The sequence below is a fragment of the Pseudomonas sp. PDM30 genome, from assembly GCF_019218985.1.
Lineage (GTDB): Bacteria > Pseudomonadota > Gammaproteobacteria > Pseudomonadales > Pseudomonadaceae > Aquipseudomonas > Aquipseudomonas jessenii.
Genome location: NZ_JAHUWM010000006.1, coordinates 229836 through 345178, shown reverse-complemented (window position 1 = coordinate 345178; position 115343 = coordinate 229836). Strand labels below are relative to the sequence as shown.

The window sequence follows — 115343 nt, the reverse complement described above, 5'->3', positions numbered from 1 at the left end:
GAAGTCTGCCTTGAAGCTGACGGATGCAAAATCGCGGTCGTCGAGGGTGCTGTAGTCGTTGGAACCGAAGAACGTGTTGTAGGCCAGTTCCACGCTGTAGTCGTTCATGTAGACGCCGGTCAGGCTCACGCCCAGCGCTTGCTGGCCTTCCTGGAACGGCCCTTGCGGATCGTAGGAATAGCCCGAGACGTCATGCCGCCAGTTGACGGCCGGAATCAGGTTGATGCCTGGCAACACATCGCTGTATTCGAGGCTGGCGCGCAGGCGATACCCCCACGACCAATCGGTGGCAAAGCCCTTGTCGGTGCAGTATTGGTTGGTCACACCTGAAGCCACCGTGTTGCACGGCGTGCCGTTGCGCGGGGCGCTGCGGCCGAACGCGGCGTTACGGCCCAGGCGCTCGTCCCCCAGATCGTCGATGTGCACGACACCGGCCTCACCGAACAGGCTCAGGCGCGTGGCGCCCAGCACGTTGTCGATGGCCTGGGTGGCCGAACCGGTCAACTGCCAGACGCCCTTGCGCTCCCACGCATCGAACTGGCTGCCATTGGTGGTGCTGAAGCCGGGCGGCAACTGCAACCAAGAACTGCCCCCCGGTCCGGAAATCACCGCAACGTTGACGTCGGGCGCGTTGATCGCGATCGGCATGTTCGGCCGGTAGCTCAACTCACCGGCCAGGGAAATCCCGGTGACAGGCTCGACGCCGTTGAGGCTGATGCCGTACAGGCGAATATTTTCCGGGAAGGCCGCCGCATAGCTCGGCCCCTGGATACCACCGGGGAAGGTACCGGGCACGGCGGTGTTCCTGGCGTTAATGGTGAAGTACGGCAACCGCGAGTGATAGTTGATGTAGTAGATCGCCGCTTCCGCATCGTTGAGCGCCGGGATCATCTGGCGCAAGGCGAAGCCGAACTGGCCGTTGTCGGACGGCGATTCGTTGCCCCGGGACGTGGCGAACAAACCAGCGGCCTGCATCTGTTGATCGGTCTGCACCTGGCTCAGGTACAGCGGCCCGCAACCCGGCTGGATCACATCACTGCTGGCGAAGAAGGTGCCGCAACCGTCGAGTACGCTGGGGCGCCAGTTGTACAGGTAGAAACCTTCGAGGTTGGTGGTGTCGGTCAGGCCGAAGCTGAAGGAGACCATCTCCACCGGCAACTGGCCTTCCTTGATCTCCACGCCGGGACGGTTGAACGCCGAGATGTCCAACGGGTTGATCACGTTGATGCCGTTCTGGATCAGCAGCGCTTCGCCCCAGGACAACACCTGGTTACCGACCTTTACGTTCAGCGGATGTTCGGCCACCTGGAAGTCTTTCCAGACGTAGGCATCGAGCACCTCGAAGCCCTTGAATTTTGACAGGTCGTCCCAGCCCGAATCGTCGAAATCCTTGAAGCGGCCATTGCCGGTTTCATAGGCATGGTCGTACCAGTACTTGAAGCGAATGAACGCACCCTGGCCCTGGCCATCGAGACTGATATCGGTGAGCCCCTTGAAGAGTTGCGAGATGGGGTCGCCCTTCTTGAAGTTCAGCCGGTTGTCGTCGGCGCTGACGCTGGTGCCATTGGCATTTACGCCTTGGGCCTGCAAGGCGTTGGCGCGGGTCATCAGGCTCTTGTCAGGGTTTTGCGTCGACCAGCTGCTGCCCAGGCTCAGGCTGGTCTTGGTCGACAGGCTCCAGTCTTCGTTGAGGTCAAATGTGGTGGCGTAGGTTGGCCCCGTCAGTACGGCAAGAATCGCCAGCGCAAGGGGTTGCGGGCGAGTGTGGCCAAGCCGGTGAAGCCGTTGGCGGACTCCGGCTGTGGCCGAGCGTTTTTTTATCATTATTAGGCTCCGGTCAGGTTTGCTCAGCCCGGACACGGTGCCCAACTATCGGCCCCGACACGCAAGCGATGGCCGACAAAAAATAATCATCGGGGGGATCTGCGGGGGGCTTCGGTTAATTTCTGAAGGCGTACATATCCGTTTCTGCGGATGCGGTCACCTGTAGGAGCGAGCCTGCTCGCGAAGGACGTCAACGATAACGCGTGTTGTCTGAATGAACGCGGTGTCTGGACGTTTTTCGCGAGCAAGCTCGCTCCCACAGGTATCGAGTACATCTGCAAGATTTCGGTCCGCTGGCAGGCCGCCATCGCGAGCAAGCTCGCTCCCACAGAAGAGCAGAGCAAAAGCAGAGCATCCCGCACCACCGCGTCGCTTCTCACCACTCATCAGGCCGAGCGTTAGCTCGCCTGCAGCTCTTGATCTTGATCCACCCGCCCCCTCGGCAGGCTGAGTGGAGGTGTTCATCCGGGGATTGGCGCGCAGCGCCGTTCGACGCAGTCGAACACATCGCATGTAGGTGCCAGCGAAGCCAACCGGAGGGCGATGCCCCCGGATGAATGCCGCAGCGAAGGAACGCCGAGCCTTAGCGAGGGGCCGTACGTAAGGGGCCAGACCTTTGGTTCCTTTGGGGCGTTTGCCAAAGGGACTCGCCGTAAGGGCGAAACCGCCAGCCGCCGTTACCGAAGAAACGGATATGTACACCGACCCCATCAACCTACAAACCAAGGCGAAACTGCTTAGGCGTAATCCCGAACTGCTTGCGAAACGCCCGAATGAAATTGCTCGGCTGCCGATACCCCAACCGCTCGGCAATCCGCTCAATCGGCTGATCCCCCGCCGTCAACCAGTGCCGCGCCAACTCCAGGCTATCGCTACGGGTGTGTTGCGCCGCAGCGGTCTGCCAGTGCCGCAACATACTCTGATGCAAAAACCCATTGGCCCCCAGCAAAGGCTCATCGAGACTGGCCGCTGGCAGGCTCAGACACGGATGTGAACCCTCCAGCACCTCGACACCCATGCTACGCAACCACTGCCCGGCAGCCTGTTGCGGCGTCAAGTGGACCGCGACGAACACCTCGGCCGGCGCGCGCCCCAAACGTCGGGCGATGTTGCGCACCAACGTCAGGGTCGCCGCATCGAGACCAAAAAAATGCGGCGGCTGGTCAACACTGCGCAAATGCAAGCGAGCCTGCCCGTCACCCTCCTCCAGTTCCGCCACTACGTAGTTGGTCACCCGCGGCAGGAAATCAGTGAAACACGCCAGGCTCGCGCGAAGGGTCGCGGCGGAGTCCAGCAGAATGTTCAAACCCCGTAACGTGGTAGTCGCCATGCCGTTGACCAGTTCGCAGCCAAACGACACCCCGGCGCCCGCACGTTCGCATTCATTCCACAGGCGTTCGACCAGGTGCGCAGGCACGTGCAGGTCCTGCCCTTCGAGCAACGACTGGCAGATGCCGGCCCGTTGCAGCAGTTGGTCCTGGCACAGTCCGGACTGCCGGGCATGGCTGAGAATGGTGCGGGTGAAGGCGCTGGAAATGAACGGTTGGCTGGTCATGGCAGGTTACGACGAGAAGACAGGCGTGTACTTATGCCAGCCCCTGTGATATCGATCCAATGCATTAAAAGTATCCGAGAAATGCAGGAGACGCATGATGGACCTACGACAACTCCGCCACCTTGTCGCCCTGGCCGATTACCGCAACTTCGGCCGTGCCGCCGAGGCGATCAACCTCAGCCAACCCGCCTTCAGTCGCAGCATCCAGACCCTGGAGCGCGACCTCGACTGCGCGCTGGTAGAACGCAGCAGCCGCGAATTCCGTCTGACTGGCCAGGGTGAACTGGTACTGCAACATGCCCGGCGCCTGCTCGCCGGCAGCCAGGCCCTGCAAAACGAACTGACGCAATACAACGGCCTGACCGGTGGCGAGTTGCACTTCGGCTGCGGCCCGTACCCGGCCCAGGTGCTGGTGCCCGAGGCGTTGGCGGAATTCATCCAGGCTCACCCGGCGATCCGCATCAGCTTCCACCAGGGCGACTGGGAGCAACTGGCGGTCTGGCTTCGCGAACAGCAGATCGAATTCCTCGTGGCCGACGCGCGGTACTTCACCGGCGACCCGCAATACCAGGTTCAGCTGTTGCGCCCTAGACGTGGTCGGTTCTTTTGCCGTGTCGGTCATCCCTTGGTGCAGCAGCAGAACCTGTCCCTGCGCGCCCTGCTCGACTACGCGGTGGTCGGCACGCGAATACCGCCGATGATCCGCAAGATCCTCGCCGACGTGCAGGGCGAGGCGGACTTCAACCCGAGCGTGGAGTGCGCGCAATTCGATGCGATCCGCCGCGTGGTGATGCGTTCCGATGCGGTGGGTATAGCCACCATGGAGGCCTTGGCCGAACTGGTGGACCAGGGCCTGATCCGGCTGCTGGAGTTTACCGACGTGCCCAAGGAGGATCCCGGCCTGCAATTGCATTACGGCATCGTCAGCCGTGCCGGGCATTCCCTGACACCGGCCGCGCTGGCGATGGTCGATGCTGTGCTGACGGTCGACCAACGTTTGCTGGCGTCGAACTAGGCGCATCTGAAACACACACAAATCCCTGTAGGAGCGAGCTTGCTCGCGATGGTGTATCAGTCGACACAGCGGTGAATGACACTCCATCGCGAGCAAGCTCGCTCCTACAGGGGTAGATCACGCGCGCCGCGCCAGCGACTGCAAGGCTCGGGGCTCACCGAGGGCGCGCAGCAGGCAGTGCATCGCCTCCTCGCGGCTGCGCTCGAAGCGATAGCGCGACTCGATGTACAGCGCCAGTTTCAATTCCACGGGTTCGTCCAGGGGCAGCGGCACGTGTTGCAGGCCCAGCACGTTGGCGACCCGGCTTGGCAGGCTGATGCCGAACGGCTGGCGATCGGCGATCAGCTTCGCGGCCAGGGTGCTTTGGGTGCTCATCGCCACATTCCGGCGCAGGCCTTTCAAGCCAAGCTGCAAGTCCACCGGGCTGAGCCCGTCGCGGCGGCTCGACACCTGGATCTGCGGCTGCTCCAGATACTCCTGCAGGGTGCGCGGCGGCTCCTTGAGCGCGGCGCCATAGGCGAACACATAATGGTCGGCGGGCAATGCCTGTTTGTGCAGGCCGGCAAGCCCGGCCAGCGGTTGGTCGAGGTCGATCAGGATATCCAGCTTGCCGCTGGCCAGGTCCTGCAAGGCGTCGCGGCGCCGGGGCTGGAAATAACGCACCTGCCAATCGGCGTGGGGCGACTCGAGCAAGGCATCGAGCAACACCGGTTGCAGGCAATCCAGACAACTGACGCGCAGCAGTGGATTGTTCTGCCGCGCGGCGGGAATCATGCGCAAGCCATCGCGCAATGACTCCAGCGCTGCACGCACGTAGTCGGCCAGACGATGGGCGACCAGTGTCGGCGTCACCCCCAGGCGACTCTTGATGAACAGCGGGTCGCCGCACAACTCGCGCAGGCGACGCAACGCATTGCTCATGGCCGGTTGCGACAGGCACATCACCTCGGCCGCACGGGTGACGCTGCGCTGCTGATAAATCGCATCGAAGGCAAGCAACAGGTTCAAATCGAGCTGGCGTAAATCAAGCATGGTCTTGCTCCGGCAAATCGCTTAACGTCGGGCAGCCTAACCAGTGTTGCGGAACAAGCTGTGAGCCCTACATGACAAAAAGCGATCAGCCACTGCGCGATCAATCGATACCCAATGCGTTCTATGCGCCGACTCTGCTGCCGGCCATCGAAGAGTTGCTGGCCCGTGGCGTGGACCGGGACAGTATCGAAGGCCTGTTTCGTCGCAGCCTGTTCGAGTTGCGCACGCCATTCATGCGCATTCCGCTATTCATGTCGCGGCGCTTCTGGGCGTTTGCCCTGGAGCAGACCGGCGACCCGCTGATCGGCCTGGCGGCTGGCCGGCGTTTCGTTTCCACCGCTACCAATGGCCTGACGTACCTGTTCGACGTGGCCGACTCACTGGACAGCGCCTGCCAGTATTTCGTGCGTTTCTTTCCGTTTTTCAACGGGCACTTCCAGGCGCGGATCGTGCGCGGCGACGACAGCGTCCAATTGCACCTGCTCGATTGCGGCAGTGTGAAAACCAGCGCGGCAACCGCCGATTACATACTCATCAGCCTGTGCAGCATGTTGCGGCGCAAATTCCTCGCCAGCGGCCTGGAGCGTGATCCGGTTCTGGGCGTCGGGCTGGTCGGCGCTTGCACGACCAATGCGCAGGAACATCAACAAGCCTTTCGCGCACCGGTGCAATGGGGGCAGGCGCAGCACTCGATCCGCCTCGATCCACAGCTGTTCGTCATCCCGTTGACGCCGGGCAATCATGAACTGGAACACACGCTGATCGAGCTGTTGGAGCAGACCCGACGCAACAGCGAACCGACCTTGCTGGAGCAAGTCTGCGACCATTTGATCGGCAACCTCGCCGAAGCCAACTGGCAGCAATTCTGTACCACCCAGCACGTGCTCGAGCGCACCGCCGCCCGACGCTTGAAGGCGTTGGGCTGGAGTTTTTCAGAGTTGCTCGACGAATACCGTCGCTACCGGGCCGAAGACTTTTTGCAGGGAACGGACCTGGAGCTGGTGGAGATTTCCGACCGCCTGGGCTACAGCGATGTGCAAAGCTTCAATCGTGCCTGCCTGCGGTGGCTGGGGTGCGCGCCGGGTGCCTGGCGAACCCGGCAAGGTCGATAAAAAACCACACGCGTGCGAACCCTAGGCGGCCCATTGAATGAACGCCCGTAGCCGCTCACAGGCGGCTGGCTGACAAAGACAGCATCATTGAATTTGCTATGACTCGACAGGCACTTGATCAATAGATTGTTGGACATTTTTTAACATTCGCATTGCGCCATCTGTGCGTAAGAACTGTCAGACGCGGTGAACACTCGTCATTAAACCGGCGGCTCAAACCTGACACCCACAAGCAGCTACAACCCTTGTATTTCAAGGCTTGCGGCAGGTTGTTGCTTTCTTGGGATTTTCGCCAAACAGTCAAAATCGGGAGTGGTGAAACCCAATAGTGATGGCAATAGCCCCACATTTGGGGGCGTCTTGCCCCTTTAACCTACCGGTTTGCCGACACGGTTTGCCGAGGCTGGTCTATACCCCCTTTTGACAGTTTTGTTTTGCAACTCTCCACCGTTTTACGAGGCACGCTGATATGGACGTGAGCGTATTTGGTACGGGCTATGTTGGCCTGATACAAGCAGCTGCATTGGCCGATGTCGGACATCGCGTCCTGTGTGTCGACATCGATCCGAACAAGATCCGACAACTGCAACAGGCCGTGCCACCGATCAGTGAGCCGGGGCTTTGCGGCACCCTTGAAGAAAACATCAAGGCTGGTCGCCTGCTCTTCACCACCCAGGCCAGCGATGCGGTAGAGCACGCCGAACTGATCTTCATCGCCGTTGGTACGCCCGCCGACGAAGACGGTTCGGCCGACCTCAGCCATGTGCTGAACGTGGCCCGGCAGATTGCCAGTTTCATGAAGGCCGACCGCACCCTGATCATCAAATCCACGGTGCCGGTAGGCACGGCGGACCAGGTCAGTGCCACTGCCATTGAAGAGTTGCAGCGCAGCGGCAAAGGTTCGCTGAAGATACGGGTGGTGTCCAACCCGGAGTTTCTCAAGGAAGGCAGTGCCCTGGCCGATTGCATGCGCCCGGACCGGATCATCGTCGGTACCGCTGACGATGAAGCCCGCAGCCAGATGAGCGAGCTCTACGCACCGTTCTGCCGCAACCACGACAAATTGATGTTCATGGACAACCGCAGCGCCGAGTTGACCAAGTACGCAGCGAACGCGATGCTGGCCACGCGCATCAGTTTCATGAACGAACTGGCCAACCTCACCGAGTTACTGGGAGCAGATATCGAAGCCGTGCGCAAAGGCATCGGTTCGGACCCGCGCATCGGTTACCACTTCATCTACCCCGGTTGCGGCTTCGGCGGTTCCTGCTTCCCCAAGGACCTGCGCGCTCTGCTGCACACCGCCGAACGCGCCGGAATGTCCCTGAAGTTGCTGCGTAGCGTGACCGACGTCAACGACCACCAGCGGCATATCCTGTTCAGCAAACTCAAGGCGCAATTTCCCGGTGGACTGGCCGGCAAGTCCATCGCCGTGTGGGGCCTGGCGTTCAAACCCAACACCGATGACATGCGCGAAGCACCGAGCCGCAACCTGATGGAGGCGCTCTGGGCCGAAGGTGCGAGCGTGCAAGCCTACGACCCGGAAGCCATGTCCGAATGCCGGCGCATTTACGGCTACCGCGACGACCTGCATCTGTGCGCCACCCGCGATGACACACTCGAAGACGCCGATGCCCTGGTGATCTGCACCGAGTGGAAGAACTTTCGCGTGGTCGACTTCGACAGGCTGGCGAGCAAACTGCGAAAACGGGTGATCGTGGACGGACGCAACCTGTACAGCCCGGAACAGGTGGCGGCCGCCGGCCTGCATTACAGTGGCATCGGCTTGCGCCGCATCACGCCCGAGGCCGTCCGTCCATGAAGATTCTCGTCACCGGAGCAGCCGGCTTCATTGGTGCCCATTGCGTGCTGCGACTGTTGCGCGATGGACACCAGGTATTCGGCCTCGACAACTTCAACAGCTACTACGATCCGCAACTCAAGCACGATCGCGTGCGTTGGGTGCAGGAGCAGGCACGCCCTTTCCCGCTCTCAATGGTTGACCTGGCCGATACACCGGCCATCGAGGCACTGTTTGCCAGGGAAAAACCGGAGATCGTGATCCACCTCGCGGCCCAGGCCGGGGTGCGTTATTCCCTGGAAAATCCCCGGGCCTACCTGGACAGCAACTTGAGCGGGTTCCTGAACATCCTCGAAAGCTGCCGCAACCACCCGGTCAAACACTTGATCTACGCTTCGTCCAGTTCGGTGTATGGCGCCAACCAGCACACACCGTACTCGGTGCACGATGGTGTGGATCATCCGCTGTCGCTGTACGCCGCGACCAAGAAGTCCAACGAATTGATGGCCCACAGTTACAGCCACCTGTTCGGTATTCCCTGCACCGGGCTGCGCTTTTTCACGGTGTACGGCCCCTGGGGACGGCCTGACATGTCGCCGATCCAGTTCGCCCGGGCCATCGCCGAAGAACGGCCACTGAAGCTGTTCAACTACGGCAAGCACCAGCGGGACTTCACCTACATCGACGACATTATCGAGAGCATCACACGCCTGATCGACCGCCCACCGCAAGCCAACGCTCAATGGGACCGCGAACAGCCAGACCCGGCCACGAGCATGGCACCCTGGCGGATTTTCAACATCGGCGGCCAGCACCCGGTAGAGCTCAAGGACTATCTGGCATTGCTGGAAAAACACATGGGGCAAAAAGTCCGGATCGAACTGCTGCCCCTGCAACCCGGCGATGTCCTCAACACCTGCGCCGATGCCAGTGAGCTGGCCCGCGCTACCGATTTCCAACCGCGTATCGAACTGGACGAGGGACTGGGGCGCTTCGTTGCCTGGTTCCGCTCTTACTACTGACTGCGTCCCCCATACCGCACACGGCTGAACTCTGCGGAGAATTTATGTCTGAACACGAAAAAAGTGTGCCACTTGGCAATTTGCGCAGAGAAAAGCGCCTGGACCCCGAACAGCGCATGCGCATGGATGCCGCGATCCACATGCAGGGTTGTGGCTGGATAACCGGTCGCGAAGGTGGCCGGCCATGGACCCTGTCGCGCACCAACCGCGTCCTGGCCTGCTTCGGCGCGCTGCTGATCCTGGTGCTGATTTCCCCGGTGCTGCTGGGGCTGGCGCTGGCCATCAAACTCACCAGCCCGGGGCCGGTGATGTTCGTGCAAAAGCGCACCGGTTACCGCGGCCGCATGTTCGGCATGTACAAATTCCGCACCATGGTCACCAACGCCGAGGAACTCAAGGAGTCCCTGCGGCACCTGAACAAGCACGGTACCGACGCCATCGATTTCAAGATCGACAAGGACCCGCGCATCACCGGTATCGGCGGCTTCCTGCGGCGCACCAGTCTCGATGAGCTGCCGAACCTGTTCAACGTGGTGACCGGCGACATGCGCCTGGTAGGCCCCAGGCCGACTTCGTTCAATGCCTACCGCTACAAGAACAAACACCTTGTGCGCCTGAGCATCTACCCCGGCATGACCGGCCTGTGGCAAATCTCCGGGCGCAGCAATATCGATTTCGACCAGCGCGTTGAGTTGGATCTCACCTACATCTCCCAGCAGAGCCCGCTGCTTGATTTGAGGATTCTGTTGAAAACCCCTTTAAAAGTTTTCAGCGGACACGGAGCGAGTTAAATGGACGGCTCAACGGCTAAAAGCCTCAGCATTGCCAGCCCGAGCGAGTCCAATCTGACATCGACCGTGCTCGACCAGAACCTGCGGATCCTTTTCCTGACCGCCGCCAACCCCGGCGCCGGCACCACCACCAGTGCCCTGGCGCTGGCCAGTCAACTGGCGAAGATGAGCAGCGGCCTGGTGCTGCTGGTGGATGCCAGCCAGTCGGCGACCAACCTCACGCAACAGTTGGGGCTGAGCAAGGAACGGGGGTTTCGCGACTTGTTGTTCAACACCCAGAGCCCGCCCTTGTTGCAGGACTGCGTGGTGGACGTCTCCAGCCTGCCCTTTCACGTTCTGCCATTCGGCCGCTACTCCCGTGGCAACGAACACCTGACACCCGAGCGCCTGAGCCCGCTGCTCGATCAACTCGGCATCCGGTACCGCTTCGTGGTGATCGACGGCGACGCGGTGTATTCGGCCTCCGACACCCTGGTCATCAGCACCCAGGTGGACGGCGTGGTCCTGGTCGTGCGCTCGGAAGACACCCGCTGGGAGGTGGCCCAGGCCGCGGCCCAGCGCTTGAGCCAGGCGGGAGCGAAGCTGGTCGGCAGCGTGTTCAACCGACGCAAGTACTACATGCCCGAATGGCTGTACAGAAACCTGTGAGCAGTCAGACAAGGATGACGCCATGAACGCCAAGATGCTTGTCCTGCTTTTGCTACCCCTTGCAGGTTGCTCCAGCACTTCCTCCGACGAATCCCAAAGCATGCCGGTGCAAATCCTCACGGCCCCACCGGCGAACGCCCAGGCCACTGACGTGCCCAAGGTCGAGCAGACCCTGCGCCCACAGGATGTGCTGGACGTGATCTTCCACATCAGCACCAGTGGCTCGGCTGCCTATCGCGTGCAGTCCGGGGACACGATCGCGCTGAACTTCACCGCCGCCAGCCAGTTCAACGGCAACCAGTTGGTGCTGCCCGATGGCACCATCGAACTGCCGGGGGCCCACACCACGGTGAAAATCGAGGGCCTGACCCGCGATGAAGCACGGGACGCGATTCAGCGCGCCTACGATCGCAAACAGCTGTTCCAGCCCAACCGCAATCAGCTGTCAGTGATGGTAGTGAGCCCGCTGGCCAATGAGTGGAACCTCAAGTCCGTGCTCAACCACCCCGGCACCGGCATGAGTCGGGAAATCACCGTGGGCACCGACGGCTACGCCAGCTTCCCGGAAATCGGTGCCGTACCGCTGCAAGGCATGACCATCAACCAGCTGGAGGCCTACCTCAATAAACGCTACGCCACCCTGCCGGGGCGCATGACCGTGGACGTGCTGCTCAAGGCCACCGCCGGCAACGAAATCTATGTACTGGGTGAAGTCGGCCAGCCGGGCTCCTACCCGATCCGCCGCCCGGTGTCGGTGCTCGAAGCCCTGACCTTGGCCCGCGGTTCCAACGTCAAGGCACGCCTGGACTCGGTGATGATCATGCGGCGCAACGGCAACCAGGTGGTCGCGCATCGTTACGACGTGGAAAAAGCCTTGTCCGGCGACGCCACCCAGATCGCCTACCTGCAAGCGGACGACATGCTGTACGTGCCCAAGACCAAACTGGCCAGCGCCGGTGAACTCGCGCGGCAACTGGCGGACGTCGTGTTGTTCCAGGGCATGGGCCTCAGCTTCAGCTACCGCGTCGACAACAAAGACGACAACAGCAACTAACTCTCAGGTGGCCAATGAATCCAAAGGAAAACTACCTGCATGAGTTCTTCAGGATCTTCTTCGCCAACAAGCAGCTGGTGAAGCGAGTTTTCCTGGTCTTTGCCGTGATCGCCGTGGTCTTGCCGCTGTTGCTCAAGCAGAGTTTCGATATCACCGCCCAGGTGATCGTGCAGTCCAAGAAAATCTCCCAGGGGGATGCCACCAGCACCCTCAATCAGGAAAACGCTTCCTTCATTCCACCGTCGCTGGCGGACATGGAGACCGAGAGCAACATCCTGCGTTCGCCGGCCTTGATCCGCCAGACCATCAGCGAGTTGCGCGATAAGGGTGAGTACACGCTACCCGTGAGCGCCTTCAACAAACTGCTGGTGCAGCCGTTCAAACGGTTTGTCACCAATCCCGTTCGCGAACACGTGACCAACCCGGTTCGCAACCTGCTCGGACTGCAGACCGATCCGGTACGCGACACCGTGCTCGATGCCCTCACGCAGCAAGCGTCCTCTGCCCTGAAGGTGGAAACCTTGCCGGGCTCCAACGTGATCTCGATCGTCTACCGCTTCCCTGACCCGGCCCAGGGCACCCGGTTCGTCACCGCCCTGCTGCAGAACTACCTGGTCAGCCGCCAGGAAATGCAATCGATCGACCTGCCGCAGAGCTTCTACGAAACCAAGAAGTTGCAGTACCAGGTGCGTCTCGATGGCCTGGAAGCCAATCGCCTGGCCTTGCTCGAAAGCATCGGTTCGTCCGACCCCAAGGAAGAAATCACGTTCCGCCTCAACGCGATCAACACCGAGGAGCAGGCGCTCAACCTGTATCAGGACCGACTGCTGCAAAGCCAGCGCTGGCTCGATTACCTGAAAACCAGCCTGGCGACCGCCAACAACGCCAGATTCACCGACTACACCTTCCCCTACACCTTCACCACCACGGTCGACAGCGTCGCTTTCGAAGACCGCGAGATCAAGCAACTGGGTGAGCAACTGACGACCCTGGTCAGCCGCTATATGGACGACCTGGCGGTCTTTCAGCCCGGCAGTGAGCCGATGCAAATGACCCGCGAGCAAATCATCCGGGCCCGTGGGCAATTCCTGAAGATTGTCAGCAACCGGATTCAGGAGCGCACCAGCGACCTGGCGACGATCAGCTCGGTCATCGAGCAGAAAACCGCGCGCATTGCCGAGTTCAAGAATCGTATCCACCAGTTGCAGGAAACCCGGAGCAAGCTGCGGCAGATGGACACCGAAATCAACGCGCTGCACAAGGCGTTCGCCACCTATGCCCAGCGCTTCGCCGAAAGCAGCACCGCGCGCGCACTGGACAACGACCTGTCCAACGCACGGGTACTCAGCCCGCCGTTCGAACCGACCGAAGCGGCGTTCCCAAAGCCGATGCTGATCATTCCGTTCGGAGTGTTCACCGGTTTGCTGCTGGCGATTGCCCTGGTCTATGTGCGTGAGTTCTTCGACCACCGCTTCAAGCACCCTGCGCAAATCACCCATGAACTGGGCTTGCCGGTGCTGCTGGTGATCAATGATCAAAGCACCCTGCCAAACAATCCGCACAAGAGCTGGAGCGTACCGGCCCTCGTACATTGGGTGCGCAATTGAACGCGCCGCTCGGCACCACCCACGACCTGCCGATCATTCATTTGCTCAGCAGCGGCGGCTTCTATGGGGCCGAGCGGATGCTGCTGGATCATTGCCTGGCGACGCCGGGGCAGCACCAGGTGCTGTTTCTCGATGCGCCGCCAGAACTGATCGCGCGATTTCGCGAGGCCGGTGTCGATTGCCTCGGCTGTGCAGGCCTGGTCGCGTTGCTGGGGCATTTGCGCCAGCGACGGAACCAGCGGCCACTGATCAATACGCACAACTTCAAGGGCCTGTTGTTCGGCTGGGTCGGCGCGACGCTGTTGCGCCTGCCACTGGTGATCACCCAGCACGGCTTCACCCCGCGCAGTCGCAAGCAGAAGTTCTACACCTGGCTGAGCCTGCAACTGTGCCGCACGGCCTCGGTGAACCGGGTGGTGTGTGTCGCCGAAAGCATTGCCGCGCTGCACCGTCAGGCCAATGTGCGCACGGACAAACTGCAGGTGATCCCCAATGGCCTGCCGGCGGCCCACGACTTGCTGCCGCACAGTGGCGAACGTCAACGCTGGCTGGCTGGTTACGTCGGGCGCCTGAGTAGCGAAAAAGGCCCTGACCTGTTTCTCGATGCGCTGATCCCGTTGTGTCAGCAGTACCCGCAACTGGACGCTGTGATGCTCGGTGACGGGCCGGAGCGCGAAAGCCTGCAGACGCGGATCGACGAGGCAGGCTTGCAGGCGCGCATCACACTGGCGGGCTACCAGACCGACATGGGCGCCTGGTGGCGGCAACTCGATGCGTTGGTGATCAGCTCGCGCACCGAAGGCACGCCCATGATTCTGCTCGAAGCGATGCAGGCCGGAGTGCCGGTGGTGGCCTTCGGCGTCGGCGGGATTCCCGATGTCTTGCAGGACCGCCACAACGGCCTGCTGGCCACGCCCACCGACAGTACCGCCCTCGCCCGCCAGATCGGCACGCTGCTGGGTGACCCGGCCCTGGCTGGGGAGTTGATCGACAACGCAAAACGTACGCAACGGGATCGCTACGACCTCAAGGTCCTGGCCGAACGCTGGTCGCAGCTTTACATCCGGACTGCACGAGAGGCACACCCGTGATTGTTCCGCTCTCGATCGTCAGTTTGCTCGGCCTGGTCTGCCTCGGTTTGCTGGCCAGCCCTTATCCGTATCTGGCGCCGGGAGCGGTACTGGGCCTGGTGGGTGTCGCGGTGCTGTACCGCAAGCCGGCCTGGGGCCTGTTGGGCATTGTCGCCATCCTGCCTTTCGAAGGTCTGTTCAAGGACAGCTCACTGTCGGGCTCCAAATTCCTCGGGGCTTCGCTGGCGCTGATCCTGATGCTGCAACTGGCGACTCACCAACTGCCGAGCGAGCGCCTGCGCAGCAATATCTGGCGTTTCCTGGTCGGGTTCATGGTGCTGTACCTGCTGAGCCTGTTGAACACCGACGACATGGGCTTCTCCCTGGGCCACCTGCGCGAATTGAGCGTCGGCCTGATTCTGTTTGTCATCACCCTGCTGGTCGGGCGTGAGTTGAACCTCGACATGTTCGCCAAACTGGTTGCCATCAGTGTCTCGGCGACCTGCGCCATGGCGATGTTCTCTGCCAAATACCAGGACGACGGCCGTGCGTCCGGGATGCTCAATGACCCGAACGACTTTGCCCTGATGATCGCCTTCGCCGTACCCATGGCGCTGTTGCTGGTGGTCCGCAGCCCGAACCGGTTGCACCGGTTGTTCTGGGGGGGCTGTACCCTCTTGCTGCTGGGCGGCATGACCAAGACCGAATCCCGTTCGGGGCTGGTGGTGTTGCTCCTCAGCCTGTTGATCGGCGCGTGGCACTACCGCGCGCAGCTGCCACATATTCGTCCACGCCACCTGGGCTTTGCCATGCTCGGCCTGGCGATTGTGATTTCGCTGGGGCTCTATGCGATGCCGGCCAGTTACGTGGAACGCATCCAGTCGCTGAGCATCCTCAGCTCCGGGGCCAAGAGTCAGGACCCGTCACTGGGCCGTCGTGCCTCCTACATTGTGGTCGGCAGCGCCATGATCGCCGAGAACCCCTTGCTTGGCACCGGCCCCGGCACGTTCCCGCTGCACTACGCTACCACCGGTTATGCCAAGACCTTTGCCATGACCGGCAAGACCGATGACCTGTACCGTCGCGCCCACAACACCTACCTGGAGATCTTCAGTGAACTGGGGATTCCCGCCGGCCTGATGTTCGTCGGCATGCTCGCCCTGGGTTTGTACAACCTGATCCGCGCCCGCCGCGCCTGGCTATTGCGAGGAACTGGGCATCAGGCTGATCTGATGACCCACCTGAGTATGAGCCTTCTGTCGTTGACGTTGTTCCTGATGTTCCTCAGCGCACCGAATCACAAGTACCTGTGGATCATGCTCGCGTTGACCAGCGTGCTGCGCACTAAAGCCGAAGAAGCCCCGCCGACGGAGGTCAGGGCATGAACCGCATCAGCATCATCATCCCGATGTACAACGAGGCCCGGCACATCGCCCGGACCCTGCAAGCGGCACGACATGCCGCCGAGGCGGCCAACGTCGAATGCGAGTTGATCGTGGTGGACAACGGCTCCGATGACCAGGGCCCGGACATTGCCCGGCAGTTCGGTGCCCAGGTGCTGGTCCTGCCCGGCCTGCTCATCGGTGCATTGCGCAATCGCGGAGCGGCGATCACCAGCGGCGAATGGCTGGCCTTTATCGATGCCGACGTCGAGATGCCCGAGAACTGGCTCAAGCTGTTGTTCGACCTCGAGTCCGGCGGCCAGGCCGATGTCATCGGCCTTGACCTGCACACCCCGGCCGAAGCGCCGTGGTACGCCGACGCCTGGCAGCGCCGCACCTTGCGTCCCGATACGCAGCCACTGCATGTCGCGCAATGGCTGCCCACTTGCAACCTGCTGATGCGCCGTCGCTGGTTCGACAAGGTCGGTGGTTTCAATGAACAACTGCGCACCGGCGAGGACAAGGAACTGACCATGCGCCTGGTCGACGCGGGCGCGAAACTAGTCGCGGTCAACCAAAGCGTGGCGCTGCATTGGGGTTACGAAAGCAGTTGGCGGGAATGGATGGGCAAGGAATTGTGGCGTCAGGGCAGTCATCTGCAACTTCTGCGCACCCATGGCCCGAGCCTGCGCTTGCTGCGCTTTCCGTTGCTGTCGATTGCCGCCTGGTTGATCGATTTCATGGCCATTTCCGCCCTGTTCGACGGGTTCCCCCATCATTCGCTGCTGATGCTGCTGCTGACCGTCCTGCCCGCCCTGGCACTGAGCCTGCGTCAGAGCGCCAGGCACCGCGACACGCTCCTGACCCTGCAACTCTGGGGCCTGCACTGGGTACGCCTGCACCTGGCGGGCGCCGGGCTCATCCTCAGCCTTTGTCATTGGAATGCCAGGAGGCCCGCCCGTGGCTGAATTCATTTTCTGGTTGTGCCTGTTGCTACCGGTTTACGCCTACCTCGGTTATCCCCTGTTATTGACGTTGCTGGCACCGTTTTACCCGGCACCGCGCCAAGGACCGGCACAACCGATGGACGTGAGCATCGTGATTGCCGCGCACAACGAAGCGCGGCATATCGAAGAAAAACTGCGCACCGTGCTGGCCCAGGATTATCAGGCCCGCTCACTGCAAATCATCCTCGCCAGTGACGGCTCGACCGATGACACCGTGGCCTGCGCTCACCGGGTCGAGGACCCGCGCATCACCGTGCTCGATCTGCCCCGCCAGGGCAAGGCGGCGACGCTCAATGCCGGGGTCGCGATCAGCAGCGGCGCGATCCTGGTGTTCACCGACGCCGACAACCAGTGGTCCACCGACACCCTCGGCCATTTGCTCGCGCCGCTCAACGACCCGCAGGTCGGTGGCTGCGCCGGGCACATGGTGATCCCGGTGACAGGAAAGGGGTTGAGCGTTGGCGACAGCCTGTATCGGCACTATGAAGGCTGGCTGCGCTACGTGGAAAATCGCACCGGCTGCATGGTCTCCGCCGACGGCGCATTGCTCGCCTTGCGCCGCGAGTTGTTCCAGAACGTGCCGGCGGAGGTCAACGACGATTTTTTTATCAGCACCTGCGCGCCGGTCGCGTTCAAGCGGATTGTCTACGTGCCCCAGGCCCGGGTAATCGACCAGGGTGTGGACGAAGCCGACAAGCAATTCCGTCGCCGTCAGCGGGTCACGGTGGGTGGCCTGCAAAGCCTGGCCCAACGCCGGGAGTTGCTGAATCCGCTGACCCACGGCCTGTATGCGATTGCCTTGATCAGCCACAAGCTGATCCGGCGGCTGGCGCCGATCCTGTTGCTGCCGTTGCTGCTGAGCAATTTCTGGCTGTGGGAGGATCACGGCTTTTATCGCCTGAGCCTGATCGCACAACTGCTCGGTTACACGATGGCCATTGCCGGCCTGCTGGATTCGCAACACCGCTTGCCCAAACCCTTTCGCCTGGCCGCGTTCCTCCTGGTGACCCTTGCCGGGATGAGCATCGGCCTGTGGCAGTTCCTGCGCGGTCAGCGTTACGCCCAATGGAACCCCGAGCAAAATCGATGAGAGGCGCGTGCCGTGGCGATCAAACAACTGTTGAAACGCACCAGTGGCTGGCTGTACCTCAACTCCCCGGTGGGGCGCAAGCAACTGCACGGCGCCGGTGTGATCCTGATGTTGCACCGGGTGCTGGCCAGCGACCAGGCCGCCGAACTGCCCCACCGCAATGAACTGTGCGTCGGGCCAAAAGCGTTTGAACATTTGCTGGTGTGGTTGAAAAAACACTTCGACTGCGTGCCGCTGATGGACATTCTGCAACCGGGTGCGCGCTCGGAGCGACCGAAAGTGGCGCTGACCTTCGACGACGGCTGGCGCGACAACGCGCTGAATGCCTTCCCGCTGCTGCAAAAACACCAGGTGCCGGCGAGCATCTTTCTGTCCACCGACTTCATCGGTAGCCGCCAGCGGTTCTGGTGGGAAAGCATCGGCGAAACCCTGTGGAACAGTCATGGCGAACAGGCACGGCAGAAACTGATCGAACGCTTGCAGCACCTGGGGCGCCCGTTGCCGACACGGTGCGATGACCCGGATCGGCAACGCCGCAGCCTGGCGTTGCTGAACTTTTTGCAGAGCCTGAAAACCCTGTCGCCGCTGGACCTCAATCGCCTGACCGACGACTGCCCGCACGAGTCGTTGCCCCAGGCGCTGGACTGGCAGCAAGTGCGCCACCTGGAAGCATCCGGCCTGGTACGCTTCGGCCCCCACGGTGCCAGCCATGCCATCCTCACCGGTCTCGACGATCAACGCCTGGATGAAGAGCTGAGCCGCAGTCGCCAGGCGCTGCTCCACGGCTGCAACCAGCCATTGCCGGTTTACTGCTACCCCAATGGCGACAACGATGCGCGGGTGCGCCAACAGGTGGCCAGGCATGACTTCCCGTTTGCCCTGGGTACCGGCACCGGCATTTATCGAGGGGCCGAAGATCCACTGGCCCTGCCACGCTTCGGCGTCAGCCAGCGTACCGCACGCAATCCCGGGTTGCTGTCCTGGCGCATCTACCGTGGTGCACGCCCATGAGCGGCAACAACTACCTCAAGCACCTGGCCCTGAGCATGGGCACCAAACTGGCGATGATCGCCCTGCGCTTGCTGCGCAACGTGTTGCTGGCGCGAATTCTCGGCCCCAGCGAACGGGGGTTGTTTGCCTTGCTCAGCGCCCTGCCCGACCTGATCAGCGCGGCCACCAGCGGCGGCTTGAATTCAGCGGTAGGCTATCAGGCGGCCAAGCAACGACCGATGGGCTTGCTGCTCAGCCAGGTGCTGCTGTTCGGTTGTCTGCTGGCGGCGTTGCTGACCTTGGCGGTGGTGGCGCTGACCCGCGAGTTCGGCAGTGAACTGGAGATCACCACGCAATTGGGCCTGCTCGCCTGGCTGTTGCTGCTGGCGGTGCCGCTGACCGTGCTCAAAAGCGGTTTGCTGACCCTGCACAACGCCTCGGGCGGCGTGGTCGCCTTCAATGCCTTGCGCCTGATCGAGTCGCTGGCGCCGCTGCTGATGTTCCTTGCCCTGTTCTGGATGTGGAAAAGCGCGGCCCTGGAAGCGGCGTTGATCAGTTGGCTGACGGGGATCAGCCTGGTGGTGCTGGCCGGTTGGGTCTGGCTCAAGCGTGAGCATCCGTTGAGCCTGCAATGGGACCGCGCCAGTCAAAACGAATTGCTGCGCTACAGCGCCCGCAGCCATCCGGACCTGCTGTTCCAGCAAATGATCCTGCGCTCCGACTTCCTGATCATCGGCGCCCTGCTCGGCACCACGGCACTGGGTCACTACGCCATGGCCAGCGCCGCCGCCGAGTTGCTGCTGATCGTTCCGGAAGCAGTGACCACGCCGCTGATGAAGCGCCTGCTGCAACAGGAAGAAGGCATCGAAAAAGTCACGCCACTGGCCTTGCGCTTGACCGCTACGGTGATGATCGGCGCTTGCCTGAGCATGGCTGTGGTGGGTGAATGGTTGATCGTGACGCTGTTTGGCGAGGCCTACCAGCCTGCATACCCGGCGTTGCTGGCGCTGCTGCCAGGCCTGTTGGGCCTGTGCTATGCGAGCATTCTGCGCCTGGACCTGCTGGGCAAAAACCGGCCCGGCACGATTTCGTTGTTGATGGGCCTCAGCGCCCTGCTCAACCTGGCGCTCAATGTGCTGCTGATCCCGACCTACGGCATCGTCGGCGCAGCAGCGGCGTCCTCTATCGCGTACCTGGCCGTGACCCTGGCGCTGTTGGTGGTGTATTGCCGGTTGAGCCACGTGCCGGTCTGGCAAACGCTCATCGTCCTGCCCGGCGACATCGCGCCGATGCTGCTGATGCTGCAACGGAAATCGGCATGAAACATCTGTTATTGCTGGTGAGTCTTGGACTCGGGCTGAGCGCCGAAGCTGCGCCCATGCGTTGGGCCGATATCCGCGACGGCAGCCTGTACCTGCAAACGGACCGCCCCGACACCCTGACCGTGCTCTGGACCCCGGTGTGGCAGGCTGAAGCCAACGAAGAACACCTCTACTTGCTCGACGGCCAGGGCAAACTCCAGAGCGAACGACTGATTGCCGCCAATGAGCCCCGCGGTAGTCAACGCTGGAACCTGGCGCCGGACGCCGCCAGTTATCGACTGGAAATTCCTGGCTACAGCTTCCGCCGTTATACGGTTGAGCACGACGACCACACCGTCGCACTGTTCGCCCCGGCCAAGGTGCATTTCAGCGCCGAGCCCCGGGACGGTGACGAGTTGTATTTCAAGGTCGCGGCCGGTGAGCACGCGGTGCTGGCCGGTAAATTCCACGGCGGCGTCGGCGCGTTGCAAGCGCAACGCGTGAGTGACGGCCAACAACTTTCACTTTCTCTAAAGCCGTACCCCGTCTATTGGCAGTTCGACAAAGTCGAGTTGCCCGTTGCAACTACCGATCAAGTCTGGCGCCTGCACCTGCGCGGTAGTGGCAAGGTCGCATTCTGGCTCGATGGCACGGCCAACCTGTTCGCCCAGAACCCGCAACAGCTCAAGCCCTTGCGCGAAGACGAAGGCCAGACCCGGCTGACGCTGCACAACGACGTGCTCGGCAAGACCCCGAACCTGGGTATCGCCCTGCCCTATGCGCAACTGCCGGATTCCGGTTTCGCCGTGCTCGATGCCCTGCAACCACAGGCCGGAACCTATTACAGCCTGGTCGACATCATGGCGACGCGGCCGCATTACGAAGACGTGTTCCGCCGGCTGTATCAGGATCGCTTGGGCATCACTCAGGACATCACCCTGCTGGCCGGCAGACAGCGCCTTGCCTACCTGCGCGCCGACACCACCAGCAACGCCGGCCTCGACGCCTGGCTCGCCGCCACACGCGCACTCGGCGGCAAGGGCACACACTACATCGGTTTTGCCGACGAACCGAACCTCAACTACCCGGACTACGCCAGCTACAAGCGCATCTTCAACAGCATGGCCTGGCAAGTGCGCAGCAACCCGGACAACGCCAAAGCCGGCGTACGCATCGCCATGCCGGCCAGCTCCCGGTTCGTCAATGGCCCGTTCGTCGACAATGCCGCCGACAAGCGCGGCATCGACTGGGCCCGACGCCTGCTGGCCGAGTCCGGCGACAAGATCGATGCGCTGGCCTGGCACGAATGGATGGTCCGCGACCTGCTGGCGACCCGTGTCTACCGCGATAGCGTACGCAAAGCGGCAGAGCTGGTGGGGTTCGACGCCCAGGGACGACCGCGCAAAGCCTTGTTGCTGGACCAGACCAACATGTCCAGCGGGGCCAGCCTCAGCCCTTACGATCAGGAAACCCACTACGCCTCGTTATGGTGGACCTCGGTCATCATCAATGCTTCCCAGGACGGCTTGCTCGATATGCTCGGCTGGTTCCAGGCTGCCGACGAACCTGAGTATCCCAAAGGTATGTTGCGCGTGCTCGGCAAGGATGAGTTCGAGCTCAAGCCCGTGGGCCTGGCGCAGCAATTTATCCGCCAGCATTGGCTACGCGATGTCATGCGCCTGGAGAACGACGCCTTCGAGGTTGACGTGCTGGCCATGTCTGCCGGGCACCAACGCAACCTGCTGGGCGTCAATAAAGGCTCACGCTTGCAGCGCGTGAGCCTGGCTGGCGCGCAATGTCCATTGCCCCATGGATCATTGCGCTATTTCGGCGCCGACAACCGCAGTCGCGACGCATCCTTCAAATGTCTGGACGGTCGCATCAGCTTCGATTTACCAGGAGAAACCCTGTTTTCCCTCAGCTGGAGCACCACATGAACGCCATTGTTTTTTTACCGCGTGGACGATTCGTCGCGCATTGAGTCACGCCACTCACGGCCAACACCGTCGGGAGTCAAAAACATGAATGCTCTGAAAAAGCTCAGCGATCACATCAAGCAAAAAGGCCTGCGCGCCACCGTCGGCAAGTTGTGGAAACACTACGTGTTTTTCCACGAAGAACTGTTGTGGATGGAACGCGACCTGGTGAGCCCGGTACCGCCACACAAGCTTCGGCCCTATTCACCGCTGCGACTGGAAACCATCACCCCACAAAACGCCGTAGCGTTCGCCAGGCACTTCGGTGATCGCGTGGGCACCATGGCCGAGTTGGCGTCCGAAGGGTACACCGGGCACATGTACCTGGATGAAAACGGCGATACCGTGGCCTTTATCTGGGGCAGCACACGCGATTATCTCGACCGTCATTACTACGGCTGCATGTTTCCGGTGAAGCCAGGCGAGTTCTTCGAGTTCGCTCTCGAGCAGATTCCTGCCTACCGGGGCACCACGCTGTCGGTCGATTTCCAGCTGAACCTGTGGAAAGCCATGGCTGATCAAGGCTGCAACAAAGTGGTGGATATCTGCGAGTCCCACAACATTCCCGCGCTCAAGCTGCACATCCGCATGGGGTATCGCGAGCAGGGACGGATCATGAACATCTACCACCTGTTCGGCTGGCGCTTCTTCCGCGAAACCCGCTACAGCGGTTCACGCCTGAATGCCTTGCGCAAACCGGCACCCTCTCCTGTTCCAGCCGAGGCGAGCTGATCTTATGTCTGCACGATTCGAATGGCGCACTTCGCTGTGCACACACGACTTTCCGGTAGAGGCTTACGAAGCGTTGCGCCAGCGCGTAACGGACCACACGCCGTTCAACACCCTGGCCTGGCTATACGCCTCGGAACTGGCACTCAAGCCCGGCGAGCAGTTGCACGTGCTGCTCGGCTGGCAGGGTGACGAACTGGCGCTGTGCCTGCCGCTGGTGGCGTCCATGGAGCGCTTTGCGCGTTTGCCGTTTCGGGTCCTGCATCATTTGGGCTATCCCCTCGCCGACCGCCTCGCACTGCTGACGAGGCTGGACGACGACAATTTACACAAGGCGCTGACGCTGATCCGTCAACGCCTGCCCCATGCCGTGCTGCAACTCAACGAACTGGCCGGTTCCACGGCCCAGGTACAGGCCCTGGCACCGTGGCAGGCGCTGAGTTCGACCGCCGAACATCGCCTGAGCTGTCGAGTACCGGTGCACCTGATCAGCGAGGCCGACCATCAGGAGGTCTCAGGTGACCCGCGCTACAAACTGCGCCGCGCACGCAAACGCATCGCCGCGTGCGGTGCCCAGGTGCGGCGGATTACTCCCGACGCCCTGACCATGGGGCCGCTGTTGCAGGAAATCAGTGAGGTCGAAGCGGTGAGCTGGAAAGGCGATGAAGGCGTCGGGATCTTTTCCGATGCGCGCCATCGCCAGTGGATGGACCGCGCCTTCACCGCCCTGGCGGCCCGCGGCCTGGTGCGCATGGTGGTGCTGGAGCTGGAGGGGCGCTGCATCAGCTATCGCCTTGGCTTGCTGGAACAGGGTCGACTGTACGACTACAATCTGGCGTTCCTGCCGCAATATGCCGACCTGGGCAGCGGCCGGGTGCTGCTCGAAGAGTGGATTCGCTGGGGCCTGGAAGACAACTGGTGCTGGATCGATGCGTCGCGGGTCAGCCTGGAAAACTCCAGCCATCAACTGCACGAACGCATGACCGGGCAACTGGAACACTGGCGCTGGAGTTTTTACTCCTGGCGTCCAGGCGGTCTGGTGCTGGGTCTGGCCTTGCGGGTCTGGCAACGCTTCAAACCCCGATTGCAGCAATGGCGCACCCGACGCGCGGCGGCCGCAGTCGCAACACCCGCGGTCCACACGCCTGCGCCTACGGAAAAACTCAAGGAGGGTGCACATGCCTCGGCAAGTGATAGTCAACGCTGACGATTTCGGCCTCAGTGCCTGCGAAAACGCGGTGATCCTTGGCGCGTTCCAGGCCGGGCTCATCAGCTCCGCCACCGCCATGGCCAACATGCCGGCGTTCGAAGCGGCCTGCGTCCTGGCCCGGCATCCATTGCTCGAAGGCCGAATCGGCCTGCACTTCAACCTGACCTACGGCCGTCCGTTGAGCCAGAGCATTGCGCAGCGCCCGACGTTTTGCGACGGGGCCGGCGTGTTCGACCTCAACCTGCCCCGCACCCACCTCTGGCTCGGGCGCCGGGATCGCAACGCCGTGCTCGAAGAACTCGAAGCCCAGTGGCAGCGCTGCCTGGACAACGGCCTGCGCCCCACCCACCTGGACTCCCATCAACACGTGCACAATATCTGGCCGATCGGCGAGATCGTCGCGCGCTTCGCCGCCCGCCAGGGGGTGCCGGTGCGTCTGGCGCGCAATCTGGGGCAAAACCTCAGCCTGCCCAAGCGCGTGTTCAAGGACCTGCTCAACCGTCGCCTGAGCAATCTGGCCGGTGCCACCGCCGACTACGTGTGCACCCCGGTGGATCTGCGCAACGCCGAGCCGCCACCCGATGGATTGCTGGAAATCGTCGCCCACCCGAACCAGCTCGGCGCCGACTTCGGCGATGCCTACCTGGAACCGGGAGAGTCATTGAGCGCGTTGCTGGAACAGCGTTTGCCGGGTGTGCCGCGGGTGGCCTATACCGCTGCGGGAGACGCCGCACCTCGCCGTGCGCAGGCCGTTCTGGAATAGCTCACCCCGCACTTGTTGGAGAGAGCCTGCTCGCGATGGGGTTGCCTACATCTTCCTCGGAAAAAACCCTCTGATCGCGGAAATGTCTGACTGCTCATCCGTATCCATTTGGATACATTCGAGCAATGAATTATCTTGTCCAGCAAACCGCTACTTTCGCAGCATGGCACGCCTCGGTTCGCGACTTGCGAGCCAGGCTAGCTATCGCTCGTCGCATTGACCGCGCATCTGCGGGTAATCTTGGCGACAACAAGCCTGTCGGTGATGGCGTTTCTGAAATGCGCGTGGACGTAGGTGCCGGATACCGGGTTTACTTTACGATGCGAGGCGGTGCCGTCATTGTCCTGCTGGCCGGAGGTGACAAGTCATCTCAAACCGCCGATATCAAACGCGCAAAAAAAATGGCAAAGGAGGTTTAACCATGAGCCAGACTTTGACGACTTTCGACATGGCGGCGCTGCTCGACAGTGATGAAGCCATTAGCGAGTATCTCTCTCAGGTACTGGCAGACGGTGACAATGAGGAGTTTCTGCGCGCTATCGGCTATGTGGTGAAAGCCCGTGGCATGACACAGATAGCCAAAGACTCTGGAATGGGTCGCGAAAGCCTCTACAAGGCCTTCGCGCCGGGAGCAAAACCTCGTTTCGATACGGTCCTGAAGGTCATTCATGCCCTGGGCATAGATCTCTGCGCGCAACCAGGACACACCGTCAATCACTCAAATCTATAACTGATTTTCCGCGTCATGTGGCTGGTTTCACCACCACCCACGTAAAACACAACGGCAACTGCGCTGCCTGCTGCTGATAGCGGTCATAGAGCTCTTCGCGGTTGGAGTGTGGGTATTCCCTGAAGTGACGGATCTGCAGCCCTGCCGCAATGGCGGCGCTGAAGAGGTCGCCCAGGGTGTGGACGAACCAGTAGGACGGCGCGGCCGGCTGTTCGATCCTGCCTTCGTAGACGATCGGTTCGTGCTGCACGAACGGTTCGCGGCGGAAGTATGAGCTGGCCGGGCGAAAAGGATCGGCTGCCTCGGGGTCGAACATTTCCAGGAACGGATGGGTTTCGTACACCACCAGCGCCCCACCCGGCTTCAGCGTGCGCGCCACATGGCGGAAGAATTCGCCGATGTCCGGCATCCAGTTCAAGACCCCGATGGTGATCAGCGCCAGGTCAAAGCGCTCCTGCAGTCCGGCCGGCAAGTGGTGAATGTCCGCTTCGATGAATTGCGGCGCGTGGGGCGATCGGGACGCCAGTTCCCGTGCCTGCCCGAGAAAGGCTTCAGACTGGTCGACGCCCACCACGCTGCGCGCGCCCATGGCGAACAGCGACAGGCTTTCACGACCGTTGTTGCAGCCTAGTTGCACCACGTCCTTGCCGTCGATACCTGTCTGGGTCAGCAAAGCGGTCAGGGTGTCGTCCAGACAGGAAAAATCCGCGTGTTCCACGCCCTTCAACAAGGCCTGCCATTCGCTGGAGTCCTTGTGGTGACGGGCGGAGTCATTCCAGGCCTCGCGGTTACTGGCGATGGCTTGTTCTTTTGTCGGCAGTTCCATTGCACGCTCCAGGGTCCGGGTCGTCGATTTGACCGGCGAAGTCTAGATCAACCCCATCCTGGCAGGTGTTGCGAACTTGTAATCCGCGCGGCACCGACGGCTGTCCACGGCGCCAGCTATAGTTAAAGACCTTGGGGGAAGTGTGGTTAAACCGATTTAGCAGGTGTTGCCATGAAAAAGACCGACCTGACGCTTTTGCTCGCCGTCTGCCTGGGCGCAACCGCTGTCGTCCACGCGGACGACATGCCCACCACCAACTACAGCAGCGAATTCAACTATTACGGCGCCGACCAACCCTTCGCGCACCCCGTACCACCGTCGATGAACATTGTGCCGCCGGGTTCGTACATCCCGACCGCGCCCAGGGAATTCATTCCGGTTTCAAGTGAGCACGTGTTTTCCGATTCGCGCCTGCCGACAGTGGCCGACGCCACGGTTCGGGTGTTTATCCGCTCCTACGATCCGGAGCGTGGTGTGTACGTGAACCAGGAAGTCGAGAACCCCAGCTGCATGCTGTCCTGTCTGAGGCAGGGCCCGGTGTTGCAGTGAGCCTTACCACTGGCGCTTGTCCGGACGGGCGAGGCCGAGTTTTTCGATCCGGTAGCGCAACATGTCACGGCTCAGACCCAGCAGGCGTGCCGATTTGGTGACGTTCCAGTCGGTCTTGTCGAGCATCTTGCGCACCATGTCGCGCTCCACTTCCGGCAGGTTCATGGAGTCGCTGCCGCTGAAGGACGGACGCGGTTCGCTGAAGTGTGACGGCTCGTGATGAAACATCGGTGGCTCATCCATCAGGCTCAGGCAGACGTTCAACTGATGGGCGGCGATAGTGTCGCTTTGCGCCAGCAACACGGTTTGCTCCAGCATGTTGCGCAATTCGCGCACGTTGCCCGGCCAGCTGTAGCTGAGCAGCAATTCTTCGGCCTGGTTGCTGAAATGCAGGTTCGGCTTGCCGTAGCGTTTGCCATGTAGCCCCAGGAAGTGCCGGGCCAGCAGCAGGATATCGGCGCCACGGGTATACAGTCGCGGCACCTTGATGGAAATGATGCGCAGGCGGAAGAACAGGTCACGACGGAATTTGCCTTGCTGGACCATCTGTTCGAGATTGCAGTTGGTGGCGCTGATCACCCGCAGGTCGACTTTGCGCTCCTTCACTGAACCGACCCGGCGAATGGTCCGGTCTTCCAGTAGTTTCAGCAGCTTGGCTTGCAGCAGCAGGTCCATTTCACCGATTTCATCGAGGAACAGCGTGCCGCCATCGGCCGCTTCCACCAGCCCCATGCGACGATCCTTGGCGTCGGTGAAGGCGCCCTTCTCGTGGCCGAACAGTTCCGACTCCACCAGATTGGACGGGATCGAAGCACAGTTGAATTCAATGAATGGGCCTTTGGCGCGCGGGCCATCGAAGTGCAAGGCCCGGGCCACCAGTTCCTTGCCGGTGCCCGTCTCGCCTTCCACCAGCACCGGCGGCAGATCGCTGTTGGCCATGCGCCGTTCGGCGTCGAGCAACTGGGTGATGGTGCCCTTGAGGTACGCCATCGGTGCCGACTCGCCAATCAGAGCCTGCACTCCCGACTTCTGGGCCTCGCGCTCCTGGTAAAACGACAGCGTACGCTCCATGCGGTCGGTGGCCAGGGCCTTGTCCAGCAGCAACTTGAGCTCTGGCAGGGCCACCGGTTTGGTGACGTAGTGAAAAGCGCCCTCTTTCATCGCCACCACGGCGTCTTCGACATTGCCGTAGCCGGTCATCATGATCACTTTCAGATCCGGCGCGCTGATGCGCAGCTTCTGGATCAGGTCGTGACCACTCATGCCCGGCAACGAGTTGTCGGTCAGTACCACGTCAGGCGCGAATGAACCCAATTGCTCCAGTGCATCTTCAGCCGAGTGGCAGACGGTCACCTCGAAGTCCTTGCGCTCCAGGTAAGTCTGAATATTCTCGGCGAGGATTTCGTCATCCTCGACCAGCAGAATGCTGTGCTCCATATACCCCTCCCGTTGCCACTTTGAAATTGAGACAAACACGGGTTCCTTCCTGCTCCCGGCTGGTCAGTTCGACCGAGCCGTCAAAACGCTCCATTATTCTTTTGACCAGGGCCAGGCCCACACCCAACCCACCTTGCTTGGTGGTAAAAAACGGCTTGAAGACCATTTGCTGCTGTTGTTTGGACATGCCCTTGCCGGTGTCGGTCAATGTCATTCTCACGTCGCCGGACACCGAGGAGTCGATCTCGATCGTCAGCACGCCACCCTTGGGCATGGCTTCCAGTGCATTAGCAAACAGGCTATTGAGTATTTGCGTGAGCAGCACCTGCTGGCTGACGACCGGTGGCACGCTGACAGGGGAGAAACGCACTTCAACGTCCGAACGCTTGATCAGGGACTCAAAGGCACTCAGGGTGTCTTCGAGGGCCAGCACCAGGTCGACCGTTTCACAGTCGTCATTCATCGGCCGCAACGACACCAGCAATTCACGGACCCAGCGCGACATGCGGTCGACCTGACTGATGATGTCGCCGATGTTTTTCTGTGCGGTCTGGCTGGCGATGTCCTGGGCCAGTTCGGCGCTGGAACGGATATTGGCCAGCGGGTTGCGCAAGCTGTGGGCGACCGCCGAGGACATCTCGCCAAGGGCGACAAAGGTCTCGTTGGCGATCAGTTGTTTCTGCTGGCTCTGCAACAGCGTCGCCGCGCGTCGCACGATCCAGAACAACCCCAGGTAAATGGCTGCCCCGCCGATCAGCGTGGCCAGCCAGATTGCCTTGAAGCCACGCTGGATACGCGCCACCAGATCCACCGGCTCCTTGTAGATTTCCACCATGGCAATCACTTTGCTTCTGTCGGCGTTGAACATCGGAATGTAGTTCTCGACGAACAGGTACTCCGGTTCGCGCAGCAAGCGCTGCTCGGGACGCTCCTCATCGATTTCGTGGTAACTGGTGGACACCGGCGATTTCATTTCGAAGGATTCGTCCAGCTCAAAGTCGCCTTCGATACGCACGCCGATCAACTCGGGGTTGGTCGACCAGACCACGGTGCGGTCCAGGGAGTACACCGTCGCCAGCAGGATGTCCGGCAGATGCTTCACATGGTCAAGAAACTCAACGCGCGCGGCGGCCCGGGATACGGGGTTGACGTCGGGGTAGGCATCGTCCATGCGCGGGTCGAGCATTTCACCCATGGTTCGCCCCGGGGCAATGCCGGCATGCCGGATTTCGGCCTCGCCAATGGACTGGATGAACTGCGCGGTCAGCATCGAATCACGCTCGATACTTTCATCGACAACAAAGCGGGTGGAGATGTAACCCAGCCCCAGCGCCACCACAGCGATGATCAGAAAGCTCGCCAGGGAGAACCAGCGCAGCAAATTGAACTGCGGTCGCCACCCCTTGCGTTGTGCTGCCGGATTCTGCGGCGCAGCTACTTTTTGTTGTTCGAGTATCTGCATGGCTGTGTCCTGGGTGCTTGAAATCGAGCCTGTTCAGCCGCTTTCAGGATCAGTGTAGGTGGCATTGATAGCCACCGACTGGCCCGCGTAATTTTTTTGACACTATTGCACCCGGGGTGTCTCGGGGTGCGCGACCGAATGATGTTGTTCAGGCTCTTCGTTACCACTGGCCAATGGCGCCGCTGGCGGATGTTGACGGTCGGTTTCTTCTTTCAGGAAATCGATGAGGGACTGGGCGGAACGCGCATCCAGCCGCAAGTTGGGCATCGAGATCCTGTTGTAGCGCTCGAACAGCTCCATCGCAATCGGGTCCTTTTCCGCGAGCATGCGGTCAGGTTCGCGGATCCAGCGGTTGAGCCAGGCCGGATCGCGCTGATAGGTCACGCCGATCAGGTCCGGGCCGATGCTGCGCAGGCCGATGCCCTGCCCGTCCAGCGGACCGAGGCTGTGGCAAGACGCGCAGCGGGTGCGAAACAGCTCTTCGCCATTGCTCGGCGGACGGATTTCGGGGGCCTCGACGTAGCTTTCCTCCACACTTGGCTGTTTCCAGTTATGCAGGGTATTGGCCAGTTGGTCGGCCAGAATCCACGGGTTTTCGAACGGCGAGGCTTTCATCCAGCGGCCCGTTGCCTGGTTGCCGACGATCAGGCTCAGGTTGTGGTCCTTGTTGCGCCCGTTATCGACGCCTTCGATGAACAGCCCCAGTTTTTTGCGCAGGTCGGTGACGTCGGCGAATTCCCCGGTGAGGAATTTCCACCCGGGCCCGACCTGGAAGCGTTGCGCATAGGCCTTGAGCACCTCGGGGGTATCACTCAAGGGGTCGATGCTGATGGAGTAGAAGAAGATGTCTTTGCCGACCCGATCCCCCAGCAGTTTCTGCACCTGGCGCATGCGCGCGGTTTCCAGGGGGCAGGAGTCACTGCACGAGGTGAAGATGAAGTTGATCACCACCACCTTGTCTTTGATCAAGTCATCGAAAAAACGCAGCTGCTGTCCGTCCTGGTCGGTCAGCAGGGTGTTGGGGAAATAGTCGGCACCCCACGGGGTGACGGCTTCAACGACAGCGGGTTCGGCAGTGGATGCCGGAGCAGGTGCAGGCGTCGACGTCGGCTGGCTGGCGACCAGCAACTGGCTGGCCAGCAAACCGGTCACCAGCATCAGCACCAGGTGCATGCCCAGGGCTCGCGAGCGTGGTGAATGCATCTCTTTTTTTTCCATCACCAGCCGCCTCGATGTGGTGAAGGGGGGTTATGGTGGTTTTGCAAGGACCTCGCCAATCATGTGTTTTTTTATAAAAACGTACTAACACTCGACAAAACAGTGATTTATCAAAATCAATGTGCAACGACCGGGCAAATGACCGGGGATTAATACCCGTTATTGGGGGTAGATCATCCCCGTTTTCAGGGGGCCAGAACAAAGGACAGGCGCACAGTGGTGCCCTCGCCTTCACTGCTGTCGAGGGTCACCGCACCGCCAAATCGCTCCATGATCCGCTCGACCAGCACCAGCCCGACTCCCAGCCCGCCCTGTTTGGTGGTGAAGAACGGCCGGAAGGCCATATTGCGCTCTTCTTCGCTCATGCCTTTGCCGGTATCGCTCACCCTCACACTGACGTGCTGGGCATCGCGCGGTTCGATCTGGATGGTCAGGGTGCCGCCGCCGTCCATGGCTTCCACCGCATTGGACAGCAGGCTGCTGAGGAGCTGGGTCAGTTGTACGTGCTGGCTCAGCACCATGGGCGTCTGGTCCGGCTCGAACACCACGTTGACCTTGGCCTTGTTGATCTGATGCTCGTAAGCCATCAGGCTGTCATGCAGGGCCGCCACCAGGTTCACAGGTTCGGCCTCGTCATTGAGCGGTCGCAGGGACTGGAGCAACTCCCGTACCCATTTCGACATGCGATCGACCTGACCAATGATGTCGTTGATGTTCCCGTGTGCCGGACCGCTGTCGAACTCTATCGCCAGCTCGGCGCTTGAACGGATGTTCGCCAACGGATTGCGCAGACTGTGGGCAACCGCCGAGGACACCTCCCCCAGAGCCACAAAGGTTTCGTTGGTGATCAATTGTTTCTGCTGCGTCGCCAGCAGGATCGCCGCCCGCCGCACGATCCAGTACAGCCCCAGGTAAATGAGACCGCCGCCCAGGGCGGTTGCCAGCCAGATCAGCACCAGGCCGCGCTCCATGCGGTTGATCAGGTCCTGGGGTTCCTTGTAGATTTCGACCATCGCCGTGACGGTGCTGCCATCGGCGTCGAACAAGGGAATGTAGTTTTCGATGAAGGCGTATTTGGGTGGTTCCAGGAACTTCTGCTCCATGCGGGATCTATCCACACCGTGGTAAGCGGTCGACACGGAAATTTTCGAGTTGAATGCCCGATCGAGGTCTTCATTGCCATGGATCGTAATGCCCATCAAGGCCGGGTTGGTCGACCAGATCACCATGCGGTCGGGGGCGTAGATGTTGACCAGAATCACGTCCGGCAAGTTTGCGATATGGTCGAGGAATTCACCACGGGCACTGACACGGGACAGTGGGTCGACGTCAGGAAAGTCCATGTCTTTTCGTGGGTCGAGCAACTCGCCCATGGTCCTGACGTTGGGAATCGACACATGGTGCACCTCGGCCGAGGCAATCGCCTGAATGAATTGTGAGGTCAATAGCGCATCGCGTTGCACGCTTTCGGTAATCACGAAGCGCGTGGATACCGCCCCCAGCGCCACCGCCACCGTGCCGATCACCAGCATGCTGACCAGTGAAAACCAGCGCAGCAGATTGAAGGGCTCCTTGCGCGTGTTCAAGCGAACTTCGCTGTCGGTCGCAAGTACTTTGGCAATTGTGGTCATGGACACGGTTCCCGGAAACCCCCTATAGGTTTATAGCCCAGCCATGGCCGTTTGGCCGAGCCTGGGGACTGCGATACCCCACCCGCCCCGCGGCCCCGTCACCCCCAAAGTCGGGGATAGCTGCCCGTGCCATAACTTCCCGGCCTGCCGCCTGCGACCGCGCCAACACCTTTACTGCGGGCGTCTCACGGGCGTTTTCGCCGATTGGTATGGAAGTTGCCGAACTCCCTGCCAACTGCCCCATCCCCAAGGGGCAGGTACTTCGACAGAGGGAACACTCATGCACCCGTTACTGTGCAAAACCGCGTCCGCCCTGGTTGTGACTGCTCTAGCCCAAGGTATTGCCCAGGCCGCGCTGTTTGCCGTAGACCCCGGCCCCTACCTGCCAGCCAATGGCAATTTCGCCGCCTGGTATCAAGACAGCCACGGCCGAACCCTTGACCTGTGTTTATCAAAGGCTGTCAGTTCCAGGGTTGCCAGCGCGCCGGGCGCCCCGACTTACATGTGCTCGCTGATCCCTAATCCCGGCATTTTCGATGACACGCAACCGTTGGTCTTCCCGACCAATTTCCCCGACGAAGCGTTCTGGGCAACAGGCGAAACAACTATCGTCGATGCCGCCCGAGGCATCGACCTGACCTATGTCTCGGCGCTCGAAGCAGCCTTCAGTGGTGGGGATCCACTGGAGGGCGACCAGATCAGCTTCGCCCGGATCCGTGTTCGCATCGACGTGGCCACCGCTGGCACTTATGTCATCACCCACCCTTACGGCGTCGAAGTGTTCAACGTCGAGACCCCCGGCCGTCGGGCGATCAACATGACCCGGGACATTGGCATCGGCGCGCCAAAAACCTACAACGGCGCGCTCAAGGGCGACGTCGGGCCGTTCCTGCGCAGCGTCAATGGCCCCTACACCGAGACCAACCCGAGCACGGGCCAGGCCGAACAATTCGTCGGCGATCCGAACCTCACCGAAGCCGTCACCGGCAGCCCGTTCAACACCAACTACGTGCGCATCGAGGGCCCCAATGGCCTGGACTTGCGCACCAACCTCTTCGCCGTATCCGGCAAGTTGTCGTCGGTGGTCCGTCCGACCCCGGTGATCGCCGAGCGCAGCACCTACTCGCGACAGGCCGGCACCAGCGCCCCGGTGGCCCAGCAGGACGTGTTCGTGATGGCCCCGCCGCCACCCGCCACCGTGACCCTGGACAGCAACAATCCGCTGCTGAACTTCACCGAAGCCAATACCACCGGCCACTGGTATGCACAGTCGCCGAACAATCCGACGTTGCCGAGCACCTTGCAGGTGACCGCCGACAACCACCTGGCCATCGCCAGCAGCGCGCCGACCATATTGCCCATGCCGTTGACCGACCTGGTGACGATCTCACGCGCCGAGTACAGCCTGAGCACCGGGCAAATCACCATCGTGGCTTCGACCAGCGATGAAACGTCGCCACCGGTGCTCACCGCCACCTCCGGCACCGGTATCGCCATCGGCGCCCTGAGTGGTGACGGCGCCGTGAAAAGCCTGGCCACCGGCATCTCGCCGATTCCGCCAGCCCAGGTTCGTGTGTCGTCCTCCAATGGCGGCAGCGATACCGAAGAAGTGGTCATCGTGCAATGAACGCCCACATGCCCGGATCCTCATCAGGAGGCATCATGAACAAATGGCCACGCCTGGCGCTCAACGCCCTGGGACTGACTCTATCGCTGACCGGCAGTGCTTTCGCGCAACTCGCCGCCGTCGATCCCGGTCCTTACACCTTTGCCACCGGGAAATTCCCGATCTGGTATCAGGACAACAATCAACTGTCGATGGAGCTGTGCCAGTCCCGCGCCGCCAGCTCGCGGGTGGCAGCCAGCGTGCCACCGGCCTACATGTGCACCCTGCTGCCGACACCGGGCATTTTCGACGACACCCTGCCAATGGTGTTCCCGGATAACTGGCCAGACGAAGCCTTCTGGTTCCTTGCCGAGACCAGCATCCCCAACAACACCGCCGGCTATGGCATGGACGTCTATGTCGCCGGGATCGAGGCTGCATTTGCCGGTGGCAACCCGCTCGATGGCGACCAGATCAGCTTCGCGCGGATTCGTCTACGGGTGAACATTCCCGTTGCCGGGACCTACACCATCACCCACCCCTATGGCGTGGAAACGGTCAACGTCACCACCACCGGGCGCCGGGCGATCAACATCACCAGGGACGTCGGCATCGGTGCGCCGGGGGTTTTCAGCGGTGCGGTCAACGGTGCGATCGGGCCGTTCCTGCGCAGCGTCAACGGTCCCTACACCGAGGTGAACCCGGACACCGGCGCCGTCGAAACCTTCGTTGGCGACCCCAACCTCACCGAAGCCGTGACCGGCAGCCCCAACAACACCAACTTCGTGCGCATCCAGGGTCCGGCCGGGACCATCCAGACCAACCTCTTCACCCTGTCCGGCAAGGTGCTCGACAACCGCGCGCAGACCGCGGTGGACATGACCCGTGCCACTTACCGCCGCATAGCCGGCACGGGCGGCAACACCACCCGGGTCGAAGTGTTTGCCAAAGCCGCCAACGGTTCGACCCTGTGCTTTCGCGAAAGCATCGCCCTGGTCCCTGGCCCGCCTGTGTCACCTTGCCAGACCAACATGGTGAGCGATAACAACGGCGTGTTCTTCGCCCAGAATCTGCTGGCCAACGCAACGGTGCCGCCGATCGTGGTGGTCACCGCCACCAACCCCGCCGGGACCACCCGCCCGACTGCGGTGTCGAGCAAGCTCTCGGACGTGGTGAAAATCCAGACCGCCCGTTACAGCTGGAGCAATCACAGCCTGCTGATCGAGGCCACTTCCACAGACGAAGTGGTGGTACCGGACATGGTCGCCCAGGGTTACGGGCGGCTGTCGAAAACCGGAATCCTGCAACGCCTGACGGTGGCTGACTTGACCCAACCCCCTGCAACCGTAACGGTCAAATCCGCTGCCGGCGGCAGTGACATCGAGCCGGTCGTAGTCGTCGGCACTGCACCGGACACCGGCGCGAACCAGGCACCGATCTCCGTCGCCGATACTGGCAGCACCAGCTTCGGCGTGCCGATCACCCTCAACCTGCTGGCCAACGACAGGGACCCGGACGGCAATACGCCGCTGAGCATTACCGCGCTGACCCAACCGGCCGCCAGCCAGGGCACGGTGGCATTGAGCGGCACTACGGCGGTGGTCTACACCCCTCCTGCTGTCGTCAACGCGCCGTTGACCACGACCTTCACTTACAAGGCCCAGGACGTCAAAGGCCTGGCCTCGACGACAGCGGCAACCGTGAGCATGACCGTGGCGCCTAACCGGCCTCCGGTGGCCGTCGCCGATGCCGTCACGACACTGGGTGTGGCGATTCCAATCAACGTGCTGGCCAACGACACCGATCCAGAAGGCAATGTGCCGCTAGCCGTCGCCGACTTCACTCAACCGCTGGCAGGTCGCGGCACCGTCAGCAGAAACGGCACGGTGCTCACCTACACCCCACCGGCCACCGTCACCACGGCCTTCACCACGACCTTCACCTACTTTGTCCGGGACAGCTTCGGCGCCCAATCGACGTCGCCAGCCACAGTCACGGTACAGGTCTCGCCACGGCCTGCTGCGGAAACCTTCGCCGTGACCACCGCAACGGTGAGAGCCCGCTCCAACAACCGCTTCACCTGGGACTTTGCCGGCACCTCATCGGTGACCACCGGCAACACCATCACCATCAAGGTCACCACTCCGACCGGGCTGGTCACCCTGGGCACCACCGCCGTACCGGCGAATGGACGCTGGCGGTTGACCGTGAACAACACCACCACGGTCGTTCCGTCGGCGAACCCGACCGCCACGATCACCTCGTCCCAAGGCTCCGTGCGCACGGTGCCGGTGATCGCCAACTGAGCCCGCGCTCCATTAGCCACGCAGGTTGATGGGGCCGGCTTCAACCCTATGGAAAACCGCGGCCTCGGGTGGGGGGCCGCGGTTTTTTGCCGGGTGCATTGATGGAAGCAATCCAGCGGTGGTCTGGCTGCCATCACTGGAGCGGTGCCCGGAACAGGCTCACTCCCACAGGTATTCAGTACATCTGAAAGATTTCGGTCGGCTGTCGGACCACCATCGCGAGCAAGCTCGCTCCCACAGGTACTCAGTACATCTGAAAGATTTCGGTCGGCTGGCAGGCCGCCATCGCGAGCAAGCTCGCTCCCACAGGTACTCAGTACATCTGAAAGATTTCGGTCGGCTGGCAGGCCGCCATCGCGAGCAAGCTCGCTCCCACGGAAGAGCAAAAAGCAGAGCATCCCGCACCACCGCGTCGCTTCTCACCACTCATCAGGCCGAGCGTTAGCTCGCCTGCAGCTCTTGATCTTGATCCACCCGCCCCCTCGGCAGGCTGAGTGGAGGTGTTTATCCGGGGATTGGCGCGCAGCGCCGTTCGACGCAGTCGAACTCATTGCATGTAGGTCGAAGCGAAGCCGACCGGAGGGCAATGCCCCCGGATGAATACCGGAGCGAAGGAACGCCGAGCCTTAGCGAGGGGCCGTACGTAAGGGGCGAGACCTTTTGGTTCCTTTTGGGGCGTTTGCCAAAAGGGACTCGCCGTAAGGGCGAAACCGCCAGCCGCCATTACCGCAGCAACGGATATGTACTCAGACCCCCAACCTGATCGACAGCCGCTCGGCCAACGCCTTGGCCTGGCTCGCCACATCGGTGACGGCGGTACTTTCCCACCACATACCGCGCAACGGCGGACCCATGGCAAACAACCGGCTGGCGGGCTGACCCTCGGCGTTCAGAACCGCACCATCGACCTCTGCCGCGATGCCCAAGGCCAACGGCCCGGGCCGGACCAGGCCTCGGGCGAGCAGTTGCCGGGGCAGCGGTCGCGCGACCCGGCGCCAGTCGTATTCGATACCGCTGGAGTTGATCAGGGCGACACCGCTGACCACACAGGTCTGCGCCTCGCCCCGCCGTCGAAGGCGAATACTCACCTCGCCATTCAGCGACGGCTCGAGGCCCTGGTAAGAGGCTGCGTGAATACGTAACCGCCCTTCTTTATACAAGCGCTCAACCAGCTCGGCACTCAAGGGTGGCGAGCGGTGATGATGGCTTTCCCACCACGGCCGCACATGCCGCACGAACTGCCGACGCTGCACGTCGGTCGCCTGATGCCACAAGCGGCCGATGTGTGCCCGCACCGTGTCCAGCGGCGCCTGCCAGTCGATGCCTTGGGCGATGGCGTCCCGGCAGTGCCGACGCAGTTCGCGCATCAACTGGCGAGGTGTGCGGATGCTCTGATCCTGCGCGAGAAAATCCACCCAGGCCGGTGGCTGGCGACGCACATGGGGCAGCAGCCCATGGCGGGAAAACACTTCGATCGGCCCACGATGCCCGGCCTGTTCCAGGGACACCACGGCATCGACCATGGTCAGGCCCGAGCCGATGATCATGACCGTCGATTGCGGATCGAGTTGCCGCATGGCCGCCACGTCCCACGGATCGAGAGCGGCCGCATTCAAGCCGCTGGACCGGGTTTGCGGGGTGCGCGCGGCGGGAAACATCCCGGTGGCCAGCACCGCAAAAGCGCCCTGCAAGCATCGGCCGTCGCTCAGGGTCAACCGCACGGCGTCTGCATCGGTTTGCAAATCGACTACTTCGGCCTGCACATGCTCGACCGTCGAACCGACCAAGGCGCCCACCGCCTGCGCTTCTGCCAGGCGCTGCCGGGCGTACAGGCCGAAAACGCCCCGAGGCGGAAACAACTCGCTGATCGGCACATGCTGCTGATCCGATTCCGGCCAGCCGCCCGCCTTGATGTACTCGGTCAGCCATTGGGTCAGGTCGTCGGCGTTGTCCGGGTCAACACTCATCCGCGCCGCATTGCCGTTGAGCGTATGACCCAGTTCCACCGCGCTATAGGCTTCACCCCGCCCCAACCCGGCCCGGGGCTCGATCACCAGCACCCGGCGCCGGCCCGGCAAACGCATCAACTGCGCCGCCAACATCGCGCCACTGAGGCCGCCACCGACAATCAGGATGTCGGCGTCATTGTTCAAGGTCTGGCCCATCCATGCACTCCCTGTTCAGATCACCACATTACGTACAAACTTCGCCGCTACCACCCCGTCGTTGCGATAACAGTGTGGCTGGTTGCTGGCAAACATAAAGAATTCACCCGCCGCGATATGCTGTGGCTGGTCGCCGAGCATAACGGTCAGGCACCCTTCGAAGACATAAATCTGCTCGCTCCAGCCATCGGCGTCCGGCTCCGACGGATACACCTCGCCCGGTTGCAGGCACCATTCCCACTGCTCGACTTCACGACTGGCCTGGGCCTTGGAAAGCAACACCGCCCTGCTGCCAGGGATCGTGCCGGTCCAGGCCAGCTCATTGATACGGCTGGGATCGCGGGCGTCGGGGGCCTGGATCAAATCACTGAAGGCAACGTCCAGGGCTTCGGCCACCCGGTCGAGGGTGGTCAGGCTGACGTTCTTTTCCCCTGCCTCGATCGCCACCAGCATTCGACGGCTGACTCCGGACTTTTCGGCCAGCGCGGTCTGGCTCAGGTCGGCGGCATGACGTAAACGACGGACGTTTTGACTGACGTGCTGGAGGACCGAAGCCCGCTGGGTAGAATCTTTGTGCACTATATTGCTCACTGAGTGGGGTTGGGCAGTATACTGCGCAACATTCGACGCATTGTGCGTCCCCCTCCAGTAGCGTGCAAGGTCATGACGTCGGTGAATTCCCCAAAGGCTTCCTCCCGTTTTACAAGGTTCAGCAAGGCCGAATGCGTGCTGGTACTGATCACGATGGTCTGGGGCGGTACCTTCCTGCTGGTACAGCATGCGATGACCGTCAGCGGCCCGATGTTTTTCGTCGGCCTGCGCTTTGCCGCCGCCGCGAGCATCGTCGCCCTGTTTTCCTGGCGTCACCTGCGCGACCTGACCCTGTTCGAACTCAAGGCCGGGTCGTTTATCGGCGTGGCGATCATGCTCGGCTACGGCTTGCAGACGGTCGGGCTGCAGAGCATTCCCAGCAGCCAATCGGCATTCATTACCGCGCTGTACGTCCCGTTTGTGCCGTTGCTGCAATGGCTGGTGCTGGGGCGGCGTCCGGGGTTGATGCCGAGCATCGGCATCATGCTGGCCTTTACCGGGTTGATGCTGCTGTCCGGGCCGTCAGGTGCGTCGTTCAATTTCAGCCCCGGTGAAATCGCCACCTTGATCAGCGCCGTGGCCATTGCGGCCGAGATCATCCTGATCAGCACCTATGCCGGCCAGGTCGATGTGCGCCGGGTGACGGTGGTGCAACTGGCGGTCACTTCGGTGCTGTCGTTCCTGATGGTGGTGCCGACCAACGAGGCGATTCCGGACTTCTCCTGGTTGCTGTTGTGCAGCGCGCTGGGGCTCGGGGCGGCGAGCGCGGCGATTCAGGTGGCGATGAACTGGGCACAGAAAAGCGTGTCACCGACCCGCGCCACCCTGATCTATGCCGGCGAGCCGGTATGGGCCGGGATTGTCGGGCGCATTGCCGGGGAGCGCTTGCCGGCGATTGCCCTGGTCGGGGCCGGGTTGATTGTGGCGGCGGTGATTGTCAGTGAGTTGAAGACCAAGGGTAAGGCTGAGGTGGCTGAGGAAGAGCTGGAGCGGGAAACACAGTGATAAGTCGCAAACTTTGCATTGCCGGATAGGCCGCCATCGCGAGCAAGCTCGCTCCCACAGTGTCTTGGGTTGAACACAAGATTGTGTGCACACCTTCATACCCTGTGGGAGCGGGCTTGCTCGCGAAGGGGCCGGAACGGGCTCCCCGACCTCTCTCTGAAACAATGTGAATCAGGGCGTTTCCGTCTACCGTGTAGGATTCTGCGACAGCTTGGCGTTTGGTGATCCGGGAGCTGGCACGTATGATGCTTCACAAACTTCCGCAGATTAGAAGCCTATGTCCCTGATAGTTCTACTGCTTCTGCCTTTCATAGGCAGCTGTTTGGCGGCCGTGTTGCCGCACAATGCCCGTAACGCCGAATCCCTGCTGGCTGGCCTGATCGCCCTGATCGGCACCGTTCAGGTCGCCTTCCTGTACCCGCAGATCGCCGATGGCGGCGTCATTCGCCAAGAGTTTTCATGGCTGCCCAGCCTGGGCCTGAACTTCGTCCTGCGCATGGACGGTTTCGCCTGGCTGTTCTCCATGCTGGTGCTGGGCATCGGCACCCTGGTTTCGCTGTACGCGCGCTACTACATGTCGCCGAACGATCCGGTGCCGCGATTCTTCGCGTTTTTCCTGGCCTTCATGGGCGCCATGCTCGGGCTGGTGATCTCCGGCAACCTGATCCAGATCGTGTTTTTCTGGGAGCTGACCAGCCTCTTCTCGTTCCTGTTGATTGGCTACTGGCACCATCGCGCCGATGCCCGGCGCGGCGCCTACATGGCGCTGATGGTGACCGGTGCGGGCGGTTTGTGCCTGCTGGCGGGGGTCATGCTGCTCGGCCATGTGGTCGGCAGCTATGACCTGGACAAGGTCCTGGCCGCCGGCGACCTGATTCGCGCCCATGCCCTCTACCCGATTCTATTACCCCTGATCCTGATCGGCGCCTTGAGCAAAAGCGCCCAGTTCCCCTTCCATTTCTGGCTGCCCCACGCCATGGCAGCGCCGACGCCCGTGTCGGCGTACCTGCACTCGGCGACCATGGTCAAGGCCGGGGTTTTTCTGCTCGCGCGGCTATGGCCCTCGCTATCGGGCAGTGAAGAATGGTTCTACATCGTCAGTGGCGCCGGCGCCTGCACCCTGTTGCTCGGGGCGTATTGCGCGATGTTCCAGAACGACCTCAAGGGATTGCTGGCCTACTCGACCATCAGCCACCTGGGCCTGATCACCCTGTTGCTTGGCTTGAACAGCCCGCTGGCCGCCGTCGCCGCGGTGTTCCACATCCTCAACCATGCGACGTTCAAGGCCTCGTTGTTCATGGCCGCCGGCATCATCGACCACGAAAGCGGTACCCGCGATATCCGCAAACTCAGCGGCCTGTACAAGCTGATGCCGTTTACCGCCACCCTGGCCATGGTCGCCAGCGCCTCGATGGCCGGCGTGCCGTTGCTCAATGGCTTCCTGTCCAAGGAAATGTTCTTCGCCGAAACCGTCTTCATCAATGCCACGCGCTGGATCGAACTGAGCTTGCCGATCGTGGCAACCATTGCCGGTACCTTCAGCGTGGCTTACTCCCTGCGTTTCACCGTGGACGTGTTTTTCGGCCCGCCCGCGACCGACCTGCCACACACACCCCACGAGCCACCACGCTGGATGCGCGCGCCGGTCGAGTTGCTGGTGTTCGCCTGCCTGCTGGTGGGAATTTTCCCGGCCCAGATAGTCGGCCCGCTGCTCGCGGCGGCGGCGCAACCGGTGGTCGGCGGCACGCTGCCCGAGTACAGCCTGGCCATCTGGCACGGCCTGAACGCACCGATGATCATGAGCCTGATCGCCTTGTCCTGCGGCACCGTGCTCTATCTGCTGCTGCGCAATCAATTCAAGCGCGGAAACTTCAACCGTCCGCCCGTCATCGGTCGCCTGGACGGCAAGCGCCTGTTCGAATACGGACTGGTCGCCATCATGCGCTTGGCCCGTCGCCTGGAGCCCCGGATTGGTACCCGGCGCCTGCAGATGCAGTTGTTCCTGGTAGTGCTTGCTGCCGTGCTGGCCGGGTTGATTCCCATGCTGCACAGCAGCCTTCACTGGGGTGACCGGCCGAAAATCCCGGGGTCGATCGTCTTCGTCACCTTGTGGTTGCTGGCCATCGCCTGCGCCCTTGGCGCGGCCTATCAGGCCAAGTACCACCGTCTCGCGGCCCTGACCATGGTCAGCGTCTGCGGCCTGATGACCTGCGTTACCTTCGTCTGGTTTTCCGCGCCGGACCTGGCCCTGACCCAACTGGCGGTCGAAGTGGTGACCACGGTGCTGATCCTGCTGGGCCTGCGCTGGCTGCCACGACGGATCGAGGAGGTCTCGCCGTTGCCGGGCAGCCTGCGCCGGGCGCGGGTGCGGCGTATCCGCGACTTGCTGCTGTCGACCTCGGTCGGTGTCGGCATGGCGTTGCTGGCCTACGCCATGCTGACGCGCCAGACCCCCAACGATATTTCCTCGTTCTATCTCAGTCGCGCCTTGCCCGAAGGCGGCGGCAGCAACGTGGTCAACGTGATGCTGGTGGACTTCCGTGGTTTCGACACCCTCGGTGAAATCACCGTGCTGGTGGCCGTGGCGCTGACCGTGTACGCCCTGCTGCGCCGCTTCCGCCCGCCCAAAGAAAGCCTGCAACTGCCGGCCCAGCAACGCTTGCTCGCGCCGGATGTGGTGACCGACCTGGTCAACCCGCGTCACGCCAGCGACACCGCGCTCGGTTTCATGATGGTGCCGGCGGTGCTGGTGCGCCTGCTGTTGCCGGTGGCGCTGGTGGTCTCGTTCTACCTGTTCATGCGCGGGCACAATCAACCGGGCGGCGGTTTTGTCGCCGGGCTGGTGATGTCGGTGGCGTTCATCCTGCAATACATGGTCGCCGGCACGCAGTGGGTCGAGGCGCAAATGAGCCTGCGACCACTGCGCTGGATGGGCACGGGACTGATGATTGCCACGACCACGGGCCTGGGCGCGATGGTCGTCGGCTATCCGTTCCTGACCACCCACACCTGGCATTTCTCGTTACCGCTGCTGGGTGACATTCACCTGGCCAGCGCGCTGTTCTTCGACATCGGTGTGTACGGAGTGGTGGTCGGCTCGACCCTGTTGATCCTCACCGCCCTCGCCCACCAATCGGTGCGCGGCCACAAAACCGCCGCCCAGCCCAGATCCGTTGCCGCCAAAGGAGCCGTCTGATGGAAGAAGTCATCGCAATCGCCATCGGCGTACTGGCCGCGTCCGGCGTCTGGCTGATCCTGCGCCCACGGACGTTCCAGGTGGTCATGGGCCTGTGCCTGCTGTCCTACGGGGTCAATCTGTTCATCTTCAGCATGGGCAGCCTGTTCATCGGCAAGGAACCGATCATCAAGGACGGCGTGCCGCAGGACCTGTTGCACTACACCGACCCGCTGCCGCAGGCACTGGTGTTGACGGCGATCGTCATCAGCTTTGCCATGACCGCGCTGTTCCTGGTGGTGCTGCTGGCTTCCCGGGGCCTGACCGGCACCGACCATGTGGATGGCCGGGAGCCCAAAGAATGATGGCGATGACTCACCTGATCGTCGCACCCATTCTGCTGCCGCTGCTGACCGCCGCGATCATGCTGATGCTCGGCGAGAAGCACCGGCCGCTCAAGGCCAGGATCAATCTGTTCTCCAGCCTGCTCGGGCTGGGCATTGCCGTGGCGTTGTTGCAATGGACACAGACCACCGGCGTGCCCGGCTCCATCGGTGTGTACCTGCCGAGCAACTGGCAAGTGCCGTTCGGCCTGGTGTTGGTGGTCGATCGCCTGTCGGCGCTGATGCTGGTGCTGACCGGCATCATCGGCGTCAGTGCCCTGCTGTTCGCCATGGCCCGCTGGGACAGTGCCGGTTCGAGTTTTCACGCGCTGTTCCAGATCCAGTTGATGGGCCTTTACGGCGCATTCCTCACCGCGGACCTGTTCAACCTGTTCGTGTTCTTCGAGGTGCTGCTGGCCGCGTCCTACGGCTTGATGCTCCACGGTTCGGGCCGGGCGCGGGTGTCGTCGGGGCTGCATTACGTTTCGATCAACCTGCTGGCCTCGTCGCTGTTCCTGATTGGCGCGGCGCTGATCTATGGGGTCACCGGCACGCTGAACATGGCCGACCTGGCGGTGAAAATCCCGCTGGTGTCCGAAGCTGATCGCGGTTTGCTGCACGCTGGCGCGGGGATCCTGGCCATCGCGTTCCTGGCCAAGGCCGGCATGTGGCCGCTGAACTTCTGGCTGGTGCCGGCCTACTCCTCGGCCAGCGCGCCGGTGGCGGCGATGTTCGCGATCATGACCAAGGTCGGCGTGTACACCTTGTTGCGTCTGTGGACGCTGCTGTTCTCCGCCCAGGCCGGGGCATCGGCGTTCTTTGGCGGCGACTGGCTGATCTACGGCGGGATGGCGACCATCGTCTGCGCTGCCATTGCGATCCTCGCCGCGCAACGCCTGGAGCGCATGGCCAGCCTGAGCATCCTGGTGTCGGCGGGCATTCTGTTGTCGACCATCGGCTTCGCCCAGCCGAACCTGGTCGGCGCTGCGCTGTTCTATCTGTTCAGCTCGACCCTGGCGTTGAGCGCCCTGTTCCTGCTGGCCGAGCTGATCGAGCGCTCGCGCTCGGCCAACGAAGTCCTGCTCGAAGATGAAGCCGAACTGCTACCGCGGCCACTGGAATCGCTGTATCCGCCCAAAGGCACCAACCTCGACGACGACCAGAAAGCCGTGGTCGGCCAGGTGATTCCCTGGACCATGGCGTTTCTCGGCCTGAGCTTCATCGCCTGCGCCTTGCTGATCATCGGCATGCCGCCGCTCTCTGGTTTTATCGGCAAACTCGGGTTGATCGGCGCCCTGCTCAATCCGCTAGGCCTGGGCAACAGCGGCGACACACCGGTTTCCAACGCCGCGTGGGGCCTGTTGGTGTTGTTGATCGTGTCTGGGCTGGCATCGCTGATCGCGTTCTCGCGCCTGGGCATCCAGCGTTTCTGGACGCCTGCGGAACGACCATCGCCCCTGTTGCGACGCCTTGAATGCATACCGATCTTCGCCCTGCTGGGCCTGAGCATTGCGCTGACCTTCAAGGCCGATCCGCTGCTGCGCTACACCCAGGCCGCCGCCAATGCCCTGTACAACCCGCAGCAATACGTGATGGCGGTGCTCGACACACGCGTCGTACCGAACCCGTCGGCCGTAGCGGCCCCGCAGGAGGTGCAACCATGAAGCGCCTGTTTCCGGCACCGCTGCTATCGCTGGCCCTGTGGCTGCTGTGGCTGTTGCTGAACCTGTCGATCAGCCCCGGCAACCTGCTGCTGGGTGCCGCGCTGGGATTCTGTGCGCCATTGATGATGCGCAGGCTGCGTCCGCTGCCGGTGCGCATCCGTCGTCCCTGGGTAATCCTGCGCCTGATCCTGCTGGTCGGGCGCGATGTGCTGGTGTCCAACCTCGCCGTGGCCTGGAGCGTGCTCAATGCCGGTCGCCGCCCGCCTCGCTCGCAATTCATCAAGGTGCCGCTGGATTTGCGTGACGCCAACGGCCTGGCTGCGCTGTCGATGATCACCACGGTGGTGCCCGGTACAGTCTGGTCGGAGCTGGCGCTGGACCGCAGCATTCTGCTGTTGCACGTCTTCGACCTGGACGATGAGGCGCTGTTCATCCAGCACTTCAAGGCGACCTACGAACGTCCGCTGATGGAGATCTTCGAATGAGCCCCTTGCTGTCGAACGCGATCCTGCTGAGCCTGTTCTTCTTTTCCCTGGCGATGATCCTGACCCTGATCCGCCTGTTCAAGGGGCCGTCGGCCCAGGATCGGGTTCTGGCGCTGGACTACCTGTACATCGTCGCGATGCTGATGATGCTGGCGCTGGGTATACGTTATGCCAGTGACACCTACTTCGAGGCGGCGCTGCTGATCGCCCTGTTCGGTTTCGTCGGCTCGTTCGCCCTGGCGAAATTCCTGCTGCGTGGCGAGGTGATCGAATGAATACGCCATTGTCGTTGTGGGTGGAGATCCCGGTGGCGATCCTGCTGGTGCTCGGCAGTCTGTTTGCCTTGATCGGCGCCACGGGCCTGCTGCGCATGAAGGACTACTTCCAGCGCATGCACCCACCGGCCCTGGCCTCGACGCTCGGGACCTGGTGCGTGGCGCTGGCTTCGATCATCTATTTTTCGGCGCTCAAGTCCGCGCCGGTATTGCACGCCTGGCTGATTCCGATCCTGCTGGCGATTACCGTGCCGGTGACCACCTTGCTGTTGGCCCGGGCGGCGCTGTTTCGCAAACGCATGGCCGGGGATGATGTGCCGGCTGAGGTGAGCAGCCGGCGGACGGAGAGCGGTAGTTAGAGCAAAGATTTGTGTTGCCTCATCGCGAGCAAGCTCGCTCCCACAGGGTTCACCGCAATCCCTGTGGGAGCGAGCTTGCTCGCGATGAGGCCATTATTTTCGCTACAGAAACGTCGCTTGATCAGACCCAGGCCACCGCCAACAACCCCGCCCCCAGCACCACACACAACGGCGAGTAAACCCAGGTGTCGAGCCGGGCAAATTTCGAGCCTTTGACCTCTTTGAAAAAGCCCACCAGATCCGAATCGCCAATGGCCCGGGCAAACAGCAAGATCGCAATCGCACTGAGCACCCACTGCAACGACCAGTGATGCAAGGGTGGCAGGCACCAACCCACCCGCAAGCACACCAACACGGCAATCAACAGCAACAGCCCGGCCACCACCAGCGTGATCCAGCCTCGCGGTTTAAACGCCGGTCGCAGTTGCGCGCTGCCCGCCTGCGGTACTTGCGGGACCGCCGCCACCGCCGCCCACTCGCCACCCAACGCCCAATACACATGCACCAGACTGATCGCGGCGAAGATCGTCACCAGCGATTGAGCCAACACCAGGGTCATGGTTCAGAGATCCTTGAAAGGGAAATGAACTGAACATTGTAGGAGCTACCGCAGGCTGCGATGTTTTGATTTTGCATTTCCATGACAAAGATCAAAAGATCCCGACCTGCGGCAGCGCCTACAGGGCGGCGGAGACTTTATCCGCCACGTCCTTGGGCAGCCAGGCCCGCCAGACGTCCGGATGGGCCTTCATGAACGCCTCTGCCGCCTGGCGCGGCGGTGTATGTTTCTCGCTCATCTCGGCCAGGGCCTTGTTCAGCGGGTCGATCGGAAAGTCGACCTTGGCAAAGAACTCGGCAATCTGCGGATATTGCTTCTGGAAGGGGGTGGACACACCGATCGACAGCTTGGAGGCCAGGGAACGGGTCGGCTTAGGATTGGGGTTGTCGGCGTCGGTCAGGGTCTTCCAGGCTTCGGCGTCGAACGGTGGCTCTTCGAGTTGAATCAGCTTGAAGCGGCCGAGCAACGGCGTGGGCGACCAGTAGTAAAACAGCACCGGCTTGCCACGATGAATGGACGAACTGATCTCCGCATCCAGTGCCGCCCCCGAACCGCTGCGGAAATTCACGTAGCTGTCTTCCAGCCCATACGCCTTGAGCTTCTGCTTGTTGACCACTTCCGAGGTCCAGCCGATAGGGCTGTTGAGGAAACGTCCCTTGGTCGGGGCTTCCGGATCCTTGAACACGTCTTTGTAACGCGGCAGGTCGCTGACACTGCGCAGGTCCGGCGCCAGCGGCTTGATGCCCTTGGCCGGGTCGCCCTTGATCACATATTCCGGCACCCACCAGCCTTCGGTAGCCCCCTTGACCGTATCGCCGAGGCTGACGACCTTGCCTTCGGCTTCCGCCTTGACCCACACCGGGCTGCGACCGGCCCACTCTTCGCCAATGACCTGGATGTCATTGTTGGCCAGCGCGGTTTCCAGAGTGATGGTGGTGCCCGGCAACGTATCGGTCGGCAGCCCGTAGCCCTTCTCGACAATAATGCGCAGGACATCGGTAATCAGGCTGCCGCTTTCCCAGTTCAGGTCGGCAAAGTGGATCGGCGCCTGGGCGGCAGACACCGGAGCGGGCGTCGCCAGCAAACCGAAAGTGGCCAGGACCGCAGCCAGCAACCGTCGAAATCCGTTCATGCTTTTGCACCTCGTGCTGTTCACAGCAATAGCAGGGTGGCCTGGCAGCAGACCGCGAAGCCTCTGAATACTCAGTTCATTGACTGTAGTAGAGGTTCCCGTTTTCGAGGTGCGTGGATCAGTTTTCGGAAATTTCCTGCAAACGCATCAGCTCTCGCCTGACCATGCTGGCGTATTCCGCCGGTTGCAGTTGATAAAGCTGTGACGCCACCCAATTCAGCCAGGCTCCCTGCAGAATGGTCTTCTGCCCGAACAGCCGCCGCGCTTCGTCTTGAGCACTGGCCAGGTTCTGTTCGTGGAAATCGGCGCGGGTCAGGATCATCACTCGCTGGCCTTGAAGGTCACCAGCTCGCCCTTGCGCCACTTGGCCGCTTTGGCGGTCACGGCCTTGAGGGTCTTGGTCAGGCCTTCCTGCAACTGTTGATGGGCAGCGAACACCATCACCACGCTGTGACCTTCCTTGAACACGATCCCCTGACCGTCGGCTGTGGTCACGAAGGCGTAATCGCCTATTCCGTAGACCGTCAGCTTGATGTCGCGGAACTTGATGTCCAGCTTGCCACCTTCACGGCTGGGCAGCACGGACGCGCTGAAATGATCGCCGACCTTGAGCTTGAGTCCGGGCTTGTCGTCCACAACCAGGGCTGACTCGGTATCGATTTCGGCAATGTAAATGCCTTCTGCGTTCTGTTCGGTGATGTAAACGAAACGTGACTGAAACTGCTTGACCAGCTTTGCACGCAAATCACCCAGCACGAACAAAGCATGCATATCGAGATTACTTACTGCCAAGGAAACATCCCCACATCTGAATAATGGTGCCGTGCGCGAAAAATGAACGCACAGCCAAAAAAGCGGCAATGCCGAAGGTGTAGCCAAAGAACCCGGGTTGAGGTCCTGAATGAGCAGTGCACTCATTCATCACGAAGCTTGAGAAGACTACTGGAACGTCACTCACGTCGTCCTGACTGGCGTTCGTCACAGGTTGAAGGAAAACACCCTTCCTGCTGCCAGAAAATTATGGACTATCAACTTCGGGGAAAAATCTCATCAAGAAAAAAACTTTTCCTACATATCGTCCGCAAAAAATTGCTTTAGATAAACGTCATTCACCCACCAGTGAGGGTGATTCTAGAGCAGCGATGCTCTTGGAGACTAGCCAAAACGACGTACATACGTCGGTAAACAATGAAAAGGACTTCATATGTGCACGCTGACCCACTTTGCCTATCCCTTGGTGCCTGACTCGAAAACAGCACCAACCCCGCACCCGACACGGTTCTGCCTCCATGAACCAGCTCCCGATGCCTCGACCCGCCCGCGATTTCAAGTGGTAATGGCGGGCATTGCCTTCTTTCACATCAAGGATATTTCTACAGGCTGCGTAAGAGGTTTCCGAGCCAATCATAACGAAGCCTGTGCCCTCGCCCGGTTTCTTGAATCACACGGTTGACTAGCCCACCGCACTCACTTCCATCGACGTTTCGTCTGCCCGTCGACTTATCTCAGCCGTCGACGGGCAACTACTGCCATACTGCCCGCCCAATAAAACGGATCCGCAGAAAATCGGGTGCGTTGACAACAACAATGTATTTCCAAGGGAAGTCGGCAACGTGACGGAATTTGATATCGGCGAGTTTTTTATCCGGGGTGAAGCCAGAGAAGTCGAAGGTGAATTCCAGGCCGTGATTGTCATGCGGGCCAAACCACCGCTCAAGACCGTGACGTATCACCAGGTCGAAAAGGATCGCTGGTTCAAAACCCCGGATGTCGCCGCCATCGCGGCCCAGGAATCGGCCAGGGAACTCAAGGCCGCGGTCGATGCGGGCGCATTGAAAGCCTGATGGTCGGGTTGGCGGTCTATGCTCATTGTTGCACTTGAACATTGCGATCGAACTCCACCGGTGCGGCGCCCTCGAATCCAGGGTGCGCCTCGTCCCTCGACCCGACCGATGACCTGCAAGGAGATGAAGATGGAATCACCGACCCATGACTTGAAAGGCCTGTTCGACCAACTCGGCCTGGACTCCAGCCAGAAAGCGATCGACGACTTCATTGCCGGCCATTCCCTGCCTGACGACAAGAAACTCATCGACGCCGAGTTCTGGTCACCGCAACAGGCCGGCTTCCTCAAGGAACAACTGCGCGAAGACGCTGACTGGGCGCGGGTGGTCGACGACCTGAACCTGCGCATGCACCAGACCCACTGACAACTTCAATGCAGGCTGCCAGGACTTTCGGCGCTCAATTGCGCCAGCCAGGCAGCCTTGCACTCCTCCGCTTCGTCGCGACTGGAGAACGCCGTGCCCCGGCGCTCGCCATTGAGCAACACTACCCAGCAAACCTTGCGTCCCATGGAACGAAGACTGGCAGGTACTCCGCTGCCGATCATGACCGCGACATCAACTTTGCCTTGCATGCTGCCCCCGAACTTCATTAGCAACCTAATTAGTAGATATGTTAATTAGTTTTTCAGCGAGGAAACAGCAAAACCCTGCACAGGTTAATTGCAGAACTTGCAACAATCACCCGGCAGCACGGCGTTTCTAGCGCGGTTTTTCCGGTTTGTAACCCAGGCGCAGACCACCCCAATGCCGGCCCTTGAGCATGATCGGCACCGAAAGATCGTGCATCAACTCTCCGGTATCACGGGTATAGGTTTGCAGCAGTACGGCCTTCTGATGGCTGCCGCAGCGGATCCCGGTGCGGTCAGCGAATTTGCGTTTGGTCCGGTTCTGCAAGGCATCGACCTGCGCGTCCCCCGTCAGCGGCTGGCTGAACACCTTGTTATGGGTCGGCACATAACCCTGTTGGGTGCAGGCGATGGCGAATACCAATCCTTCGTGACGCGGTAACAACGGTTCTTGAATCGCTGGCAAAACTTGATCGGTGTAACGGTCGAAACGCGTCTGGTACTTGGCTGGGCTGGTGTTGGGGATGACCTGGTAATTACGGTCGAACAGATCGTCGAGACTGATTCGACCGGCATCGATATCCGCTTCGAAACGCGCTGCAATCTGGCTCGCGGCGTCTCGGGCCAGGTCATAGATCCGCTGGTGATAGTCATCCAGCCCCACTTCGGCAAGACGCTCACTGATGGTTTCGGCTTGCCCTTCCATTTGCACCGCCGCATGGGCCAGGCGCTGAGTCTGCTGGTCGCTGACCACCAGATCGCTGCGCATCTGTTCGATGGCGTGAAACAGGCTGTCGAGTTGTTCGCGGTTGGTGTCTGCCCCTTGGGCGATCTCCCCGACCTGGGACTCGACACTGGCCGCGAGACGGGCAATGTTCTCCAAATGTTGCCCCGTCCGCTCTACCTGCTCCACACCGGAGTCAAGGTCGCTGGACAGCTGGCGGATCTGCTCCACCACCTGCGCCGTGCGATGCTGGATGTCGGCCACCATCTCGCCCACCTCCCCCGTGGCGGTTGCCGTGCGTGCGGCGAGCCCGCGAACCTCGTCGGCCACCACTGCAAACCCGCGACCGTGCTCCCCTGCCCGCGCCGCTTCTATCGCAGCGTTCAATGCCAGCAGATTGGTCTGGCTGGCGATGGATTGAATCACCAGGGTCACTCGCTGGATATCGTCGCTGCGCAGGCTCAAGGCTTCGATCAGTTCACGGCTGTTGCTGGCGCGTTGGCTGAGCTGATGCATGCGCGAAATGGACTCGATCAATTCCGTACGCCCGACCACTCCGCTTTGATGAGCCTCGCTGGCGGCACTGAGCGCCTGGCGACTAAGCGTCGAGGTGGCCTGTTCGGTGGTGATCATGACCTCGGCATTGCTGACGATCTGTGCCGCCGACGTGAGCTGCGATTGCAGTTTGTCCGCCAGTTGCCGAACCGAAAACGCCACACCGGCGGCCGACAGTGCGTTATGGCTGGTGGTGCAGGAAAGATCGCGAGTCAACGCGCCGATGGCATCGGGGTTGTCGGGGCAAGCCGCCTGTGGGGTCGCGCGCGAACGCAAACGAGGCAGCCAGATAATCAATATGGCCAGGGGCAGGCCAAGGTAGAGCGACCCGTCGCCCAGTGTCATGCCACTTAACAACAGCATCAGGGCGATGCTTTGCAGCGTTGGCGTCAGCCAGCGGTTTTTCGGCAACAGCACCGGTGCGGGCACTGCCGCAACCAGAGACCCGTCTTGCGTCATCATCGTCACCCCGTAAAGCTTCTAATTGTTGTCTTCGCATTAAACGCCACCATAAAGCCATTATCCATGAGCCTTTAGTCGCGAACGTTGCAGCAGATCAATAGAAGAACCGGGAAATCGAAGACGGCAGAAAACAAAGATCGCAGCCTGCAACAGCGCCCTACTTCAATTGCGTAGGAGCTGCCGCAGGCTGCGATCTTTTCAAGGCAGCCCGGATTAACGGGGCTGCCCCACAGAATCAGGCCTGACGCTGGTGCTTGTCGATTTGCTCGTGACGTTCCTGAGCTTCGATGCAGTACTTGGTGGTCGGGCTGATCAGCAGGCGCTTGAGGCCAATCGGCTCGCCGCTGTCGTCGCACCAGCCGAAGCTGTCTTCCTTGATGCGTTCCAGCGCTTGTTCCAACTGAGGCAGCATGCGCTGGTCGCGATCGATCGCATTCACCAGCCAGGTGCGCTCTTCTTCGACCGAAGCCGCGTCTGCCGGATCGGCCGGGGTGTCCAGGCTTTCGATGGCGATGCGGTTCTGTTCGATGCGCTCATGGGTTTCGACTTTCATGTTCTGCAACAGCTCGGAGAAAAAAGCATGTTGCTCGGCATTCATGTAGTCATCCGCCGGCATGGCCAGCAACTTGTCCTTTGTCATTGATATCTCTATAAAAAAACGTGCATTAAGGCGAATTAGGGAGCGTTCCGGCAGGCCTGGGCAGGCCATCGGAAAGGCGCCGTTTGTTCCAAGCGCCACCCGGCACTCAATTTACGAGGGGCGGCAGTCTAAGGCCGACTTGAGGCCTCAGCAACTGAAAAGACAGCGAATTTGTCCGACAAAGCCCTGAAAATGCTCTACGGCAGGCTTTGAGGCGGTAATCGGAGTGCGTTTATAGCAAGAAATTCAATCGAGCGGCTGTATATAGATGACAAACGGCCTGGACCGGGCATTTTTCACTGTCATTTGCAGGGCTGCGAACCTCAGCTAAGGTTGTCCCTCCCGAAATGGCCATATAAAGGAAAGGACCATGAAGCTGATCGGTATGCTTGATTCGCCCTATGTAAGGCGCGCCGCCATTTCTGCCAAATGCCTGGGAATCACGCTGGAACATCAATCGGTCTCGGTGTTCCGCCACTTCGAACAATTCCAGCAGATCAACCCGGTGGTCAAGGCGCCCACCCTGGTACTGGATGACGGTGAGGTGTTGATGGACTCGACACTCATTATCGACTACCTGGAAACCCTGGCCCAAAAAAGCCTGATGCCCGCCGAACCGGGTCAACGCCTGCGCGCGCTGCGCCTGATTGGTCTGGCGTTGGCCGCCAGCGAAAAGTCCGTGCAGCTTTACTACGAGCGCAACCTGCGGCCGGCAGAGATTCAATTCGAACCCTGGGTGCAGCGGGTCGAAGGACAGCTGAAGGCGGCCTATTCAGCGCTGGAGCGGGAGCTGGAAAAGCAGCCGCTGAAGACTGACGGTCCGATTGAGCAGGACGGCATCACGCTGGCGGTGGCCTGGAGCTTCACCAATCTGGTGGTGCCGGACCAGGTGAGTGCGGCGCAGTTTCCGCGGATCGCAGCGTTCACGAAGTATGCCGAGGGACTAGAGGTATTTGTCAGTACGCCGATTGACTGACAGATTCGTTTTGCCTGATCTGCCGTCATTGCGAGCAAGCTCGCGCCCACAGTAATTTTCGTCGTACGCGGGCTTTGTGTTCGACATCAATCCGTTGTGGGAGCGAGCTTGCTCGCGATGGCGTCGTGTCAATCGACACATGAATTGCCTGTCAGCCCGCTATCGCAAGCTAGATGAAAGTTAATTTATTAAGTCGCGGGCAATTCTTGGCAAAATGCTCGCAACTTCGTATTGAACTGCTTATCAGGCCAGCCCTATGACCCGCATCTTGACCATCGAAGACGACGCCGTGACCGCCCGGGAGATTGTCGCCGAACTGAGTAGCCACGGCCTGGACGTCGACTGGGTCGACAATGGCCGCGAAGGGCTGGAGCGTGCGGTCAGCGGCAACTACGACCTGATCACCCTCGACCGCATGTTGCCCGAGCTCGATGGCCTGGCGATCGTCACCACGCTGCGGACCATGGGCGTGGCCACGCCGATCCTGATGATCAGCGCGCTGTCCGACGTCGATGAACGCGTGCGCGGCCTGCGCGCCGGCGGCGACGACTACCTGACCAAACCCTTCGCCACCGATGAAATGGCCGCCCGGGTTGAAGTCCTGCTGCGCCGGCAGAACACCGTGACCGCCCAGGCCACCACTTTGCGGGTGGCGGATCTGGAACTGAACCTGATCAGCCACGAAGCCAGTCGCGACGGTCAGCTGCTGACGCTGTTGCCCACCGAGTACAAACTGCTGGAATTCCTGATGCGCAACACCGGGCAAATCCTCTCGCGGATGATGATTTTCGAAGAGGTCTGGGGTTACCACTTCGATCCCGGCACCAACCTGATCGACGTACACATCGGCCGTCTGCGCAAGAAGATCGACCCGCCTGGCAATGCCCCACTGATTCGGACCGTGCGAGGCTCGGGTTATGTCATTGCCGAACCCGTCTAAAGGCTGGCGCTCTTCCAGCAGCCGTCTGCTGGCGCTCTACAGCTCGCTGTTCGTGATCTGGAGCGGGATTCTCATGGGGGTCATGTACTACGAGGTTTCCGCTTACCTGGACAACCTGGCCAAGCATTCGCTGATGCAACGCCAGCACCTGTTTTCACGCTTCTCCGGCGAGCAACTGGTGGACGCCCTCGCCGTCAGCATGACCTTCGACATCCGCGGCATCGACGCCTACGGCCTGTTCGATGCCCAGCACCATTACCTCAGCGGCGCCCTGCGCTACATTCCGAACGGCTTGCCACTCGATGGCAAGATCCACATGCTGCGCGATTGCGATGCCTCCGACGACAGCGACGAGCAGACGCTGCCCGCCGACAGTTGTGACGCCGTGGCGACCCGCACCCTCGACGGCCGCTGGCTGGTGCTGGTGCGCGACAACGGTTCGTTGTTTGCCGTGACCCGGATCATCCTTCACGCCTTGTTCTGGGGTGTGACCCTGACCATCGTGCCGGGCATCGTCGGCTGGTATTTGCTGCGCCGCCGCCCGTTGCGGCGCATTCGCGGGATTCAGGCCAGTGCCGAGGCCATCGTCGCCGGCGACCTGAGCCGACGCTTGCCACTGTCCAATCGGCGTGACGAACTGGACATGCTCGCCGCCATCGTCAACGCCATGCTCGAACGCATCGAGCGCTTGATGAACGAGGTCAAGGGCGTGTGCGACAACATCGCCCATGACCTGCGCACGCCCCTGACCCGTCTGCGCGCGCAGCTTTACCGCATGCAGCAACAAGCCGGCGAAGGCTCGCCGCAGGCCATGCAACTGGACCTGGTGCTGGCCGAGGCCGATACGCTGATGGCACGTTTCCGAGGCTTGCTGCGGATCTCCGAGCTGGAAGATCGCCAGCGTCGCTCCGGTTTCGTCCAAGTGGACCCGGTGGCGTTGCTGCAAGAACTGCATGAGTTCTACCTGCCCCTGGCGGAAGACGACGACCTGGTGTTCCAACTTCATCTGCCCGCGTCATTGCCACCCCTTAATGGCGACCGCGCGCTGATGTTCGAAGCGGTGGCGAACCTGCTCAGCAACTCGATCAAATTCACCCCGCCCGGCGGCGCAGTGATCCTGCGGGGGATCAATGATGGCGGGCACACGCGAATCGAAGTACTCGACTCTGGCCCGGGCATTCCCGAAGCGGAACGTGAAGCGGTGTTCCAGCGCTTCTATCGCGCCGAGGCGGGCAATCATAAAAGCGGCTTCGGGCTGGGGCTATCCATCGTCGCGGCGATTGTCAGTCTGCATGGGTTTACCCTGGAAGTGGGCAGCAGCGAACTGGGTGGCGCGCGGCTGGTGCTTGATTGTCGGGAGAGTCTGATTCCCCCGGCCTGATAAAAATCTGCCTGAACTGACACAAAACCTGTGGGAGCGAGCTTGCTCGCGATGGCGATCCGTCAGGCAATGATGATTCGCCTGACACTACGCTATCGCGAGCAAGCTCGCTCCCACAGTTGATTGATGTCGTACGCAGCATTTTTGCTCACTGGAATCCAGTGTGGGAGCGAGCCTGCTCGCGATGGCGGCGCCCGTTTAAAGCACATGTTTAACGGCTGTCAGCGTAACTTGATGAAAGCTACAACGCCTTGCGTCATTGCCTACGGGTACGCCAGAATCCGCCGGCTTACGCGTCTTGAGTCCGGGCATTATCGTTAGCCGGTCGCTGAAAAACAGCGATCGGGTTTGGTAGCCCGGAGTACTGCGCGTAGCGCCACTTCAAGCAGTTGCTGCTTTATGGTTGTCATGCGCAGGGCCTCTTTGGGGGCGCCGGTTCCAGTACTCCGGTCTACCAACCTGTGCATGGCCACCACCCTCGTTTGGTAGCGAAAGTGATGGCTCCAATTTTTACAGTACTGGAGTTCTATCGATGATCAAACCAACACCCAACCCCCCGGAAACAGATCCCGCCTCCCCCTACGAAAGCCCCGATTCAAAGCAATTCCACGAAGCCGCAGAATGCGCCCTCAATCACTACCTCAACCCCACCGCCAACATCATGGCCACGCCCCACAAACCGTCCACGATGTTCACCATCAACCCCGACATCGACACCGAAACCCTGCTGGCCCACGCCTGTGAGTCGCTGGCCTCAGCCAATGTGATGACCAACGATCTGGCGGGTTTTCTTGAGGGCTCGCACCGCAACACGCTGCTGGGTATTGCCCAAGTCATTATGCTGGGTGAACTGGCGGTAAACCGGGCGCTGGATCGGCTGGACCCCACCGATTAGCGGGTAACCCAATCAAACTCCTGCTCGCGATGGCGGCGGCACATTCAACATTTATGTAGCTGACACACCGCTATCGCGAGCAGGCTCGCTCCTACAGGGTTTGGTGCTTTACTGAAAAGACCCAGCCCCCAGCGAGCCATCACCATGAACCGCAACGACCTGCGCCGTGTGGACATGAACCTGCTGGTGATTTTCGAAACCCTGATGTTCGAGAAGAACCTGACCCGGGCCGGGGAAAAGCTGTTCCTCGGCCAGCCTGCCGTCAGCGCATCGCTGGCAAAATTGCGCGATCTGTTCGACGATCCGTTGCTGGTGCGCAATGGACGCACCCTGGAGCCGACCCTGCGGGCATTGCAGATTCTCAAGGAATTGCAGCCGGCGATGGACACCATTTCCGGGGCGGTCAGCCGGGCCAAGGATTTCGAGCCCTCCACCAGCCGCGATGTGTTTCGTATCGGACTGTCCGACGACGCCGAATTCGGACTGTTTCCGCCACTGCTCAAGCAGATTCGTGAAGAAGCGCAGAACGTGGTCGTGGTGGTGCGCCGGGTGAATTTCCTGCTGATGCCGTCGATGCTGGCCAGCGGCGAGATTTCCGTCGGCATCAGCTACACCACGGAATTGCCGGCCAACGCCAAGCGCAAGAAATTGCGCGACTTGAGCGTGAAGATCCTGCGCGGCGATGATCGTCCTGGCCCGTTGACCCTGGACGAGTTCTGCGAACGCCCTCACGCGCTGGTGTCGTTTTCCGGGGATCTGAGCGGCGCCATCGACAATGACCTGGCGCGGATCGGCCGTTCGCGCCGGGTGGTGCTGGCGGTGCCACAGTTCGCGGGGTTGCGGGCCTTGCTGGCGGGCACCGACATGCTCGCCACCGTGCCGGATTACGCGGCCAATGCGTTGATCGAAGGCAGCAGTCAGTTACGGGCGGACGATGCACCGTTTGATATCAACCTGTCCGAACTGTCGATGGTCTGGAACGGGGTCAACGATAACGATCCGGCAGAACGCTGGTTGCGCTCGAAAATTGCACAGCACATGGCGGCGCCACTATCGGGGCATTGATCGACTGCAGGAGCACCGGCTCGGACTCGCGCAGGTACACCGGCATGTCGGTCACCGGTGGCATGGCCGGAATCTCGAAGTACATCTGCACCACCCAGCCACGGTGATAGCTGGCGTGGTTGACCACGTGCATCAGCATCGCGCCGGCGCTCATGGTGCCGCTTTCGCCTGAGACAAAGGTGAATTCCAGGGGCTTGTCCAGGGAGGCATCGGTTTGCCGGGCACTCCAGTCGCAGTACCAGCGATCGATGTTTTTTTGCGCCATGCGCAGTTCGGACAGATCGGCATGCAGCAGGTCGTGTGAAGTCTTGAAGCCATGCCCCCGGCCTTCGAGGTGCGCCTGCCAGATGCAATCGACCACGTACACGTGATTGAGGGTGCCAATCATGTTTTTGAACACCGACACCCGTTCTTTTTTGACTTCGCCCGGAGGGAGCGCCGCGAGGCTGTCAAAGAGGCGCTGATTGGCCCAGCGCTTGTAATCGGCCAGCAGGCAGGCAGTGCGTACGGTGATCATCAGAGTTCTCCGATGGCAGTAAGCGCATCCCCTAGCATAGACCCGATGGCCACAAAGCAGCGCCAGCCCTGATCATCGGTCGTTCAGGTGTTTCACCACCAACTCGGCGAGCGCCAGGCAACTGGTCAGCCCCGGTGACTCGATGCCGAACAGATTCACCAGCCCCGGCACGCCATGTTCGGCGCGAGCGCTGATGAGAAAGTCGGCGCTCGGCTCTGTCGGCCCGCTGATTTTCGGGCGAATGCCGCTGTAGGCCGGTTGCAGGCTGTTGTCCGGCAACCCCGGCCAATAACGGCGGATCGCCTGATAAAACCCCTCGGCCCGATTGGGCTCGACGCGGTAATCAATGTGCTCGACCCATTCAACATCCGGCCCGAAGCGCGCCTGCCCGCCCAGGTCCAGGGTCATGTGCACACCCAGTCCGGCGCTCTGCGGGGCCGGATACACCAGGTGGCGAAACGGCGCCCGGCCGCTGAAACTGAAATAACTGCCCTTGCACAAATGCGCCCGGGGAATGAATGCCCCAGGCAGTCCGACGATGCTGCTCGCCACCTCGGGAGCGGACAGCCCCGCGCAGTTGATCAGTTCGCGGCAGCACAGCGTCATGGGTTGACTGCCGCCCATGTGCAGCTCGAAACCCTGTTCGATGCAACGGGCAGACAGCAGCGGCGTGTGCAAGGCCAGCGTGGCGCCGAACCTCTGGGCATCGCCCTGGAGCGCCAGCATCAGCCCGTGGGAGTCGACAATGCCGGTAGACGGCGACCACAGCGACGCGACGCAGGACAACGCCGGTTCAAGCTCCCGGGCCTGCGGGCCATCCAGCCATTGCAGGTCATCGACACCATTGGCACGCCCCTGCTGCAACAGGCGCTGCAAAGCCGCGTGCTGCTGCTCGTCGGTGGCCACTATCAGCTTGCCCACGCGCCGGTAATCGACACCGTGCTCATCGCAATAGGCGTAGAGACGCTGCTTACCCTCCACGCACAGCCGCGCCTTGAGGCTGCCGTCCGGATAATAGATGCCGGCGTGAATCACTTCTGAATTACGCGAACTGATGCCCGTGCCGATCCCCTCACTCGCCTCGACCACCAGCACTTCCCGCCCGTTCCTGGCCAGGGCTCTGGCCACCGCCAGGCCGACCACGCCGGCCCCGATCACCACGCTTTGAATATCGACGTTCAACGACCTTGCCTCCCTCTCACCCCGTTCCTCGCTAATGCCAGGGAACTCTCGGCGACCGTCACGCATCCTAAACTATGTGGTACTTACCTTATGCTTCATGCTGTCGGAGGACACCGTCATGCGCCGCATATTTATCATTTCTTCCCTGGTACTTTGTTTACCCTTCGGCTCGGCTCTGGCCGATGTGGATGCGGGTGACGTCGCCACTTCCGCCGGGGTTTCCGCCTCGCTGTACTCGACGTTCAAAGACGACAAACTCATGATTCCCGCCCGGGATGACGCTTCCAGCTTCGTCGCCAGCGGCGGTGCGATTCGTGGTGCTTACCTGGAGGCACTGTTGAAAAAGGTCCGCCAGGACAATCCCGCCCTCAACAATGCAAGCGACGAAGACCTGGCCCGCGCCATTCTCGTCCAGGACGGCGTTGCCACCGATCACTGAAGATCGTCATCGCCAGCGGTGGGGCTTGTGACACCGGGATAGCGTTTCCAGCCCTACCTGGCGTGCGTGCCAGTGGACAAACGTGCCCACCCGGCCACGATTTGGGCGTTGATACTCACCCCGCCGCACACCACGATCACCACGTCATTGGCGTCGGCAATCGCCGGGTGATCCAGGTAGGCAATCGCCAATGAAACCCCGCACGCAGGTTCGACCAGCTGACGCAAATCATTGGCGTAACGCACTACGCCCATGATCGCCTCATCATCACTGAGCACCACGCACTCATGGGGGAATTCGCCGATGTGCTTGACCGGCCAGGTGGCCACTTGTGCGGCGCCCAGGGACGTGGCGACAGTGTCGATTTTCGGCAGTCTGACCGGATGCCCGGCCGCCACCGCCGCGGCGAATGATGCCGCGCCTTCGGTTTCGCAGGCAACGATGCGGCAATCGGTGCGCCGATGACGAATCAGGCCGGTGAGCAGCCCCGCCAGCAAGCCACCGCCGCCCACCGATGTCACCAGCACATCCACTGGCGGGCAGTCTTCAAGGATTTCATCGACCATGGTGCTGTGCCCTTCCCACAACACCGGGTGGTCGAAGGCCGGCACAAATTCAGTGCGCGGGTCCTGGGCGAGTTCCCGCGCCCGTTGATTGGCTTCGTCCCAGACCTTGCCGTGCACGATCACCTCGGCGCCGGTATTGCTGATCCGCGCCCGGGTGCTTTGCGGGGTAGTGTGCGGCACCACGATGCATGCCTTGAGCCCCAGGCATGCAGCGGCCATGGCCGTGGCCAGTCCCGCGTTACCGCCGGAGGGACAGACCACCTTGCGCTTGCCCTGCTGCGCCGCCCGGCTGCACAGCAACCCGATGCCGCGTATTTTGAACGAGCCGCCAGGTTGCAGGTTTTCCAGTTTCAGCCAGATGCGGCGGGTCGGGGTCGACAGGCCAGGGTGCAGGATCAAAGGCGTTCGGATGTGAAGCATATGGGCTCCTGTTACACGCCACCGGCTCGTCGAGCTTGCACGAGCCGGCGGTGAACGGTCCTCTCTCCCAAGCTTAGTTCACCCGGCCTCGGGGCGACCGCCTCAGCGATAGCGCGGCGCCGCCACGGAGTTGCCAAACAACCCGGACAGCGTCTGCCGCTGGGCTTCGTAACGGTCCCACTGGCTGGCATCGTGCAGGCCGGGAATGGTCACCACTTCGCCGGCCGCCAGGCCAACGAGCGCGGCATCGACCATGTCTTCGGCCGACATCACGATTTCCTGCGGCAGGTTTTCCACCGGGTTGCCGGCCTCGCTCCAGAAATCAGTGGCGGTTGCCCCCGGCAACACAGCCTGGATGCGCACGCCTTTGTCCGCCAGTTCATGCTGCATCGACTGGCTCAGGCTCAAGACGAACGCCTTGGTACCGCCGTACACGCCGTTGAGGATTTCCGGGGCGATGGCGACGATGGAGGCGATATTGATCACGGTGCCAGTGCCCCGGGCGACGAAGCCCGGCACCACGGCATACGCCAGGCGCATCAATGCTGTCACGTTGAGGTTGATCATCGCTTCCATGTCGTCCACGGGACTTCCTAGCAGCGACATGACGCCACCGACTCCGGCGTTGTTGACCAACAGGGTGATGCTGGCATCGCTGCGCAGGATCTGTTCGACCCGCAGCGAATCCGCCTTGTTCTTCAGGTCCGCGACAACCACTTCCACGGTGCGTCCGGTCTGGTCGCTCAAATGATTGGCCAGGGCATTGAGCCTGGCCCGGCTGCGGGCCACCAGGATCAGGTCGTAACCCTGCCGGGCGAGACGATCGGCATACACCGCGCCAATGCCCGAAGAAGCGCCGGTGATCAGTGCAGTACCTTTGGATGAGAGCGCCATGGTGCAATTCCTCTACGGTGAGGCGAGAGATTCGCCGGGTGCAGACCGTTATAAAGGGACTTACGACTGTCTCAAATGACGTTTAAAGTACGTTTTTCAGACATGAGCATTTGAGGGCAGCCCCATGATCAACGTGGCGTTCGTGGTTTTCGAGGGTTTCCAGTCCATGGCGCTGGCCGCCATGCCGGTGTTCGAGTACGCCAATTTCAGTGCCGCAGAGACGCTGTATGACGTGCGCGTGCTGTCCGAAAACGGTCACACCCTGCGTGCCTCCGGCGGTTTGAGCGTCGGCACCGAGGCATTCGACAGGCGCGTGTTCGACACGGTGATCGTGGTCGGCGGCGACTCGATCATCGAACAGGCGCCCGAAGCCGTGCTGGATTACCTGCGGGCCAGTATCAATTCGGCACGCCGCACGGCGTCGATCTGCTCCGGGGCGTTCGTCATGGCCCAGGCCGGCTTGCTCGACGGACGGCGGGCCACCACCCACTGGGCCTACGCCCGGGAACTGCAGGCACGGTTTCCGGCGATCAAGGTCGAGCCTGATCGCATCTATGTGATCGACGGTTCGATCTGGACCTCCGCCGGCATGACGGCGGGCATCGACCTCGCCCTGGCCATGGTGGAAAAGGACCACGGCGCCGAGCTGGCCCGGGCCGTGGCGCAGAAACTGGTGATGTACCACCGCCGCGCCGGCGGCCAGTCGCAGCACTCGGCGCTGCTGGAGCTGGCACCGAAATCCGACCGTATTCAAACCGTGCTCGGCTACGCCCGGGAACACCTCGCCCAGCCTCTTTCGGTGGAGCAACTGGCGCAAGTGGCCAACCTCAGCCCCCGGCAGTTCAGCCGGGCATTTCGCGCCGAAACCGGGCAATCCCCGGCCAAGGCCATCGAGAACCTGCGTCTGGAAGCGGCGCGACAGATGCTTGAACGCGGACGCCTGACCCTCGACCAGATCGCCCAGGAAACCGGGTTCACAGACCGCCGTCGCATGCGCGAAACGTTCCTGCGGGTGTTCGGTCAACCGCCACAGGTGATTCGGCGCAATGCGAGAGCGGAGGAGTTTGTGTAGGCGCCGGCTCGCCGGTCATATCCTCTGAAGCCGGTGTCGAGTCTTCAAACGCCTTCGCTGGCAAGCCAGCTCCTACAATGAAGGGAGGCACTTTCGCGTGTGAGGCACTTATGAAAATCTCGGCCAGACTGGCGTTTTTCGCCGTGGTCAGCACCCTCGCCTACCTTGGCCTGGCGATCTGGGGAATCGGTGGATTCGCGGCTTATTTCAGCCACGGTTCACTGCTCGTCATTGCCCTGGCCACCCTGATCATGGCTGTCGCGTCTCTGTTCACCGAGGTCAACCTGAGTTCGGGGGAACGCGAAGACCGGGCCAACCGCTGGGTCATTCCGGCCTTCGGGGTGATCGGGTTGCTGAGCGGCTTTCTGCCGGCCTATACCGACCGCATCGATTTCTGGACCTTTGGCGGTGAAGGCGTGCGCTGGCTTGGGGCGCTGTTGTTCATCGTCGGCGGCGCGCTGCGGTTGTGGCCGGTGTTTGTGCTGGGCAAGCGCTTCAGTGGGCTGGTGGCCATTCAGCCGGGCCATCGACTGGTCACCGAGGGAATCTACCGCAACCTGCGCAACCCCAGTTATCTGGGGATGATGGTCATCGGCATCGGTTGGGCACTGGCCTTTCGTTCTGGTGTCGGGCTGATATTGGTGGCGCTGACGCTGATCCCGCTGATTGCGCGCATTCACTCGGAAGAGGCCTTGCTGAGGGCGCAGTTCGGCAGCGAATACGAGGCCTATTGCGCTCGTTCCTGGCGGTTGATCCCCGGGCTTTACTGAAGAAACGCAGGCCCCTGTGGGAGCGAGCTTGCTCGCGATAGCGTCTACCTGTTTGCTATTGATTTGACTGGAAAACTGCTATCGCGAGCAAGCTCGCTCCCACATTAGACGGCGTGCAGGCGCAGACCTGCGGCATCCACCAGAACCCGCACCGATTCATAACTTGCCAACGTCGCATGCAACGTCTCGATCGGCTGCTCATGGGTCGCCGTGACAATCATCAAGTCCGCCCCCGCCGCCTCAGCCGCCAGAATCCCCACCGTGGCGTCCTCAAAAACCAGGCACTGCTCAGGCTCGACGCCCAAGCGCCGGGCCGCGAGTTTGTACCCCGCCGGATCGGGTTTGCCGACCGTGACGTCCTCGGCCGTAATCATGACGTCAGGCTCCGGTATCCCCGCCGCCGCCATCCGCCGCAACGCCAGTTCCCGCGGGGCGGAAGTGACGATGGCCCATTGGCCGGCTGGCAAGGACCGCAAGAATTTCGCCGCGCCAGCCACTTCCAGTACCCCGTCGACGTCGACGACTTCCGCTTCGGTAATCCACGCGGCTTCGGCCTCGGCATCCACCCCAGGCAAGTCCAGGCGCCTGATGGTGTCGATGGCGCGGGCACCGTGAATGGTCGGCAGGAAGCTGTCGACATCGACACCATGGCGCACCGCCCAGGTGGTCCAGACCCGCTCGGCGGCGGCAATGGACGTCAGGACGGTGCCGTCCATATCGAACAGAAAGGCTCGGTAAGTCGAGTTGAATACAGAGTGATCGGACAAGGAAAAGAACCTCGCAGGTGCCGGACGGATTTGCCCGGCAATGTAGCATCTGCGCGCAGGTCAGTTGAGTCGTTTGGACTTGAAGGTCTGGCCCACGCAATCGAGCAGCCCGCCAATCATCCAGGGTTTCTTGATGAAAGAGACCGCGTGCCGCACGCCTGCGCTTTCAGGGGTTTCGAAACCGGACATGATCATGATCGGCTTGTCCGGCCAGCGATCGCCGAACTGGTTGGCCAGGTCCGCGCCGTTGAGCGTGCCGGGCATGGTGATGTCTGTCAGCAGCATGCCCACCTGTGGCGCATGCTGCTCCAGATAAATCGCTGCCGCGTCCGCGCTGATTTGCGGCTCGACGACAAAACCTTCCTCCTGAAGAATTTCACAGAGAAACTCCAGGATCAGCGGGTCGTCCTCAACCACCAGAATCAACCCGCCAGGAAGATCCCCACCCGCCGTCGGTACTCGACTCATGACCGTGCCGCTCCCTGATTGCCTCGATGATTTCGCGGGTTCTGATCCGCCACCTAAAAGGTATGAGCAGCGGAATCGGTGGAAATTCATTTTTGATACAGCAGATCGACAATAGGAAAACCTGTGGGAGCGAGCTTGCTCGCGATGGCGGCGTGCCAGTCAACAGGGATTCGACTGTCAGGCCCTCATCGCGAGCAAGCTCGCTCCCACAGGTTTTGTGTTGCCTTTGATTATTGCGACATGGCGTCTTTGCTCATGCTGTCCTTGGACATGGCATCTTTCTTCATCGCGTCCTTGGACATTGCATCCTTGGACATGCCGTCTTTGGACATGGCGTCCCTGGACATCGAATCGGTCTTCTTCATCGCATCCTTGGACATGGCGTCTTTGGACATCGAGTCCTTGCTCATGCTGTCCTTGCTCATGCTGCCGTTATCAACAGCAGTAGCGGCAAACACAGAGGCAGCACCAACGGCCAGGCACATGGACAGAACAACAGTGGTCAACTTTTTCATGATGGATCTCCTTGGAGCACGGGTTTGCGGACGGTGAATGTTTCGCACGTTCATCAGCTGCCACCGAACCAGTTGTAGCCCTGGTCTTCCCAGTAGCCGCCGCTGTAGGTGTTGCTGACGAAAATCGCCTGAATGTGTTTGGGGTTCTTGTAGCCAAGCTTGGTGGGCATGCGCAGCTTCATCGGGAAGCCGTATTCGCGCGGCAGCACCGCGCCGTCCCAGGTCAGCGCCAACAGGGTTTGCGCATGCAGCGCGGTGGCCATGTCGATGCTGGTGTAGTAGTCGTCGGCGCATTTGAAACCGACGTATTTGGCATCGGTGTCGGCGCCGATGCGCTTGAGGAAATCGCTGAAGCGCACGCCGCCCCAACGCCCGATCGCGCTCCAGCCTTCGACGCAAATGTGCCGGGTGATCTGCTCGGTCTGGGCCATGGCCCTTAGCTCTTCGAGGCGCCAGCTGCGCTTGTCGGCGACCAGGCCGGTGACTTCCAGACGATAGCCCTCCTCCTCCACCGTCGGCGCTTCGTCGATGCCGTAGAAGGCATTGAAGGGAAACGGCCGGGTGATCATCGATTCGGGATAGGTCGGCGCCATCGCGTTGGGGTTGAACAGCCAGCCTTGCACCCGGTCGTTGAAGCGCGACATGGACGACAGCGCAGTCTCAACACTGTCGTTGTCAGTGATGTTGCAGCCGGACAGCATCGCCACGCCGCCAAGGGTCAGGCCGCGCAACAGGAACGAGCGGCGCGAGCGGTCCTCGATCTGTGGCGCGAGGATCTTGCGGGCATCGGTGAGGATCGAATCCTCGTCCAGCCCGGCTACCTGAATGCGCTTTTTCATACCTGCTCCTTGTGGCCGACGATCATGGCCCACAGCGTTTTTGGAACCAGTGCGACCATCACCAGATGCACCGCCACGAAGGCCACCAGCAATGCCATGGCGAAGAAGTGCACGCGGCGTGCGCCCTCGTAGCCGAACAGCAACTCACGCAGCAGCGGAAACTGCACCGACTTCCACAACACCAGCCCGGAGAGCACCAGCAGGAGGATGTCGACCATCACGAACAGGTATGCAAAACGCTGCACCTGGTTGTAATGATTGAGGTCGGCGTGCCCGAGTTTTCCCCGCAAGGCGGCCCACAGGTCGTGCAACACGCCTTTGGGCGAGACCGGGAAGAAACGCCGCTTCAGGCGCCCGCTGAACAGGTTGAAGGCCAGGTAAATCAGACCGTTGATCGCCAGGAACCACATCGCCGCGAAGTGCCATTGCAGCGCGCCTGCCAGCCAGCCGCCGAGGGTGATCGAATTGGGAAAGCTGAAATCGTAGAGCGGCGAGGCGTTATAGATGCGCCAACCGCTGGTGACCATCACCAGCACCGCCAGGGCGTTGAGCCAATGGGTCAGCCGCAGCCAGCGTGGATGGCTGGCATTGGGTGAAGCAGTTGTCTGCGACATGTCCGGCTCCCGTTTGTTGTTGTTCGTTGGAGCCGAGTATGGAAGCCGGAAGATCGCCAAATCCTCACGCAAAGTTAAATTAAACGTGATAACTCTCGGGACACGCGCCCCGCTTTCTGCCTCCCGACAATCAACCTCGTCATCAACGGACTTGAACGGCGCGTTGCGACATGACAGCATTCGCAACTGCAACAACTTCCCATTTGCGAATTATCTTCGTTCGAGGTTTCGTCGTGTCGGGCCAGTCCGCTTCGTCCCTTTCCGAGCTTTACCGTGGGCATCACGGCTGGCTTTTCGGCTGGCTGCGTAAAAAGCTCGGTTGTCCCGAAAACGCGGCTGACGTGGCCCATGACACCTTCGTCAAATTGCTGGGCCTGGACGTGCTGCCGACGTTGCAGGAGCCGCGGGCCTATCTGCTGGTGGCGGCCAATCGCCTGTTGATCAATCAGTACCATCGCCGCCAGGTCGAAGCGGAAACCCTGCGCAGCATGGCTGTCCTGCTTGATCAACAGACCCAGCAAGGCCCGGAACGGATCAACGCGATAAACCAGTTGCTCGGTAAAGTCCTGCTGCTCTTGTTGGAAGAACTGGAGGAGAAACCGCGCCAGGCGTTCCTGATGGCGCGTGTCGATGGCTGTTCTTATGCCCAGATCGCCAGGCACCTCAAGGTCTCAGAAAGCAGCGTCAAGCAGTACCTGGCCAAGTCGCTTGCGCACTGCCACGCCCGTCTGTTCGACGCCCTGCCCGATGGATTGAACGATGACTGACGGCCTTGTTCAGGAGCAGATCCGCGAGCAGGCGGCACTGTGGCTGGTGCGTCTGGACGAGAACCCGACGACTGCCGAACTGGCCGAATTCAACGCCTGGCGGGACGCGGATGCACGCCATGCGCAACTGTTCGAACAACTCCAGCAACTGTGGCAATCGCTGTCACCGCCCACGAAAACCCGGCCTCGTCGCGCGCGCCTGATTGGCGCAGCGCTGGTGTTACCGGCGGCAATCGCCCTCGCCCAGTTCCTGCCGGTGCAAACCTGGATCGCGCCCGGCACGCAGGCACCGATGTCGCCCCGCGCCCAACTGATCTTCCATGACAGGCCCTTGCCCGAGGTACTGGCCGAAATTGAACGGCATCGTCGGGGCATTATCTGGGTGTCGGATGCGCAATTGCAGGCCCTGCGCTTTACGGGCGTGCTGCCGGCACAAGACAGCGATGCCGCGCTGGCGTTGTTGCAGGCGGCCTTGCCGATACGCATCGAGAGTTACAGCCAATTGCTAATCCAGGTGCGCAAACGCTGAGTCTCTGGAAAGAGCCTCGAAAAAAATCTTCAAGACAACTGCCCGATTTCATTTCAGCCCGGTCATTGGAGTTAATACAGTCGATTCCATGGGCAACAACAATGACCAACCAGACCTTTTCCCTCTTTCGCCTGAGCGCTCTGGCACTGGCCTTGAGCTGCGCCGCACCGGCCTTCGCCGACACCGCGACAGACACCTGGCACTTCGAGCTGGCGAGCCAGCCGCTGGAAACCGCGCTGACGGCGCTAGCCACTCAAACCGGGCTCTCCATCGGTGTCGACGCGGCACTGCTGCGTGGCAAATCGGCGCCGTCGCTGCAAGGTGACTACAACGCTGAACAGGCGCTCAATGCCGTGCTGCGCGACAGCGGCCTGCAATGGCGCTTCAGCGGGGACAACAGCGTCATCCTGCAACCGGCGCCGGCACCGATGGAACTGGGCAACGGTCCACTGGCGTTGTCCGACACGGTGGTTTCCGCCACCCGCAGCGAAGCCAGCATCGCCTCGATTCCCGGCACCGTGCAGCTGATATCGCAAAAGGACATTGCGCAACAGTCCGCTGCCGGGCGCAACGTGGCCGACATTCTCGGCACGCTGGTCCCGGGTTTGGCGCCCTCCTCCGGGACCATGAGCAACTATGGCCAGACCATACGCGGACGTAACGTGCTGGTGCTGATCGATGGTGTATCCCAGAACGCCAGTCGCGATGTGTCACGCCAACTCAACAGCATCGCGCCATCGAGCATCGAGCGCATCGAAGTGGTCTCAGGCGCCAGCAGCCTTTACGGTGCCGGCGCTTCCGGGGGGATCATCAACGTCATCACCAAACGCAACGAAGGACAACCCTTGGCATTGAGCAGTCGCGTGGGCATCAGCAGCGCCGACAATTTCAATAGTAAAGGCTTTGCCTACGATGTCTTCCAGAGCGTGACCGGGCGTGAGAAAGCCTTCGACTGGTACCTGTCGGCCGACCTGTTGCAACGCAACGATCAATTCGACGGCAATGGTAATCGCATCGCCCAGGAAGCTTTTCAGGGCAGCAACATGGACACCGAGAGCCATGACCTGCACGCCAGGTTCGGCTTTGATCTGGATGACGATCGACGCCTGAGCCTTTCCTTGCAGGAATACGAGGACAAGCAAGACACCGGTTACGTGGCCGGCGTTCGCAATGGTGAGTCAGTGGCGGTCAAGGGCTTGCAGCTGAGTGATCAGCCGTTTACCCATAATCAGGCGGTGAACTTCAATTACAGCGATCAGGATCTGTTCGGCCAGCAATTGCAGGTGGAAAGCTACTGGCGCAAACAAGAGGCACGTTTCTTCCCTTACAACTGGGGCGCCAATGCCGGGGTCGTCGCCTCCGAAAGCCAGGCCGATGTCTATGGCGTGCGCACCGCCGTGGACAGTGCGTTGCCCTCGATTGGCAGCGCCACCGGCAGCCTGGTCTGGGGTGCCGACTTCGAGAATGAACGCATCAGCCAGCACGGCGACCGCTACAGCGTCGATGGGTTGGTCTATACGCCGACGGGTCAGCGCTATGCATTTGGCCCCGACATCGAAACCAACACCACCGCGCTCTTTGCCCAGTCGAGCTGGGACATCGGCGACTGGACACTGCGCGGCGGTGCACGGCATGAATGGATTCACAGCGACGTCTCCGACAGCATTGCCTTTGGCGGCATCTGGCAAGCGGGGGTGACCGAGGTGCTGCCGGGCGGCACGCTGAAGTACGAAGACACCCTCTACAACCTTGGCGCGGTCTATCACATCAGCAGTGCGCAGGACGTTTTCGTCAATTTCAGCCAGGGTTTCTCGTTGCCCGATGTCCAGCGTTTCCTGCGTGATGTTCGCGGCAGCTATGACATCCAGGACCTCAACGCCCAGGCCATCAAGGTTGACAGTTACGAACTGGGCTGGCGTGGGGATTGGGATTCGCTGCAAGGCAACATCACCGTGTTCGAAAACCGTTCCGACGTGACTCAGTACTACGATTCCGTCACACGTGCGCAGCGTCTTATCGACCAGAAAGAACGCGTGCGTGGCATCGAGACCAGTCTTGCCTATCACCTGGACGATGCCTGGTCGCTGGGCGGAACCTATGCCTGGACCAAAGGTGAAACCCATCAGAACGGCGAATGGCGCGACCTGCCGGCCACCCGCATCTCACCCGCCAAAACCACGGCCTTCATCAGCTATGAGCAGAGCGACTACAACCTGCGATTGCAAGCCCTTCGCCTGGAAAGCTACGACGCCGGATTCCAGGACGGGAACGGTCGTAAAATCGAAGGCTACACCACGGTCGATCTGTTGGCTGGCGTGGCGCTACCGGTCGGCAAACTGGACCTGGGCATCTACAACCTGAGCGACCGCAACTATCAAACGCTCTACATGCAAGCCAATGCCGCCGCGCCATACCCGAATGCCGAAGGACGTCGATTGGCCGTCAGCTATTCGGTGGACTGGTAAACGCTTGCGCTAACGGTTCGTTGAGGGGGCAATTGGGTTTAGAATGCTGCCCCTTTCACGCCACCGAACCGACCCGATGAACCCTGAAGCCCTCGCCACTCTCAACCAGCACCTGCTGACCGCCCTCGCGGCCGCCCCCGCCGAAACCCGCCGCCTGTTCCACGGCCGTGGCCGCTGCTGGCCCGGGCTGGAGCAAGTGACCGTGGACTGGTTGCAGGGCGTCGTGCTGGTGGCGCTGTTCAAGGAACCGGAAGCTGAGCAACTGGAAGGCTTGAAGCAGTTGCTGATGGCGATCACCGAGTCAGCGCAATGGGCCCAGTCCGGCGCCCACACCCTGTTGCTGCAACATCGCTACCTGCTGCAAAGCACCACCGAGTGGCTGCTGGGGGACGTCATCGAGGAAATGACCATCACCGAGGGTGGCCTGAAGTACCGGGTGGACCTGGGCCGCAAACAGAACACCGGGCTGTTCCTCGACATGCGCTACGGTCGCGACTGGGTGCGGGCCAATGCCGAGGGCAAGCGGGTGTTGAACCTGTTCGCCTACACCTGCGGTTTTTCGGTGGCGGCCATCGAAGGCGGCGCGAGCCACGTGGTCAACCTCGACATGTCGAGCCCGGCCTTGAACCGTGGCCGTGACAACCACCGGCTCAACGGCCACGACATGAGCAAGGTCAGTTTCCTCGGCCACGACCTGTTCAAGTCCTGGGGCAAGGTGATCGGCAAAGGCCCGTACGACCTGGTGATCATCGACCCGCCGTCGTTCCAGAAAGGCAGCTTTTTGCTGACCAAGGACTACCAGCGAGTGTTGCGCCGATTGCCGGAATTGCTCAGCCCCCAGGGTACCGTGCTGGCGTGCATGAACGACCCGGCGTTCGGTGCTGATTTCCTGATTGACGGCGTGACCCGCGAAGCGCCAAGCCTGCGGTTCGAACAGCGGCTGGAGAACCCGCCGGAGTTTCCGGATGCGGATGTCGAGTGTGGGTTGAAGGCGTTGGTGTTCAAGCAGCGCCTGACCGACTGACCGTCGTTGCGGCGGGCAGCACGCCCTCATCCCTCGACACTTCATCAATCTGCGCCATGCTCAAGTGCGCCGTTTCCCTCAAGAAGAACGAGCAAACCGCGACAATCGCCAACGCCACCGAGCCATATACCGCAACCCCGACTGCATTGTGGTTGGTGGCAATCAGGATCGCCGTGGCCACGCTCGACGCCGTACCGCCGCCCAGTGCTGCGCCGATCTGGTAGGCGGCGGACATCCCCGAATAGCGCATCTCCCGGGGGAACTGCTCTGCGAGAAAGGCCGGAATCGGCCCCTGGGTCGCCCCCATGAATGCACCGACCGCGATGTACGCCAGGGTCGATACCCACAGGCTTTTCATGCCGACCAACGGGAAGAAGGCAAAGAACCCGATGGCCATGATGATTGCGCCGAGGATCATGACTTTGCGTCGGCCGATCCGGTCGGACAGCAGGGCAAACAGCGGAGCCGTCACCACGATGGCCACCGACAACGAAAAGTCGAAGATCAGCGCGTCCGTGCTGCTGTAGCCGAGTTGGGTGGCATACGACAAAAAGAACGTGCTGCCGATGTAGGCGATGGTCACGTAGCCAAACGCGATCCCGGTGCACAGCAGCATTTCCTTCGGGCGTGCCCGCAGTGCCGCGACCAGGGGAATGCGTGCCTGCGTTTTGTGTTCGACTGGCTGTGCCAGCGGTTTTTGCAACCGCGCATAGAGCCCGATCAGCACCAGCAGACCGCCCAGCCAGAACGGGATGCGCCAGGCGAAATCGGCAAGGTTATCGTTCGAGGCGACACTGACGATGCCGAACACCGCTGCCCCCAGGATGCCACCGATGCCGATGCCCATACTGGTGAAACTGCCCCACAGTCCTCGTCGACCGGGTGGTGCCGATTCGATGCCGAACAGCGCCGCCCCGCCCCACTCGCCGCCAGCGGCGAAACCTTGTATCAACCGCAGCAGCACCAGGAGAGCCGGTGCTGCCAGGCCTATCGACGAATAGCCCGGCAGACAGCCGATCAAAAAGGTGCTCAGGCCCATCAGCAACAGGGTGATCACCAGCATTTTCTGCCGGCCGATCTTGTCACCGTAGTGCCCGAAGACCATGCCGCCCAACGGACGGGCAAAAAAACCCGCGCCAAAGGCCGCGAAGGCAAACAACGTGGCGGTGAGTGGGTCCATCTGCGGAAAGAACACCTTGGGAAATACCAGCGCCGCCGCCGTGCCGTAGATGACGAAGTCATAGAACTCCAGCGCGGTACCCATGCCGGAGACGAAGAAGGTTCTGAGGGCGGATTGCGAACCCGCCGTGGAATGACCGTTACTAGCCATATCGAGTGCTCTTTTTGTTGTTATGGAGGACGCCGGTTCAGAACCGCTGAAAGCCGTCGCGGGCCAGTTGCATCGGGTTGCCGGCAGCGTATTCGAGGACGCCGTGTTCGCTGTCGATGCCGATGGTCAGCAGGGTTTCCCAGCGCTCGGTGGCCGGCATGCTCAGGTCCGGATGGAAACAGATCGGCGCCTCGTCGCCAGCGGCACCGCACATGGCCGCCGCCCGGCGATTCAAGTCGCCATGGATCATGTCGACCCGCGCTGCGTTGACATGAGCCAGGCGTGCGTAGGTGGTCGAAGCGTCCGGCGTCCGCTCGCCAAGGCTGAGTGCCGCGTCGAGAAAGTGGTTGGTGTGGGTGATCCAGCCGTCCTCACCGGGCAAGACCACGGCGGTGCCGGCGGCGGACATTTCAATGCTCGCCGCACGTGGCGATGCATCGCTGCGGGAGAACACCGTCAGCACCGTCGAGGCACTGACCCGCGCCGATCGCGCCAGGGCAATCGCCTCTTCTACGCTGGTGGCCTCCTCCAGAATCCGCCGGGCAATTGCATGCACTGGCACCCCGGCCACGGCGTTGTCACTGGCGTGGTGCAGGATGTTGAAGTGCAGCCCGATGCCTGCGCTGTTCACGCCAATCTTGCCGAGCATGCCGAACTCGGTGAACAGCTTGACGGTGAGTCCGGAGCTGGCCGTGAGTTGCAACAGCATGCCGTGGGGCACCAGGGAATCGTGCCAGTCCCAGGTCTGGATGGTCCTGGGCGCATCAGCCCCCGCTGGCGCATGCACCGCCGTCGAACATTCACCTTCGAGCGAGGCTGGCATCACCGCAAGAATTTCCGTACGGGCATTCAGGCTCGCCAGTTGCCACAGGGCAATCCCGGCACCTTCGGCCGTGGCCTCCAGCTCCCGGGCCAGGCTTGGGCTCCAGTCGGTGAGTGCTTGCAGGCTGGCTTCGCCGATCGAGCGCACCTGCTCGGGCGTAACACCGACCTGATTGAAAAAATCGAGATAGAGCGCCACCGTCTTGCCGATCTGTGCGCCCCAGGTTTCGCCAATCTGCTGGCCTCGGATTTGCGGGTTTTGGGTGTCGGTGACGAAGCAATGCAGTTTCACGAGCGGTGGTCCTTTTTTTGCGTTGGCATTCAGCCTGTGGGAGCGAGCTTGCTCGCGATAGCGGTGGGTCAGTCGACATCAATGTTGGATGTGATGACGTCATCGCGAGCAGGCTCGCTCCTACAGGTTCCGGGTTGTGGGGGGGGTCAGGGTTTACGGGCGAAAATTTCGCGGCCGGCGAACCAGGTCTGCAGCACCCGGGTATCGCGCAGGGCCTCTGGCTTGACCGTGAAGACATCACGGTCGAGGACGATCATGTCGGCCTGTTTGCCCGGCTTGAGCGAACCGATCTGATCCTCGAGGCGCAAAGTGCGGGCGGCGTTGAGGGTGTAGGCCTGGAACATGGTCTGGCGGTCGATGTCTTCGTCAGCGTTGAGCACGCCTTTGGGACCTATGCGGCTGACCGCCTGGTAGATCGCCTTCCACGGATCCGGCGTGGTGATCGGCCAGTCGCTGGCACCGGCAATGGTCGCGCCGTTCTTCAGCAGTGAGCGGGCCGGGTACGAATACATGAAGGCCATGGCGCTGACATAGGGCTTGACCAGCTCCACGCTCGACTCGTCGGCCATGGCCCAATACAGCTGCATCGAGGCAATCACGTTGAGGGTTTTGAAGCGGGCGAATTCCTGCGGATTGACCATCTGCACGTGCGTGATGGAATGGGCAATCCCGCTTTTGCGGTCCTTGCGCGCTTGCTCGATGCCGTTGAGCGATTCACGCACTGCGCGGTCGCCAATCGCATGGATGTGCACCAGCCAGCCGCGGGCGTCGGCGGCGCTGACCAGTTCGCCGAAGTGCGCCGGGTCGATCAGCAACTCGCCGGATTTCTTCGAGTTCTTGTAGGGCTCCAGCATGGCGGCGCTTTGTGCCGGAACTTCCGCCACGCCGTCGGCAAACACCTTGATCCCCGGCAGGGTCAGGTTGGGCACGCCGAGAAACTGCTGACGCACCTTGTCCAGCTCATCGAGATCGGCCGGCGTGGCTTTCGAGTCCGCCATCAGCAGTGCGGCCACATGAGCGGTCAGCTCCCCGCGTTCGGCCAGCGCTTTGTAGATGGGCAGCACCCCCACCGACTGATTGTTCACATCGCCGCCGGGGATTTCATTGGCGATCGGGTCCATCCAGCCAGTGATGCCCAGGCTCTTGTAGTAGTCCAGTGCTGCGCGCCCGCCCGCCATCAACTCCTCGGTGGTCGGGGCTGCAAGCAAGGCCTGCACCGGATACAGGCCGGAATCGACCAGAAAGCCATTCGGACGCCCATCGGAGTGATGCCCTATCGTGGCCTGCTCCTCGTCCTTCAGCGCCTTGACCCGCGCGGCATCGACGCCGGCGCGCTGGAGCATGGCCCGGTTGGCCCACCCCGTGTGCAGGTCCCAGCCCAGAAAGAGAATGGGTGTATCCGCCCATTCCCCCTGATTGAAGCGCTGCTCAAGCGCCTCGATCCGGTTCCAGTAAGTCGATGGCAAGCCGCCGACACTGAGGACATCACCGCGTTTGGCCTTGCCGTCTTCGCGCCATTGACGCAGGTGCTTTTCCAGCTCATCGAGCGGCATCAACTCGCCGTCCAGATTGGCCTGACGCAATTGCAGGCCGCCCTTCACCGTGTGCGAGTGCGAGTCGATAAACCCTGGCATCAGCACCTTGCCGCCCAGGTCGATGATGCGCGTGTCCGGCTGTTTAAGCCGCAGCACTTGAGCATCTGAACCCACCGCCGAGACCTTGCCGTTCTCGACCGCAATGGCCTGCTGCAAGGGCTGGCCAGGTTCGGCGGTGTACACCCGGGCGTTGTGCAGGATGAGATCGACAGCGGCCATACTTTCCATCGAGGAACAGGCCAGAACAAGTGACGCGGCCAGGGTCAGAATCTGTTTCATGGGATGGCTCTTTATTTTTGTTGGGCTGTAGCCAAGACTATCCAAGCCGAATCGAGAACTGAATGCCTGCTCCCGCACAACTTCTGTGCCTATCAGGAATAGATAAATGGACAAAATGAGTGCCCTGACCATGTTCGTCGCCACCGCCGAACAGGGTAATTTCAGCCGCGCCGCCGACCTGCTCGGCAAAACCCCTTCGGCCCTGACCAAGGCCGTGGCCCAACTGGAGGAAGAACTCGGCACGCGCCTGTTCGACCGCACCACCCGGCGCATGGCGCTGACCGAAGCGGGCCGCATCTACCTGGAAGGCGCACGCCAGGCGCTGATGCAACTGCAACTGGCCACCGAAGACGTGGAGCAGTTGCAACATGAATTGCGCGGTGACTTGCGGATCACCGCCCCGCCCTCGTTCGCGCCGGCGTTTCTCAATCAGGTGTGCTGTCGCTTTTTGACCGCGCATCCGCAGGTCAAACTGGAAGTGGACCTGAGCGATAACTTCGAAGACCCGGTGGACGGCGGCTACGACCTCGCCCTGCGCGACGGCCCCATCGACCTGCCCGGGGTGATCGCGCAGCCGGTAGTGGAAAACCAGATGTTGCTGTGCGCCAGCCCGACGTACCTGGCGCGCAAAGGCGAGGATGTTTCATTGGAAAATTATCAGCAGCATGACTGGCTGATATTCCGCCATCCGCTACTGAATCGGCATTTCTGGTGGGTCAAGCAAGGCGAGCAACGGATACGCCTGACACAGCCGACGCCACGGGTGGCCAGTGACAACTACGACTTTCTCCTGGCCTGCCTGCTCGATGGCCAGGGCTTGCAGTTCATCCCGCAGTGGAGTGCCGCGCCCTATCTGGCGCGCGGTGAGCTGGTCGAGTTGATGCCCCAGTACTGGCGCGAACCCAGCGCGTTCGGGCCGTGGGTCTACGTGCTGTACCTGGCCCACCGGCGCAATACGCGCAAGGTGAAAGTGTTCATCCAATACCTCAAGGCGCATTGGCAACAGCCCGCTGCATGACCGTTCAACGCGGCCGCAACACCAGTGCAAACAACTCGCCATGCCCGTTCACGTTGAGCTTGTGATAGAGGTTGCGCCGATGCACCTTCACCGTCTCCGGGGAGATGCCCATTTGCTGGGCGATGGCCTTGCTGGAGAACCCCTGGAGAATCAGGCGCGCGGTTTCGATTTCCCGCAGGGTCAGGCGTGCGTCGAAGCGATCGAGCAAGGTCGCCAGATCGCCGGCCGGTGGTTCGGCGACCGGCCCTTCCAGTGGCAGCAAATCCAGGTGTCGGCGCATCGCCGCCAGCACCCAGTCACGCACGCACAGCAGACGGCCCTGCTCCTCGAGGCTGAAGCGTGTCGAACGCCCCAGGGACAGGCCGAGCACGGCGCCATCGACGTTGACCATGAACTGCAATTCGTCCCCACCGACCACGGTGCTGAAGTAACTCAGGTAGTACTCACTGTGCTGGAACTGGTCGGGGGCCACCGAATCAAGGCTGTGCAAGCCGTCGGCGATGCCGGCGCAAGCGGCTTGATAGAACGGATCAAGCAGGTACATGCCGGCGCGGTAGTCCGCCAGCTCTTCCTGCTCAGCACTGTTGCCCTTGGCATCGAAGTCAATCAGCAGGCGCGGCACATGCCCCGGGCGCATCAGCGCCACCAACGCGTTATCCAGCGGCACCAGCAAGCGCAGGGTATCGACCAGCGCACGCCAGAAACTGTCCTGCCCCACCGCCGTAAAGACCCGCGCCAGCCCCTGATGCACCGGCAACTCTTTCAACAACGCGTCCACGCACTACCCCTTTTGAGTAACCCATGATGGGAATGGGTGAAGGCCACCCCGGTCGATACGCTGCAAACTCCTGAATACCACCGGCCGCAACAGGCCAGGAGTGCCGCATCATGAGTCGTCACCGCTTGTATTTCAATCTGGGGTTGGGTGCCTGTCTGGCGGTTTCGCTGTCGGCTTTTGCGGTCGAAGCCCCGACGGTGCACGTGTACAACTGGTACGACTACATCGGTCCCACCACCCTGCAGGACTTCAAACGTGACACCGGGATTGCACCGGTCTACGACACCTTCGACAGCGCCGAAGTGCTCGAAGGCAAGTTGCTCACCAGCCGCAGCGGCTACGACGTGGTGGTGGCCAGCAACTTCAGTTTGCCCACGCTGATCAAGGCCGGCGCCCTCGCCCCCCTGCCCCGTGCGCAGATGCCGGACTTCAAGAACATGGACACCGAACTGCTGGCGAAACTGGCCAACAACGATCCGGGCAACCAGTACGCCGTACCCTACCTGTGGGGCACCAATGGTATCGGCTACAACATCGACAAAGTGCGCGCGCTGCTGGGTGACAAGGCGCCGGTGGACTCCTGGGACCTGGTGTTCAAGGAAGAGAACCTGGCGAAACTCGGCGAGTGCGGCGTGGCCATGCTCGACTCGCCGTCGGAGATGCTGCCGGTTGCCCTGCACTACCTCGGCCTGCCGCCCAACAGCACCAACCCCGAGGACTACAAGAAGGCCGAAGCGCTGCTGCTGAAACTGCGTCCGCACATCGCCTACTTCAACTCGTCGAAGTTCATCAGCGACCTGTCCAACGGCAACATCTGCGTGGCAGTGGGCTGGTCCGGCGCGATGCTCGAAGCCAAATCCACCGCCGAGCAGGCCGGCAACGGCGTGAAGATCGCCTACAGCTTGCCGAAGGAAGGCGCGCCGGTGTGGTTCGATACCCTGGTGCTGCTCAAGGACGCTCCGCACCCGGAACAAGGCATGGCCTTCATCGACTACCTGATGCGCGCCGAAGTCATCGCCCCGGTCAGTGACCACCTCAACTACCCCAACGGCAACCGCAGCGCCACCCCACTGGTGGCCGAAGCGACACGCAGCAATCCGGCCGTCTATCCGCCCGCCGAAGCCATGGCCACCTTGTTCACCCTCCAGCCACTGCCACCCGCTACCGAGCGCGTGCGCACGCGGATCTGGAGCAAGGTCAAAAACGGTCAATGACCGGACACCACAAAACCCTGTGGGAGCGAGCTTGCTCGCGATAGCGGTGGATCAGTCGCCATGGATGCTGAATTTAGCGACCCCATCGCGAGCAAGCTCGCTCCCACAGTGTCCGTGGAGCCCAACAAATATTCTTTTTTCTGCCACGAATCGAAGATGAGAAAACCATGAAACCACGCGCCCGCGACCTGAACATCCCGATCGGCCAACTGCAACCCGGTCCGCTCAATGCCATCACCGACGTCCCCGGCGTACGGGTCGGCCACAGCGACGTACGAGGCCGCACGGCCAATGGCTGCGACATCCTCACTGGCGTCACCGTCATCGAACCGCGCACCGGTTCCACCAGTCAGCAACCCTGCTTTGCCGGCGTGCATGTGCTCAACGGCAACGGCGATGCCACGGGGCTGGAGTGGATACGCGAGGCAGGCTTGCTGACCAGCCCCATCGCCTTCACCAACACCCACAGCCTGGGCGTGGTGCGCGACGCGCTGATCGTGCTCGACCGCGAGCAGCAGCCGGATGACGGGCGCCTCTACTGGAATATGCCAGTGGTGCTGGAAACCTTCGACGGCCTGCTCAACGACATCAACGGTTTTCACGTGAAACCTGAACACGTGGCCCAGGCCGTGCGTTCGGCGGCGGGCGGACCGGTGGCCGAAGGCAATGTCGGCGGTGGCAGCGGCATGATCTGCCACGAATTCAAGGGCGGCATCGGCACCGCGTCGCGCCGCTTGAACAGTGCCCAGGGCGGCTGGACGGTGGGGGCGATTGTCCAGGCCAACCACGGCATTCGCAATGAGTTGCGCGTCGATGGCTACCCGGTCGGGCGCTACATGGAACAGGTCGATTCGCCGTTCCTCAAGGCCTCGTTGCCCCATCCGGGCATGGGTTCGATCGTGGTCTGCCTGGCCACCGATGCGCCGTTGCTGCCGCACCAGTGCACACGCCTGGCCCAGCGCGCCAGCCTCGGCCTGGCCCGCACCGGCGGCGGCAATGAAGACCACAGCGGCGACATCTTCATCGCCTTCGCCACCGGTAACGATCACGTGCCACCGGCTGCCTACGAGAGCAAGAAAGCACCGACCACCCACAATCTGAGCATGGTCAACAACGACCACATCAGCGAGCTGTTCCTGGCCGCCACCGAAGCCGTGGAAGAAGCCATCATCAATGCTCTGCTCGCCGCCGACACCGCCGAAGGCAATGGGCATGGGGTGCCGGGGCTGGATGCCGAAACCTTGCTCAAGGCGTTGCGCCGCGCCGGCTGGCCGGGGGATGCGACTAGCGGTACTTGAGTGAAACACTCGGTCTTTTTAGGATGAACTTACGCAGCCGCTTGCTTGCGCAAGCCGCTGCGTAGGTGGTGAGTGAACTGAACCCCTACCAAGCTCACCACTTGTTTCATGCGCATCTTGAGCCTCACGGCTCCACTTCCTCCCCATCAAGAGCTTTGAGGCTCTTTTTTTACCTCTGAAAACCAACACTGTTCATTGTGGAAGCGAGCTTGCTCGCGATAGCGGTGGGGTCAGCCACAGTAAATGTCGACTGACCCGGCCTTATCGCGAGCAAGCTCGCTCCCACAGGGGGATTTGTGGGGGTTCAGGAGAGTGCGATCAGACCAGGCGCAACCGAGGGCCAGCGGCCGGCACCGCATCGTCACCCAACCGCCCCCGCACAAATGCCTGGGCCTTGCGCGTCAGCTGGTCCAGATGCCGGTCGCGCTGTTTTTCCGCGTCGGTCATGGCCCGCTTGCCATGCTTTTGCAGCAGGTAGGTATGAATCTGCCGCACTTCCAGCGAGCTGTAGATCGACGCCACATCCAGCAGCGCCATCAAGCCAGCGGTAGCGTGGTCGCGAGTGTTCATCAACACCTGGGTCGCACGCACGCCCACCACCTCAAAGCCCATCGCCTCGAAATACGGCACCTTGGCCACCGAGCAGGTCAGCTCGGCATGGGGGTAGCGACCGACCATTTCCCGCAGCATCCGCCGGGCCACGCCCTGGCGCCGATACTCGGCCTGCACCGCCATGTACGCCACGCCGCAGGCCTCGGGGTCGTCCTGCACCGGCAGGTACAGCACAAAGCCCGTTACCTTTTGCGGGTCGTCTTCGTCCGTGGCGACGATCAACTCCACGGCAATGCCTTTTTCACCGTTCAGCGCTTCCAGATACAGGTGCACCTCATAGCCGATCGCGTATTGATAGAGGTTGTACAGCAGGTTGCTGGGCGGGATCGCGACCATGCTGATGTCGGTCAGGTTGTCGACCACCATCTGCAGGATCTGGCTATTGATGTGCTCGGGGCACGGGGTCTTGAAATGGCTGATCAGGGGCATTGCGGTGACAGGCTCCGGGAGGCAAGGGCTGCCTATCATAGCGCGCCCGGCACGTCCGGTCCGAAGGTGATGGACAGACATCCACCCTCCTTGAGCCATGCGCATCATTTTCAAGGCCGACAACAGTGAGTCCGGCACACATTGTGCTGGATGAACTTGCCTCTTCGCGATCAGGCCTGCTCCTTCAGGGGACAGCGGTATTGCCCACACCTCAATCTGCTGTGGGAGCTCGCCTGCTCGCGAAAGCGGTTACCACCACACCGACCTCGGGTATGAACGGGGGAGAACGGGTGGGTGAAAGCCCCCAACTTTGAGGATCCCCATCTACTGCGCCGTCAGGACCAAAACCCAAACCGCCAGCCTTTTGATATCAAACAGTTTTTTGTTTCCCCCAAATTTCCCCGCGATTGGCACACCTATTGCATCCAGCGTTTTGCGAACGTCAGCCACACCGACGCGTCCCGAGGAAACAAGATGAAAAACAAAACCGACCTCAAATCGCTCGGCTTTTTCAGCAAACCGGGCATCGCCGCTGTGATGCTGATCAACGTCAGCCTCGGCATCGTCAACGCAGCACCGCTTGACGATGTCAGCCCGCCACCGCCAACAGATCCGTCGGCGTATACCAACCCGCCGGCCGACCCCCAGGGCGCGCTGGATGCCATAGAGACCATGCCTCCCACCAACCAGGGCTCCTACGCCCTGCCCAATGGTGTGTACGGCACCCGCACCACGCCAACGACCGACAACGTACTGCCGCCAGCCCTGCAGACATCCTTCAAAATCCCCACCAACGGCAAGCCCAGCCCGTTGTTCGGGGCCCAGCCGTATACGCAGCAACTGCTGCTGTTCGAAGAATTCGGCACGGAGAAACTCGACCCGACACTGCCGGCACCGCCCCTGACTTTCCCGGTTCCGATCGTCGGCCCGGCGCCCACGCAGGACCCGAACAACATCGCCCGCAGCGGCCCTTCGGCCGCGGCGCTGGAAGCCTTCATGCGCCAGCCGGGGCTGTACCCGTTTCCGGCGCAGTATTCCAACGTGCTGGACCGCAACCCGTGGAAAGCGCAGATCGAAGCCTTCCTCAACCGCCATCCGGTCGGCTCGCCGGCCGAAGGTCGTCCGCCAGGAAAAGGCTGGTCGCACCAGCGCTGGAACGAGTTCTACCCACAGGTCGCCTTCAAGACCGCTCAAGCCGGCGCCAAGCTCAACGGCGGCATGCGCGACCGCCGGCAGTTGCACAACTACGCCGTCGGTGAGTTCGGCCCGGGCGGGCTCTACAACCAGACCTCGGACACCCCGATCATTGCGGGCACCACCAAAGGCATCGACACCCGTTTTCACCCCAACATGCCGATTCAGAACCACAAGGCGCTCTGGACTTTCGACGGCACCTTTCCGCCAAAACTGCTGATGGTGCGGTACGGCCAACCGGTGCTGATGCGCCACTACAACGCCCTGCCGATCGATCCGTCGGCCAACATGGGGTTCGGCCTACACACCCTCAGCACCCACGAACACAACGGCCACGTCCCGGCGGAAAGTGACGGCTATTCCAATGCGTTTTTCTTTCCGGGGCAGTACTACGACTATCGCTGGCCGATCCAGCTGGCCGGTTACGACAGCATCAACACCAGCGCTCAGGATCCGCGCGCGGCGTTCCCCTGCGCCCCGGGTGAAACCCTGTATGTCAACGATGCCACGCCGGGCCTCAAGACCTGCAACAACGGCAGCATCAAGATCCGTGGCGACTGGCGCGAAGCCATGAGCACCCATTGGTTCCACGACCACATGCTCGATTTCACCGCGCAGAACGTCTACAAGGGCAACGCGGTGATGATGAACTACTACAGCGCCCTGGATCGTGGCAACGAAGCGCTGCAAGACGGCGTCAATCTGCGCCTGCCCAGCGGTTCGGCGTTGCCCTGGGGCAACCGCGACTATGACGTCAACCTGATGATTGCCGACAAGGCCTGGGATACCAATGGCCAACTGTGGTTCAACCCGTTCAACACCGATGGTTTTCTCGGCGACCAGATCCTGGTCAACTGGCAGTACCAACCGCGCCTGAACGTGCGGGCGCGCAGCTATCGCTTCCGCATTCTCAATGGCTCGGTGTCGCGCTACTTCAAGATCGCGCTGGTGCGTGAGATCGTCGGCACCGGTGGCGAATTCCCCGGCCCGACAGGCTCCGGCCTGTCTTACACCCGCGTGCCGTTCCATATGATCGCCAACGACGGCAACCTCATGGAGCACGCCGTGCCGTTCGACGGCAGCATGGACCTGGACGCCGACGGCGATGTGCAGGACCACAACGCCATCCTGCCCACCCTGGCCATCGCCGAGCGTTACGACATCATCGTCAACTTCTCGAAATACGGGATCAAGACCGGCGACAAACTGTACTTCGTCAACCTGATGGAGCACCACGACGGCAAGGGGCCGGAGGTTGCATCGCAGAGCCTGGCCGATGTCTTGTCCGGCAGGTACAAGGCAGTGCTCAAGCTGGGCAGCAAAGGGCTGGAATGGGAGAACGGCGATCCGGTGGTGGGCAAGTTCATGCAGATGGTGGTCCAGACTTATGCCGGCCAGGACGTGAGCATGAACCCCGCCGACTACGAACCCGCCAAGCCGGGCAAGCCCGTGGGTAAAAGCATGATCCCGCTGACCCTTAACCGCGACGATCCGACGGTGCAGGCCAAACTGAAACTGGCGCGCCATCGCGAGTTCATCTTCGGCCGCTCCGACGGCACCGACGAAGAACCCTGGACCATCAAGACCGACGGCGGTTTCGGCTACCAGATGGACCCTCGGATCATCAGCGCCGCTCCGCAACTGGCTACCGGCCCGACCGCTGCCGGGTTCTCCGGCGACGGCACCCTGGAAGTGTGGAAAATCATCAACGGCGGCAACGGCTGGAGCCACCCGGTGCACGTGCACTTTGAAGAAGGCATCGTCCTCAAGCGCGACGGCAAGGCACCGCCGGAATGGGAAAAATGGGCGCGCAAGGACGTCTATCGGGTTGGTGCAGAAGTCGACAGTTCGGTGGACGTGGAGATAGCGATCCGCTTCCGCGAATTCGCCGGGACCTACATGGAGCACTGCCACAACACCCAGCACGAGGATACCTCCATGCTGCTGCGCTGGGATGTCGAGAATCCGGGCCAGTTCCAGTTGATGCCAACGCCCCTGCCCGGCTGGGACGGCGTCACCTACGTCAATTCCGCGGCGCTGCCGACCTTCCGCACTGGCGATAAACGTGTCGAGGACCCCGATAACCAAAAACCGGTCGCCAACGCCGACAGCGCCATCAGTAACACCGGCCAACCGGTGATCATCAACGTGCTGGCCAACGACAGCGACCCTGACGGTAACGTGCCACTTAAAGTGGTAGGTCTGGAGCAACCGGACTCCGGCAAGGGCGTGGTCAGCACCGATGGCCTGCGTGTGACCTACACACCACCGGCCACGGTCCCCGCGCCGTTCACCGCGACCTTTACCTATAGGGCCGCCGATGCCAAGGGCGCCGAGTCGGCACCGGCGACGGTGTCCGTGGCGGTCTCGGCAGCGATCAACGAGAGCCTGATCGTCACCAGCGCCACCGTCACCGCCCGCAGCAACAGCCGCTGGTATTGGGTCCTGTCCGGCACCACCTCCCGTGGCACGGGCAATACCATCACGGCAACGGCCACGACCACAACCGGTGTGGTGAACCTTGGCGCTGCCGTCCTGACGCCTACGGCCACAGGCGCGCGCTGGAACATAGCGGTGACGACCGCCGGCAGCGGCCCCTCGCCTAGCCCGACGGCGACCATCAAATCGGCCTTCGGCAAAACCGTGACGGTGCCGATAAAGGCGAACTAGAGCGGATTGATCGACGCCCGGCCCATGCAATGTGGATCGGGCGTTTTTCTTTTGTGCAGCGTGCGGTGGGACCGAGGTGGGTTTTGTTGACTGTCCGCTCTATCCGCAAAGTGCCTGATGGATCTCAGCCTTTGTATTGACTGTTACACCGCCATCGCGGGCAAGCCCGCTCCCACAGGGGGGGCTGCGTCGAGCATAATTTACAGGCTCGCTGAAGACCCTTGTGGGAGCGGGCTTGCCCGCGATGGCGGCACCTCGGTCTATCAGACAAACCACATTCCATCCCCCTGGCAGCATGGTCACATGATTGGCCGACGAACTATCGATGGGGTCCCAGTCACCGCTGCGGCGCCACCATCCGGAAGCGGATATTGATCTCGTTGGACACCACACTGTCCGCCCACTCGCCCTCGCCGATCTTGAAGTCGTCACGCTTGAGCACCAGTTGGCCCTCGAAGATGCCGATGGCGCTCTCGGATTTGAGCAGCACCGGTACACTCACTTCTCGAGTAAGCCCCCGCAGGGAAAGTTTGCCGGTGATGGTGTAGCGGTTATTGCCCAGGGCCTTGATGGACGTCGACTCGAAGGTCGCCACCGGATAAGTCGCCGTGTCGAACCACGCCGGTTTTTGCAGCTCGGTGTTGGCGTCGCTGCTGCCGGCGTCGATGCTGTTCAGGTCGATGGTCAGCGCGGCATGGGCGGCGCCGGGGTTATCGGTGTCGAAGTCCAGTTTGGCCTTGAACTTGCCAAAGGTGCCGTAGGCTCTCGACCCCATCTGCTCATAGGTGAAGCTCAAGGTACTGGCCCTGGCGTTCACATCCTTGTATTCCACGGCTCCAGCAAACGGCACCAGGCCGAACACCAACGTGCCGGCCAGAGCGACGCAACGCGCGGATCGAAGGTTCATGACGCTCTCCGGGAGGGCTCCCGTCCTGAGTTGGCGTGCCGCACAAGTCGGGTCGTATCAGATGGACTAAAGCAAACAACCGGCGTTTATTCCACCTCACCCGTTGATTTGCGACCACCTGCCGCTGGCCGCCAGCGCTACCCGCACTCCCCGCGTTGCCACGCCCGCCGCAACAGGTCGATCACCTCGGCATCCGAGGTTTGGGAAAAATCCATGTACCAATGACCAATCGACGTGAACCACTCGGGCATCAGCGGACAGATCAACTCATCCACCTCGCTGCGCAGCGCCTCCACCGTTTCGATCGGCGCCACCGGCACCGCCACCACGATGCGCGATGGCGCCTGCGCCCGCAGCGCCTGGATCGCCGCCCTCATCGAAGCTCCGGTGGCCAGGCCGTCATCGATCAGGATCACCACCTGATCCTTGAGCTGCACCGCCGGCCGCGTGCCTCGGTAGACCTGCTCGCGGCGTAGCAACTCGCGGCTTTCCCGTTCGACCACGGCGTCGAAAGCGGCGCGATCAATCGGGTGCACCCGCAGCGCCTCTTCATTACGAATCTGGACACCACCGCTGGCAATCGCGCCCATGGCGTACTCCGGGTGGGACGGCACGCCGAGCTTGCGCACCAGCATCAGGTCCAGGCGAACCTTCAGCGCCGTGGCCACCTCATAAGCCACCGGCACGCCGCCACGGGGCAAGGCCAGAACGATGACGTCGGGGCGATTGGCGTAAGGCAGCAACGGCTCAATCAAACGCCGCCCGGCTGCTGGTCGGTCTTGCAGGATGGAATGGGACAAGGGGCTCATTTGAAAACCTCCCCAGGCGATGGCGCCTGTCTTTTTCAGTCACACCGTCCTTTTGTGGCGAGGGGCTTTGTGGCAAGGGACCAGTGAACAGCATGCCCCTCCCGCAGCGTTCCGCCTACACCAACCGCTCAATCTTCTGATGCTGCCACACCAGTTTGTAATACAGCGTCTGCAACATCAGCATCCCCAGATACGCCACCGGAAACGCCATCCACACCCCTTGCAATCCAAACTTCGCATCCAGCAGATACGCCGCCGGCAACTGCACGCCCACCACGCACACAATGGAAATCGCCACCGGCACCATCACCGTACCGCTGGCGCGCATGATGCCGCCGATAATCGCCTGGAAACCAAACACCAGCAGGCTCCAGAGCATGATGTGCAACAAGTGCTCGGCCATGCCAAGTGTCGCCTCCTCAGTGAGGAACGACGCCAGCAACCAGCTCGACAACAAGTACCCGAGCACCACCAGACCACCGGTCAAACACACGTTGATCATCAGCCCGGTCTTCAGGATCGGCCCGATGCGTTCGATGCGCCCCGCCCCGATCGCCTGGGCCCCAAGGATCGACGCGGTGATCGCAATCGACAGCGCCGGGAACTGCACGTAATTGACGATCTGCGTCACCGCGCCATACGCCGCCGTCGCCTGGGACCCGTGCTGGTTCACCAGCGCCAGAATCACCAACTCCGACAGCGACAACACCACCATCTGCAACCCGGTGGGCAAACCGATGCGCAGCACCTTGCCGAGGATCGCCACGTCCAGCTTCATCGCCGCAAAGAACTCGCGATCCGGCGCCAGCGGATGGCCCTTGCCGATCAAGCGCCATGCCAGCAACCCCATCGCCACCAGGTTACCCACCAACCCGGCAATCGCCGCACTCTGAATCCCCATCGGCGCAAAACCCAGCCACCCGCGAATCAACGCCGGTGTCAGCGCCAGTCCCACACAGGTCGACACCACCAGCGCCAACAACGGCGACAACGTATCGCTCACCCCGCGCAGCAACTGCGTGAACAACACGAACACCAACAGCGACGGCATGATCCACAACATCACATGGGCATACGCCACCGCATCGTCCAGCACATCCGCCGGCGTCCCCAACCCCACCAGCGCCGACCGCGCAAACACACTCCCCACCACCGCCGCCACCAACCCGATCAACCCCCCCAACAACAACGTCGCCCCGGCAATCGCCTTCACCAGATGCGTCTCCCGCGCCCCCCACGCCTGCCCGATCAACACCCCCGCGCCCGCGCCGAGGCCGATCACCAGAGCGATGAAGAAAAACACGATGGGGAACATCCCCGACACCGCCGCCAGGGCCTGGGTGCCGAGCATCTGGCCGATGTAGATGCTGTTGACCGTGCCGGACATGGATTGCAGGAAGTTCGACAGGACCATGGGGGCGAGGAAAAACAGGTAGGTTTTCCAGAGCGGGCGTTGAGGGTTGGGGGTTTGCATGGGCGAAGATCCATCTCGACGGCGGGAACGATGATTAAGGATAGCGTTGGTGGCTGAAACCAAGGGGCGAAGACCATCTCAGGTCTGTGTTTATATTTCCAGTGACGTGATGTGAAAGGTCTGAAGTTTCATCATCAATGGTCCTACACAAAGCTCGGAATGCCTCACCTTCCCGCGCTGATCCCGTGCGGCTTATAGTCGGCGCCGTCGCCCAAATGGCGATTCGGGTTTGGCGACCTGATAACAGAGAATGCGAAGGCTATCCGCTTTATTGCAGGTATCATCGCACCCGCAAAGCCGCTGTAATGGCGGCTGTGCGCGGGAGACCTCCGGGTCTGCCGGTTTTCTCTGTTGCCGGTTCGCCAACCTGCGCACAGCTGCCACCCAATCGTTTGGCGACGACTGAGTGACGGCCTTGAGCCAATCAAACAGAGATCTTCACAATGAATCGATATATGCCTCTCACTGGGATAGACCTGGTTCCGGCCTCCCTGCTCATCGACACCCAAGCCCCACTCGATGTCCTGCAAGCCATGGCGGATTACCGTATTCGAACGGTTACGCAGGTGCTGGAGAATATTGCCTACCGATCCGAACTCGGTTGCGACACGGTGGTGCTTTCCAACTTTTCTAAACTACTGGCCATTCCGTTGCGCGATGGTTGTGATTTGATGGATGTGATTGGTCGGCGGTTGCGGGCGCAGGCTGCGGAGGGAATGAACGGGCGCTGAAGGCGCCCCTTTATTACTGGTCCAGAAAGGGTTACCCGTCAGCCTTGATTTGAGACCGCAAAAAACCAATCAGGCGAAGATACTCAATATGCCCTTAACAAAGAGAAGAGCCGCTGCAACAGCGGCTCAACCTGGGAAACCTTCGATGATTTAAACGACTGGACAAGGGAGCGGGATGACCACGAAATGATGGCTACTGTCACCGTTCTTTGGCAGCTGCGTTCAGGCACTTGGTGCTATCAATCAAAGGTATATTTGCCTTCGAGCATGAATGCCGGCTCTCTCCAGTTGGGTCCCCTCACAACTCTGAGCCCATTATTTTTTATAAAACCGGCATCACACATTTTTTTGACAAGATTCAATAGCCCTATGTTGCTCTCCACATGCGCCCAGTTAGCCCGATTGTAAAGACCATCAAGCTGAGGAAAAGAAATGCCTAATTGATTTTTTGTTACAAACAGTATCACCTCTTCAGGCTTTTCGTTAAGTACGATAGTTGCAATGACACTCATTATTTTAATCCTCCAAGTTCCTTGAACTCTCGTTCCCTTTGTTTTTCATCCGCTTCTATAGCATCAGGTGTATAGAGCAGCTCAAAAGCATCCTTGACTTTGTAGTCCTCCAGCGTCGCGGCGTGAGTGTTGTTCCAAATAACACCGTCGTCATTCGGGTCTACACCGTCAACCACACCTAATGCTCTGAAACGTTCCAGCTCTCTGATTTCATGAGTATAGAAGCGTTTATCCACTTCTGTGACCACCAATTTACCCAACAGAATTTTTTCCAAGCGATCAATCATGATGGCATTGGCATCCGAGGGACTGAAGCGTCCCGTATGCAACTTGACCAGATCAATACCCGTTTGGGTCACGGTAGCATTTGTCCAATCAAGATCAAGGATTGGGCCTCCGGCTTTCGCGGGATTGAAAAATCGACCACTGTATTTCCCCCTTGTGGTTGCTCCTTTATAAGGACTATTAAAAACAACGTAGATTGGCGGCAGGCCGCTTTCAATCGGAAAACAGTAAATGCAATCCCTGAAATCGGGTAATTCGGACGCGGGTAAGGTTTTAGGCTGCACAAGCAATGGCGACAGAGTAACTCCAGTGTAAGTCGGTACATGCGCAGGTCGGGCAGGCGAAGTTGTCGAGTTGCTTCCCAAGTGAACAATGGGAAAACTGAGGATATTGGGTGGTGTATCGTTTGACGTGAAACTGTAGCTGCTGGTCGTTGGATCGAACACCAATGCTCGCACTGGCACTTTTGCCGAAACACTCCCCCCAGCCGGGGTTGCAACAAGTGTGTATCGGTTAAGGTCGCCAAAAATCCGAAAAGGAAGATTAATGGTTCCTTCGGCAGCGGCGATCTCATTCAGGTTTGACGGCAGTTTTGGTAAAAAAGTGGTACCAGGTAATTTGAGAGCGGTTTCAGGAAAGCGTTCGCCGTTAGCAAGTGCAGGTGAATAGAACAAGGCCCCGATCCCAACAGCGGTGGCCCGACTGATTAGTGCTTCCCCCAACCCTGCCAACAACTTTATGCCTTTATCGATTACCAACCCGAAGGTCCAACCGTCGGTGAAATGGATTGCAATGGCACCCGCCACAGTTCCTGCCTCTTCGCCATGACCAATGGGCAACCTGTAGGTGTAAGCGACTTCGCCCCTTGCCAAGGCGCGATGGATTTCAGCGTCTGCAGCTGCGGAAGCGTCCTCCAAAATGCGAACGGCCTCGATTAGAATTCGTTTAACGTAGGCGGCAGTTAGTGATAACAGGAATTCTTCATAAAAACTTAGTCGTACTTCATCATCATATTCTGACTGCACATTACCTGCCCAAATCTGGGCAATTGTTTCTCTGTCTAGCGACAATGCGTCCACGCCAAAATACAATATTGCATCGCTCCAACTTCCGTGCATTGTAACCCTTTGCAAAAGCTCAACGATGACCACTTTCTTTTTTAAGGCAGCTTCCAGCGCATTTAACTTTTTGGAGTCAATGCCTGCGGCTATGCACTTCTCTAGATAACCTCGAATATTCGGTGCACCACCCGAAAAAGCATTCGTTATCTGATCGTGCACCGAAAGAAATATCGCCACTAATTGTTGGTATTCGTTTCCGGTATTTTTGACGCCCTCAATACTATACGGCGTAGTAACCGCCGGGACAGCCCCATCCCAAAACAAAATACTATCGAAGCTTGAAGGAAAAGCTGAGGCTTCCGCAGCTTGAACCGGCAGAGACCCAGACGTTATTGAAAGTGAATCATGATTAACTGTTTTTTTTCATATAGCACTCCATGCACAATATTAACTCCATCAAATAGACAGAACAAAAGCTATGCCGCAATTACCTAGCAACTTCAACATCTCAACATTTACTAGATACGTCGCGCACGAAAAATTACATCAGACCCAAACAACCTTTGCGACTTCCAGAAAATACTCACAGCAAAAGCGCCGAATTCAATCTTCCACATATGGACTACTAAAACAAAAGAACTGTTTTATTTTTATTAAGCCCTTTAAATAACGGCGAATATCGTACTCGGACGGTTATGCAGGCGCTGGAGAGTATTGTCTACCGATCCGAAATTGGTGCGACTCGGTATGTTGTCGATTTTTTTCAAACTACTGACCATTCCGTTGAGGGATGGTTGCGATTTGATGGATGTGATTGGGCGGCAGTTGCGGGCGCAGGTTGCGGGGTAAATGAAAACGGGCGCCAAGGGCGCCCGTTTTTTGTCCTACCTTCGTTCTGCGGCAAGGTTGAATCCACAGCCAAAAGGAGACAGCCAGATACGTCTGGCATATCAAGGGTGACGCGCTAAGCGTCACCCTGTCAGATGCCAGATCCGCGATTTAAAGTATGAAGTCCGCCGTGGACACGCTGTTGACACCGACTATCTGGATGGCGAACTCGGCGGCGCTGTCGGCATCGGTATTGCCGTAGAGCACGCCCGCTGAAACTTTCAACTGGCCGGCCGCACTGAAGGCTGCGGTACTGCCGATGATCGAGGTGAAGGCTTCATTGGTGGTCGTCGCCGTGTTGGCATCAAGCGTCGACAGGTCAATCTTGTCGGCTCCCCGGACGAAGTCGGTGATGACGTCCCAGGTGGCACTGGTCAGCCCCGTTTCAGTGAGGGCGTTGAAATCGAAGATGTCGTTGCCGGCGCCGCCGGTGAGGGTGTCCTTGCCTAATCCGCCCGTTAACACGTTGGCTGCCGCATCGCCTTTCAGCGTATCGGCGTAGCTGGATCCGGTGAGATTTTCGATGTAGAGGAGGCGATCGACACCTGCACCGAGTGTGTTCTGGGAGGCCGTCGTGATGCTCAGGTCGACTTTGACCGCAGAAGCGGCCCCCTCGTAGGTAGCCGTGTCCACGCCGCCACCCCCATTCAGGGTGTCATTGCCAGCCGCACCACGCAGGGTGTCATTACCCAGTCCACCAGTGAGTGTATCGTCACCGTTGCCTCCATCGAGGCTGTTGTTATAGGCATTGCCCACCAGGCGATCGTTCGCGTAACCACCAATAACGTTTTCGATATTGAGAATTCGATCATCCTCGTAACGGGATGCCACGACACGCTGCTCGCCCGTGAGGCTGAGATTGACGTTGAGCGCCAATCCCTCTGCTGCGTAGGACAGGGTATCGATGCCCTCACCGCCGTCTAGAAAGTCGTCGCCAAGACTGCTGATCAGCACGTCATTACCGGCGCCGCCCGATACTACGTCGTCTCCCAGGCCGCCATTCAGAGTGTCGTTACCGGCGCCCCCCTTGAGGACGTCATAGTTGTCGCCACCATCGAGCTTGTCGTCGCCAATGCCGCCCTCCAGTGTGTCGTTACCATTGCCACCGAACAGACTATCGTTACCGCTGCCACCCACCAGCAGGTCGTAACCATCGCCCCCCTCCAGGGTGTCAGCGCCGCCTTCGCCGAACAGGCGGTCGCCGGACGAGGAGCCAACGAGACGGTTGTTGCCAAGGCCACCGAACAAATCGCTTTTGCCGGTGGCGAACTGACTGGAGTTGGCCGTGCTTGTATTGAGGAGCAGGTTGGTCGTTGTCAGGTCGGCGATCGATACGCCCGTGAGCACCAGCTCAGCCGAGTTGCCGCCGTTCCAATTTTTGATGACATCGCCACCATTGTCGTCCCCCGCCTCGACCAAGCGCTTGAGGCTATCGATATCACTGATCCCGAGCGCGCGGACATCGAGCTTGTCCTGCTCCGCGAGACTGAAATCGATGACTCGGGTCGAGTCGTAGTAATTGCTCCCCTGCTGAGCGATGAATATGTCGCTACCAGCCCCGCCGATGAGCTGATCGCTCCCAGTGCCACCGTTCAGGATATCGTTGCCACTACCGCCTTCGAGCACATCACCATCGGCGCCACCGCTCAGGGTATCGTTGCCGGCACCACCGACCAAAAGGTCATTCCCAGCCATGCCGAAGAGGGTGTCATTGCCGCTTTCGCCAAAAAGGCGGTCGCCGGACGAAGAACCGGTAAGCTTGTCACTACCAAACCCGCCGAACAGGTCGCTCTTTGAGGTTGCGGTCAGAATATCGTCTTTGACGGTCGTATTGAGCAGCACATTGGACGCGTCCAACTCCCCGATCCCGCTGGCCCAAAGATTGTTCAGCGTGGTCGTCGAGTCATAACCGTTAGTATTGATTTTAAATAAAAGCTTGTCGTAGTAATTAACTTCAAACAGGCGATTAAGTGTATCGATGTCGGAGATACCGAGCTGACGAACATCCAGTCGATCTGCGGATACGTCAAAATCCGTGATGGTTTGCCCTATATAACCGGGTCCACGATTTATGACGAAAGTATCTGCCCCTGCGCCGCCTGTAAGGGTGTTATTACTGCTAGTGCCCGCGTCCAGGATATCGTTGCCGTTGCCACCGTACAGGTTGTCCGCCCCACTGCCGCCATAGATCGTATCGTTACCATCATCGCCATAAATGGTATCGTCACCCTCTAAGCCATAAATCACTTCGGCGATGTTGCGGCCATAAATTATATCGTAGCCGGTGGTTCCATAGATGGTGGACCCGATTACCGTCTTTCCATTAACTGTTGCCACTTAGACTCTCCTGTCTTTACTGCTAAAAAAACGGCTTCTGCCACAGACCAAACTTCAAGCAGTCACGGGAGGCGCAACCCATCCTCGTACATGCTCATGTCAAACTCTTGCTTGGTTTGAAAAAACGGCGCGCATACTATTTTCAATCCCGCTCCACTTGCGTGGTTACAATCCAAAGCCGACATTGGCGACTGGCCAAGTTCGATCAATAGTCGGCTATTAGATGTATCTACGTAACCAAAGGAATTCACTGCACCCGTTCACAGATGGCTGATGACAAGTTGGGGGCGTAAGTCGATCCGACTTCCACATTGGCTCTGGAAAATAAAATGCCCCATACGTTGGTGCCGTAGGGGCTTTTTGACGCCATTCCACTACGCCTGACTACCCTGACCTCATTGTTCAGAAGGGATCGGCAGCAAATTTTTCGGCTGTTACTCCTCATGCAGTCCCTATGCCGGAATAATATCAAAACGATATTACTGAGGGTATGGACTCTGTCAAGTGGAAGTGGATTGCACATGGAGCACAGGAAGCGCTCAGCATCGCTGATACGTAAATCTTGTCGCTACCCCGCACAAAGTCGCTGATGACATCCCAGGTGGTGCTGGTCAGTCCATTGCGCGATGGTTGTGATTGGGTGGACAGCGGCTGCGGGTGCAGGCAGCGGGTTTTGGTCGCTCACAACACGCCAAACGACCCTGTCCAGAGTCGATTAGCTAAACTTCATCAGTAATAACACTTCGCGAATCCCTGAAAACTCAGGAGGCGAACATGAGCAAACAACCTCAACCCCAAAGCCGCTCCAACCCCCAGCCCAGATCCCGTCCGTTGGTGCCGAACCTGCCGGGCAAAACCGGCAACAAGTCTGGTGTCTTGCGCGGTAACTATCCGCCGAAGAAGTCGTAATTGCCTCGGGTGTACGACAGGCTTTGCAACGGAGTCTGTCGCACTCCCCCGTCACTTCAGCATTACTTGCCTCTATATCGGACATTGTTTTCCACGAGCGACGTCGTAGCTGCCCAGAATGATGGCCAAGGGCTACGCTCTCCACGGTTTCTCAAATACACCTCGACCACGCCGCCAACTGATTCGCATCCCTGACTCTGAAAACGTCTGCTTCCTTAACGCCCCCAAGCTTTCGCGATGTCCCGTGTTGCCATAAACCCTGCTTTTTCTGGCTCATTTACATGGAGTAAGCGTACATGCCCTTCCCCCCTCGTTTCCTCGACCACTACCGCAAAGCCGACCGCATCATGCTGGGTCTGATCTGGCTGATGTTCGCGTTCGCTATCGGCCTGGCGTTCTGGCACGACACCTTCAAGCAGGCGCTGCTGGTGGGCGGCGGCACCAGTGTGTTGTTGACGTTGTTGTATCGAGCCATCGGCGGAACGCGGTTGATGCGTTGTCTGCTGGGCCTGGGTTTGATGGTGATGGCGGCGTTGCATATCAATCAGGCCGAGGGGGTCATTGAGTCGCACTTCGGGATTTTTGCGTTGTTGGCGGTGTTGACGTTTTATCGGGACTGGCTGCCGATTCTGGTGGCGGCGGTGACGATTGCGCTGCATCACGTGGTGTTTCATGCGCTGCAGCATCAGGGTTTTCCGGTGTTTGTGATGGCCCATCACGGTGGCTGGACAATGGTGTTCGTTCACGCTTTTTATGTGGTGATGGAAACGGTCGCGCTGCTCTATCTGGCGGTGCACAGCCAGGCCGATGCGGTGGAGAGCCAGGACATGCTGGACAAGATGCTGGCGACCACGTCCCAGTTCACTGTCGGTGCCGGCCAGGGTGACAAGGCTCGGGTGCATGTGTCGCTGGCCCAGCGCTTCGATCAGTTTTTGACGCAGATCACCGCCTTGGTGGACGGCGTGGTGCGTGACTCTCAGGGTTTGGGTCAGTTGGGCCAGGAGTTGGCCAAGGCCAGCAACACGCTGGAGAAAGGCGCCAAGCATCAGTTGACGGAAATCGCGCAGATGACCGGGTCGATGCAGCGCATGGGCGATGCGATGGAGCACATCGTGGTGCATGTCGAGCATGCCGTTGTCCATGCCGGCCAGGCCAGCGCGCAAGTCACTCGCGGCCAGGAAAGCGTGAACCGTGCGCGGCAGGAAATCACTCAACTGGCCTCACGCCTGGAAGGCACCAACCAGACCGTGCAGGTACTGGCCGGGCAGGCGCAGCAGATCGGTACGGTGCTGGAGGTGATCAGCAGCATTGCCGAGCAGACCAACTTGCTGGCGCTCAACGCGGCGATTGAAGCGGCGCGCGCCGGCGAGCAAGGCCGGGGCTTTGCGGTGGTGGCCGATGAGGTGCGCAGCCTGGCGCAACGCACGGCAGTGTCCACCAAGGAAATCCGCACCATCATCGAAGCCTTGCAGCAAGGCAGCCGCAAAGCCGTGGAGGCCATGCAGGACAGCCGCGAAGGTGTAGTGCGCTGCGTCGAGGACAGTCAAGTGGCGGCAGCGATGTTGCAGGCCGTCGGCAGCGACATCTCGCAGATCGATGAGCTCAATGGGCGGATCGTCACGACGACCCGCGAACAGTCCTCGGCAAGTTTCGAGATTGTCGGGCGCTTGCAGTCGGTGCAGAGCATTGCGCAAAACACGGCGGATGATGTGGAGACACTGGCGCTGAGCAGTCGGCGCTTGCCGCCCATTGCGACTCGGCTGGATGCGTTGGGGCGGACGTTTCATCAGTGATGTTCGACGGGAGAAGTTTTCCGTTGGTCGAACCGATTTGCTCTACAGACTCAACAAACATATCTTTGAGTCTATGGACTCAAGATAGGTATTGATCATGGCCGTCCCCCTGCAACCCCAATCCTTCAGCAAAAACCAATGCGTCACCGGCCTGCGTGCCGCCGTGAGCATTCTGGAAAAGTGGAAGGCCAACAGCGATCAGGCCTGTCGCATCCTGCGTATTTCCCGCAGCACCTACACCCGCGCCCGGCAGCGAGACCCGGACTGGGCGGTGGCGCTGGATGCGGACCAGATGCAGCGCATCAGTTTTGTGTTGAACATTCACGCGACGTTGCGGCTGGTGTTCGACAACCCGGATAACGTGTACGGCTTTGCCTCGATGGCCAATGACAACGAGTTTTTCAACGGGCGTTCGCCGCTGGAGATCATGGCCCAGGGCGACATGATTTCGCTGTACGAAACCTTCCGCCGCATCGACATGCTGCGAGGTGCGCAATGGTGATGGCGAGTGAGTTGGCGGTGTTTGCCGGTCAGTCGTTGCAGGCTTATCGCCTGGTCAATTCGAAGTTTCCGCCCATTGCGTTGTTTGATGATGTGGCGGATGCGGCTGAGTTCGAGGTGTTGTTCGAGATTCAGGCGCTGACCAATCCGCGGTTGAAAAATGAGGTGGGTCAGCTGGAGTTGATTGCGCGCAGCGAGATCCCGTTCGGCATTCCGGGTTGCTCCTACGCCATTGCGCCGTTTACCCACGTCAACCCGGCGGGCTCGCGTTTCAGCGATGGCCGTTTTGGGGTGTTGTACCTGGCGGAGTCGATGGACGCGGCGCTGGCCGAGGTGCGACATCACCAGGCGCTGTATTGGTCGAGGGTGCCGAGCCTGAACTATGAGCGCTTTGTGTTTCGTGGATTGGCCTGTGCATTTGGCGATGGCGGGATGAAGGACGCCGCGGCCCTGCCGATGAGCGATCCGATGTATGCGCCGGACGACTACAGCCATTCCCGTGTATTGGGGCAGGCAGTGCGCGATGCCGGTTGCCCCGGTTTGCGTTATCACTCGGTGCGGATGCCGGGCAGTCATTGCTGGGCGTTGATGACGCCGAGGCCGGTTTCGTCGATTGTGCAGACGGCGCATTACGAGATGGTCTGGAATGGGCAGATCACCAGTGTCAGTCAGATCAGTGAGGCTTGAGCCCCGTTGTCAGGCACATGAATACCTGTGGGAGCGAGCTTGCTCGCGATTGCTGTGTGTCAATCGACACATATGTTGAACGTGAAATTGCCATCGCGAGCAAGCTCGCTCCCACAGGGATCTGCGATCCATTGAGCGCATCGATAGTCACCATCATTTCAATGAAGTTCTCTTGAAAATTCCCCGGCGTAACATCTGCTCCATACCAACCCATAAGCACCCCGGAGCACACCATCATGAAACGCCAGACCCTCCTCAGCATCGCTTTCTCGGTTTTCGCAGTTAACGCTTTCGCCGCAAACTCTGCTCAACCTGTGGTCGCCGAAGGCGGCTCGGATCGTCTGATTGAAAGCCGTGTGGCTGAAGGTGGCTCGGATCGCCTGCTGGAAAAACGTGTTGCCGAAGGTGGTTCCGACCGTCTGATCGAAAGCCGCGCTGTCTGAATGCAGTGCTTTACCGCAAGACTCAACGAAAAGCCCGGCCTCAACAGCCTGATGCTGCTCAATCAAGCGAGAATGATCCACTCACTGTAGGAGCGAGCTTGCTCGCGATGGACTCAAGAGCGCTGCGTTTAGCCTGTAAACACGCGGCATCGTTAACGACCATCGCGAGCAAGCTCGCTCCTGCAGGGGATCGTTCTCATTTAACTGAACAGCATCAGGCTTCAACAGCCGGGCTTTTTCGTGCGGGTTATCAATTCGTTTGTAGGTCATGCACTTTCGCGGATCGCGAGAGGCCAATCTTGATGCCGACCAGTATGGGCGCGGCAAAGACGAACAGCAGGGCCACGGCGAAGAACGCCGTATCGAAAGCAATCACCGTGGCCTGACCTGATACCGCTTTGCCCAGCAAGCTCGTGGCTGCCCGGCCAGCGGCCACCTGATCCATGCCCTTCCCTGCCAGCATCGCGGTTGTGGTCATCAGCCGTTCGATGACCGCGTGTCCCCCTGGGGTGACGTTGGCGCCGAGGACCACGCCATTGCTGACAACCTGATGGTCAATCAAGGTCTGCAGCCCGGCGACGCCCATCAAGCCTCCCAACTGGCGCCCTGTGTTGAACAGGCCGATGCCGCTGGCCAGGTTGCGGCTGTTGAGGTGGCTGAAAGCGATCAGCGTGATCGACAGAAACAGGAAGCCAAGGCCCAGGCCGCGCAACAGGATGGCCGCCATCATGTCGTCGGTACCGCTTTCGCTGTTGGAGCCGGACAGCATCCACATCGCCCCCATGATCAGCAGGATACCCAACGGCACGGTCGCCACCGGCGGCACGCGACGCACGCTGAACAGATAGGCGGCGATGAGCAGCGAACCGACAAAAAAAACGCCACTGGGCAACAGGAGCAGGCCGGCATCGGTCGGTGTGAACGCGAGTACCGACAGGGCGAACGCCGGGATCAGGTAGGCGCTGCCGAACAGGGCGGCACCGGCGACGAAACTGACGATAAAGGCAAAGGTGAAATCGCTTGTTTTGAACAGGCTGAAATCGAGCAACCCCTGGCCGTTGGCCAACACCTGTTGACCGAGAAAGGCCTGCAGCGCGGCGGCACCGATCACCGTCAGTGCCAGGATGCGCGGTTCCTCGAACCAGTCCCAGCGGCTGCCCTGGCTGAGCACGTAGGTGAAACAGAACAGGGCCGCAGAGAGCAGCGAGAACCCGAGCCAGTCGAACGAATGTTGCCGGACCCTGGCGGGCATGGGGTGGTCGGCGATGAGCAAGAGGCCGGTCGCCGCCAGGGCCAGCGGCACCACGCTGAAGAAAATCCAGGTCCAGGACTGGCTGTCGATCAACCACCCTTGCAGGGCTGGCGCGAGGGTCGCCGACGCGACCACCGCCGCCATGGCGAACAGGGCTTGCAGGATCGGCTGAAGCGCGCGCCGATAGCCGCGAAAGATGATCGCCTGGCCCGCCACCAGCAAAGCACCTCCCGCGAAGCCTTGCAGGATGCGTAATGCGATCAGCAGTTCCAGCCAGGCGGTAACGGCAGCCACGCAGCACGCCAGGCCCATGACCAGGGTGGCGCCGATGATCACGTTGCGCGCAGAAAATCGCTGCATCAGCCAAGGGGCGAGCATGAACCCGATCAGCTTGAACGCGATGTAGCCGACATCCAGCCAGGCGAACTCGTCAGGCGTGGCATAGGTGTCGCCGATGATGTCGCCGCGGCCGAGGGCCAGCACGGTGCTGGCGATCGCTTCCGTCAACGTCGCCAGCACGATGCCCACCATGAGCAGGACGCCGTTCGTTGTCCTGGCGCTGCTCGGCGTGGCGCAGGCAACGCTGCTCATGAGCCGGCCCCTTGTGCAACTTCCACCCGCGCGGACAGGCCCGGCACGATGCGCCCCGGCAGGGGGTTTTCAGCCAGGCGGATCTTCACCGGAACGCGCTGCACGACACGCACAAAGTTCCCGGTGGCGTTGTCGGGCGGCAGCAGGCTGAACGCCGAGCCACTGCCTGGTGCAAAGCTGTCGACCACGCCATCGAGTGCCGCATCGGGGTAACCATCGACCGTGACGCGCACCGGCTGACCGGGGCGAATCTGTTCGAGCTGGGTTTCCTTGAAGTTCGCCACGACCCATACATCATTGACCGGCACGATATCGAGCAGGGAAACGCCCGGTGTGACGAAACGACCGAGGCGAACCTGACGGTTACCGACCACGCCATCCACAGGTGCGTGTACCACGGTGTGCTCGAGATCGATCCGGGCGAGGTCACGTGCGGCCTCTGCCTGGCTCACAGCGGCCACGGCAGCCTCGCGCTCGGTTACAAACACCGTGATGCGCTGCTGTTGCGCCTCGACCGTTGCCGAAGCGGCCGAAACCGAGGCCGCGGCTCTGGATTGCGCGGTGCCGGTTTCATCGACCAGGGCCTGGCTGACCGCATTGCTGACGATCAGTTTGCGGCTGCGGTCGTGGGTCTTGGCCGCCAGGCTCATGTCGGCGGTGGCCGAGCGCCTTTGCGCTTCGGCCTGCCTGATCAGCGCATGCTGGAGCTGGATCTGTGCGTCGACATGGGTCAGGCGCGCCTGGACGGCGCTGACATTGGCCTCGGCTTGCGCAAGTTTGGCGCGGTAGTCGCGGTCATCGATTCGAAACAGCACATCACCGGCACGCACGGCCTGGTTGTCCCGGACCTCGACCGCCGTGACATAGCCGGCGACCTTGGCGGCCAGCGAGGTGACATCCCCGCGGACATACGCGTTGTCGGTCGAGGTCACGCCACTTGAAAACGCCACGGCTCCCCAAACCGCCACGACCATCAAAGCCGCGACGCACAGCAACAGGCCGATGGTCTTGCGCTTGCTTCGCCGTACCACGACCACAGGCGTGCCGCTACTTGCGCTGGTGGCAATGGCGGCCTTGTCCAGGAGCGAGTTCATTTTTTCATTTCCTGTTCAGTGCCAAGAACTGACTCAGCCACTGGGCGACAGGGTCTGCCGCCCGGCGGTCGAGCCTTCATGAGCGCGTGATCGGCTCACTGTTTGATCGGTGTCACGAGTACCTTTTCCTCGGTGTCGAGGACGAACACCGCCAACAGGCGTGCAGGTTGGGTGTCACTGGCGTTGGCGCTGACCAGGTGCACGGAGCCCGGTTCCTCTACGAAGTTTTCGCCGACGTTGTAGATCTTTTCCGGCTCGCCTTTGACCTGGATGCGAAACGAACCCTCCAGGACCGTTGCATAGATGAAGGCCGTTTTCGGATGGGTGTGGGCCGGCGATGCGGCACCCGGCCCATACTCGACGACCACGCCCCTCATGCTCTTGCCAGGGATGTTGGGAATGGGACGGTCGAACACCACCGTCACCTTGCCGGGGGGCGGCTCGGCGGCTGATGCGGCGCTGATCGAGAGCGCCGCGAAGACAGCGGCCATTAGCAATCGGGTAACCATGGGATTTCTCCTGGATTCGTAGGGAAATGTGCGGGTGCGATCCGTTACTGCGCCATCGACCGGGCCAGCCAGTCGTCGAAGCGGATCGCCCCCAGGCGTGCGTTCTTGCCGGCGACCAGCGATTGATCGTCGAGCACGGCGCCGAAGTAACGGGCATGTACATCCGGCACGACCTTGCGGTTGTCCTGGGTCGCCCGCAGATAACGCCTGGCCAGTTCGTCGATCGGCATGGTTTCCGGGCCGCCGACTTCAACGGTGCCATTGACCGGTGCTGCCAGCACGACATCGGCCAGCGCCGCTACCACGTCGTCGGACGCTATCGGCTGGATCAGCGCCGGCGAAGCATGAATTTCCTCGCCAACGGCGAACGACTGGACAATGCCGCCGGCAAACTCGGAGAACTGCGTGGCACGTAGAATGGTGTAAGGAACGCCGGATGCCTTGATAAGGGCTTCCTGCGCGACCTTGGCCCGGAAATAGCCGGTATCGGGAAGCCGTTCGCTGCCGACAATCGACAAGGCTACGTGATGACGAACCCCGGCAGCGGCTTCGGCGGCCAGCAGGTTACGGCTCGACGTTTCAAAGAAATCGAGAACGGCCTGGTCTTCCCACGACGGCGCGTTCGCCACGTCGACCACCACATCAGCACCATCCATCGCTTCGGCCAGGCCTTCGCGGGTGATGCTGTTCACGCCCGTGCTGGGGCTGGCGGCGAGCGCATCATGGCCGCGCTCGCGCAGGGTGTTCACAAGTTTCGATCCGATGAGGCCGGAGCCTCCGATGACGACGATCTTCATGACTTTTCTCCACTTGTCGACTGCAACCATTGCGTCGGTGTAGAAAGAGTGCCTGCGCGCACCAGGCAAGTCCTTGCGCCGGGCTTGGGTTTGCCTTGGCGAGTGCTTGGATTTATGTCCAAAGCCATTGACGTTCGTCCAGCCCCCCTTGCCGCAGACGGTGCAGCGGGTGTCGAGCTGCCGTATCATCTGCCTCAGTTACCAACCGCCAGCCGCCTGGGACACGGAGTTGAGGGCGCTTCGCCAGGGGATGCTCAATTTGCCATTCACGTTTGAAGACTACGTACTCGATCAGGAGCGCCGGGAGCTGACCCTGCGCGGGCAAATCGTGGCCGTCGGACCGCAGGTTTTCGATCTGTTGCTGCTGTTCGTCAACAATCCCGACCGCGTCGTCAGCAAGGACGAGTTGCTCAAGGCGGTGTGGGGCGACCGGATCGTTTCGGAATCGACGATCACCAGCCACATCAATGCGGTGCGCAAGGCCATTGGTGATACCGGTGAGGAGCAGCGCCTGGTGCGCACCGTCCCCCGCAAGGGCTACCGCTTCGTTGGTCGGATCAACGGCGACTTGAGCGGGCAAACACCACAGCCTGACATCGACGAACGCGCAAGCGCTGCCCCGAAACAAATCCTCTCCCCTACGCTCGTCCTGCCGGACAAACCCTCGATCACCGTCCTGCCCTTCCAGAACCTGAGCGGCGATCCGGAGCAAGAGTATTTCGCCGATGGCGTCGTGGAGGACATCATCGCGGCCCTGTCGCGTATCCGCTGGCTGTTCGTCATTGCGCGCAATTCGAGCTTCACCTACAAGGGCCAGGTCGTGGACGCACAGGGCGTCGGCCAGGAACTGGGCGTGCGCTATGTGCTCGAAGGCAGCGTGCGCAAGTGCGGGAACCGGCTGCGCATTACCGGGCAACTGATCGACGCGACAAGCGGGACGCATATCTGGGCGGAGCGCTTCGAAGGCCTGCTCGACGACCTCTTCGAGCTGCAGGACCAAATCACCGAAAGCGTCGTCGGTGCCATCGCGCCGCAACTGGAGCGGGCAGAAATCGAACGCGCCAAGCGCAAGCCGACGGAAAGCCTGGACGCCTACGACTACTACCTGCGGGCCATGGCAAAACTGCACAGCGGCAGCCGGGAAGCCATCGAGCAGGCGCTGCCGATGTTCTACCAGGCCATCGAACTCGATGCGGAATTCGCTTCGGCCTATGGCATGGCCGCCTGGTGCCACTTCTGGCGCAAGCTCAATGGCTGGATGAGCGATCGACCCGCAGAAATCGCCGAGGGCATACGCCTGGCACGTCTGGCGGTGACCCTAGGCCGCGACGATGCCGTCGCGTTGACCCGGGGCGGACATGCGCTTGCTCATCTCGCCGGCGAAGTCGACGGCGGCATTGCGCTGCTCGACAGGGCGCGCCTGCTCAATCCCAACCTCGCCCCCGCCTGGTTTCTGGGCGGTATCCTGCGGGCACTGCACGGTGAAACAGACGCCGCCATCGAGCATTTGAACCATGCCGTTCGCTTGAGTCCGCTGGATCCGGAAATGTTCAGAATGCAGGTGGGGATGGCGCTCGCGCATTTCTTCGCCGGGCACTTCGATGCTGCTGCGCAGTGGGCGGAAAAGGCCCTGGGCAACCTGCCCAGTCTGCTGGTCGCGGCGGCGCTGGTGGCGGCCAGTGATGCGCTCGGCGGTCGAATGGAAAAAGCGAATCTGGCGATGCAGCGTCTGCAAAAGCTGGATCCTTCTTTGCGTCTGTGCACCCTCAAGGACTGGCTGCCCATTCAACGGCCTGAGGATTTCGCCCGTTTCGTCGATGGACTGCGGCTGGCCGGGCTACCGGAGTGAAGACGCCCACCCTGTAGGAGCGAGCTTGCTCGCGATGGTCGTCAACGATGACGCGGGTTTTCTGATTAAACGCGGTGTCTTCAAGTTCATCGCGAGCAAGCTCGCTCCTACAACGTAGGCTAAGCTTTGATCAACTCGTTGCTCATGATGCTCGGTTCTGCAGGTTTTGGGTTTTTCTGGAGAGCGTCTGCAACAGCTATCCCAGACTGGCCCAAACCTTTCACGCAGGATTGCCGTGATGACAGAGCCCCTCCTCAGCTTTGATGCACTCAAGCGCGCCGCGGCTGCCGGCGAAATCGATACCGTACTGGTCTGCATGGTCGACATGCAGGGACGCCTGGTCGGCAAGCGATTCCAGGTCGAGTTTTTCATCGACAGCGGCCACGAAGAAACCCACTGCTGCAACTATCTGCTGGCCGATGACATCGACATGGAGCCGGTGCCGGGTTACGCCGCGGCCAGTTGGAGCAAGGGTTACGGCGATTTCGTGCTCAAGCCCGACATGTCCACCCTGCGGCGCGTGCCCTGGCTTGAGTGCACGGCGCTGGTGCTGTGCGACGTGCTCGATCATCACCATCGCCAGGACCTGCCCCACAGCCCAAGGGCGATTCTGAAAAAACAGGTCGAGCGCCTGCGCGAGCGTGGCTACACCGGCATGTTTGCCTCGGAGCTCGAGTTCTATCTGTTCGATGAGAGTTACGAGGCGATCCACAAGCGCAACTATCACAAACCGAAAACCGCCGGCCATTACATCGAGGACTACAACATCCTCCAGACCACCCGCGAAGAGCCGGTGCTGCGGGCGATTCGCAAGCACTTGCAGGCCTCGGGCATTCCCGTGGAAAACTCCAAGGGGGAATGGGGCCCCGGCCAGGAAGAGATCAACATCCGCTACGCCGATGCCCTGACCATGGCCGACCACCACGTCATCATCAAGCACGCCTGCAAAGAGATCGCGCAATTGCAGGGCAAGGCGATCACCTTCATGGCCAAGTGGCGCTACGACGCTGCCGGCTCCAGCAGTCACATCCATAATTCGTTGTGGGACAAGAACGCCAAGAAGCCGCTGTTCTTCGACGCGAAAGCCGAGTTCGGCATGTCGAAACTGATGCGGGCCTGGGTCGCCGGCCAGCTCAAGTACGCCAACGACATCACCTGTTTTCTCGCGCCCTACATCAACTCCTACAAGCGCTTCCAGGCTGGCACTTTTGCGCCGACGCGGGCGGTCTGGAGCCGCGACAATCGCACCGCCGGCTTTCGCCTGTGTGCCGAAGGCAGCAAGGCCATCCGCATCGAATGCCGCATCGGTGGAGCCGACCTCAACCCCTATCTGGCCTTCGCCGCATTGATCGCGGCGGGCCTGGCCGGTATCGACGAGAAGCTCGACCTCGCACCGCCGTTCGAAGGTGACGCCTACCTGGACGAGCATTTGCCGGAAGTGTCCAAGACCCTGCGCGAAGCGAGCGCCGCACTCAAGGCCTCCGGCATGTTGCGCAAGGCGTTCGGCGACGAGGTGGTCGACCATTACGTGCACACCGCCGAGTGGGAGCAGAAAGAGTACGACCGGCGAATCACCGACTGGGAATTGCAGCGCGGCTTCGAGCGCTATTGAGAACATCATGACTGCGAAGGTTCAATTGATCTCCCCGGTCGATGGCCGGGTGTACGCCGAACGCGCGGTGGCCGATGCGGCGCAGATCGAGCAGGCGCTGACGGCCGCTGCCAGCGCACAGGCGGCATGGCAACGCCGCTCACTGAGCGAACGCGCGGCGTTTTGCACTGCCGCGGTGGACGCAATGCTGTCGATGCAGGCCGACATCGTGCCGGAGCTGGCCTGGCAAATGGGCCGCCCGGTGCGTTATGGCGCCGGCGAACTGCGCGGTTTCGCCGAACGCGCCCGACACATGATCGCTATCGCACCGCAGGTCCTTGACCGGGTAGAGCCCGAGCCTGTCGCGGGATTTCGCCGCTATATCAAACGCGAGCCGCTGGGCACGGTGCTGGTGGTCGCTCCGTGGAATTACCCCTATCTGACGGCGGTGAACACGATTATCCCGGCGCTGATGGCCGGCAACAGCGTGATCCTCAAGCATGCGTCGCAAACGCTGCTGGTGGGCGAGCGCTTCGCCGAGGCCATGCGTCGCGCAAAACTGCCCGAGGGGTTGTTCCAGAATCTGCTGCTCGACCATGTGTCGACCGGGGCGATCATTGCTTGCGGGCGCGTGCAGCAAGTGAACTTCACCGGTTCCGTGGAGGCTGGAAAAGTCATGGAAAGCGTCGCCAGCGGACAATTTCTCGGTATGGGCCTGGAGCTCGGCGGAAAAGACCCGGCCTATGTCCGGGCAGACGCGAACCTTGAACAGGCGGTGGAAAATCTGGTGGACGGCAGTTTCTTCAATTCCGGGCAGAGTTGCTGCGCCGTGGAACGCATCTACGTCGACCAGAAAATCTACCCGGTGTTTGTCGAGCGCTTCGCCGAACTGACCCGCCAGTACGTGCTGGGCAACCCACTGGATGAAGCCACCACCCTCGGTCCGCTGGTGACACCGGGCGCCGCATTCTTCGTTCGCGGCCAGATTGCCGATGCGCTGGCCCAGGGCGCCAAAGCGCTGATCGATCCGAAGTCCTTTCCCGCCGACGTGCCGGGCAGCGCCTACCTGGCACCGCAAGTGCTGGTGGACGTGAACCATCAAATGTCGGTCATGCGCGACGAAAGCTTTGGCCCGGTGGTCGGCATCATGCCGGTGGCCAGCGATGAAGAAGCCATCGCCTTGATGAATGACAGTGAGTTCGGGCTCAGCGCTTCCATCTGGACCCGGGATCTTGCAGCGGCCGAACGCCTGGGCAACGAGATCGCCACTGGCACGGTGTTCATGAACCGCTGCGACTATCTGGACCCGGCATTGGCCTGGACCGGCGTGAAGAACAGCGGTCGCGGCGTCACCCTGTCGCCACTGGGCTACGAGCACCTGACCCGGGCCAAATCCTTTCATCTGCGTCACGAGGTGTAGACCATGAACCTGACAGGAAACTGGAACTACCCCACGAGCGTTCGTTTCGGTGTCGGGCGCATCGCCGAACTGGCCGAGGTCTGTCGCAGCCAGGGTATCCAGCGACCTTTACTTGTGACCGACAGCGGCCTGGCGCGCGCACCGATCACCACGGCGGCACTGGACGCATTGCGCGCCGCCGGTCTTGGCGTGGCGCTGTTTTGTGACCTCAAGCCCAATCCGGTGGAAGCCAACCTGGCTGGCGGGCTCGATGCCTGGCGTGCCGGCCAGCACGATGGCGTGATCGCGTTCGGCGGCGGCAGTGGCCTGGACATGGGCAAGCTCATTGCCTTCATGAGCGGCCAGACCCGTCCGGTCTGGGACTTCGAAGACATCGGCGACTACTGGACCCGCGCCGACGACAGCCGCATCGCCCCGGTCATTGCCGTGCCGACCACGGCGGGAACCGGTTCCGAAGTCGGCCGTGCGGCGGTGATCATCGACGAGCGCACCCACACCAAACGCATCATCTTCCACCCGAAAATGATGCCCCGCGTGGTGATCAGCGATCCGGCCCTCACCGTCGGCATGCCCGCCAAAATCACCGCAGGCACCGGCATGGACGCGCTGTCCCATTGCCTGGAAGCGTACTGCGCCCCCGGCTTTCACCCCCTGGCCGATGGCATTGCCGTGGAGGGCATGCGCCTGGTGGCCAACTCACTGGTGAAGGCGGTACACACGCCGTCGGACCTTGAGGCCCGCGCACAAATGCTCGCGGCGGCGGCCATGGGCGCCACGGCATTCCAGAAAGGCCTGGGCGGGATGCATGCGCTCTCCCATCCGGTGGGTGCGTTGTATGACACCCATCACGGCATGACCAATGCCACCTTCATGCCCTATGTCCTGCACTTCAATCGCTCGGCCATCGAGGAGCGCATCACCCGCCTGGCGGCGTACCTGCGCCTGCCCTCCCCGGGGTTCGACAGTTTCCTGGCCTTCGTCCTCAAGCTGCGCAAGGACATCGGCGTGCCCCATACCCTGGTTGAACTGGGCGTTGATGACCGGCAGGCCGACCTGATCGCCGACATGGCGATTGTCGACCCTTCCGCTGGCGGCAACCCGCTGCCATTGACCCGGGACGGCGTGGCAAAGATTTTCGACGCGGCACTTCACGGCCGTCTGTAGGAGCGTGCCTGCTCGCAATGGACTTGAGGATGACGCGGGGTGTCAGGCTCCCCGCGTCATCGTTGACGTTCATCGCGAGCAAGCTCGCTCCTACAGAAAACCAAGGTCGAGCCTACGGCGGCTCAGTTCGGCCTGTCCAAAACCTGAAAAGGGGCACACATCATGAACCCAGCAAGCCAGCCGGGCACCGAAACGCACGACGATGACGTCAAGGTGCTGCACAGCATGGGCTATGCCCAGCAACTCTCACGACGAATGGGGGTTTTCTCCAACTTCGCCATTTCCTTTTCGATCATCTGCATCCTCTCGGGTGGCATCAACTCCCTGGCCCAGGGCACCTCGGGCGCGGGCGGGGCATCCATCGGGATCGGCTGGCCAATCGGTTGCCTGATCTCCGGGGTATTCGCCATGGCCATGGCGCAGATTTCCTCGGCCTACCCCACCGCTGGCGGCCTGTACCACTGGGGCTCGATCCTCGGTAACCGCTTCACCGGCTGGCTGACCGCGTGGTTCAACCTGCTGGGGCTGGTCACCGTGCTGGGCGCGATCAACGTCGGTACCTATTACTTCTTTTTCGGTGCCTTCGGGCCGGCACTGGGCATGGAGGACACGACCACGGTCAGGGTGATTTTCCTGGCAATCCTCACCGGCCTGCAGGCCTTGTGCAACCACTTGGGTATCGGCCTGACCGCCAAACTCACTGACTTCTCAGGTTACCTGATCTTCGCCACGGCGCTGGCCCTGACCATCGTCTGCCTGATATCGGCACCCAGCTATGAATTCGCACGGCTGTGGACCTTCGGCAACTATTCCGGCGAAGCGGGTGGCAGCGTCTGGCCGCTGGTCTCCAACGGCTGGGTGTTCATGCTCGGCCTGTTGTTGCCGATCTACACCATCACCGGCTATGACGCCTCTGCGCATACCTCCGAGGAAACCCGCAACGCGGCCATGTCGGTGCCGCGCGGCATGGTCATGTCGGTGGTCTGGTCGTTGCTGTTCGGCTGGCTGATGCTCAGCGCGTTCGTGCTGATGCTGCCGAACATGGACGAGGCGGCCAAGCAAGGCTGGAACGTGTTTTTCTGGGCCATGAACACCCAGGTCGACCCGACACTGAAACTGGTGCTTTTCGTGGCGATCTTCATTTCGCAGGTGCTCTGCGGGCTGGCCACCGTCACCTCGGTTTCACGGATGATCTTCGCGTTCTCCCGGGACGGAGGCCTGCCCTGCTCAAAAGCGCTGTCCTCGGTCTCATCGACCCATCGCAGCCCGGTGGCAGCGATCTGGACCGGTGCCACCCTAGCGGTGTTGTTCGTCTGGGGATCGTCGGTGATCTCGATCGGGACAACGCCGGTCTATACCATCGTGGTGTCCTGCACGGTGATCTTCCTGTTCTTCTCCTTCGCCATTCCCATCGCGCTCGGCCTGTTTACCTTTGGGACGTCGAAGTGGCCGACCATGGGGCCGTGGAACATGGGGCGTTTCTGGTACTCGGTGTTCGCCATCCTCTCGATCCTGGCGATGATCATCATTTTCGTCATCGGCATCCAGCCACCGAACGATTGGGCGCTGTACATCACCATCGGTTTCCTGATCCTGACGGCCATCGTCTGGTTCGGTTTTGAAGCCCGGCGCTTCCAGGGGCCACCGGTGGGCGACATGATCGTCAAGCGCCAGGCTGAAATTGCCGCGGCGGAGGCGGCGTTGGACAGGAAATAGGCGAGTGCTGATTAACCTGTGGGAGCGAGCTTGCTCGCGATGGTGGCGTGTCAGGCGCCATCGATGTTGGATGTGCCGGCCTAATCGCGAGCAAGCTCGCTCCCACAAGGTTGTTTGGCGTTTCCGAGCTTTGCGGGTGGCTGCATTCCCCTGTGGGAGCGAGCTTGCTCGCGATGGCGGTGTGTCAGGCGCCATTGATGTTGGATGTGCCGGCCTAATTGCGAGCAAGCTCGCTCCCACAAGGTTGTTTGGCGTTTCCGGTTTTTTTGCAGGCTGATGATCTATCCTGTGCCTCCCCGATTCCGCCCCGGAGACACCTGTGCCCGCCCTCACCGCCCGCGAGGTTTACCAGCCGTTGCGCGATGCCGCTCAAGGCATTTGCACCTTCAAGCGAGTCGACGACGCCTGCGAGCCTGACCATGTACAGGTCGACATCGACGGCTGGCGCCTGACGCTCGACGTCGACGCCGGTCACCTGCGCCACTGCCTGCACGGCCAAAGCCCCGATGGCCGAGAATATGTGTTCGACAACGGGCAGCGCTTCGGCACCGACCCGGTGAGTTTGCTCAGCACCTGGGAGCTGGCGCAGATTGAACGGCTGCTGGCCTGAATCTTTCGCAACCTGTCGTTCCCTGGCCGCACTTGTGATACACAAGCCGGAGTGATTTTCGCGTCCAAGGAGGTTCTGCCCATGCCCCATTCCCTGCGCCTGCCGCACTGGCTGGCCTGCGCCCTGCTCGGCTTGCTCGCTGGCAGCGCCCAAGCCGGCATGACACCCCCGGCGCCAGATGCCTTGCAGCCCTTGCTGGCGACGATGAATGAGCGGTTGAACATCAGCGAACTGGTGGCGCTGACCAAGTGGGACAGCGGCAAACCGGTCCAGGACAACACCCGGGAAGCGCAAGTCATCGCCAACGCCAGGAAGCAGGCGTCCGAGCGCAAGCTTGACCCCGACGATGTCGCCGACCTGATCGCCGCCCAGATTGAAGCCAGCAAACTGGTGCAATACGGCCGGCTCGCACAATGGCAAGCGGCGCACAAGGCACCGGACACGCCACGGCCAGACCTGGGCAACGACATCCGGCCCAAGCTCGACAACCTGCAGAACCTGCTGCTCACGCAGTACGCCGCGTTCCTGCCCTACCGCAACGACCCGAACTGCCCGCAATGGCTGGCCACCGAACGTTCCGCGCTGATCAAGGATTATTTGCATGGCCAGGCGATGATTCGTGCGACCGGGGAGCTGTGTATTGCAGGGCGATAACGTCAAATGAGCCACATTGAAACCCTCGCCAAAATCCTGCTCGGCCCGTTGTTGCTGGCGCAGGGCCTGTATACGCGGCGGGTGACGCCCAAGTTGCCGGAGGCCGAAGGTGACCGCCAGGGCAAGGCCGGCAGCGGTGACGTGCTGCGCTTGTTGATTGTCGGCGACAGCGCCGCAGCGGGGGTGGGTGCGGCGACTCAAGGTGAAGCCCTCAGTGGTCGGCTGGTCGCGCGCCTGGCCGATGATTACCAGTTGTCGTGGAAACTCTGGGCGCACTCGGGGCTGGATTCACAAGGGTTGCTGGAGCTGCTCGAACAGCACGCCCCCGAGCCGTTCGATGTGGCGCTGTTGTCGATTGGCGTCAACGATGTCACCAGCTCTCTCACCCTGGATCAGTGGCTCGCTCGGCAACGGCGTTTGATGGCGCTGCTGTGCGACAAATACGCGGTGAGGCAGATCGTGGTGTCGCCGCTTCCGCCGATGCATTTGTTCCCCGCACTGCCCCAGCCGCTGCGCTGGTTTCTGGGTTTCAGGGCGCGGCGGTTCAATGCACATCTTGCGGATCTGGCCGCACGCCTGGATCAATGTACGATGCTGACCACCCCGCTGGCGCCCGAACCGGGCCTGATGGCCAGCGATGGCTTTCATCCGGGGCCGCTGCTCTACCGTCAATGGGCTGACGATGCCGCCTGGGTGATCGACCAACGCTTTCGCACCACAACAATAAAAACAGGAGTTGAAGATGTCTGAGCTGAAACTGAACCCCAATGTCGCAGCGTCCCTGAAGCAGTGGCACGCGATGCTCGACAACCGCGACTTGAGCGGTTTGCCCGAAATGCTCGATCCGCAGGCGGTGTTCCGTTCGCCGATGGCGCACACGCCGTATCCGGGAGCGCCGGTGGTGTCGATGATCCTCAATACGGTCATGGACGTGTTCGAGGATTTTGCCTATCACCGTGAGCTGACGACCGCGGATGGCTTGAGCGTGATTCTCGAATTCAGCGCCAGGGTCGGCGAGAAAGAGCTGAAGGGCATCGACATGATCCGCTTCAACGAACAAGGCAAGATTGTCGAGTTTGAAGTGATGGTACGGCCGCTCAGTGGCTTGCAGGCGCTGGGTGAGGAAATGGGGCGACGGTTGGGGGCTTACCTGAAGGCCAGCAAGGCCTGATGTCCTGATCCCGCCCCCCCTGTAGGAGCGAGCCTGCTCGCGATGGTCGTCAACGAAAACGCGTGCTTGCTGGCTAAACGCGGCGCTCTTGAGTCCATCGCGAGCAAGCTCGCTCCTACAGGTTTTGTGTAAAACCGGAAGTCATCACACCATCGGCTGGTGACTGGTCACGCAGTGAATGCCGCCACCGCCCGCGGAGATCGCGTCGATGTCGAGTTGCACCACCTTGCGCTGCGGGTAGAGTTCGGACAGCAGGTCGAAGGCCTTGGCATCGGCTTCTTCGTCGCCGAATTGCGGAGCGATGATCGCGCCGTTGATCACGAAGTAGTTGATGTAGCCCGCGGCGAAGTCCGGGTTGTCGTTGCTGAACCGGCTGTTGCGCGGGTTGAGCGGCGGCGACACGGTATGCACCTGCAACTTGCGGCCATCGGCATCCGTGGCGTTTTCCAGGATCTGCAGATGGGCGCGAGTGACCTTGTAGTCGTAGGACTCGGGGTCGTTGTCGAGGTTGGCGATGACCACGCCGGGCTTGACGAAGCGCGCATAGAAATCGACGTGGGCGTCGGTGATGTCCTTGCCCTTGATGCCCGGCAGCCAGATGATTTTGCGCAGCCCCAGCCGCTCTTTAAGTTCTGCCTCGACCTCGGCCTTGCTCCAGTCGGGATTGCGGTTGCGGTTGATCCAGCTGCTCTCGGTCATGATCCCGGTGCCGTGGCCATCCACTTCTATGCCACCGCCCTCGCCCACCAGTTCGCTTTGTTGGTAATCCGCCTTGGCGTTTTCGGCGACCAGGGCGGCCAGTTGCGCATCGTCCGCATGCTGCTGTTTGTTGCCCCAGCCGTTGAAGTTGAAGTCCACGGCGCCGAGGTCGCCGTTGCCATCGACGACAAAATTGGCGCCGATGTCGCGCATCCAGATGTCATCCAGTTCGGTGATCACGAAGGTGGTGTTGTGGCTGCCGCATTTGGCTTCGGCCAGGCGCCGTTCGCTCTGGCGACAGAACACGGTGACCGGCTCGTGTTCGGCAATGCTGCGGGCGATCCGGCCAAGGGCGTCTTGCACGTGGGGCGTGAAGTCCTCCCAGATCGCGGCCTGTGCCCCGAAGGCGATGAAGGCCCGCTGGTGTTTGTCCCCTTCATCGGGCATGTACCAGTTGCCTTTACCGGCCGCTCGCACCGGCAGGGAGGCAAAGCCCAATCCCATGGACGCCAGCGCGCCCAGTCCGGCAGCGACCGATACCTGCTTGATGAATGTTCGACGTGTCGGCATGTGTTTTCCTGAAATCGAGGTTTGGCCGGCCCTCGGGCCGGCCGATGATCATTTGACTGTAGCGGTCTTGAACTTGGTCCAGGTGCGCATGCGTGCCCGCATGTCGGCCTGGGGAATGTCCTTACCGGGAATCAGCCGCGCGTAGGTGGCATCATCGAGGTAAATGTCCGGATTGTTGCGCATCGCGGCATCGACATCCGGGCGTGCCTTGGCGTTGGAAGTCGGGTAGCCGGTGAAGTTGCTGATAGCTGCCATGTTCTGCGGGCGCATCACGAAGTTGATGAACGCGTAGGCGTACTCCGGATGCCGGGCGTCGACGGGAATGGCCATGGTGTCCATCCACACCGTGGTG

Annotated in this window: 106 protein-coding genes and 1 pseudogene (2 of these 107 cut by a window edge); 64 read left to right on the top strand and 43 right to left on the bottom strand. The window is 61.1% G+C overall.

Annotated features, from left to right (window positions below; all coding sequences use genetic code 11):
• A protein-coding gene (locus tag KW840_RS16920) for a DUF1302 domain-containing protein (RefSeq protein WP_218496414.1) crosses the window boundary here: on the bottom strand, nt 1-1824 show its 5' portion. 3 nt of this gene lie to the left of the window's left edge; the window shows 1824 of its 1827 coding nt (coding positions 1-1824); its start codon is at nt 1822-1824; its stop codon lies off the left edge, out of view.
• A 715-nt stretch (nt 1825-2539) separates the two neighbouring features.
• On the bottom strand, nt 2540-3379 hold the full coding sequence (locus KW840_RS16915) for an AraC family transcriptional regulator (protein WP_090456379.1): 840 nt from the start codon (nt 3377-3379) through the stop codon (nt 2540-2542).
• Between the two features lie 94 nt (nt 3380-3473).
• On the opposite strand from KW840_RS16915, the gene KW840_RS16910 reads away from it, so the two are divergent.
• Entirely contained in the window at nt 3474-4394 is a 921-nt protein-coding gene (locus KW840_RS16910; RefSeq protein WP_256353397.1) for a LysR family transcriptional regulator, read from the top strand.
• Nucleotides 4395-4511: 117 nt separating this feature from the next.
• Here the strand turns inward: KW840_RS16910 and KW840_RS16905 are convergent, their stop codons facing one another.
• Nucleotides 4512-5426, bottom strand: a complete 915-nt coding sequence (locus KW840_RS16905; RefSeq protein WP_159389695.1) for a LysR family transcriptional regulator — start codon at nt 5424-5426, stop codon at nt 4512-4514.
• A gap of 71 nt (nt 5427-5497) precedes the next feature.
• Here KW840_RS16905 and KW840_RS16900 point away from each other — a divergent pair, with 71 nt between their 5' ends.
• From KW840_RS16900 to KW840_RS16810, 19 genes are all read left to right on the top strand, one after another.
• Nucleotides 5498-6538: an AraC family transcriptional regulator gene (locus KW840_RS16900; RefSeq protein WP_218496411.1), complete on the top strand. Its 1041-nt coding sequence runs from the start codon at nt 5498-5500 to the stop codon at nt 6536-6538.
• A gap of 469 nt (nt 6539-7007) precedes the next feature.
• Nucleotides 7008-8360: a UDP-glucose/GDP-mannose dehydrogenase family protein gene (locus tag KW840_RS16895; RefSeq protein WP_218496409.1), complete on the top strand. Its 1353-nt coding sequence runs from the start codon at nt 7008-7010 to the stop codon at nt 8358-8360.
• On the top strand, nt 8357-9361 hold the full coding sequence (locus KW840_RS16890; protein WP_090456389.1) for an NAD-dependent epimerase: 1005 nt from the start codon (nt 8357-8359) through the stop codon (nt 9359-9361). The genes KW840_RS16895 and KW840_RS16890 overlap by 4 nt, the downstream gene beginning before the upstream one ends.
• Before the next feature lie 44 nt (nt 9362-9405).
• Nucleotides 9406-10152, top strand: a complete 747-nt coding sequence (locus tag KW840_RS16885; RefSeq protein ID WP_218496407.1) for a sugar transferase — start codon at nt 9406-9408, stop codon at nt 10150-10152.
• Nucleotides 10153-10800: a CpsD/CapB family tyrosine-protein kinase gene (locus KW840_RS16880; protein ID WP_090456392.1), complete on the top strand. Its 648-nt coding sequence runs from the start codon at nt 10153-10155 to the stop codon at nt 10798-10800.
• A gap of 22 nt (nt 10801-10822) precedes the next feature.
• The gene (locus tag KW840_RS16875; RefSeq protein WP_218496405.1) at nt 10823-11854 is read left to right on the top strand and encodes a polysaccharide biosynthesis/export family protein; all 1032 of its coding nucleotides are present in this window, start codon (nt 10823-10825) and stop codon (nt 11852-11854) included.
• A 14-nt stretch (nt 11855-11868) separates the two neighbouring features.
• Entirely contained in the window at nt 11869-13461 is a 1593-nt protein-coding gene (locus tag KW840_RS16870; RefSeq protein WP_218496403.1) for a Wzz/FepE/Etk N-terminal domain-containing protein, read from the top strand.
• Nucleotides 13458-14552 carry a glycosyltransferase family 4 protein gene (locus tag KW840_RS16865; protein WP_218496401.1) on the top strand — a complete coding sequence of 365 codons (1095 nt, stop codon included), beginning with the start codon at nt 13458-13460 and terminating at the stop codon, nt 14550-14552. Before KW840_RS16870 ends, KW840_RS16865 begins: the two co-directional genes overlap by 4 nt.
• Nucleotides 14549-15916, top strand: coding sequence for an O-antigen ligase family protein (locus KW840_RS16860; RefSeq protein ID WP_218496399.1), 1368 nt, complete (start codon nt 14549-14551; stop codon nt 15914-15916). The genes KW840_RS16865 and KW840_RS16860 overlap by 4 nt, the downstream gene beginning before the upstream one ends.
• Nucleotides 15913-16881, top strand: a complete 969-nt coding sequence (locus KW840_RS16855; RefSeq protein WP_218496397.1) for a glycosyltransferase — start codon at nt 15913-15915, stop codon at nt 16879-16881. The genes KW840_RS16860 and KW840_RS16855 overlap by 4 nt, the downstream gene beginning before the upstream one ends.
• Nucleotides 16874-18010 carry a glycosyltransferase gene (locus tag KW840_RS16850; protein WP_090456401.1) on the top strand — a complete coding sequence of 379 codons (1137 nt, stop codon included), beginning with the start codon at nt 16874-16876 and terminating at the stop codon, nt 18008-18010. The genes KW840_RS16855 and KW840_RS16850 overlap by 8 nt, the downstream gene beginning before the upstream one ends.
• Before the next feature lie 12 nt (nt 18011-18022).
• Entirely contained in the window at nt 18023-19021 is a 999-nt protein-coding gene (locus KW840_RS16845) for a polysaccharide deacetylase family protein (RefSeq protein ID WP_090457946.1), read from the top strand.
• Nucleotides 19018-20322, top strand: coding sequence for a lipopolysaccharide biosynthesis protein (locus tag KW840_RS16840; RefSeq protein WP_090456403.1), 1305 nt, complete (start codon nt 19018-19020; stop codon nt 20320-20322). Before KW840_RS16845 ends, KW840_RS16840 begins: the two co-directional genes overlap by 4 nt.
• Entirely contained in the window at nt 20319-22238 is a 1920-nt protein-coding gene (locus KW840_RS16835) for a hypothetical protein (RefSeq protein WP_218496396.1), read from the top strand. Before KW840_RS16840 ends, KW840_RS16835 begins: the two co-directional genes overlap by 4 nt.
• An 84-nt stretch (nt 22239-22322) precedes the next feature.
• On the top strand, nt 22323-23009 hold the full coding sequence (locus KW840_RS16830) for an N-acetyltransferase (protein WP_218496393.1): 687 nt from the start codon (nt 22323-22325) through the stop codon (nt 23007-23009).
• A gap of 4 nt (nt 23010-23013) precedes the next feature.
• Entirely contained in the window at nt 23014-24213 is a 1200-nt protein-coding gene (locus KW840_RS16825) for a GNAT family N-acetyltransferase (RefSeq protein WP_218496390.1), read from the top strand.
• The gene (locus KW840_RS16820) at nt 24185-24979 is read left to right on the top strand and encodes a ChbG/HpnK family deacetylase (RefSeq protein ID WP_218496388.1); all 795 of its coding nucleotides are present in this window, start codon (nt 24185-24187) and stop codon (nt 24977-24979) included. Before KW840_RS16825 ends, KW840_RS16820 begins: the two co-directional genes overlap by 29 nt.
• A gap of 125 nt (nt 24980-25104) precedes the next feature.
• The gene (locus tag KW840_RS16815; RefSeq protein WP_057397259.1) at nt 25105-25398 is read left to right on the top strand and encodes a type II toxin-antitoxin system RelE/ParE family toxin; all 294 of its coding nucleotides are present in this window, start codon (nt 25105-25107) and stop codon (nt 25396-25398) included.
• Nucleotides 25399-25400: 2 nt separating this feature from the next.
• Entirely contained in the window at nt 25401-25709 is a 309-nt protein-coding gene (locus KW840_RS16810; RefSeq protein ID WP_057397260.1) for an addiction module antidote protein, read from the top strand.
• Nucleotides 25710-25722: 13 nt separating this feature from the next.
• On the opposite strand, the gene KW840_RS16805 is transcribed toward KW840_RS16810, so the two are convergent.
• A complete protein-coding gene (locus KW840_RS16805) occupies nt 25723-26535 on the bottom strand; it encodes a bifunctional 2-polyprenyl-6-hydroxyphenol methylase/3-demethylubiquinol 3-O-methyltransferase UbiG (protein ID WP_218496382.1) in 813 nt (270 codons plus the stop codon).
• Nucleotides 26536-26706: 171 nt separating this feature from the next.
• Here KW840_RS16805 and KW840_RS16800 point away from each other — a divergent pair, with 171 nt between their 5' ends.
• Nucleotides 26707-27084 (top strand): hypothetical protein, encoded by a 378-nt coding sequence (locus tag KW840_RS16800; RefSeq protein ID WP_150815249.1) that lies wholly within the window; start codon nt 26707-26709, stop codon nt 27082-27084.
• Between the two features lie 3 nt (nt 27085-27087).
• On the opposite strand, the gene KW840_RS16795 is transcribed toward KW840_RS16800, so the two are convergent.
• The 4 genes from KW840_RS16795 to KW840_RS16780 all read right to left on the bottom strand — a co-directional run bounded on the left by KW840_RS16795 (nt 27088) and on the right by KW840_RS16780 (nt 32832).
• Nucleotides 27088-28521, bottom strand: coding sequence for a sigma-54 dependent transcriptional regulator (locus KW840_RS16795; protein WP_090456413.1), 1434 nt, complete (start codon nt 28519-28521; stop codon nt 27088-27090).
• Complete coding sequence (locus KW840_RS16790) at nt 28490-29983, bottom strand: sensor histidine kinase (protein WP_090456415.1); 1494 nt, start codon at nt 29981-29983, stop codon at nt 28490-28492. The genes KW840_RS16795 and KW840_RS16790 overlap by 32 nt, the downstream gene beginning before the upstream one ends.
• A gap of 102 nt (nt 29984-30085) precedes the next feature.
• The gene (locus tag KW840_RS16785) at nt 30086-31186 is read right to left on the bottom strand and encodes an SCO family protein (RefSeq protein ID WP_371318472.1); all 1101 of its coding nucleotides are present in this window, start codon (nt 31184-31186) and stop codon (nt 30086-30088) included.
• Between the two features lie 200 nt (nt 31187-31386).
• Nucleotides 31387-32832 carry a HAMP domain-containing sensor histidine kinase gene (locus KW840_RS16780; protein WP_218496381.1) on the bottom strand — a complete coding sequence of 482 codons (1446 nt, stop codon included), beginning with the start codon at nt 32830-32832 and terminating at the stop codon, nt 31387-31389.
• Nucleotides 32833-33112: 280 nt separating this feature from the next.
• Here KW840_RS16780 and KW840_RS16775 point away from each other — a divergent pair, with 280 nt between their 5' ends.
• Both KW840_RS16775 and KW840_RS16770 read left to right on the top strand, forming a co-directional pair.
• Entirely contained in the window at nt 33113-34459 is a 1347-nt protein-coding gene (locus KW840_RS16775) for a hypothetical protein (protein ID WP_090456420.1), read from the top strand.
• Nucleotides 34460-34494: 35 nt separating this feature from the next.
• A complete protein-coding gene (locus KW840_RS16770) occupies nt 34495-36744 on the top strand; it encodes an Ig-like domain-containing protein (RefSeq protein WP_218496374.1) in 2250 nt (749 codons plus the stop codon).
• A gap of 746 nt (nt 36745-37490) precedes the next feature.
• Here the strand turns inward: KW840_RS16770 and KW840_RS16765 are convergent.
• Nucleotides 37491-38909, bottom strand: coding sequence for an FAD/NAD(P)-binding protein (locus tag KW840_RS16765; RefSeq protein ID WP_218496372.1), 1419 nt, complete (start codon nt 38907-38909; stop codon nt 37491-37493).
• 15 nt (nt 38910-38924) lie between these two features.
• Nucleotides 38925-39488, bottom strand: coding sequence for a helix-turn-helix domain-containing protein (locus tag KW840_RS16760; protein WP_090456428.1), 564 nt, complete (start codon nt 39486-39488; stop codon nt 38925-38927).
• Nucleotides 39489-39572: 84 nt separating this feature from the next.
• Here KW840_RS16760 and KW840_RS16755 point away from each other — a divergent pair, with 84 nt between their 5' ends.
• The 7 genes from KW840_RS16755 (at nt 39573) to KW840_RS16725 (ending at nt 46846) form a co-directional block, all read left to right on the top strand.
• Nucleotides 39573-40505: a DMT family transporter gene (locus KW840_RS16755; RefSeq protein WP_256353388.1), complete on the top strand. Its 933-nt coding sequence runs from the start codon at nt 39573-39575 to the stop codon at nt 40503-40505.
• 277 nt (nt 40506-40782) lie between these two features.
• The gene (locus tag KW840_RS16750; protein WP_218496369.1) at nt 40783-43701 is read left to right on the top strand and encodes a monovalent cation/H+ antiporter subunit A; all 2919 of its coding nucleotides are present in this window, start codon (nt 40783-40785) and stop codon (nt 43699-43701) included.
• Nucleotides 43701-44045: a Na+/H+ antiporter subunit C gene (locus tag KW840_RS16745; protein WP_007986256.1), complete on the top strand. Its 345-nt coding sequence runs from the start codon at nt 43701-43703 to the stop codon at nt 44043-44045. The genes KW840_RS16750 and KW840_RS16745 overlap by 1 nt, the downstream gene beginning before the upstream one ends.
• Complete coding sequence (locus KW840_RS16740; protein ID WP_218496364.1) at nt 44042-45727, top strand: monovalent cation/H+ antiporter subunit D; 1686 nt, start codon at nt 44042-44044, stop codon at nt 45725-45727. The genes KW840_RS16745 and KW840_RS16740 overlap by 4 nt, the downstream gene beginning before the upstream one ends.
• The gene (locus KW840_RS16735; protein WP_150815145.1) at nt 45724-46212 is read left to right on the top strand and encodes a Na+/H+ antiporter subunit E; all 489 of its coding nucleotides are present in this window, start codon (nt 45724-45726) and stop codon (nt 46210-46212) included. The genes KW840_RS16740 and KW840_RS16735 overlap by 4 nt, the downstream gene beginning before the upstream one ends.
• Nucleotides 46209-46487 (top strand): K+/H+ antiporter subunit F, encoded by a 279-nt coding sequence (locus KW840_RS16730; RefSeq protein ID WP_007986253.1) that lies wholly within the window; start codon nt 46209-46211, stop codon nt 46485-46487. Before KW840_RS16735 ends, KW840_RS16730 begins: the two co-directional genes overlap by 4 nt.
• Complete coding sequence (locus tag KW840_RS16725; RefSeq protein ID WP_090456437.1) at nt 46484-46846, top strand: Na+/H+ antiporter subunit G; 363 nt, start codon at nt 46484-46486, stop codon at nt 46844-46846. Before KW840_RS16730 ends, KW840_RS16725 begins: the two co-directional genes overlap by 4 nt.
• A 121-nt stretch (nt 46847-46967) precedes the next feature.
• Here KW840_RS16725 and KW840_RS16720 read toward each other — a convergent pair whose 3' ends face one another.
• From KW840_RS16720 to KW840_RS16705, 4 genes are all read right to left on the bottom strand, one after another.
• Nucleotides 46968-47405 carry a DUF3995 domain-containing protein gene (locus KW840_RS16720; RefSeq protein WP_090456439.1) on the bottom strand — a complete coding sequence of 146 codons (438 nt, stop codon included), beginning with the start codon at nt 47403-47405 and terminating at the stop codon, nt 46968-46970.
• A 118-nt stretch (nt 47406-47523) separates the two neighbouring features.
• Nucleotides 47524-48537, bottom strand: a complete 1014-nt coding sequence (locus KW840_RS16715) for an ABC transporter substrate-binding protein (RefSeq protein ID WP_218496363.1) — start codon at nt 48535-48537, stop codon at nt 47524-47526.
• 118 nt (nt 48538-48655) lie between these two features.
• Nucleotides 48656-48859: a hypothetical protein gene (locus KW840_RS16710; RefSeq protein WP_218496362.1), complete on the bottom strand. Its 204-nt coding sequence runs from the start codon at nt 48857-48859 to the stop codon at nt 48656-48658.
• On the bottom strand, nt 48859-49329 hold the full coding sequence (locus KW840_RS16705; protein WP_007986246.1) for a hypothetical protein: 471 nt from the start codon (nt 49327-49329) through the stop codon (nt 48859-48861). The genes KW840_RS16710 and KW840_RS16705 overlap by 1 nt, the downstream gene beginning before the upstream one ends.
• 412 nt (nt 49330-49741) lie before the next feature.
• Between KW840_RS16705 and KW840_RS28540 the strand changes: the two genes are divergently transcribed.
• From KW840_RS28540 to KW840_RS16695, 3 genes are all read left to right on the top strand, one after another.
• Nucleotides 49742-49990, top strand: coding sequence for a hypothetical protein (locus tag KW840_RS28540; RefSeq protein ID WP_090456444.1), 249 nt, complete (start codon nt 49742-49744; stop codon nt 49988-49990).
• Nucleotides 49991-50150: 160 nt separating this feature from the next.
• Complete coding sequence (locus KW840_RS16700; protein WP_007973761.1) at nt 50151-50381, top strand: hypothetical protein; 231 nt, start codon at nt 50151-50153, stop codon at nt 50379-50381.
• Between the two features lie 129 nt (nt 50382-50510).
• Nucleotides 50511-50747, top strand: a complete 237-nt coding sequence (locus KW840_RS16695; RefSeq protein ID WP_007973758.1) for a DUF2789 domain-containing protein — start codon at nt 50511-50513, stop codon at nt 50745-50747.
• A gap of 5 nt (nt 50748-50752) precedes the next feature.
• Here KW840_RS16695 and KW840_RS16690 read toward each other — a convergent pair whose 3' ends face one another.
• The 3 genes from KW840_RS16690 to KW840_RS16680 all read right to left on the bottom strand — a co-directional run bounded on the left by KW840_RS16690 (nt 50753) and on the right by KW840_RS16680 (nt 53331).
• Nucleotides 50753-50956 (bottom strand): hypothetical protein, encoded by a 204-nt coding sequence (locus tag KW840_RS16690; protein ID WP_150815150.1) that lies wholly within the window; start codon nt 50954-50956, stop codon nt 50753-50755.
• Nucleotides 50957-51083: 127 nt separating this feature from the next.
• On the bottom strand, nt 51084-52307 hold the full coding sequence (locus KW840_RS16685) for a methyl-accepting chemotaxis protein (protein ID WP_371318474.1): 1224 nt from the start codon (nt 52305-52307) through the stop codon (nt 51084-51086).
• A gap of 619 nt (nt 52308-52926) precedes the next feature.
• Nucleotides 52927-53331, bottom strand: coding sequence for a TraR/DksA C4-type zinc finger protein (locus KW840_RS16680; protein ID WP_007935965.1), 405 nt, complete (start codon nt 53329-53331; stop codon nt 52927-52929).
• Nucleotides 53332-53701: 370 nt separating this feature from the next.
• Between KW840_RS16680 and KW840_RS16675 the strand changes: the two genes are divergently transcribed.
• From KW840_RS16675 to KW840_RS16655, 5 genes are all read left to right on the top strand, one after another.
• Nucleotides 53702-54307 carry a glutathione S-transferase N-terminal domain-containing protein gene (locus KW840_RS16675; protein WP_218496361.1) on the top strand — a complete coding sequence of 202 codons (606 nt, stop codon included), beginning with the start codon at nt 53702-53704 and terminating at the stop codon, nt 54305-54307.
• Between the two features lie 256 nt (nt 54308-54563).
• On the top strand, nt 54564-55247 hold the full coding sequence (locus KW840_RS16670; RefSeq protein ID WP_090456447.1) for a response regulator transcription factor: 684 nt from the start codon (nt 54564-54566) through the stop codon (nt 55245-55247).
• Nucleotides 55225-56628, top strand: a complete 1404-nt coding sequence (locus tag KW840_RS16665; protein WP_218496360.1) for a HAMP domain-containing sensor histidine kinase — start codon at nt 55225-55227, stop codon at nt 56626-56628. The genes KW840_RS16670 and KW840_RS16665 overlap by 23 nt, the downstream gene beginning before the upstream one ends.
• Nucleotides 56629-57160: 532 nt before the next feature.
• Nucleotides 57161-57523, top strand: a complete 363-nt coding sequence (locus KW840_RS16660) for a DUF6124 family protein (protein ID WP_218496358.1) — start codon at nt 57161-57163, stop codon at nt 57521-57523.
• 144 nt (nt 57524-57667) lie between these two features.
• On the top strand, nt 57668-58588 hold the full coding sequence (locus tag KW840_RS16655; protein WP_154862318.1) for a LysR substrate-binding domain-containing protein: 921 nt from the start codon (nt 57668-57670) through the stop codon (nt 58586-58588).
• Here the strand turns inward: KW840_RS16655 and KW840_RS16650 are convergent.
• Together KW840_RS16650 and KW840_RS16645 are read right to left on the bottom strand one after the other, a co-directional pair.
• A complete protein-coding gene (locus KW840_RS16650) occupies nt 58509-59105 on the bottom strand; it encodes a DinB family protein (protein WP_090456455.1) in 597 nt (198 codons plus the stop codon). The two genes, KW840_RS16655 and KW840_RS16650, sit on opposite strands and share 80 nt — an antisense overlap.
• A 72-nt stretch (nt 59106-59177) precedes the next feature.
• Entirely contained in the window at nt 59178-60287 is a 1110-nt protein-coding gene (locus KW840_RS16645) for an NAD(P)/FAD-dependent oxidoreductase (RefSeq protein ID WP_218496356.1), read from the bottom strand.
• A gap of 118 nt (nt 60288-60405) precedes the next feature.
• Here KW840_RS16645 and KW840_RS16640 point away from each other — a divergent pair, with 118 nt between their 5' ends.
• Nucleotides 60406-60726 (top strand): DUF2388 domain-containing protein, encoded by a 321-nt coding sequence (locus tag KW840_RS16640; RefSeq protein ID WP_090456459.1) that lies wholly within the window; start codon nt 60406-60408, stop codon nt 60724-60726.
• Nucleotides 60727-60779: 53 nt separating this feature from the next.
• Here the strand turns inward: KW840_RS16640 and KW840_RS16635 are convergent, their stop codons facing one another.
• Nucleotides 60780-61712, bottom strand: a complete 933-nt coding sequence (locus tag KW840_RS16635; protein ID WP_090456460.1) for a pyridoxal-phosphate dependent enzyme — start codon at nt 61710-61712, stop codon at nt 60780-60782.
• 102 nt (nt 61713-61814) lie between these two features.
• Entirely contained in the window at nt 61815-62606 is a 792-nt protein-coding gene (locus tag KW840_RS16630; RefSeq protein WP_218496354.1) for an SDR family oxidoreductase, read from the bottom strand.
• Between the two features lie 124 nt (nt 62607-62730).
• On the opposite strand from KW840_RS16630, the gene KW840_RS16625 reads away from it, so the two are divergent.
• Nucleotides 62731-63678: a GlxA family transcriptional regulator gene (locus tag KW840_RS16625; protein WP_218496352.1), complete on the top strand. Its 948-nt coding sequence runs from the start codon at nt 62731-62733 to the stop codon at nt 63676-63678.
• A gap of 110 nt (nt 63679-63788) precedes the next feature.
• Nucleotides 63789-64448 carry an isoprenylcysteine carboxylmethyltransferase family protein gene (locus tag KW840_RS16620; RefSeq protein ID WP_218496350.1) on the top strand — a complete coding sequence of 220 codons (660 nt, stop codon included), beginning with the start codon at nt 63789-63791 and terminating at the stop codon, nt 64446-64448.
• 104 nt (nt 64449-64552) lie between these two features.
• On the opposite strand, the gene KW840_RS16615 is transcribed toward KW840_RS16620, so the two are convergent.
• From KW840_RS16615 to KW840_RS16595, 5 genes are all read right to left on the bottom strand, one after another.
• Complete coding sequence (locus tag KW840_RS16615) at nt 64553-65215, bottom strand: HAD-IA family hydrolase (protein ID WP_218496348.1); 663 nt, start codon at nt 65213-65215, stop codon at nt 64553-64555.
• A gap of 60 nt (nt 65216-65275) precedes the next feature.
• Nucleotides 65276-65683 carry a response regulator gene (locus KW840_RS16610; RefSeq protein ID WP_150815275.1) on the bottom strand — a complete coding sequence of 136 codons (408 nt, stop codon included), beginning with the start codon at nt 65681-65683 and terminating at the stop codon, nt 65276-65278.
• Nucleotides 65684-65913: 230 nt separating this feature from the next.
• Nucleotides 65914-66198, bottom strand: coding sequence for a pentapeptide MXKDX repeat protein (locus tag KW840_RS16605; protein ID WP_218496346.1), 285 nt, complete (start codon nt 66196-66198; stop codon nt 65914-65916).
• Between the two features lie 53 nt (nt 66199-66251).
• Nucleotides 66252-67037: a molybdopterin-dependent oxidoreductase gene (locus KW840_RS16600; protein WP_090456473.1), complete on the bottom strand. Its 786-nt coding sequence runs from the start codon at nt 67035-67037 to the stop codon at nt 66252-66254.
• Nucleotides 67034-67651, bottom strand: a complete 618-nt coding sequence (locus KW840_RS16595; protein ID WP_218496343.1) for a cytochrome b/b6 domain-containing protein — start codon at nt 67649-67651, stop codon at nt 67034-67036. Before KW840_RS16595 ends, KW840_RS16600 begins: the two co-directional genes overlap by 4 nt.
• A 233-nt stretch (nt 67652-67884) precedes the next feature.
• Between KW840_RS16595 and KW840_RS16590 the strand changes: the two genes are divergently transcribed.
• The 4 genes from KW840_RS16590 to KW840_RS16575 all read left to right on the top strand — a co-directional run bounded on the left by KW840_RS16590 (nt 67885) and on the right by KW840_RS16575 (nt 72436).
• Entirely contained in the window at nt 67885-68418 is a 534-nt protein-coding gene (locus tag KW840_RS16590) for a sigma-70 family RNA polymerase sigma factor (RefSeq protein WP_218496341.1), read from the top strand.
• The gene (locus KW840_RS16585; protein WP_218496338.1) at nt 68411-68947 is read left to right on the top strand and encodes a DUF4880 domain-containing protein; all 537 of its coding nucleotides are present in this window, start codon (nt 68411-68413) and stop codon (nt 68945-68947) included. The genes KW840_RS16590 and KW840_RS16585 overlap by 8 nt, the downstream gene beginning before the upstream one ends.
• Nucleotides 68948-69048: 101 nt before the next feature.
• On the top strand, nt 69049-71412 hold the full coding sequence (locus KW840_RS16580; RefSeq protein ID WP_218496335.1) for a TonB-dependent receptor: 2364 nt from the start codon (nt 69049-69051) through the stop codon (nt 71410-71412).
• A gap of 76 nt (nt 71413-71488) precedes the next feature.
• Nucleotides 71489-72436 carry a class I SAM-dependent methyltransferase gene (locus KW840_RS16575; protein ID WP_218496332.1) on the top strand — a complete coding sequence of 316 codons (948 nt, stop codon included), beginning with the start codon at nt 71489-71491 and terminating at the stop codon, nt 72434-72436.
• On the opposite strand, the gene KW840_RS16570 is transcribed toward KW840_RS16575, so the two are convergent.
• From KW840_RS16570 to KW840_RS16560, 3 genes are all read right to left on the bottom strand, one after another.
• Entirely contained in the window at nt 72414-73766 is a 1353-nt protein-coding gene (locus KW840_RS16570) for an MFS transporter (RefSeq protein WP_218496331.1), read from the bottom strand. The two genes, KW840_RS16575 and KW840_RS16570, sit on opposite strands and share 23 nt — an antisense overlap.
• A 37-nt stretch (nt 73767-73803) precedes the next feature.
• On the bottom strand, nt 73804-74880 hold the full coding sequence (locus KW840_RS16565; RefSeq protein ID WP_218496330.1) for a C45 family peptidase: 1077 nt from the start codon (nt 74878-74880) through the stop codon (nt 73804-73806).
• A 146-nt stretch (nt 74881-75026) separates the two neighbouring features.
• On the bottom strand, nt 75027-76754 hold the full coding sequence (locus KW840_RS16560; RefSeq protein ID WP_218496329.1) for an amidohydrolase: 1728 nt from the start codon (nt 76752-76754) through the stop codon (nt 75027-75029).
• A gap of 106 nt (nt 76755-76860) precedes the next feature.
• Between KW840_RS16560 and KW840_RS16555 the strand changes: the two genes are divergently transcribed.
• Nucleotides 76861-77772 (top strand): LysR family transcriptional regulator, encoded by a 912-nt coding sequence (locus KW840_RS16555; protein ID WP_218496328.1) that lies wholly within the window; start codon nt 76861-76863, stop codon nt 77770-77772.
• Nucleotides 77773-77776: 4 nt separating this feature from the next.
• Here the strand turns inward: KW840_RS16555 and KW840_RS16550 are convergent, their stop codons facing one another.
• Nucleotides 77777-78550 (bottom strand): helix-turn-helix transcriptional regulator, encoded by a 774-nt coding sequence (locus tag KW840_RS16550; protein ID WP_218496327.1) that lies wholly within the window; start codon nt 78548-78550, stop codon nt 77777-77779.
• Nucleotides 78551-78660: 110 nt separating this feature from the next.
• Here KW840_RS16550 and KW840_RS16545 point away from each other — a divergent pair, with 110 nt between their 5' ends.
• Nucleotides 78661-79764 carry an extracellular solute-binding protein gene (locus KW840_RS16545; RefSeq protein ID WP_218496326.1) on the top strand — a complete coding sequence of 368 codons (1104 nt, stop codon included), beginning with the start codon at nt 78661-78663 and terminating at the stop codon, nt 79762-79764.
• Between the two features lie 167 nt (nt 79765-79931).
• On the top strand, nt 79932-81062 hold the full coding sequence (locus KW840_RS16540; protein ID WP_218496324.1) for a P1 family peptidase: 1131 nt from the start codon (nt 79932-79934) through the stop codon (nt 81060-81062).
• 318 nt (nt 81063-81380) lie between these two features.
• Here the strand turns inward: KW840_RS16540 and KW840_RS16535 are convergent, their stop codons facing one another.
• A complete protein-coding gene (locus tag KW840_RS16535) occupies nt 81381-82103 on the bottom strand; it encodes a GNAT family N-acetyltransferase (RefSeq protein ID WP_102671368.1) in 723 nt (240 codons plus the stop codon).
• A gap of 474 nt (nt 82104-82577) precedes the next feature.
• Here KW840_RS16535 and KW840_RS16530 point away from each other — a divergent pair, with 474 nt between their 5' ends.
• On the top strand, nt 82578-85967 hold the full coding sequence (locus KW840_RS16530) for an Ig-like domain-containing protein (protein ID WP_218496322.1): 3390 nt from the start codon (nt 82578-82580) through the stop codon (nt 85965-85967).
• 337 nt (nt 85968-86304) lie between these two features.
• On the opposite strand, the gene KW840_RS16525 is transcribed toward KW840_RS16530, so the two are convergent.
• The 3 genes from KW840_RS16525 to KW840_RS16515 all read right to left on the bottom strand — a co-directional run bounded on the left by KW840_RS16525 (nt 86305) and on the right by KW840_RS16515 (nt 89157).
• A complete protein-coding gene (locus KW840_RS16525; RefSeq protein ID WP_218496311.1) occupies nt 86305-86874 on the bottom strand; it encodes a YceI family protein in 570 nt (189 codons plus the stop codon).
• Between the two features lie 137 nt (nt 86875-87011).
• Complete coding sequence (locus tag KW840_RS16520) at nt 87012-87683, bottom strand: phosphoribosyltransferase (protein WP_218496308.1); 672 nt, start codon at nt 87681-87683, stop codon at nt 87012-87014.
• A gap of 115 nt (nt 87684-87798) precedes the next feature.
• The gene (locus KW840_RS16515; RefSeq protein WP_218496305.1) at nt 87799-89157 is read right to left on the bottom strand and encodes an MATE family efflux transporter; all 1359 of its coding nucleotides are present in this window, start codon (nt 89155-89157) and stop codon (nt 87799-87801) included.
• A gap of 443 nt (nt 89158-89600) precedes the next feature.
• On the opposite strand from KW840_RS16515, the gene KW840_RS16510 reads away from it, so the two are divergent.
• Nucleotides 89601-89888, top strand: coding sequence for a hypothetical protein (locus KW840_RS16510; RefSeq protein WP_218496303.1), 288 nt, complete (start codon nt 89601-89603; stop codon nt 89886-89888).
• 239 nt (nt 89889-90127) lie between these two features.
• On the opposite strand, the gene KW840_RS16505 is transcribed toward KW840_RS16510, so the two are convergent.
• The 3 genes from KW840_RS16505 to KW840_RS29025 all read right to left on the bottom strand — a co-directional run bounded on the left by KW840_RS16505 (nt 90128) and on the right by KW840_RS29025 (nt 94971).
• Nucleotides 90128-90400, bottom strand: a complete 273-nt coding sequence (locus KW840_RS16505; protein WP_218496300.1) for a hypothetical protein — start codon at nt 90398-90400, stop codon at nt 90128-90130.
• Nucleotides 90400-91983, bottom strand: a complete 1584-nt coding sequence (locus KW840_RS16500) for an S-type pyocin domain-containing protein (protein WP_371318470.1) — start codon at nt 91981-91983, stop codon at nt 90400-90402. The genes KW840_RS16505 and KW840_RS16500 overlap by 1 nt, the downstream gene beginning before the upstream one ends.
• A gap of 762 nt (nt 91984-92745) precedes the next feature.
• Entirely contained in the window at nt 92746-94971 is a 2226-nt protein-coding gene (locus KW840_RS29025; RefSeq protein WP_218496297.1) for a calcium-binding protein, read from the bottom strand.
• 774 nt (nt 94972-95745) lie between these two features.
• Here KW840_RS29025 and KW840_RS28525 point away from each other — a divergent pair.
• The 5 genes and pseudogenes from KW840_RS28525 to KW840_RS16475 form a co-directional block, all read left to right on the top strand.
• Nucleotides 95746-95880 carry a hypothetical protein gene (locus KW840_RS28525; RefSeq protein ID WP_256353383.1) on the top strand — a complete coding sequence of 45 codons (135 nt, stop codon included), beginning with the start codon at nt 95746-95748 and terminating at the stop codon, nt 95878-95880.
• A 296-nt stretch (nt 95881-96176) separates the two neighbouring features.
• Nucleotides 96177-97673: a methyl-accepting chemotaxis protein gene (locus tag KW840_RS28825; protein WP_218496296.1), complete on the top strand. Its 1497-nt coding sequence runs from the start codon at nt 96177-96179 to the stop codon at nt 97671-97673.
• Nucleotides 97674-97770: 97 nt separating this feature from the next.
• Complete coding sequence (locus KW840_RS16485) at nt 97771-98175, top strand: antitoxin Xre-like helix-turn-helix domain-containing protein (protein WP_090456513.1); 405 nt, start codon at nt 97771-97773, stop codon at nt 98173-98175.
• Nucleotides 98169-98861: an RES family NAD+ phosphorylase gene (locus tag KW840_RS16480; RefSeq protein ID WP_218496295.1), complete on the top strand. Its 693-nt coding sequence runs from the start codon at nt 98169-98171 to the stop codon at nt 98859-98861. Before KW840_RS16485 ends, KW840_RS16480 begins: the two co-directional genes overlap by 7 nt.
• A gap of 236 nt (nt 98862-99097) precedes the next feature.
• Nucleotides 99098-99295: pseudogene (locus KW840_RS16475) on the top strand (hypothetical protein); the annotation flags it as partial.
• A gap of 259 nt (nt 99296-99554) precedes the next feature.
• Here KW840_RS16475 and KW840_RS16470 read toward each other — a convergent pair.
• The 4 genes from KW840_RS16470 to KW840_RS16455 all read right to left on the bottom strand — a co-directional run bounded on the left by KW840_RS16470 (nt 99555) and on the right by KW840_RS16455 (nt 103547).
• Nucleotides 99555-101147 carry a DHA2 family efflux MFS transporter permease subunit gene (locus tag KW840_RS16470; RefSeq protein WP_218496294.1) on the bottom strand — a complete coding sequence of 531 codons (1593 nt, stop codon included), beginning with the start codon at nt 101145-101147 and terminating at the stop codon, nt 99555-99557.
• Entirely contained in the window at nt 101144-102241 is a 1098-nt protein-coding gene (locus KW840_RS16465; RefSeq protein WP_218496291.1) for an HlyD family secretion protein, read from the bottom strand. The genes KW840_RS16470 and KW840_RS16465 overlap by 4 nt, the downstream gene beginning before the upstream one ends.
• 95 nt (nt 102242-102336) lie before the next feature.
• Nucleotides 102337-102750: a cupin domain-containing protein gene (locus tag KW840_RS16460; protein ID WP_150814785.1), complete on the bottom strand. Its 414-nt coding sequence runs from the start codon at nt 102748-102750 to the stop codon at nt 102337-102339.
• A gap of 44 nt (nt 102751-102794) precedes the next feature.
• Nucleotides 102795-103547: an SDR family oxidoreductase gene (locus tag KW840_RS16455; RefSeq protein WP_218496290.1), complete on the bottom strand. Its 753-nt coding sequence runs from the start codon at nt 103545-103547 to the stop codon at nt 102795-102797.
• A 259-nt stretch (nt 103548-103806) separates the two neighbouring features.
• On the opposite strand from KW840_RS16455, the gene KW840_RS16450 reads away from it, so the two are divergent.
• The 9 genes from KW840_RS16450 to KW840_RS16410 all read left to right on the top strand — a co-directional run bounded on the left by KW840_RS16450 (nt 103807) and on the right by KW840_RS16410 (nt 113722).
• Nucleotides 103807-105396: a winged helix-turn-helix domain-containing tetratricopeptide repeat protein gene (locus KW840_RS16450; protein WP_218496284.1), complete on the top strand. Its 1590-nt coding sequence runs from the start codon at nt 103807-103809 to the stop codon at nt 105394-105396.
• A gap of 238 nt (nt 105397-105634) precedes the next feature.
• Entirely contained in the window at nt 105635-107008 is a 1374-nt protein-coding gene (locus tag KW840_RS16445; RefSeq protein WP_218496283.1) for a glutamine synthetase family protein, read from the top strand.
• Between the two features lie 7 nt (nt 107009-107015).
• Nucleotides 107016-108407: an aldehyde dehydrogenase family protein gene (locus KW840_RS16440; protein WP_218496282.1), complete on the top strand. Its 1392-nt coding sequence runs from the start codon at nt 107016-107018 to the stop codon at nt 108405-108407.
• A gap of 3 nt (nt 108408-108410) precedes the next feature.
• The gene (locus KW840_RS16435; protein ID WP_090456528.1) at nt 108411-109571 is read left to right on the top strand and encodes an iron-containing alcohol dehydrogenase; all 1161 of its coding nucleotides are present in this window, start codon (nt 108411-108413) and stop codon (nt 109569-109571) included.
• A 162-nt stretch (nt 109572-109733) separates the two neighbouring features.
• The gene (locus KW840_RS16430; protein ID WP_218496281.1) at nt 109734-111287 is read left to right on the top strand and encodes an amino acid permease; all 1554 of its coding nucleotides are present in this window, start codon (nt 109734-109736) and stop codon (nt 111285-111287) included.
• Nucleotides 111288-111606: 319 nt separating this feature from the next.
• Nucleotides 111607-111897, top strand: a complete 291-nt coding sequence (locus KW840_RS16425) for a hypothetical protein (RefSeq protein ID WP_057714224.1) — start codon at nt 111607-111609, stop codon at nt 111895-111897.
• 81 nt (nt 111898-111978) lie between these two features.
• Complete coding sequence (locus KW840_RS16420) at nt 111979-112551, top strand: chorismate mutase (RefSeq protein WP_218496276.1); 573 nt, start codon at nt 111979-111981, stop codon at nt 112549-112551.
• Nucleotides 112552-112557: 6 nt separating this feature from the next.
• Complete coding sequence (locus tag KW840_RS16415; protein ID WP_218496274.1) at nt 112558-113301, top strand: SGNH/GDSL hydrolase family protein; 744 nt, start codon at nt 112558-112560, stop codon at nt 113299-113301.
• Complete coding sequence (locus KW840_RS16410; protein WP_154861318.1) at nt 113294-113722, top strand: nuclear transport factor 2 family protein; 429 nt, start codon at nt 113294-113296, stop codon at nt 113720-113722. The genes KW840_RS16415 and KW840_RS16410 overlap by 8 nt, the downstream gene beginning before the upstream one ends.
• Nucleotides 113723-113866: 144 nt before the next feature.
• Here KW840_RS16410 and KW840_RS16405 read toward each other — a convergent pair whose 3' ends face one another.
• On the bottom strand, nt 113867-114991 hold the full coding sequence (locus KW840_RS16405; protein ID WP_218496272.1) for an agmatine/peptidylarginine deiminase: 1125 nt from the start codon (nt 114989-114991) through the stop codon (nt 113867-113869).
• 48 nt (nt 114992-115039) lie between these two features.
• A protein-coding gene (locus KW840_RS16400; protein ID WP_150814775.1) for an extracellular solute-binding protein crosses the window boundary here: on the bottom strand, nt 115040-115343 show its end. Its footprint extends 797 nt past the window's final position; the window shows 304 of its 1101 coding nt (coding positions 798-1101); its start codon lies beyond the right edge, outside the window — the gene reads right to left on this strand; it ends in the stop codon at nt 115040-115042.

Bases quoted from the DNA above. Each gene is read 5' to 3' on its own strand.
- KW840_RS16780 (WP_218496381.1), bottom strand. From the start codon at position 32,832: ATGACCACAATTGCCAAAGTACTTGCGACCGACAGCGAAGTTCGCTTG.
- KW840_RS16625 (WP_218496352.1), top strand. From the start codon at position 62,731: ATGATCAACGTGGCGTTCGTGGTTTTCGAGGGTTTCCAGTCCATGGCG.
- KW840_RS16795 (WP_090456413.1), bottom strand. From the start codon at position 28,521: ATGGAGCACAGCATTCTGCTGGTCGAGGATGACGAAATCCTCGCCGAG.
- KW840_RS16715 (WP_218496363.1), bottom strand. From the start codon at position 48,537: ATGAACGGATTTCGACGGTTGCTGGCTGCGGTCCTGGCCACTTTCGGT.
- KW840_RS16570 (WP_218496331.1), bottom strand. From the start codon at position 73,766: ATGGCTAGTAACGGTCATTCCACGGCGGGTTCGCAATCCGCCCTCAGA.
- KW840_RS16740 (WP_218496364.1), top strand. From the start codon at position 44,042: ATGATGGCGATGACTCACCTGATCGTCGCACCCATTCTGCTGCCGCTG.
- KW840_RS16745 (WP_007986256.1), top strand. From the start codon at position 43,701: ATGGAAGAAGTCATCGCAATCGCCATCGGCGTACTGGCCGCGTCCGGC.
- KW840_RS16815 (WP_057397259.1), top strand. From the start codon at position 25,105: ATGAATTATCTTGTCCAGCAAACCGCTACTTTCGCAGCATGGCACGCC.
- KW840_RS16790 (WP_090456415.1), bottom strand. From the start codon at position 29,983: ATGCAGATACTCGAACAACAAAAAGTAGCTGCGCCGCAGAATCCGGCA.
- KW840_RS16480 (WP_218496295.1), top strand. From the start codon at position 98,169: ATGGTGATGGCGAGTGAGTTGGCGGTGTTTGCCGGTCAGTCGTTGCAG.
- KW840_RS16520 (WP_218496308.1), bottom strand. From the start codon at position 87,683: ATGAGCCCCTTGTCCCATTCCATCCTGCAAGACCGACCAGCAGCCGGG.
- KW840_RS16775 (WP_090456420.1), top strand. From the start codon at position 33,113: ATGCACCCGTTACTGTGCAAAACCGCGTCCGCCCTGGTTGTGACTGCT.
- KW840_RS16515 (WP_218496305.1), bottom strand. From the start codon at position 89,157: ATGCAAACCCCCAACCCTCAACGCCCGCTCTGGAAAACCTACCTGTTT.
- KW840_RS16405 (WP_218496272.1), bottom strand. From the start codon at position 114,991: ATGCCGACACGTCGAACATTCATCAAGCAGGTATCGGTCGCTGCCGGA.
- KW840_RS16470 (WP_218496294.1), bottom strand. From the start codon at position 101,147: ATGAGCAGCGTTGCCTGCGCCACGCCGAGCAGCGCCAGGACAACGAAC.
- KW840_RS16895 (WP_218496409.1), top strand. From the start codon at position 7,008: ATGGACGTGAGCGTATTTGGTACGGGCTATGTTGGCCTGATACAAGCA.
- KW840_RS16690 (WP_150815150.1), bottom strand. From the start codon at position 50,956: ATGCAAGGCAAAGTTGATGTCGCGGTCATGATCGGCAGCGGAGTACCT.
- KW840_RS16620 (WP_218496350.1), top strand. From the start codon at position 63,789: ATGAAAATCTCGGCCAGACTGGCGTTTTTCGCCGTGGTCAGCACCCTC.
- KW840_RS16765 (WP_218496372.1), bottom strand. From the start codon at position 38,909: ATGGGCCAGACCTTGAACAATGACGCCGACATCCTGATTGTCGGTGGC.
- KW840_RS16540 (WP_218496324.1), top strand. From the start codon at position 79,932: ATGAAACCACGCGCCCGCGACCTGAACATCCCGATCGGCCAACTGCAA.
- KW840_RS16655 (WP_154862318.1), top strand. From the start codon at position 57,668: ATGAACCGCAACGACCTGCGCCGTGTGGACATGAACCTGCTGGTGATT.
- KW840_RS16485 (WP_090456513.1), top strand. From the start codon at position 97,771: ATGGCCGTCCCCCTGCAACCCCAATCCTTCAGCAAAAACCAATGCGTC.
- KW840_RS16505 (WP_218496300.1), bottom strand. From the start codon at position 90,400: ATGAGTGTCATTGCAACTATCGTACTTAACGAAAAGCCTGAAGAGGTG.
- KW840_RS16670 (WP_090456447.1), top strand. From the start codon at position 54,564: ATGACCCGCATCTTGACCATCGAAGACGACGCCGTGACCGCCCGGGAG.
- KW840_RS16770 (WP_218496374.1), top strand. From the start codon at position 34,495: ATGAACAAATGGCCACGCCTGGCGCTCAACGCCCTGGGACTGACTCTA.
- KW840_RS16830 (WP_218496393.1), top strand. From the start codon at position 22,323: ATGAATGCTCTGAAAAAGCTCAGCGATCACATCAAGCAAAAAGGCCTG.
- KW840_RS16685 (WP_371318474.1), bottom strand. From the start codon at position 52,307: ATGATCACCACCGAACAGGCCACCTCGACGCTTAGTCGCCAGGCGCTC.
- KW840_RS16545 (WP_218496326.1), top strand. From the start codon at position 78,661: ATGAGTCGTCACCGCTTGTATTTCAATCTGGGGTTGGGTGCCTGTCTG.
- KW840_RS16580 (WP_218496335.1), top strand. From the start codon at position 69,049: ATGACCAACCAGACCTTTTCCCTCTTTCGCCTGAGCGCTCTGGCACTG.
- KW840_RS16820 (WP_218496388.1), top strand. From the start codon at position 24,185: ATGCCTCGGCAAGTGATAGTCAACGCTGACGATTTCGGCCTCAGTGCC.
- KW840_RS16420 (WP_218496276.1), top strand. From the start codon at position 111,979: ATGCCCCATTCCCTGCGCCTGCCGCACTGGCTGGCCTGCGCCCTGCTC.
- KW840_RS16880 (WP_090456392.1), top strand. From the start codon at position 10,153: ATGGACGGCTCAACGGCTAAAAGCCTCAGCATTGCCAGCCCGAGCGAG.
- KW840_RS16905 (WP_159389695.1), bottom strand. From the start codon at position 5,426: ATGCTTGATTTACGCCAGCTCGATTTGAACCTGTTGCTTGCCTTCGAT.
- KW840_RS16885 (WP_218496407.1), top strand. From the start codon at position 9,406: ATGTCTGAACACGAAAAAAGTGTGCCACTTGGCAATTTGCGCAGAGAA.
- KW840_RS16800 (WP_150815249.1), top strand. From the start codon at position 26,707: ATGAAAAAGACCGACCTGACGCTTTTGCTCGCCGTCTGCCTGGGCGCA.
- KW840_RS16525 (WP_218496311.1), bottom strand. From the start codon at position 86,874: ATGAACCTTCGATCCGCGCGTTGCGTCGCTCTGGCCGGCACGTTGGTG.
- KW840_RS28825 (WP_218496296.1), top strand. From the start codon at position 96,177: ATGCCCTTCCCCCCTCGTTTCCTCGACCACTACCGCAAAGCCGACCGC.
- KW840_RS16575 (WP_218496332.1), top strand. From the start codon at position 71,489: ATGAACCCTGAAGCCCTCGCCACTCTCAACCAGCACCTGCTGACCGCC.
- KW840_RS16435 (WP_090456528.1), top strand. From the start codon at position 108,411: ATGAACCTGACAGGAAACTGGAACTACCCCACGAGCGTTCGTTTCGGT.
- KW840_RS16455 (WP_218496290.1), bottom strand. From the start codon at position 103,547: ATGAAGATCGTCGTCATCGGAGGCTCCGGCCTCATCGGATCGAAACTT.
- KW840_RS16555 (WP_218496328.1), top strand. From the start codon at position 76,861: ATGGACAAAATGAGTGCCCTGACCATGTTCGTCGCCACCGCCGAACAG.
- KW840_RS16875 (WP_218496405.1), top strand. From the start codon at position 10,823: ATGAACGCCAAGATGCTTGTCCTGCTTTTGCTACCCCTTGCAGGTTGC.
- KW840_RS16410 (WP_154861318.1), top strand. From the start codon at position 113,294: ATGTCTGAGCTGAAACTGAACCCCAATGTCGCAGCGTCCCTGAAGCAG.
- KW840_RS16595 (WP_218496343.1), bottom strand. From the start codon at position 67,651: ATGTCGCAGACAACTGCTTCACCCAATGCCAGCCATCCACGCTGGCTG.
- KW840_RS16695 (WP_007973758.1), top strand. From the start codon at position 50,511: ATGGAATCACCGACCCATGACTTGAAAGGCCTGTTCGACCAACTCGGC.
- KW840_RS16430 (WP_218496281.1), top strand. From the start codon at position 109,734: ATGAACCCAGCAAGCCAGCCGGGCACCGAAACGCACGACGATGACGTC.
- KW840_RS16680 (WP_007935965.1), bottom strand. From the start codon at position 53,331: ATGACAAAGGACAAGTTGCTGGCCATGCCGGCGGATGACTACATGAAT.
- KW840_RS16660 (WP_218496358.1), top strand. From the start codon at position 57,161: ATGATCAAACCAACACCCAACCCCCCGGAAACAGATCCCGCCTCCCCC.
- KW840_RS16510 (WP_218496303.1), top strand. From the start codon at position 89,601: ATGAATCGATATATGCCTCTCACTGGGATAGACCTGGTTCCGGCCTCC.
- KW840_RS16855 (WP_218496397.1), top strand. From the start codon at position 15,913: ATGAACCGCATCAGCATCATCATCCCGATGTACAACGAGGCCCGGCAC.
- KW840_RS16465 (WP_218496291.1), bottom strand. From the start codon at position 102,241: ATGAACTCGCTCCTGGACAAGGCCGCCATTGCCACCAGCGCAAGTAGC.
- KW840_RS16750 (WP_218496369.1), top strand. From the start codon at position 40,783: ATGTCCCTGATAGTTCTACTGCTTCTGCCTTTCATAGGCAGCTGTTTG.
- KW840_RS16910 (WP_256353397.1), top strand. From the start codon at position 3,474: ATGATGGACCTACGACAACTCCGCCACCTTGTCGCCCTGGCCGATTAC.
- KW840_RS16585 (WP_218496338.1), top strand. From the start codon at position 68,411: ATGACTGACGGCCTTGTTCAGGAGCAGATCCGCGAGCAGGCGGCACTG.
- KW840_RS16535 (WP_102671368.1), bottom strand. From the start codon at position 82,103: ATGCCCCTGATCAGCCATTTCAAGACCCCGTGCCCCGAGCACATCAAT.
- KW840_RS16840 (WP_090456403.1), top strand. From the start codon at position 19,018: ATGAGCGGCAACAACTACCTCAAGCACCTGGCCCTGAGCATGGGCACC.
- KW840_RS16415 (WP_218496274.1), top strand. From the start codon at position 112,558: ATGAGCCACATTGAAACCCTCGCCAAAATCCTGCTCGGCCCGTTGTTG.
- KW840_RS16460 (WP_150814785.1), bottom strand. From the start codon at position 102,750: ATGGTTACCCGATTGCTAATGGCCGCTGTCTTCGCGGCGCTCTCGATC.
- KW840_RS16835 (WP_218496396.1), top strand. From the start codon at position 20,319: ATGAAACATCTGTTATTGCTGGTGAGTCTTGGACTCGGGCTGAGCGCC.
- KW840_RS16530 (WP_218496322.1), top strand. From the start codon at position 82,578: ATGAAAAACAAAACCGACCTCAAATCGCTCGGCTTTTTCAGCAAACCG.
- KW840_RS16900 (WP_218496411.1), top strand. From the start codon at position 5,498: ATGACAAAAAGCGATCAGCCACTGCGCGATCAATCGATACCCAATGCG.
- KW840_RS16825 (WP_218496390.1), top strand. From the start codon at position 23,014: ATGTCTGCACGATTCGAATGGCGCACTTCGCTGTGCACACACGACTTT.
- KW840_RS28525 (WP_256353383.1), top strand. From the start codon at position 95,746: ATGAGCAAACAACCTCAACCCCAAAGCCGCTCCAACCCCCAGCCCAGA.
- KW840_RS16810 (WP_057397260.1), top strand. From the start codon at position 25,401: ATGAGCCAGACTTTGACGACTTTCGACATGGCGGCGCTGCTCGACAGT.
- KW840_RS16600 (WP_090456473.1), bottom strand. From the start codon at position 67,037: ATGAAAAAGCGCATTCAGGTAGCCGGGCTGGACGAGGATTCGATCCTC.
- KW840_RS16675 (WP_218496361.1), top strand. From the start codon at position 53,702: ATGAAGCTGATCGGTATGCTTGATTCGCCCTATGTAAGGCGCGCCGCC.
- KW840_RS16445 (WP_218496283.1), top strand. From the start codon at position 105,635: ATGACAGAGCCCCTCCTCAGCTTTGATGCACTCAAGCGCGCCGCGGCT.
- KW840_RS16560 (WP_218496329.1), bottom strand. From the start codon at position 76,754: ATGAAACAGATTCTGACCCTGGCCGCGTCACTTGTTCTGGCCTGTTCC.
- KW840_RS16665 (WP_218496360.1), top strand. From the start codon at position 55,225: ATGTCATTGCCGAACCCGTCTAAAGGCTGGCGCTCTTCCAGCAGCCGT.
- KW840_RS16650 (WP_090456455.1), bottom strand. From the start codon at position 59,105: ATGATCACCGTACGCACTGCCTGCCTGCTGGCCGATTACAAGCGCTGG.
- KW840_RS16630 (WP_218496354.1), bottom strand. From the start codon at position 62,606: ATGGCGCTCTCATCCAAAGGTACTGCACTGATCACCGGCGCTTCTTCG.
- KW840_RS16710 (WP_218496362.1), bottom strand. From the start codon at position 48,859: ATGATCCTGACCCGCGCCGATTTCCACGAACAGAACCTGGCCAGTGCT.
- KW840_RS16735 (WP_150815145.1), top strand. From the start codon at position 45,724: ATGAAGCGCCTGTTTCCGGCACCGCTGCTATCGCTGGCCCTGTGGCTG.
- KW840_RS16720 (WP_090456439.1), bottom strand. From the start codon at position 47,405: ATGACCCTGGTGTTGGCTCAATCGCTGGTGACGATCTTCGCCGCGATC.
- KW840_RS16785 (WP_371318472.1), bottom strand. From the start codon at position 31,186: ATGCATTCACCACGCTCGCGAGCCCTGGGCATGCACCTGGTGCTGATG.
- KW840_RS16640 (WP_090456459.1), top strand. From the start codon at position 60,406: ATGCGCCGCATATTTATCATTTCTTCCCTGGTACTTTGTTTACCCTTC.
- KW840_RS16755 (WP_256353388.1), top strand. From the start codon at position 39,573: ATGACGTCGGTGAATTCCCCAAAGGCTTCCTCCCGTTTTACAAGGTTC.
- KW840_RS16605 (WP_218496346.1), bottom strand. From the start codon at position 66,198: ATGAAAAAGTTGACCACTGTTGTTCTGTCCATGTGCCTGGCCGTTGGT.
- KW840_RS16805 (WP_218496382.1), bottom strand. From the start codon at position 26,535: ATGGAACTGCCGACAAAAGAACAAGCCATCGCCAGTAACCGCGAGGCC.
- KW840_RS16610 (WP_150815275.1), bottom strand. From the start codon at position 65,683: ATGAGTCGAGTACCGACGGCGGGTGGGGATCTTCCTGGCGGGTTGATT.
- KW840_RS16635 (WP_090456460.1), bottom strand. From the start codon at position 61,712: ATGCTTCACATCCGAACGCCTTTGATCCTGCACCCTGGCCTGTCGACC.
- KW840_RS16870 (WP_218496403.1), top strand. From the start codon at position 11,869: ATGAATCCAAAGGAAAACTACCTGCATGAGTTCTTCAGGATCTTCTTC.
- KW840_RS16440 (WP_218496282.1), top strand. From the start codon at position 107,016: ATGACTGCGAAGGTTCAATTGATCTCCCCGGTCGATGGCCGGGTGTAC.
- KW840_RS28540 (WP_090456444.1), top strand. From the start codon at position 49,742: ATGTGCACGCTGACCCACTTTGCCTATCCCTTGGTGCCTGACTCGAAA.
- KW840_RS16725 (WP_090456437.1), top strand. From the start codon at position 46,484: ATGAATACGCCATTGTCGTTGTGGGTGGAGATCCCGGTGGCGATCCTG.
- KW840_RS16915 (WP_090456379.1), bottom strand. From the start codon at position 3,379: ATGACCAGCCAACCGTTCATTTCCAGCGCCTTCACCCGCACCATTCTC.
- KW840_RS16890 (WP_090456389.1), top strand. From the start codon at position 8,357: ATGAAGATTCTCGTCACCGGAGCAGCCGGCTTCATTGGTGCCCATTGC.
- KW840_RS16730 (WP_007986253.1), top strand. From the start codon at position 46,209: ATGAGCCCCTTGCTGTCGAACGCGATCCTGCTGAGCCTGTTCTTCTTT.